The sequence below is a fragment of the Enterobacter cloacae complex sp. HYC080_NIDB genome, from assembly GCF_056673325.1.
The window spans coordinates 2,870,112-2,985,454 of the sequence record NZ_CP114212.1 but is presented as its reverse complement, the minus strand read 5'-3'; the positions used below and the strand labels follow the sequence as shown (position 1 = coordinate 2,985,454).

General features: G+C 54.6%; 94 protein-coding genes, 2 tRNA genes, 2 pseudogenes and 2 CRISPR repeat arrays (1 of these 100 only partly in view). Of the genes and pseudogenes, 58 read left to right on the top strand and 40 right to left on the bottom strand.

The window, feature by feature from the left end; translation table 11 throughout:
• The first annotated feature begins 137 nt into the window (after positions 1-137).
• The 8 genes and pseudogenes from clpS (at position 138) to cas6f (ending at position 8,858) form a co-directional block, all read left to right on the top strand.
• Entirely contained in the window at positions 138-458 is a 321-nt protein-coding gene (clpS, locus tag O1723_RS14200; protein WP_006174393.1) for an ATP-dependent Clp protease adapter ClpS, read from the top strand.
• 27 nt (positions 459-485) lie between these two features.
• Positions 486-2,765, top strand: coding sequence for an ATP-dependent Clp protease ATP-binding subunit ClpA (gene clpA / locus O1723_RS14195; RefSeq protein WP_014831269.1), 2,280 nt, complete (start codon positions 486-488; stop codon positions 2,763-2,765).
• Positions 2,766-3,195: 430 nt separating this feature from the next.
• Positions 3,196-3,639, top strand: coding sequence for a hypothetical protein (locus O1723_RS14190; protein ID WP_045307508.1), 444 nt, complete (start codon positions 3,196-3,198; stop codon positions 3,637-3,639).
• A 175-nt stretch (positions 3,640-3,814) separates the two neighbouring features.
• Positions 3,815-4,264: direct repeats of the CRISPR family, unit length 28 nt; unit sequence GTTCACTGCCGTACAGGCAGCTTAGAAA.
• Between the two features lie 334 nt (positions 4,265-4,598).
• Positions 4,599-5,582, top strand: coding sequence for a type I-F CRISPR-associated endonuclease Cas1f (gene cas1f / locus O1723_RS14185; protein ID WP_023337010.1), 984 nt, complete (start codon positions 4,599-4,601; stop codon positions 5,580-5,582).
• A pseudogene (locus tag O1723_RS14180) lies at positions 5,579-6,262 on the top strand (type I-F CRISPR-associated helicase Cas3f); the annotation flags it as partial. The gene cas1f and the pseudogene O1723_RS14180, both read left to right, overlap by 4 nt.
• A gap of 84 nt (positions 6,263-6,346) precedes the next feature.
• A complete protein-coding gene (csy2, locus tag O1723_RS14175) occupies positions 6,347-7,282 on the top strand; it encodes a type I-F CRISPR-associated protein Csy2 (protein WP_023337013.1) in 936 nt (311 codons plus the stop codon).
• Between the two features lie 13 nt (positions 7,283-7,295).
• Entirely contained in the window at positions 7,296-8,294 is a 999-nt protein-coding gene (gene csy3 / locus O1723_RS14170; protein ID WP_023337014.1) for a type I-F CRISPR-associated protein Csy3, read from the top strand.
• A gap of 9 nt (positions 8,295-8,303) precedes the next feature.
• Positions 8,304-8,858 carry a type I-F CRISPR-associated endoribonuclease Cas6/Csy4 gene (cas6f, locus tag O1723_RS14165; protein ID WP_023337015.1) on the top strand — a complete coding sequence of 185 codons (555 nt, stop codon included), beginning with the start codon at positions 8,304-8,306 and terminating at the stop codon, positions 8,856-8,858.
• 21 nt (positions 8,859-8,879) lie between these two features.
• Here the strand turns inward: cas6f and O1723_RS14160 are convergent, their stop codons facing one another.
• From O1723_RS14160 to trxB, 7 genes are all read right to left on the bottom strand, one after another.
• Entirely contained in the window at positions 8,880-9,353 is a 474-nt protein-coding gene (locus O1723_RS14160) for an RES family NAD+ phosphorylase (RefSeq protein WP_023337016.1), read from the bottom strand.
• Entirely contained in the window at positions 9,350-9,793 is a 444-nt protein-coding gene (gene parS, locus O1723_RS14155) for a type II RES/Xre toxin-antitoxin system antitoxin (protein WP_023337017.1), read from the bottom strand. Before parS ends, O1723_RS14160 begins: the two co-directional genes overlap by 4 nt.
• 236 nt (positions 9,794-10,029) lie before the next feature.
• Positions 10,030-11,017: a CRISPR direct-repeat array (repeat unit 28 nt; unit sequence GTGCACTGCCGTACAGGCAGCTTAGAAA).
• Between the two features lie 172 nt (positions 11,018-11,189).
• Positions 11,190-11,408, bottom strand: coding sequence for a translation initiation factor IF-1 (gene infA, locus O1723_RS14150; RefSeq protein WP_002211347.1), 219 nt, complete (start codon positions 11,406-11,408; stop codon positions 11,190-11,192).
• 284 nt (positions 11,409-11,692) lie between these two features.
• Complete coding sequence (aat, locus tag O1723_RS14145) at positions 11,693-12,397, bottom strand: leucyl/phenylalanyl-tRNA--protein transferase (RefSeq protein WP_023337019.1); 705 nt, start codon at positions 12,395-12,397, stop codon at positions 11,693-11,695.
• A 45-nt stretch (positions 12,398-12,442) separates the two neighbouring features.
• The gene (gene cydC, locus O1723_RS14140; protein WP_014883200.1) at positions 12,443-14,164 is read right to left on the bottom strand and encodes a heme ABC transporter ATP-binding protein/permease CydC; all 1,722 of its coding nucleotides are present in this window, start codon (positions 14,162-14,164) and stop codon (positions 12,443-12,445) included.
• The gene (cydD, locus tag O1723_RS14135) at positions 14,164-15,930 is read right to left on the bottom strand and encodes a heme ABC transporter permease/ATP-binding protein CydD (protein WP_014883201.1); all 1,767 of its coding nucleotides are present in this window, start codon (positions 15,928-15,930) and stop codon (positions 14,164-14,166) included. Before cydD ends, cydC begins: the two co-directional genes overlap by 1 nt.
• Positions 15,931-16,044: 114 nt before the next feature.
• Entirely contained in the window at positions 16,045-17,013 is a 969-nt protein-coding gene (gene trxB, locus O1723_RS14130; RefSeq protein WP_014883202.1) for a thioredoxin-disulfide reductase, read from the bottom strand.
• Positions 17,014-17,557: 544 nt separating this feature from the next.
• Between trxB and lrp the strand changes: the two genes are divergently transcribed.
• From lrp to O1723_RS14080, 10 genes are all read left to right on the top strand, one after another.
• Positions 17,558-18,052 (top strand): leucine-responsive transcriptional regulator Lrp, encoded by a 495-nt coding sequence (gene lrp / locus O1723_RS14125; protein WP_000228469.1) that lies wholly within the window; start codon positions 17,558-17,560, stop codon positions 18,050-18,052.
• A gap of 135 nt (positions 18,053-18,187) precedes the next feature.
• The gene (locus tag O1723_RS14120) at positions 18,188-21,877 is read left to right on the top strand and encodes a DNA translocase FtsK 4TM domain-containing protein (protein WP_014883203.1); all 3,690 of its coding nucleotides are present in this window, start codon (positions 18,188-18,190) and stop codon (positions 21,875-21,877) included.
• A gap of 128 nt (positions 21,878-22,005) precedes the next feature.
• Positions 22,006-22,620, top strand: coding sequence for an outer membrane lipoprotein periplasmic chaperone LolA (gene lolA / locus O1723_RS14115; protein ID WP_014883204.1), 615 nt, complete (start codon positions 22,006-22,008; stop codon positions 22,618-22,620).
• Positions 22,621-22,629: 9 nt separating this feature from the next.
• Positions 22,630-23,973 (top strand): replication-associated recombination protein RarA, encoded by a 1,344-nt coding sequence (gene rarA, locus O1723_RS14110; RefSeq protein ID WP_014883205.1) that lies wholly within the window; start codon positions 22,630-22,632, stop codon positions 23,971-23,973.
• A 92-nt stretch (positions 23,974-24,065) separates the two neighbouring features.
• Positions 24,066-25,358 carry a serine--tRNA ligase gene (serS, locus tag O1723_RS14105; protein ID WP_023332538.1) on the top strand — a complete coding sequence of 431 codons (1,293 nt, stop codon included), beginning with the start codon at positions 24,066-24,068 and terminating at the stop codon, positions 25,356-25,358.
• Between the two features lie 212 nt (positions 25,359-25,570).
• Positions 25,571-28,015, top strand: coding sequence for a dimethylsulfoxide reductase subunit A (gene dmsA / locus O1723_RS14100; RefSeq protein ID WP_014883207.1), 2,445 nt, complete (start codon positions 25,571-25,573; stop codon positions 28,013-28,015).
• 10 nt (positions 28,016-28,025) lie between these two features.
• Positions 28,026-28,643: a DMSO/selenate family reductase complex B subunit gene (locus tag O1723_RS14095; RefSeq protein WP_014883208.1), complete on the top strand. Its 618-nt coding sequence runs from the start codon at positions 28,026-28,028 to the stop codon at positions 28,641-28,643.
• A 1-nt stretch (position 28,644) separates the two neighbouring features.
• Positions 28,645-29,508: a dimethyl sulfoxide reductase anchor subunit family protein gene (locus O1723_RS14090; RefSeq protein ID WP_014883209.1), complete on the top strand. Its 864-nt coding sequence runs from the start codon at positions 28,645-28,647 to the stop codon at positions 29,506-29,508.
• A 274-nt stretch (positions 29,509-29,782) separates the two neighbouring features.
• Positions 29,783-30,931: an MFS transporter gene (locus tag O1723_RS14085; RefSeq protein WP_248190777.1), complete on the top strand. Its 1,149-nt coding sequence runs from the start codon at positions 29,783-29,785 to the stop codon at positions 30,929-30,931.
• Positions 30,932-31,054: 123 nt separating this feature from the next.
• Positions 31,055-31,576 carry an anti-virulence regulator CigR family protein gene (locus tag O1723_RS14080; RefSeq protein ID WP_014883211.1) on the top strand — a complete coding sequence of 174 codons (522 nt, stop codon included), beginning with the start codon at positions 31,055-31,057 and terminating at the stop codon, positions 31,574-31,576.
• A 36-nt stretch (positions 31,577-31,612) separates the two neighbouring features.
• Here O1723_RS14080 and pflA read toward each other — a convergent pair whose 3' ends face one another.
• The 4 genes from pflA to ycaO all read right to left on the bottom strand — a co-directional run bounded on the left by pflA (position 31,613) and on the right by ycaO (position 37,917).
• Positions 31,613-32,353 carry a pyruvate formate lyase 1-activating protein gene (gene pflA / locus O1723_RS14075; protein ID WP_014883212.1) on the bottom strand — a complete coding sequence of 247 codons (741 nt, stop codon included), beginning with the start codon at positions 32,351-32,353 and terminating at the stop codon, positions 31,613-31,615.
• A 205-nt stretch (positions 32,354-32,558) separates the two neighbouring features.
• Positions 32,559-34,841 (bottom strand): formate C-acetyltransferase, encoded by a 2,283-nt coding sequence (gene pflB, locus O1723_RS14070; protein ID WP_014883213.1) that lies wholly within the window; start codon positions 34,839-34,841, stop codon positions 32,559-32,561.
• 51 nt (positions 34,842-34,892) lie between these two features.
• Complete coding sequence (focA, locus tag O1723_RS14065) at positions 34,893-35,750, bottom strand: formate transporter FocA (protein WP_014883214.1); 858 nt, start codon at positions 35,748-35,750, stop codon at positions 34,893-34,895.
• A 406-nt stretch (positions 35,751-36,156) separates the two neighbouring features.
• On the bottom strand, positions 36,157-37,917 hold the full coding sequence (ycaO, locus tag O1723_RS14060) for a 30S ribosomal protein S12 methylthiotransferase accessory factor YcaO (protein WP_014883215.1): 1,761 nt from the start codon (positions 37,915-37,917) through the stop codon (positions 36,157-36,159).
• A gap of 127 nt (positions 37,918-38,044) precedes the next feature.
• Here ycaO and O1723_RS14055 point away from each other — a divergent pair, with 127 nt between their 5' ends.
• The 13 genes from O1723_RS14055 to O1723_RS13995 all read left to right on the top strand — a co-directional run bounded on the left by O1723_RS14055 (position 38,045) and on the right by O1723_RS13995 (position 52,971).
• Positions 38,045-38,737 (top strand): DUF421 domain-containing protein, encoded by a 693-nt coding sequence (locus O1723_RS14055; protein WP_014883216.1) that lies wholly within the window; start codon positions 38,045-38,047, stop codon positions 38,735-38,737.
• 162 nt (positions 38,738-38,899) lie between these two features.
• Entirely contained in the window at positions 38,900-39,988 is a 1,089-nt protein-coding gene (serC, locus tag O1723_RS14050; protein ID WP_014883217.1) for a 3-phosphoserine/phosphohydroxythreonine transaminase, read from the top strand.
• Positions 39,989-40,056: 68 nt separating this feature from the next.
• A complete protein-coding gene (gene aroA / locus O1723_RS14045) occupies positions 40,057-41,340 on the top strand; it encodes a 3-phosphoshikimate 1-carboxyvinyltransferase (RefSeq protein ID WP_014883218.1) in 1,284 nt (427 codons plus the stop codon).
• Positions 41,341-41,525: 185 nt separating this feature from the next.
• Positions 41,526-42,209: a (d)CMP kinase gene (cmk, locus tag O1723_RS14040; protein ID WP_013097305.1), complete on the top strand. Its 684-nt coding sequence runs from the start codon at positions 41,526-41,528 to the stop codon at positions 42,207-42,209.
• 111 nt (positions 42,210-42,320) lie between these two features.
• The gene (gene rpsA / locus O1723_RS14035) at positions 42,321-43,994 is read left to right on the top strand and encodes a 30S ribosomal protein S1 (RefSeq protein WP_008499966.1); all 1,674 of its coding nucleotides are present in this window, start codon (positions 42,321-42,323) and stop codon (positions 43,992-43,994) included.
• A gap of 170 nt (positions 43,995-44,164) precedes the next feature.
• A complete protein-coding gene (gene ihfB / locus O1723_RS14030; RefSeq protein ID WP_008499965.1) occupies positions 44,165-44,452 on the top strand; it encodes an integration host factor subunit beta in 288 nt (95 codons plus the stop codon).
• Between the two features lie 214 nt (positions 44,453-44,666).
• On the top strand, positions 44,667-46,931 hold the full coding sequence (locus O1723_RS14025; RefSeq protein ID WP_248190779.1) for a ComEC family protein: 2,265 nt from the start codon (positions 44,667-44,669) through the stop codon (positions 46,929-46,931).
• 36 nt (positions 46,932-46,967) lie between these two features.
• Complete coding sequence (gene msbA, locus O1723_RS14020) at positions 46,968-48,716, top strand: lipid A ABC transporter ATP-binding protein/permease MsbA (protein WP_014883220.1); 1,749 nt, start codon at positions 46,968-46,970, stop codon at positions 48,714-48,716.
• The gene (gene lpxK, locus O1723_RS14015) at positions 48,713-49,690 is read left to right on the top strand and encodes a tetraacyldisaccharide 4'-kinase (RefSeq protein ID WP_014883221.1); all 978 of its coding nucleotides are present in this window, start codon (positions 48,713-48,715) and stop codon (positions 49,688-49,690) included. Before msbA ends, lpxK begins: the two co-directional genes overlap by 4 nt.
• Before the next feature lie 44 nt (positions 49,691-49,734).
• On the top strand, positions 49,735-50,964 hold the full coding sequence (locus tag O1723_RS14010) for a winged helix-turn-helix domain-containing protein (RefSeq protein WP_023337022.1): 1,230 nt from the start codon (positions 49,735-49,737) through the stop codon (positions 50,962-50,964).
• A gap of 45 nt (positions 50,965-51,009) precedes the next feature.
• A complete protein-coding gene (gene ycaR, locus O1723_RS14005) occupies positions 51,010-51,192 on the top strand; it encodes a protein YcaR (RefSeq protein ID WP_006174474.1) in 183 nt (60 codons plus the stop codon).
• A complete protein-coding gene (gene kdsB / locus O1723_RS14000; RefSeq protein ID WP_014883223.1) occupies positions 51,189-51,935 on the top strand; it encodes a 3-deoxy-manno-octulosonate cytidylyltransferase in 747 nt (248 codons plus the stop codon). The genes ycaR and kdsB overlap by 4 nt, the downstream gene beginning before the upstream one ends.
• A 142-nt stretch (positions 51,936-52,077) precedes the next feature.
• Positions 52,078-52,971 carry a YcbJ family phosphotransferase gene (locus O1723_RS13995; protein ID WP_014883224.1) on the top strand — a complete coding sequence of 298 codons (894 nt, stop codon included), beginning with the start codon at positions 52,078-52,080 and terminating at the stop codon, positions 52,969-52,971.
• Here the strand turns inward: O1723_RS13995 and elyC are convergent.
• The gene (elyC, locus tag O1723_RS13990) at positions 52,948-53,727 is read right to left on the bottom strand and encodes an envelope biogenesis factor ElyC (protein ID WP_014883225.1); all 780 of its coding nucleotides are present in this window, start codon (positions 53,725-53,727) and stop codon (positions 52,948-52,950) included. The genes O1723_RS13995 and elyC overlap by 24 nt on opposite strands.
• Before the next feature lie 124 nt (positions 53,728-53,851).
• Between elyC and cmoM the strand changes: the two genes are divergently transcribed.
• The 7 genes from cmoM (at position 53,852) to O1723_RS13955 (ending at position 64,489) form a co-directional block, all read left to right on the top strand.
• Positions 53,852-54,631 (top strand): tRNA uridine 5-oxyacetic acid(34) methyltransferase CmoM, encoded by a 780-nt coding sequence (cmoM, locus tag O1723_RS13985; protein WP_014883226.1) that lies wholly within the window; start codon positions 53,852-53,854, stop codon positions 54,629-54,631.
• 3 nt (positions 54,632-54,634) lie between these two features.
• Complete coding sequence (gene mukF / locus O1723_RS13980; RefSeq protein ID WP_014883227.1) at positions 54,635-55,957, top strand: chromosome partition protein MukF; 1,323 nt, start codon at positions 54,635-54,637, stop codon at positions 55,955-55,957.
• Positions 55,938-56,642 (top strand): chromosome partition protein MukE, encoded by a 705-nt coding sequence (mukE, locus tag O1723_RS13975; RefSeq protein ID WP_008499954.1) that lies wholly within the window; start codon positions 55,938-55,940, stop codon positions 56,640-56,642. The genes mukF and mukE overlap by 20 nt, the downstream gene beginning before the upstream one ends.
• The gene (gene mukB / locus O1723_RS13970) at positions 56,642-61,093 is read left to right on the top strand and encodes a chromosome partition protein MukB (RefSeq protein WP_014883228.1); all 4,452 of its coding nucleotides are present in this window, start codon (positions 56,642-56,644) and stop codon (positions 61,091-61,093) included. Before mukE ends, mukB begins: the two co-directional genes overlap by 1 nt.
• A 177-nt stretch (positions 61,094-61,270) precedes the next feature.
• Complete coding sequence (ldtD, locus tag O1723_RS13965) at positions 61,271-63,094, top strand: L,D-transpeptidase (RefSeq protein ID WP_014883229.1); 1,824 nt, start codon at positions 61,271-61,273, stop codon at positions 63,092-63,094.
• 175 nt (positions 63,095-63,269) lie between these two features.
• Entirely contained in the window at positions 63,270-63,821 is a 552-nt protein-coding gene (mepK, locus tag O1723_RS13960; RefSeq protein WP_014883230.1) for a peptidoglycan L,D-endopeptidase MepK, read from the top strand.
• Positions 63,822-63,841: 20 nt separating this feature from the next.
• Positions 63,842-64,489 (top strand): MBL fold metallo-hydrolase, encoded by a 648-nt coding sequence (locus O1723_RS13955; RefSeq protein ID WP_014883231.1) that lies wholly within the window; start codon positions 63,842-63,844, stop codon positions 64,487-64,489.
• Positions 64,490-64,541: 52 nt separating this feature from the next.
• On the opposite strand, the gene aspC is transcribed toward O1723_RS13955, so the two are convergent.
• From aspC to pncB, 4 genes are all read right to left on the bottom strand, one after another.
• A complete protein-coding gene (gene aspC / locus O1723_RS13950; RefSeq protein ID WP_014883232.1) occupies positions 64,542-65,732 on the bottom strand; it encodes an aspartate transaminase in 1,191 nt (396 codons plus the stop codon).
• 184 nt (positions 65,733-65,916) lie between these two features.
• The gene (locus O1723_RS13945; RefSeq protein WP_014883233.1) at positions 65,917-67,023 is read right to left on the bottom strand and encodes a porin; all 1,107 of its coding nucleotides are present in this window, start codon (positions 67,021-67,023) and stop codon (positions 65,917-65,919) included.
• 607 nt (positions 67,024-67,630) lie between these two features.
• Positions 67,631-69,031: an asparagine--tRNA ligase gene (gene asnS, locus O1723_RS13940; protein ID WP_014883234.1), complete on the bottom strand. Its 1,401-nt coding sequence runs from the start codon at positions 69,029-69,031 to the stop codon at positions 67,631-67,633.
• Between the two features lie 165 nt (positions 69,032-69,196).
• The gene (gene pncB, locus O1723_RS13935) at positions 69,197-70,399 is read right to left on the bottom strand and encodes a nicotinate phosphoribosyltransferase (protein WP_014883235.1); all 1,203 of its coding nucleotides are present in this window, start codon (positions 70,397-70,399) and stop codon (positions 69,197-69,199) included.
• A 254-nt stretch (positions 70,400-70,653) separates the two neighbouring features.
• On the opposite strand from pncB, the gene pepN reads away from it, so the two are divergent.
• Positions 70,654-73,266: an aminopeptidase N gene (gene pepN, locus O1723_RS13930; RefSeq protein ID WP_014883236.1), complete on the top strand. Its 2,613-nt coding sequence runs from the start codon at positions 70,654-70,656 to the stop codon at positions 73,264-73,266.
• 102 nt (positions 73,267-73,368) lie between these two features.
• On the opposite strand, the gene ssuB is transcribed toward pepN, so the two are convergent.
• Genes ssuB through ssuE form a run of 5 tightly spaced genes read right to left on the bottom strand, consistent with a single transcriptional unit; the run spans position 73,369 to position 77,609 of the window.
• The gene (gene ssuB, locus O1723_RS13925) at positions 73,369-74,139 is read right to left on the bottom strand and encodes an aliphatic sulfonates ABC transporter ATP-binding protein (protein ID WP_014883237.1); all 771 of its coding nucleotides are present in this window, start codon (positions 74,137-74,139) and stop codon (positions 73,369-73,371) included.
• A complete protein-coding gene (gene ssuC, locus O1723_RS13920; protein ID WP_014883238.1) occupies positions 74,136-74,927 on the bottom strand; it encodes an aliphatic sulfonate ABC transporter permease SsuC in 792 nt (263 codons plus the stop codon). The genes ssuB and ssuC overlap by 4 nt, the downstream gene beginning before the upstream one ends.
• Before the next feature lie 9 nt (positions 74,928-74,936).
• Positions 74,937-76,082, bottom strand: coding sequence for an FMNH2-dependent alkanesulfonate monooxygenase (gene ssuD, locus O1723_RS13915; protein WP_014883239.1), 1,146 nt, complete (start codon positions 76,080-76,082; stop codon positions 74,937-74,939).
• On the bottom strand, positions 76,079-77,041 hold the full coding sequence (locus O1723_RS13910) for a sulfonate ABC transporter substrate-binding protein (RefSeq protein ID WP_014883240.1): 963 nt from the start codon (positions 77,039-77,041) through the stop codon (positions 76,079-76,081). Before O1723_RS13910 ends, ssuD begins: the two co-directional genes overlap by 4 nt.
• Complete coding sequence (gene ssuE / locus O1723_RS13905; protein ID WP_014883241.1) at positions 77,034-77,609, bottom strand: NADPH-dependent FMN reductase; 576 nt, start codon at positions 77,607-77,609, stop codon at positions 77,034-77,036. The genes O1723_RS13910 and ssuE overlap by 8 nt, the downstream gene beginning before the upstream one ends.
• 249 nt (positions 77,610-77,858) lie before the next feature.
• On the opposite strand from ssuE, the gene pyrD reads away from it, so the two are divergent.
• Positions 77,859-78,869: a quinone-dependent dihydroorotate dehydrogenase gene (pyrD, locus tag O1723_RS13900; RefSeq protein ID WP_014883242.1), complete on the top strand. Its 1,011-nt coding sequence runs from the start codon at positions 77,859-77,861 to the stop codon at positions 78,867-78,869.
• Between the two features lie 165 nt (positions 78,870-79,034).
• Positions 79,035-79,577 (top strand): cell division protein ZapC, encoded by a 543-nt coding sequence (gene zapC / locus O1723_RS13895; protein ID WP_014883243.1) that lies wholly within the window; start codon positions 79,035-79,037, stop codon positions 79,575-79,577.
• On the opposite strand, the gene O1723_RS13890 is transcribed toward zapC, so the two are convergent.
• The gene (locus O1723_RS13890; RefSeq protein WP_248190784.1) at positions 79,574-80,683 is read right to left on the bottom strand and encodes a YcbX family protein; all 1,110 of its coding nucleotides are present in this window, start codon (positions 80,681-80,683) and stop codon (positions 79,574-79,576) included. The two genes, zapC and O1723_RS13890, sit on opposite strands and share 4 nt — an antisense overlap.
• Before the next feature lie 98 nt (positions 80,684-80,781).
• Between O1723_RS13890 and rlmKL the strand changes: the two genes are divergently transcribed.
• The 6 genes from rlmKL to rmf all read left to right on the top strand — a co-directional run bounded on the left by rlmKL (position 80,782) and on the right by rmf (position 88,709).
• Positions 80,782-82,890, top strand: coding sequence for a bifunctional 23S rRNA (guanine(2069)-N(7))-methyltransferase RlmK/23S rRNA (guanine(2445)-N(2))-methyltransferase RlmL (rlmKL, locus tag O1723_RS13885; protein WP_023332608.1), 2,109 nt, complete (start codon positions 80,782-80,784; stop codon positions 82,888-82,890).
• Positions 82,891-82,902: 12 nt separating this feature from the next.
• A complete protein-coding gene (locus O1723_RS13880; protein ID WP_014883246.1) occupies positions 82,903-84,810 on the top strand; it encodes an ABC transporter ATP-binding protein in 1,908 nt (635 codons plus the stop codon).
• Between the two features lie 13 nt (positions 84,811-84,823).
• Positions 84,824-86,077, top strand: coding sequence for a membrane integrity-associated transporter subunit PqiA (gene pqiA, locus O1723_RS13875; protein ID WP_014883247.1), 1,254 nt, complete (start codon positions 84,824-84,826; stop codon positions 86,075-86,077).
• Between the two features lie 4 nt (positions 86,078-86,081).
• A complete protein-coding gene (gene pqiB / locus O1723_RS13870; protein WP_014883248.1) occupies positions 86,082-87,722 on the top strand; it encodes an intermembrane transport protein PqiB in 1,641 nt (546 codons plus the stop codon).
• Positions 87,719-88,285 carry a membrane integrity-associated transporter subunit PqiC gene (gene pqiC / locus O1723_RS13865; RefSeq protein WP_014883249.1) on the top strand — a complete coding sequence of 189 codons (567 nt, stop codon included), beginning with the start codon at positions 87,719-87,721 and terminating at the stop codon, positions 88,283-88,285. The genes pqiB and pqiC overlap by 4 nt, the downstream gene beginning before the upstream one ends.
• Before the next feature lie 256 nt (positions 88,286-88,541).
• Entirely contained in the window at positions 88,542-88,709 is a 168-nt protein-coding gene (gene rmf / locus O1723_RS13860; RefSeq protein ID WP_013097261.1) for a ribosome modulation factor, read from the top strand.
• A gap of 71 nt (positions 88,710-88,780) precedes the next feature.
• On the opposite strand, the gene fabA is transcribed toward rmf, so the two are convergent.
• On the bottom strand, positions 88,781-89,299 hold the full coding sequence (gene fabA / locus O1723_RS13855; protein WP_000227926.1) for a bifunctional 3-hydroxydecanoyl-ACP dehydratase/trans-2-decenoyl-ACP isomerase: 519 nt from the start codon (positions 89,297-89,299) through the stop codon (positions 88,781-88,783).
• Between the two features lie 68 nt (positions 89,300-89,367).
• Positions 89,368-91,128 carry an AAA family ATPase gene (locus tag O1723_RS13850; RefSeq protein ID WP_014883250.1) on the bottom strand — a complete coding sequence of 587 codons (1,761 nt, stop codon included), beginning with the start codon at positions 91,126-91,128 and terminating at the stop codon, positions 89,368-89,370.
• A 186-nt stretch (positions 91,129-91,314) separates the two neighbouring features.
• On the opposite strand from O1723_RS13850, the gene matP reads away from it, so the two are divergent.
• Positions 91,315-91,767 carry a macrodomain Ter protein MatP gene (gene matP, locus O1723_RS13845; RefSeq protein WP_023332611.1) on the top strand — a complete coding sequence of 151 codons (453 nt, stop codon included), beginning with the start codon at positions 91,315-91,317 and terminating at the stop codon, positions 91,765-91,767.
• Positions 91,768-91,831: 64 nt separating this feature from the next.
• Here the strand turns inward: matP and ompA are convergent, their stop codons facing one another.
• Together ompA and sulA are read right to left on the bottom strand one after the other, a co-directional pair.
• Positions 91,832-92,887 (bottom strand): porin OmpA, encoded by a 1,056-nt coding sequence (gene ompA / locus O1723_RS13840; RefSeq protein WP_014883252.1) that lies wholly within the window; start codon positions 92,885-92,887, stop codon positions 91,832-91,834.
• Positions 92,888-93,242: 355 nt separating this feature from the next.
• A complete protein-coding gene (sulA, locus tag O1723_RS13835) occupies positions 93,243-93,752 on the bottom strand; it encodes an SOS-induced cell division inhibitor SulA (protein WP_014883253.1) in 510 nt (169 codons plus the stop codon).
• 217 nt (positions 93,753-93,969) lie between these two features.
• On the opposite strand from sulA, the pseudogene O1723_RS13830 reads away from it, so the two are divergent.
• Positions 93,970-94,595: pseudogene (locus O1723_RS13830) on the top strand (TfoX/Sxy family DNA transformation protein).
• Here O1723_RS13830 and yccS read toward each other — a convergent pair.
• Entirely contained in the window at positions 94,552-96,714 is a 2,163-nt protein-coding gene (gene yccS / locus O1723_RS13825) for a YccS family putative transporter (protein WP_014883255.1), read from the bottom strand. The pseudogene O1723_RS13830 and the gene yccS sit on opposite strands and share 44 nt — an antisense overlap.
• Positions 96,715-96,733: 19 nt before the next feature.
• A complete protein-coding gene (locus O1723_RS13820) occupies positions 96,734-97,180 on the bottom strand; it encodes a YccF domain-containing protein (RefSeq protein WP_014883256.1) in 447 nt (148 codons plus the stop codon).
• A gap of 123 nt (positions 97,181-97,303) precedes the next feature.
• On the opposite strand from O1723_RS13820, the gene helD reads away from it, so the two are divergent.
• Positions 97,304-99,358: a DNA helicase IV gene (gene helD, locus O1723_RS13815; RefSeq protein WP_248190787.1), complete on the top strand. Its 2,055-nt coding sequence runs from the start codon at positions 97,304-97,306 to the stop codon at positions 99,356-99,358.
• Positions 99,359-99,416: 58 nt separating this feature from the next.
• On the opposite strand, the gene mgsA is transcribed toward helD, so the two are convergent.
• Positions 99,417-99,875, bottom strand: coding sequence for a methylglyoxal synthase (gene mgsA, locus O1723_RS13810; RefSeq protein WP_008499922.1), 459 nt, complete (start codon positions 99,873-99,875; stop codon positions 99,417-99,419).
• A gap of 80 nt (positions 99,876-99,955) precedes the next feature.
• Positions 99,956-100,618 carry a curli synthesis inhibitor gene (gene csgI, locus O1723_RS13805; RefSeq protein WP_014883258.1) on the bottom strand — a complete coding sequence of 221 codons (663 nt, stop codon included), beginning with the start codon at positions 100,616-100,618 and terminating at the stop codon, positions 99,956-99,958.
• A gap of 173 nt (positions 100,619-100,791) precedes the next feature.
• Here csgI and O1723_RS13800 point away from each other — a divergent pair, with 173 nt between their 5' ends.
• On the top strand, positions 100,792-101,205 hold the full coding sequence (locus O1723_RS13800) for a CoA-binding protein (protein WP_014883259.1): 414 nt from the start codon (positions 100,792-100,794) through the stop codon (positions 101,203-101,205).
• A 36-nt stretch (positions 101,206-101,241) separates the two neighbouring features.
• Here O1723_RS13800 and hspQ read toward each other — a convergent pair whose 3' ends face one another.
• Positions 101,242-101,559, bottom strand: a complete 318-nt coding sequence (hspQ, locus tag O1723_RS13795) for a heat shock protein HspQ (RefSeq protein ID WP_008499919.1) — start codon at positions 101,557-101,559, stop codon at positions 101,242-101,244.
• A 60-nt stretch (positions 101,560-101,619) separates the two neighbouring features.
• Positions 101,620-102,810 (bottom strand): 23S rRNA (cytosine(1962)-C(5))-methyltransferase RlmI, encoded by a 1,191-nt coding sequence (gene rlmI / locus O1723_RS13790; protein ID WP_014883260.1) that lies wholly within the window; start codon positions 102,808-102,810, stop codon positions 101,620-101,622.
• A 174-nt stretch (positions 102,811-102,984) separates the two neighbouring features.
• Between rlmI and O1723_RS13785 the strand changes: the two genes are divergently transcribed.
• The 3 genes from O1723_RS13785 to yccX all read left to right on the top strand — a co-directional run bounded on the left by O1723_RS13785 (position 102,985) and on the right by yccX (position 104,634).
• Positions 102,985-103,542 carry a kinase inhibitor gene (locus O1723_RS13785; RefSeq protein ID WP_248190789.1) on the top strand — a complete coding sequence of 186 codons (558 nt, stop codon included), beginning with the start codon at positions 102,985-102,987 and terminating at the stop codon, positions 103,540-103,542.
• 70 nt (positions 103,543-103,612) lie between these two features.
• The gene (locus O1723_RS13780) at positions 103,613-104,341 is read left to right on the top strand and encodes an AraC family transcriptional regulator (RefSeq protein ID WP_176602108.1); all 729 of its coding nucleotides are present in this window, start codon (positions 103,613-103,615) and stop codon (positions 104,339-104,341) included.
• A gap of 11 nt (positions 104,342-104,352) precedes the next feature.
• On the top strand, positions 104,353-104,634 hold the full coding sequence (yccX, locus tag O1723_RS13775) for an acylphosphatase (RefSeq protein ID WP_014883263.1): 282 nt from the start codon (positions 104,353-104,355) through the stop codon (positions 104,632-104,634).
• On the opposite strand, the gene tusE is transcribed toward yccX, so the two are convergent.
• Together tusE and yccA are read right to left on the bottom strand one after the other, a co-directional pair.
• Entirely contained in the window at positions 104,631-104,960 is a 330-nt protein-coding gene (tusE, locus tag O1723_RS13770) for a sulfurtransferase TusE (RefSeq protein WP_014883264.1), read from the bottom strand. The two genes, yccX and tusE, sit on opposite strands and share 4 nt — an antisense overlap.
• An 87-nt stretch (positions 104,961-105,047) precedes the next feature.
• A complete protein-coding gene (gene yccA, locus O1723_RS13765; RefSeq protein ID WP_014883265.1) occupies positions 105,048-105,707 on the bottom strand; it encodes an FtsH protease modulator YccA in 660 nt (219 codons plus the stop codon).
• A gap of 269 nt (positions 105,708-105,976) precedes the next feature.
• On the opposite strand from yccA, the gene O1723_RS13760 reads away from it, so the two are divergent.
• Together O1723_RS13760 and O1723_RS13755 are read left to right on the top strand one after the other, a co-directional pair.
• Positions 105,977-107,605 carry an ABC transporter substrate-binding protein gene (locus O1723_RS13760; protein WP_014883267.1) on the top strand — a complete coding sequence of 543 codons (1,629 nt, stop codon included), beginning with the start codon at positions 105,977-105,979 and terminating at the stop codon, positions 107,603-107,605.
• Between the two features lie 144 nt (positions 107,606-107,749).
• A tRNA-Ser gene (locus O1723_RS13755) sits at positions 107,750-107,837 on the top strand.
• Between the two features lie 66 nt (positions 107,838-107,903).
• Here O1723_RS13755 and O1723_RS13750 read toward each other — a convergent pair.
• The 5 genes from O1723_RS13750 to O1723_RS13730 form a co-directional block, all read right to left on the bottom strand.
• Positions 107,904-108,740 carry an alpha/beta fold hydrolase gene (locus tag O1723_RS13750; RefSeq protein WP_248190790.1) on the bottom strand — a complete coding sequence of 279 codons (837 nt, stop codon included), beginning with the start codon at positions 108,738-108,740 and terminating at the stop codon, positions 107,904-107,906.
• A 154-nt stretch (positions 108,741-108,894) separates the two neighbouring features.
• Entirely contained in the window at positions 108,895-109,113 is a 219-nt protein-coding gene (locus O1723_RS13745; RefSeq protein WP_014883269.1) for an acyl carrier protein, read from the bottom strand.
• Positions 109,114-109,129: 16 nt separating this feature from the next.
• Entirely contained in the window at positions 109,130-110,563 is a 1,434-nt protein-coding gene (locus O1723_RS13740; RefSeq protein WP_248190792.1) for an AMP-binding protein, read from the bottom strand.
• Complete coding sequence (locus O1723_RS13735) at positions 110,560-111,678, bottom strand: MBOAT family O-acyltransferase (RefSeq protein ID WP_014883271.1); 1,119 nt, start codon at positions 111,676-111,678, stop codon at positions 110,560-110,562. The genes O1723_RS13740 and O1723_RS13735 overlap by 4 nt, the downstream gene beginning before the upstream one ends.
• Positions 111,679-111,806: 128 nt before the next feature.
• Complete coding sequence (locus tag O1723_RS13730; RefSeq protein WP_032645231.1) at positions 111,807-112,943, bottom strand: D-alanyl-lipoteichoic acid biosynthesis protein DltD; 1,137 nt, start codon at positions 112,941-112,943, stop codon at positions 111,807-111,809.
• Positions 112,944-113,221: 278 nt separating this feature from the next.
• Between O1723_RS13730 and O1723_RS13725 the strand changes: the two genes are divergently transcribed.
• A tRNA-Ser gene (locus O1723_RS13725) sits at positions 113,222-113,309 on the top strand.
• 54 nt (positions 113,310-113,363) lie between these two features.
• On the opposite strand, the gene O1723_RS13720 is transcribed toward O1723_RS13725, so the two are convergent.
• Positions 113,364-114,221 (bottom strand): AraC family transcriptional regulator, encoded by an 858-nt coding sequence (locus O1723_RS13720; protein ID WP_014883274.1) that lies wholly within the window; start codon positions 114,219-114,221, stop codon positions 113,364-113,366.
• A 228-nt stretch (positions 114,222-114,449) separates the two neighbouring features.
• On the opposite strand from O1723_RS13720, the gene O1723_RS13715 reads away from it, so the two are divergent.
• On the top strand, positions 114,450-115,343 hold the start of the coding sequence (locus O1723_RS13715; RefSeq protein ID WP_248190793.1) for a DUF2264 domain-containing protein. The gene runs 945 nt beyond the window's last position; only the first 894 of its 1,839 coding nucleotides appear in the window; it begins with the start codon at positions 114,450-114,452; the stop codon falls past the right edge of the window.

Below are 115,343 nucleotides of genomic sequence, written 5' to 3'. Positions count from 1 at the left end.
CGCTGGAGATGGGACAATAATCAACCAAAGTTTGAAGCAGTTAACGCTATTGCAACGGTTTGTGACAGACATCGCGGATGACAGTAATAGATGATTGTTATCTAACATCTGAGGTAGATTCAAAGTGGTTATGCAAAATGGGTAAGACCAACGACTGGCTGGATTTTGACCAGCTGGCGGAAGATAAAGTGCGTGACGCGCTAAAACCGCCATCTATGTATAAAGTTATGTTAATGAACGATGATTACACGCCGATGGAATTTGTTATTGACGTGCTACAAAAGTTCTTTTCTTATGATGTAGAACGTGCAACGCAACTGATGCTTACCGTTCATTATCGAGGCAAAGCCATCTGCGGCATCTTTACGGCAGAAGTGGCGGAAACCAAAGTTGCGATGGTGAACGACTATGCGAGGGAGAACGAGCATCCGTTGCTGTGTACGCTGGAAAAGGCCTGATAAGGCATAAAATTGGGGGAGGTGCCTATGCTCAATCAAGAACTGGAACTCAGTTTAAACATGGCTTTCGCCAGAGCGCGTGAGCACCGACATGAGTTTATGACTGTCGAGCATTTACTGCTCGCACTGCTTAGCAACCCATCTGCCCGCGAAGCGCTGGAAGCCTGCTCCGTGGATCTGGTGGCGCTACGTCAGGAACTCGAAGCCTTCATCGAACAAACCACACCGGTGCTGCCAGCCAGTGAAGAGGAGCGCGACACGCAGCCGACGCTCAGCTTCCAGCGCGTGCTGCAGCGCGCGGTATTCCACGTCCAGTCTTCCGGACGTAGCGAAGTGACTGGCGCAAACGTCCTGGTCGCCATCTTCAGCGAGCAGGAGTCACAGGCGGCCTACCTGCTGCGCAAACACGAAGTCAGCCGACTCGACGTGGTGAACTTTATTTCTCACGGAACGCGTAAAGACGAGCCTAACCAGGCTTCGGATTCCAGCAATCAGGTCAATAACAATGAAGAGCAAGCAGGCGGGGAGGATCGTATGGAAAACTTCACCACCAATCTTAACCAGCTTGCTCGCGTTGGCGGTATCGACCCGCTGATTGGTCGCGATAAAGAGCTGGAGCGCGCGATCCAGGTGCTGTGCCGTCGCCGCAAAAACAACCCGCTGCTGGTGGGTGAGTCAGGCGTGGGGAAAACCGCGATTGCCGAAGGTCTGGCCTGGCGCATTGTGCAGGGCGATGTGCCGGAAGTGATTGCCGATTGCACCATCTACTCGCTGGATATTGGCTCGTTGCTGGCGGGCACCAAATACCGCGGCGATTTTGAAAAACGCTTCAAGGCGCTGTTAAAACAGCTGGAGCAGGACACCAACAGCATTCTGTTTATCGATGAGATCCACACCATCATCGGCGCAGGTGCGGCGTCCGGTGGCCAGGTGGATGCCGCTAACCTGATCAAACCGCTGCTCTCCAGCGGCAAGATCCGCGTGATTGGCTCCACGACCTACCAGGAGTTCAGCAACATCTTCGAAAAAGACCGTGCGCTGGCGCGCCGCTTCCAGAAAATTGACGTGACTGAACCGTCCGTTGAGGAAACGGTGCAGATCATCAACGGTCTGAAGCCGAAGTATGAAGCGCACCACGACGTGCGTTACACCGCGAAAGCGGTACGTGCAGCGGTGGAGCTGGCGGTGAAATACATCAACGATCGTCATCTGCCGGATAAGGCGATTGACGTGATTGATGAGGCAGGGGCGCGAGCGCGCCTGATGCCGGCCAGCAAGCGTAAGAAAACGGTTAACGTGGCGGACATTGAGTCCGTGGTGGCCCGTATCGCACGTATTCCTGAGAAGAGCGTCTCTCAGAGTGACCGCGACACGCTGCGCACCCTCGGCAATCGCCTGAAAATGCTGGTCTTTGGTCAGGATAAAGCCATTGAGGCCTTAACCGAAGCGATCAAGATGGCCCGCGCCGGGCTGGGGCATGAGCACAAGCCTGTCGGGTCCTTCCTGTTCGCTGGCCCAACCGGCGTCGGGAAAACCGAGGTGACGGTTCAGCTCTCCAAAGCGCTGGGCATTGAGCTGCTGCGCTTTGATATGTCCGAGTACATGGAGCGCCACACCGTCAGCCGCCTGATTGGTGCGCCTCCGGGCTACGTGGGCTTCGACCAGGGCGGCCTGCTCACCGACGCGGTGATCAAGCATCCGCACGCGGTACTGCTGCTCGATGAAATCGAGAAAGCGCACCCGGATGTGTTCAACATCCTGCTGCAGGTGATGGACAACGGGACGCTGACCGACAACAACGGGCGCAAGGCGGACTTCCGCAACGTGGTGCTGGTGATGACCACCAACGCCGGGGTGCGTGAAACCGAGCGTAAATCCATCGGCCTGATCCATCAGGACAACAGCACCGATGCGATGGAAGAGATCAAGAAGATCTTTACGCCGGAGTTCCGTAACCGTCTGGACAACATTATCTGGTTCGATCACCTGTCTACCGAGGTGATCCATCAGGTGGTGGACAAGTTCATCGTCGAGTTGCAGGTACAGCTGGACCAGAAAGGCGTATCGCTTGAAGTGAGTCAGGAGGCCCGCAACTGGCTGGCTGAGAAAGGCTACGACCGTGCGATGGGTGCCCGTCCGATGGCGCGCGTGATTCAGGACAACCTGAAGAAACCGCTGGCGAACGAGCTGCTGTTTGGCTCGCTGGTGGACGGCGGTCAGGTGACCGTGGCGCTGGATCAGGCGAAGAACGAGCTGACGTACGACTTCCAGAGTGCTGCGAAGCACAAGCCGGAAGCGGCTCACTGAGTATTAAGGTAAAAGCAAAACGGCAACTTCGGTTGCCGTTTTTTATTGTTTGCTCCCTCTCCCTGTGGGAGAGGGCCGGGGTGAGGGCATCAGGCCGCAGAGGAATTTTGCGAGGCGCTTTCCAGTTTCTTTCGATGTCTGTTGCTGGATGAATCCACAGTAATAAAATGGCGGCGCACCTGCAAAATCAGGTGTCGGGATTGGCGTCCTGATTACACACATATGGAAAGATGTTGTTCACAACAACGTCACTGGTTTCGTTCACTCTAATTTTAGCTGCGGTATAATCCGTGTCTTCAAATATGGTGGGCTGAACCGGGGCTTCTTTTGAAGCGCCGATTTTCCATATGGTCGGTACGCCAAACCGGTTCAGTCTACCACCCGAAGTTGGCGTTTCTGGTGGTAGTTTTCAGTTTTTAATATGGAAATTATGAATATGGAAAACCAGTCTTACTCTCCATTTTACAGCGAACTCTCCCTCAATCCCGATCTCCCAACCCTTGCTGAGCGCTGCAAGCTGCTCTCCGAAATCCTCCTTGACTGCAAATCACTCCCGCAGACGCAGCCCGTATGCCGTTGCCTTGGTGCATACCTGGAAGAAATGAAAACCGGCCTCACAGAATCAATGCGTGACTTTCAGGTGGTGGAATTTGAGAACGAAGCGGAAGAACCGCGACAAAAAGAGTGGCTGCTCGAAGATACAGAAACGAAATGCGACTACTGCCGGGCATTAAACCATGTACTGCTGGTATCGCATTTTGACCGCGATATGTTGCCGCACCTGACGGGATTACTGCATGACTTCACGCATTCAATGGCGGCAGATGTGGTATCTCCTCATGATGCCGGAACGGGAAATTCTGTTATTTCTTGAGTGGAGTGCGCACCGCCAGGGGCTGTCCCTTGGCGACAACGGAGAAACCCTTTTTTTGAGATTCTTTATAACTCGTTGATTTATAATGTTTTTTTTGCGTTGCAGAAAAAAGGGTTTTGCCTGTTAACGTTGCTTAGTTGCCTTAATAACAATAAGATAGCGCTGTTTTCTTCCTGTTCACTGCCGTACAGGCAGCTTAGAAACTATATGCTGCGCCGCCTCCGCTACGCTCAAAGTTCACTGCCGTACAGGCAGCTTAGAAACGCCACGGTAACGGGAAGTTGCGCGCAGCGGCGTTCACTGCCGTACAGGCAGCTTAGAAAGAACTGGCGGGCGTGCCGCCGTCGTCTCTGAAAGTTCACTGCCGTACAGGCAGCTTAGAAAGCGAAGTACCGTGCTCTGGTGCGTGCTGATTGTGTTCACTGCCGTACAGGCAGCTTAGAAATCAGTCCATTCTCCGCTACGGATTGCGTCACGGTTCACTGCCGTACAGGCAGCTTAGAAAAGAACTCGTCCCAGATGTACTGGCAGAGCTGGGTTCACTGCCGTACAGGCAGCTTAGAAAATAACGATGGTTGTACGGGATACCATCGATGGGTTCACTGCCGTACAGGCAGCTTAGAAAATCGAAAGGAAACATCGACAACTGAGCGAAGTGTTCACTGCCGTACAGGCAACACCTCTCAAACCAACCCACTGTAATATTCACCAAACCTATTTAAAACCTTATACCATCCAATCTGCACTCTCTATTTTCACAATAGATAAAAAACCTATTCACGCATAAATTATATTCCAGCAAATATATTATTCGTAAAAATAATATATTGTCATGAAAACATGATTTCCCACTTTATTACCACGATGATTATTATTCATTTGATGTCCGTCACATTTGTTTTCATTCGTTCTTCGCTAACATACTGTGCATTCAACACCTTGAAATAAAAGCCCTTGCCATGTCCGTAAAAAGCATCACCCCTACAGACTTAAAAACCATTCTGCATTCAAAGCGTGCCAATATTTATTACCTGGAAAAATGTCGCATTCAGGTGAATGGTGGCCGTGTTGAATATGTTACCCAGGAAGGAAAAGAGTCGTTTTACTGGAATATTCCTATCGCTAATACTACGGCGGTAATGCTGGGAATGGGAACCTCCGTTACACAAATGGCAATGCGGGAATTTGCGCGGGCAGGGGTGATGGTCGGTTTTTGTGGAACCGATGGCACGCCACTTTATTCTGCGAACGAGGTGGATATTGACGTCTCCTGGCTCAGCCCGCAAAGCGAATATCGTCCGACGGCATATTTACAAAACTGGGTCTCATTCTGGTTTGATGAAGAAAAACGCCTACAGGCGGCAAAGCAGTTTCAGTTTATTCGCTTACAGCAAATCGAAACGCAGTGGGCGGGAGCGCGGATGCAGCGAGAAACTGCTTTTCAGCCTGATAAGGGCACGCTGGAAGCTATTCTGGAACGTGCCAGACAGGGCATGGAAAACGCGCAGGATCATACCTCGCTGATGCTCAAGGAAGCGCAGCTCACAAAATCACTCTATAAACTGGCCAGCCAGACCGTGGGCTACGGCTGCTTTACTCGCGCCAAACGGGGTGGCGGGGCGGATATGGCGAACCGTTTTCTCGATCAGGGCAACTACCTGACCTACGGGCTGGCGGCTGTCGCGGCCTGGGTGACGGGAATTCCGCATGGTCTGGCCGTTATGCACGGTAAAACCCGGCGCGGAGGACTGGTCTTTGATATTGCTGATTTAATCAAAGACGCTTTGATTATGCCGCAGGCATTTATCGCCGCAATGCAGGGGGAGGATAATCAGCAGTTTCGCCAGCGCTGCATCAACGCGTTTCAACAGGCTGATGCGCTGGATTTGATGATCGCCACCTTGCAGGAAACCTCGCACTTGCTGGCGGGCGTCGAAAAATGAATGTGCTGATTATCTCTCGATGTACCAAACGTGCGCGCGAGCAAAGCTGTCAGATTATCGATCAGTTTGCTGAGCGCACCGGAGACGCGGCGTGGCAGACGACGATAACCATGGAAGGCGTCACCACCCTGCGCAAGCTGCTGCGTAAAACGGCACGCCGCAACACCGCCGTAGCCTGCCACTGGTTGAAAAAAAACGGACAAACCGAGCTATTGTGGATTGTCGGGAATTTGCGACGTTTTAACGCGCAAGGGCGCGTGCCAACCAATCGCACGACCCTGCAAATTATCCGCAATGACAGCGAACATCGTTGGCAGAGTGCGGAAAGCATCGCCCTGCTGGCGGCGATCGCCGGGCTGTTTCATGATTTTGGTAAAGCGGGGATGTGCTTCCAGCAGACGCTTAAAGGAGAAAGCAAGCACATTTGCCAGCCCTATCGCCACGAGTGGATCTCGGTTCGTCTGTTTGAGGCCTTTGTGGGGGTGCAAACCGATGAGCAGTGGCTGGCATCGTTGACGCAGCTTAAAGCCGCTGACGAAAAGGCCATGCTCAACGCGCTGAAGATGGATACAGACAAGAACTGCAGCCTTTTGGGGAACCTCCCGCCTCTGGCGAAAGTGGTGGTATGGCTGATATTGTCGCATCACCGTTTACCGCAGTCGCACTCGACACGTCCGCAACTGATCTATTGCGAAGTGGGAAACGCGCGAACGTTTACGTAGCAACCTCCGCGAAATGGAAAAAATTATCCAGGAGGCGCTGAAATGAGCTCACTTATCCTGCTTCGCCGTGTCCGAGTCGAAAACGCCAACGCGATTGCCGGTCTGACCTGGGGGTTTCCTGCAATCACCCATTTTCTGGGATTTGCCCATGCGCTGTCGCGCAGGCTGACGGAAACGCACGGGCTGCGCATAGATGGCTGTGCCGTCGTGAGCCACGAACATCAGGTCCACGCACACACGTCCGGCCGTGATTATCAGTTTGCGCTGACCCGCAATCCCCTTACCCGAGAAGCGAATACGGCCTCCTTTAATGAAGAGGGGCGCATGCATATGACGGTTTCTCTCCTGCTGGAGTGTCAAGGGGAAATCCCTAACGGGGAATACGGGCAGCGTGACCTGGCCGAGTACCTTTCGCAGGTGTGCCCGACGCTCCGACTGGCGGGCGGCATAGTCGTTGATGTTGAGGCGTTTACCGTCATGGCGATGCCGTCCACCGATCGCGAAATGCGTCGGTTGCAGTGGCTGCTTATGCCCGGTTTTGCCTTACGCGATCGGAGCAGCTGGCTGGTTCAACATCATCAAACGCTGCTTGAAAACCATCCTGATGCAACATTGCTTGATGCCTGGCTTGATTTCGCCGCACTGAAAATCCAGGCGGAAATGCCGGAGGACGGCAACCTGCGCGAAGGCGAGCCGGCTGACTGGCACGTTGTTCCCAAACCCAATCCCGGTTATCTGGTGCCGTTAATGACGGGCTACCAGCGTATCTCTGAACTCTACGCCCCCGGCGTCGTGGAAAACGCGCGCGATGCAGAAACGCCCTTCGCGTTTACCGAAGCGGTGTATGGCGTGGGTGAGTGGTGCGGTCTGCATCGGATCCGGTCGCTTGACGAGATTTTCTGGCGCTATCGCACGACAGAAACAGGCTACTACTGTCAGGGCGCGGGCGCGCCGGTGACTTCTGAACCTCTTAATTAAAAAGGATTTATCTATGGCAAAGGCTCCAACTGCTGTTAAAACGGCATCCGTACTGGCATTTGAACGTAAACTGGCGACCTCGGATGCGGTGATGTATTCCGGAAGCTGGGAGGGAAAGGCCTGGCAACCGATTCGGATTCAGGAAAAAGCGGTGCGTGGCACTATCTCTAACCGTCTAAAAAACGCACTCACTAACGATCCGGCAAAACTGGATGCTGAGATCCAGAAAGCGAACCTGCAGCGTGTGGACGTGGCAGCGTTGCCTGCCGATGCAGACACCCTGAAAGTGAAATTTACCCTGCGCGTGCTGGGCAACTTGTCCATGCCTTCTGTGTGTAATGATCGCGCGTATCAGGATGAACTTCAGCAGGGTATCGACGGCTATATCAGTGAACACGGTTTTGCCGAACTGGCGCGCCGCTACGCAACCAACCTGGCAAACGGCCGTTTTTTATGGCGTAACCGCGTCGGTGCAGAGAAAATTAGCGTGAACGTGACGGGCAGTAACGCGTGGACGTTTGATGCATACAATTACGCGCTGCGAGATTTTTCTGCCAGTGACGAGAACCTGAACGCACTGGCACAGGAAATCGAAAAAGGGCTTAGCGGTGAAGGTTTTGTGCTGTTGAACGTCGAAGCGCAAGTGCTGCTCGGTGCCGGGCAGGAGATCTTCCCGTCGCAGGAACTGGTCCTGGACAGCAACAGTAGCAAGAGCCGCCTGTTGTATCAGGTTGACAGTGTTGCAGGCATGCACTCGCAAAAAATCGGTAATGCGATTCGGACTATCGATACCTGGCATCCAAAAGTGGATGAACTCGGTGCTATCGCCGTTGAACCGTATGGCTCTGTCACCAGCCGTGGTGTGGCCTGCCGCCAGCCGAAAGAGAAAATGGACTTCTACACCTTGCTGGATAACTGGGTGACGAAAGGCCAAAAGCCTGACGTTGAACAGCAGCATTACGTGATGGCCGTCCTGATCCGCGGCGGTGTCTTCGGTGAGAAGGGCGAGTAAGGAGGGGTTATGGATCACTATCTTGAGATCCGCGTCCTGCCCGACCCGGAGTTCAACGAGGAAATGCTGATGGCGGCGCTGATGGCTAAACTGCATCGTGCGTTGGGCCTGCGGGGGCAGGGGGATATTGGTATCAGCTTCCCTGCGCACGGTATCAAGCCCGGCCCGGTGTTACGCCTGCACGGTACTCACCCGGCGTTAAGCGAACTCGAATCACTGGTGTGGCGAAAAGGATTGAGCGACTACTGCATGTCTTCGGACATCCAGCCCGTGCCTGTCGTCAAGCAGTGGCGCTGCGTGAGCCGCGTCCAGGTGAAAAGCAGTGCGCAGCGTCTGATGCGACGCTCGGTAAAAAAAGGATGGCTAACGGAGGAGGAGGCGCTACAGCGTCTTCAGACGATGCAGGAGGCGAGGACGGGTTTACCCTGGCTTAACTTGCGCAGTCTCTCTACAGGCCAGTCTTTTAAGCTCTTTATTCGCCATGGTGATGTGCTCTCTGTGCCTGTCTCCGGAATATTTACGACCTACGGACTCAGCGCGACGGCAACGGTTCCCTGGTTCTGAGAAGCTTAACCGCATCCGCGCTCAGGGTGCGGTTTTTTCAGCCAGGCGGGTATCAAAATTAAAGGGCAGTTGCTGAACTGAATTGAGCGCCGTGTGGAAGGACGGATGTAAGGGGTTAAGGATGGCATTGTTTTCATAAGGAATGATGCAGGAGGGTAAGATGAGTGCGAGGGCGCTGTTAGCCTGCAACCAACCGGTTCCCAGATCCATCGTTGATACGGGGGCCGGATTTTCCTGCCAGTCCTCGGGGAGCCACGCTTTATCCAGGTAATCAATCTGGTCATCCGGGATATCAATGCTGAAAAGCTGGTACTGATTCAGTACAGTATCTTTTCGAACGTGCACCAAAATCTCCAGTGAGGCCAGTGAAATGGAGGTGGACACATACACAGCTGGATGGCCTTTATGATTCCACCGCCCGCCATACTGGTTTGCACCACTTCCGCTCCACGCTTCGCTGGCATAGCGCCCTGTCACCAGACGATAAAAAATCATGCGAACACACCATGTTCGAGTCGACCAATCAAGTCGGTGACTTCCAGTGCACCGGTTTCGGTCGCGATCAGGTCGACAGGGGCAACATTCCCTAGCCCGCGCACCGGTGCCTGCAGCCAGTTCCATGCCTCTTCTTTACTGCCAAAATAGTCGACAGCAGCATCCAGCACCCGAACGAAACGGGCCACGCGTTCGCTTTCATCCGGCGTCAGCGTCCGTCCCGCGCTTTTGCGCCGGGCCACGTTACGTTCATTAATTCCGGTGACGCGCAAAATGTCCGCTTTCGACATCGCCGTCCACTCATGGATATTGTCGAGGACGCTGACGGGTAATCCCTGATTGAGAAATTCAATCAGCCGCATACCTCTGTTTGCAGGTAAACCGGCGTACCGCCAAAGCGCGTTATCAGCAGGTTTCTGCGCGGGGATCCATGTTCTCATGTTGCCTCCTAGGTGATGTCATTTGTCATGGTTAAGTATAGTCATTTGTCATAATGAATGGAATGGGTGTTTTTTATGCAGGGGGTATAAGAAGAAGGGTGTTCGACCCTAATTTTTAGTGCGTTTGTAAGGCATTGATATTAAATGGGTATTTTGAGGGGGTAAAAAAGAGGGTAAACGAAGGGTTTTTAGCTTTTTTTGTATGAAAATCATAATGGTGGGGGGATATTATTTGAGTTCACTGCCGTACAGGCAGCTTAGAAAAACGCAGCTCTGCGCGCTCAAGTCCATCGCGGGTTCACTGCCGTACAGGCAGCTTAGAAAACGAACTGCGCCCGGATCTGCACCCGACACCAGTTCACTGCCGTACAGGCAGCTTAGAAAGCTGCTCTCCATGTCTTTTGCGCGCCGCATGAGTTCACTGCCGTACAGGCAGCTTAGAAAATTATGGCGAGAAAATCTCTGAATATTCGGTAGTTCACTGCCGTACAGGCAGCTTAGAAAGTTATTTGTGACGCCATTTTACTGGCCGCCGGGTGCACTGCCGTACAGGCAGCTTAGAAAAGTCTGCGATTTGTTTGAGTAACGCCACGTCAGTGCACTGCCGTACAGGCAGCTTAGAAATGAATTAGCTGTTCTTTACTGAACCCCTGCTTGTGCACTGCCGTACAGGCAGCTTAGAAAATTAGGTACTGCCAGTGCTCAGTCTGCTATGGGTGCACTGCCGTACAGGCAGCTTAGAAAAGCGACCGTAGAGATTGAGGGAAACCCTCCCGGTGCACTGCCGTACAGGCAGCTTAGAAACTGGCGATTAGCTGATATAGATAAATTCAACTGTGCACTGCCGTACAGGCAGCTTAGAAAATAATTATGCAGTAACCCCCTTAGTGCGCATAGTGCACTGCCGTACAGGCAGCTTAGAAACGCTGAACTTCGCGTTCTGTTTTCACCAGTCCGTGCACTGCCGTACAGGCAGCTTAGAAAAAGCGGATTTTGAGGCTACCGGAAAAATCTATGTGCACTGCCGTACAGGCAGCTTAGAAAGCCGCCGCACCGATATTACGAACAGCATGGAAGTGCACTGCCGTACAGGCAGCTTAGAAAATCATCCCGGGTCAGCTCGTCACCAGCCGGTAGTGCACTGCCGTACAGGCAGCTTAGAAATTAAATGCGCAGAAGTCACCGAAGTTGTTCAGCTCCACTGCCGTACACGCAGCTTAGCAAAATAGAAAATAAGGTCTCCCCCTCCTTACTTTCTACACTGTCGAGCAGACAGCCCCGCAGCTGAAACGAACCGCCAAATAATTGTTCAAATAATCGACTGCGCCACAAAAAAATAAGGCCGGGAAAATCCCGGCCTTATTTAATATTCATCTGCCATTACAGGCGAAAACAATTAGCGACTACGGAAGACAATGCGGCCTTTGCTCAGGTCGTACGGGGTCAGTTCAACAGTCACTTTGTCGCCCGTTAAAATGCGGATATAGTTTTTGCGCATTTTACCGGAGATGTGCGCAGTTACCACGTGACCGTTTTCCAGCTCTACGCGAAACATGGTGTTAGGCAACGTATCAAGTACGGTACCCTGCATTTCAATATTGTCTTCTTTGGCCATCTAATCCTCTGGGGTATCACTACCAAGTTTTGAACCGGCAAGATAATGCCGAAATTCATCAATTAAGTAAAGAATTGCGCGTTTAAAACGCAGCAAAACAGTTTCGGCGCATTGCCCAAGCGTCACGGTATAACCGAACGGAAAGCGCATTCGTAAAGGGGATACAACAGGATAAACGTCAGGACGTTATCTGAAGCGAAGGTCCCAAACGGCGGCGGGGCAACAGGCAGAAGCTACTCTGCGGCATAATTATAACACCCTCACAAAAAATATGCGGAAAACATTTAGGCATTGGGCATAAAGAGCGTTCTCGGTATCCAGAAGTCGCGCGGGAGCTTCTGCTGGCGGCTGGCATCCAGATGTTCGATGTACTGGCGTCGCGGGATCTCAACGGCGCCGAGGGAGGCCGTATGCTCATTGAGGACCTGACAATCGATCAGGTTTCCGCCGCGTTGCGCGAATTCCTGGCAGAAAATGAGCAGCGCGGTTTTCGAGGCGTTCACCGCGCGAGAGAACATCGACTCGCCGCAAAACAGCGTCCCTTGCGCCACGCCGTACATGCCGCCGACGAGTATGCCGTCTTCCCATACTTCGATGGAGTGAGCGTAGCCAAGCTCATGAAGCTGGTGGTAGGCGGTAATAATATCGCGGGTTATCCACGTCCCTTCATGGCGGTCTTGCGCACAGCCTTCAATGACCTGACCAAACGCGTGATTGAGGGTGACGCGATACGGGGATTTGACATGGAAACGCTTCATGCTGCGGCTGAGGTGAAACTGCGCTGGCCACAGCACGGCGCGCGGATCGGGCGACCACCATAAAATCGGGTCGCCGGGAGAAAACCACGGGAAGATGCCGCGCTGGTAAGCCATCAAGAGCCGTGCAGGGCTGAGGTCCCCACCCAGGGCCAGCAGCCCATTGGGCTCACGTAGCGCTCCCTCCGGCGACGGGAACGCAATGTTATGACGAGAAAGCTGGACCAGGCGCATGACAGCAAAACTCCAGTACGCGAGTGAGGACGCTACAAATATAGTCTACAGACGCTGTTTAAACTGGTAGTAGCGACCCTGTTTCGTCAACAGCTCTGCGTGACTACCTTGCTCAATAATGTGTCCGTTGTCCATCACAATTATCCGATCAAAACTTGCCAGTCCACGCAGGCGGTGTGTGACCATCAGAACGGTTTTCCCTGCCATCACATTCGCCAGTAAATCAAGGATTTGACTCTCAGTCGTCGCATCCAGTCCTTCAGTCGGTTCGTCGAGCAGCATCAGCGGTGCATCATGCAGCAGCGCACGCGCAATCGCCAGACGGCGCAGTTCTCCACCGGAGAGCTGACGACCACCTTCACCGAGCCAGCTGTTCAGCCCGTCGTCCTCAAGCAGTTTTTGCAGCCCAACCTGTTCCAGCGTGGCGCGAAGCGCGTCGTCCGAAGCCTCCGGCGCGGCCAGTAACAGGTTATCGCGCAGGGTGGCGCTAAACAGATGCACACGCTGTGGAACGACGCTGACGGTCTTACGTAGCGCCTGCTCGCTGAAATCTGTCAGCAACGTATTATTGAAGCGAATCTGGCCGCGCTGCGGATCCCAGGCGCGGGTCAACAACTGTAGCAGCGTCGATTTACCGCAGCCGGTGCGGCCAAGGATCGCAATCCGCTGCCCCGCATCAACTGACAGAGTGATACCTTCCAGCGCATTCTGCGCCTGTTTGTCATAGGCGAAGGTCACGTCATCAAGCGTCAGCGTCACCTGCTCAGGCACCGCGGTCTGCGCTGCGCTGAACGTTACCTCAGGCTCCTGCTCGGCAATCTGGGTGATGCGCAGGGCAGAGGCGATCACATGACCAAGATGCTGGAAAGCGCCCGTTACCGGTGCCAGCGCTTCAAAAGCGGCCAGTGCGCAGAAAACGAAGAGGGCAATAAGCGGACCTGGCTGAGGATTACCGCCAACTCCGCCGGAAGCCAGCCACAGCATGGCAATCACCGCCACGCCGCCGATCAACATCATCAGCGCCTGAGAGAAGGCCGTCAGTTCCGACTGACGGCGCTGGGCTTCGTGCCAGTTCAGCTCCGTACTTTCCATCCGGGCGCGATAGCGCTTGCTGGCGCCAAAAATGGTCAGCTCTGCCTGCCCCTGAAGCCAGGAGGTCAGCTGCTGGCGGTAATCGCCGCGCAGACGCGTCAGGTTTTCCCCCGTGGATTTTCCGGCGCGGTAAAACAGCGGCGGCAGAATAATGAGCGTTAACAGCATGATCCCGCCGAGCGTTAGCGCAACGGGAACATCCAGAACAGCCAGCCCCAGCGTGACCACCACAATCACCACAAACGCGCCCACGATCGGGGAGATCACGCGCAGGTAAAGGTGGTCCAGCGTATCGACATCCGCAACGACACGGTTCAGTAATTCACCCTGACGAAAACGCGCCAGCCCGGCAGGGGAGAGGGGCAGCAGTTTGCTGAAGGTGTAGATACGCAGATGCTGCAGGACGCGGAACGTGGCGTCGTGGCTGACTAAACGCTCGAAATAGCGTCCGGCCGTGCGGGTAATGGCTGTACCGCGAACACCTGCCGCCGGAAGCATATAGTTGAAGCTGTATAATCCGGCAAACCCCGCCACGGCCGAGGCCGACAGGAACCAGCCGGAAAGCGTGAGCAGGCCGATACTGGCGAGCAGCGTCACAATGGCCAGCACAATCCCCAGCGTCAGCATCCATTTATGGCGTTTATAGAGCGCAAGATAAGGCAGCAGAGCACGCATTAGATGTCCTCCTGACGGTTTGCCAGCAGGGCGGCAAACGGCCCCTGCGCGGCAATGAGTGAGGCGTAATCGCCTTGTTCAACAATACGTCCGTTTTCCATCACCCAGATCTCGTCCCAGTCAGCAATTCCTTCCAGCTGATGGGTAACCATCAGCGTGGTTTGTTGCAAGGAGGCGGCGTTCAGCGCCGCCATGACGCGCTGCTCACTGTGTGCGTCCAGACTGGCTGCGGGTTCATCCAGCAGCATCAGCTGGCACGGGTTAAGCAGTGCGCGGGCGACGGCCACGCGCTGCGCCTGTCCAACCGACAGCCCGGCAGACTGGTCGCCAACCACGGTATCTATACCTTGCGGGAGCATCGGCAGAAACTCGCTGACCCAGGCGCGGTCGAGTACCGATTGCAGTTCATCTTCACGCGCATCCGGGCGCGCCAGCAGAACGTTTTCACGCAGCGTAGAGGCAGGCAGTTGCGGGTTTTGCCCCACCCAACTGAGCTGTTGACGCCAGGCGTCAGGATCGAGATGACGCAGTTCGGTTTTGTTGATCCGCAGTGAACCGGTGTAGGCCATAAAACCGGATAACGCATTCAGCAGAGAACTTTTCCCGGAACCGCTGGTGCCAACCAGCACCACGCGCTTTCCGGCCGGCAGGGTGAAGTTCAGCGGGCCTGCCAGCACTTTCCCTTCCGGCGAGAGGATGCAGAAATCGCTCGCGTCGAGGGTTACCGGCTCTTTGCTGTTCAGCGTCACGTCACCCCGATCTGGATGCGCCAGCGGCGTCTCCAGGAATGTTTTCAGGCTATCGGCTGCGCCAACTGCCTGCGCTTTGGCGTGATAGAACGTCCCCAGGTCGCGAAGCGGCTGGAAAAATTCCGGGGCCAGGATCAGCGCCAGGAAACCGGCGGAAAGGGTCACTGCCGTGCCGTAATGACCGAAATCCAGCGCGCCCAGATAGGAGAAGCCAAAGTAGACCGCCACGAGGGCAATAGACAGCGAGGTAAAGAACTCCAGTACGCCGGACGACAGGAATGCCAGGCGTAACACCTCCATGGTGCGCTGACGGAAGTCCTGCGATGCCCGACGAATGTTTTCGGTTTCCGCTTCACCACGACCAAAAATGCGCAATGTTTCCATGCCGCGAAGACGGTCCAGGAAATGGCCGCTTAAGCGCCCCAATGCCAGGAAGTTACGGCGGTTGGCATCCGCAGCACCCATTCCGACCAGCGCCATAAAGAGGGGAATCAGCGGCGCGGTGCCCATCAGGATCAGCGCAGCCATCCAGTTCACCGGGAAGATGGCGATCACAATCAGCAGCGGAACGAAGACGGCGAGCGCCATTTGTGGCAGATAGCGTGCGTAGTAGTCGTGCATATCGTCAATCTGTTCAAGGATCAACGTCGCCCAGCTTCCGGCCGGTTTACCCTGGATCCACGCGGGTCCGGCTTCCTGCAGACGATCGAGCACCTGACGGCGGATCTCGTAGCGGATATGCTGTCCGGCATGGAAACCGACGCGCTCGCGCAGCCACACCACCCATGCGCGCAGGATAAAAATCAGGACCAGGACGATAAAAGGCATCAGGAGCGCTTCGCGCGGAATGTTCTCCATGATCATGTGGTTAAGAATGCGGGCCAGCAGCCATGCCTGGGCAACAATCAACAGACCACTGACAAACCCCAGAACACGGGAGATCGTAAGCCAGCGGCGGGAAATAACGCTTTGCTGTTTCAGCCAGCGTGTTAACTCTTGTTGACGGGTTTTTTCCATTGCGTATTTTGCAGGTGACGTTATAAGAAATTAGACATCTGCATGTTACACGCGAGCAAAAATAAAGGCGACCTGTGGCCGCCTTTATTTACGTTTGTTACTGACTTGTAAAGATTATTTACCTTGTTCAGCCAGTCCATCAAGATAGCGTTCTGCGTCCAGCGCGGCCATACAGCCGGTGCCCGCAGAGGTGATCGCCTGACGGTAAATATGGTCCATCACGTCACCAGCAGCGAACACGCCAGGGACGCTGGTTTGAGTTGCATTACCGTGAATACCAGACTGCACCTTGATGTAGCCGTTTTCCAGTTCCAGCTGACCTTCGAAGATGGCGGTATTCGGGCTGTGACCGATTGCCACAAACAGGCCAGCCACGTCCAGCGTTTCGACGTTATCGGTGTTCTGGGTGTCACGAATGCGCAGTCCGCCAACGCCCATCTGATCGCCCGTTACTTCTTCCAGGGTGCGATTGGTGTGCAGCACGATGTTGCCGCTCGCCACTTTATCCATCAGACGTTTGATCAGGATCTTCTCGGCGCGGAAAGTGTCACGACGGTGGATCAGGTGCACTTCAGAGGCGATGTTTGCCAGGTAGAGCGCTTCTTCCACGGCGGTGTTGCCGCCGCCGATAACCGCGACTTTCTGATTGCGATAGAAGAAACCGTCGCAGGTTGCGCAGGCAGAGACGCCGCGGCCTTTAAACGCTTCTTCAGACGGCAGGCCGAGGTAGCGGGCAGAGGCGCCGGTGGCAATAATCAGCGCGTCACAGGTGTACTCGCCGCTGTCACCCGTCAGGCGGAACGGACGGTTCTGAAGATCGACCTTGTTGATATGGTCGAACAGGATTTCAGTTTCGAATTTCGCGGCATGCTCGTGCATGCGCTCCATCAGCAGCGGCCCGGTCAGGTCGTTCGGGTCGCCTGGCCAGTTTTCCACTTCTGTGGTGGTGGTCAGCTGACCGCCTTTTTCCATACCGGTGATCAGTACCGGTTGCAGGTTAGCGCGTGCAGCATAGACCGCCGCGGTATATCCCGCAGGTCCGGAACCAAGGATTAGCAACTTACTGTGTTTGGTCGTGCCCATGAGATCCCCATTGTTGTTGGCAGGCAATGGGCTGGATTGTAGGGAATTTGTTGCCGTAAAAAAAGAGCACTGGAGTTTTGCTTTCGATATATGCAATAGCCACGCCCGATGGATCTGGCGCAGTGTTATCACGTCTGCTGCTGAAAATCGCGCGTTTATAAGGCAGTAAAATGAGGATTAATACCCCTCCGTAATGAATATCCGGCATCTTGTACTAAAAATCGATGTTTTGCTTTGACAATCCCCTGCGCTTTTGCGAAAACATTCAAGGAAGAAAAAAAACCGCGTTAACCGTATGCCGCATAGGCATGCACGTAAATGCCATTTTTACCGTGTCAGTGAAATCTACGCATGGCGTGGACAGACGCCATACGTGATGTCGGTGACGGCCTTCGGGCAACGGTCTTCTTACCAATAGAACCCGAATCCGCATCGCGTCAAATACATAACCAGGCGATGTGATGACTAACGGGTACAGGCTCTGAACAGTGATGTGCACAGGGTCCAGGCAGGAGTAGGGAAGGAATACAGAGAGACAATAATAATGGTAGATAGCAAGAAGCGCCCTGGCAAAGATCTCGACCGTATCGATCGTAACATTCTTAATGAATTGCAAAAGGATGGGCGTATTTCCAACGTCGAGCTTTCAAAACGTGTGGGTCTTTCCCCGACGCCGTGCCTTGAGCGTGTGCGCCGACTGGAAAGACAGGGTTTTATTCAGGGCTATACGGCTCTGCTGAACCCGCATTATCTGGATGCCTCACTTCTGGTATTTGTTGAGATTACTCTGAATCGTGGTGCACCGGATGTGTTTGAGCAATTTAACGCCGCTGTACAAAAACTTGAAGAAATTCAAGAGTGTCACCTGGTGTCCGGTGATTTCGACTACCTGTTGAAAACCCGTGTGCCTGATATGTCCGCCTACCGTAAGCTGCTGGGGGAAACCCTGCTGCGTCTGCCAGGCGTGAACGACACCCGTACTTATGTGGTGATGGAAGAGGTCAAACAGAGCAATCGTCTGGTTATTAAGACGCGCTAACACGGAACAGGTGCAAAATCAGCGTAGTTTGATTACACTCCTGTTAATCCATACAGCAACAGTGCCGGGGAGTCCCGGCGCTGTTGTCCGTTTTAGCAAACAGGCAGGATATGCCTGATACCTGGAGAGCCTTTCTTGAGCCAGGAATACACTGAAGACAAAGAAGTCACACTATCGAAGCTAAGCAGCGGACGTCGTCTCCTCGAGGCTTTGCTGATTGTTATTGCCCTTTTTGCCGTCTGGCTGATGGCAGCCTTACTCAGTTTCAACCCTTCCGATCCCAGCTGGTCACAAACCGCATGGCATGAACCTATCCATAATTTAGGTGGTGTACCCGGTGCCTGGCTTGCGGACACGCTCTTTTTCATATTCGGTGTGATGGCCTACACCATTCCCGTCATTATCATCGGCGGATGCTGGTTTGCATGGCGTCATCGTCAGAACGATGATTACATCGACTATTTTGCGGTTTCCCTGCGCCTGATTGGCGCGCTGGCACTGATCCTCACCTCCTGCGGGCTGGCGGCGATTAACGCCGATGACATCTGGTACTTTGCCTCCGGCGGGGTCATTGGTAGCCTGCTCAGTTCTGCGTTACAGCCCATGCTGCACAGCAGCGGTGGCACGCTGGCGCTGCTGTGCATCTGGGCGGCAGGATTGACGCTGTTTACCGGCTGGTCATGGGTGAGCATTGCCGAAAAAATCGGCAGCTTTATTCTCACGCTCCTGACGTTCGCCAGCAACCGGACCCGCCGCGACGATACGTGGGTCGATGATGACGACTATGAAGAAGAGTACGAAGAGGAAGACGAGGCCCCGGTACAGCGTCGTGAATCTCGTCGTGCCCGTATTCTGCGCGGTGCCCTGGCGCGTCGCCAGCGCGTCGCGGAAAAATTTGCCAACCCGCTTGGACGCAAAACGGATGCCGCGCTCTTCTCCGGTAAACGTATGGATGAAGACGAGCAGGTTGAGTACCGTGCCGCGGGTGCCGCTGTCGATCCTGATGATGTGCTGTTCTCCGGCAGCCGTGCTACCCCGGGTGAATTTGACGAATACGATCCGCTGCTGAACGGCCATACGGTCACCGCACCGGTTGCGGCAGCCGCAGCCGCCACGACGGCCGCGCAGGCGTATGCCGCGCCTGTCGAAGCCGTGATGCCATCCGCGCCGGTTCCACCACCAGAATCCGTTATTCAGCAGCCACACGTTGCGTGGCAGACCGCGCCCGGTGTCCATACGCCGGAGCCCGTCATCGCGCCTGAACCTGAAAGCTATATTCCTGTGCAGCAGGAGCCGTGGCAGCAGCCTTACCAGCCGCCGCAACCTGAGTATGAACCGCAGCACTATGAGCAGCCTGTGGCCCAGCCGTATCAGGAATATGTGCCTGAACCGGTTGAACTTGCGGAGCCATATGCAGAGCCTCAGCCTGAACCTGAGGTGATGGAAGAGGTGAAACCGTCTCGTCCGCCAATGTACTATTTTGAAGAAGTTGAAGAACGCCGCGCCCGTGAACGCGAGCAGCTGGCGGCCTGGTATCAGCCTGTGCCTGAACCCGCGCAGGAGCCCGTTACGAAGGCACCTTCAGTTTCGGTTCCGCCGGTCGACGCGACGCCTGCGGTTGTACCTGTCGCCGAAAGCGTGAAGCAGGCCACCGTGGCCGCTGCTGCTGCCGCACCTGTCTTCAGCCTGGCTACGGGTGGCGCACCGCGTCCTCAGGTGAAAGAGGGGATTGGTCCACAGTTGCCACGCCCTAACCGCGTTCGCGTTCCTACCCGTCGTGAACTTGCCTCTTACGGCATCAAGCTGCCATCCCAGCGTATGGCCGAAGAAAAAGCACGTGAGTCGGACTACGAAGATGACGCAGATGACATGCAGCAGGACGAACTGGCTCGCCAGTTCGCGGCACAGCAGAATCAACGCTACGGTGAAGAATACCAGCACGATGAGCCCGCTCTGGACGATGAAGATGAAGCTGCAGAGGCAGAGTTAGCGCGTCAGTTCGCGGCAACGCAACAGCAGCGCTACTCCGGGGAACAGCCAACGGGTGCCAACCCGTTCTCATTGTCTGATTTCGAGTTCTCACCAATGAAAGACCTGGTGGATGATGGTCCGAGTGAGCCTTTATTTACCCCGAGCGTGATGCCTGAAGCTGAACCTGTGCGTCAGCAGCCTGCCCCGCAGGCCTATGCGCAGCCGCAACAACCGGTTCAGCAGCCGTATGCTCAACCGCAGCAGCCACAACACCAGCCGCCGCAGTTCCAGCAGCCAGCGCCACAGCCGCAGGAGAGCCTGATTCACCCGCTGCTGATGCGCAACGGTGACAGCCGTCCGCTGCAGCGTCCAAGCACGCCGCTGCCTTCACTGGATCTGCTGACGCCACCCCCTGCTGAAGTCGAGCCGGTTGATACTTTTGCTCTGGAGCAGATGGCCCGTCTGGTGGAAGCCCGTCTGGCTGACTTCCGAATTAAGGCGGATGTGGTGAACTACTCCCCGGGTCCGGTCATCACCCGTTTCGAACTGAACCTGGCGCCGGGCGTAAAAGCCGCGCGTATTTCTAACCTGTCTCGTGACCTGGCGCGTTCTCTGTCGACCGTGGCTGTGCGTGTGGTGGAAGTGATTCCGGGTAAACCGTACGTGGGTCTTGAACTGCCGAACAAAAAACGTCAGACCGTCTACCTGCGTGAAGTGCTGGACAACACCAAGTTCCGTGATAACCCATCCCCACTGACCGTCGTGCTGGGTAAAGATATCGCCGGCGATCCGGTGGTGGCAGACCTCGCGAAAATGCCTCACCTGCTGGTGGCCGGTACGACAGGTTCCGGTAAGTCCGTCGGGGTGAACGCCATGATCCTCAGCATGCTCTACAAAGCGCAGCCGGAAGATGTGCGTTTCATCATGATCGACCCGAAAATGCTCGAACTGTCCGTCTACGAAGGTATCCCGCATCTGCTGACGGAAGTGGTCACCGACATGAAAGACGCTGCCAACGCCCTGCGCTGGAGCGTCAACGAGATGGAACGCCGCTACAAGTTGATGTCTGCATTGGGCGTGCGTAACCTGGCCGGTTATAACGAGAAAATCGCTCAGGCGATGCGCATGGGACGTCCGATTCCGGATCCTTACTGGAAGCCGGGCGATAGCATGGATGCCCAGCATCCGGTGCTGGAAAAACTGCCTTACATCGTTGTGCTGGTGGATGAGTTCGCTGACCTGATGATGACCGTCGGTAAGAAGGTGGAAGAGTTGATTGCTCGTCTAGCGCAGAAAGCGCGTGCGGCCGGTATTCACCTTGTGCTGGCCACCCAGCGTCCTTCGGTGGACGTTATTACGGGTCTTATCAAAGCGAACATTCCGACGCGTATCGCCTTTACCGTATCAAGTAAAATTGACTCCCGTACCATTCTTGACCAGGGCGGCGCAGAGTCGCTGCTGGGTATGGGGGACATGCTCTATTCCGGCCCGAACTCCACCTCTCCGGTGCGTGTCCACGGTGCGTTCGTCCGCGATGAAGAAGTTCACGCCGTCGTGCAGGACTGGAAAGCACGCGGTCGCCCACAATATGTGGACGGTATTACCAGCGATACGGAAAGCGAAGGCGGCGGCGGTGGCTTTGACGGCGGCGAAGAGCTGGATCCGTTATTCGATCAGGCGGTTAATTTCGTCACCGAAAAACGTAAAGCCTCGATCTCTGGCGTCCAGCGTCAGTTCCGCATTGGCTATAACCGCGCGGCGCGTATCATCGAACAGATGGAAGCCCAGGGCATCGTGAGCGAGCAGGGGCATAACGGTAACCGCGAGGTGCTGGCGCCGCCGCCGTTTGATTAACCTTCAGCGATTGCAAAGAAGGGTAAATCAGCCAAAATTAAGCATTTTCTTCTGTCGCCTGCCTTCGGGCAGGTCCAGAATAGATGACGGAAACCCCATTTCGGGAAGACGTATTTTAAGGAATAACAATGAAAAAAATCGCCATCGCCTGTGCATTACTCACCAGTTTTGTTGCCAGCAGCGTCTGGGCTGATGCGGCCAGCGACCTTAAAAGCCGACTGGATAAAGTGAGCAGCTTCCACGCCAGCTTCACGCAGAAAGTGACTGACGGCAGCGGCAACGCGGTGCAGGAAGGTCAGGGAGATTTGTGGGTAAAACGCCCGAATCTGTTTAACTGGCACATGACTCAGCCGGATGAGAGCATCCTGGTCTCTGACGGTAAAACACTGTGGTTCTTCAACCCGTTCGTTGAGCAGGCCACGGCAACCTGGTTGAAAGATGCCACCAGCAATACGCCCTTTATGCTGATTGCCCGCAACCAGGCCAGCGACTGGCAGCAGTACAATATTAAGCAGAACGGTGATGAGTTTGTCCTGACGCCGAAAGGCAGCAACGGCAACCTGAAGCAGTTCACCATCAACGTCAGCACCAACGGGACCATCAATCAGTTCGGCGCGGTTGAGCAGGACGATCAGCGCAGCAGCTACCAGCTCAAGTCTCAGCAGAACGGCGCCGTGGATGCATCGAAATTCACCTTTACCCCGCCGCAGGGCGTAACGGTGGACGACCAACGCAATAAGTAAGAGGCATGAGTGAGCAATCTGTCGCTCGATTTTTCAGATAATGCGTTTCAACCTCTGGCCGCTCGTATGCGGCCAGAAAATTTAGCGCAGTACATCGGCCAGCAGCACCTGCTGGCTGCGGGGAAACCCTTGCCGCGGGCCATTGAGGCCGGGCATTTGCACTCCATGATCCTCTGGGGACCACCCGGGACCGGCAAAACGACCCTCGCTGAAGTGATTGCCCGCTATGCCAACGCTGACGTCGAACGTATCTCGGCGGTCACGTCCGGCGTAAAGGAGATCCGTGAGGCAATCGAGCGCGCGCGCCAGAACCGTAATGCCGGGCGCCGCACCATCCTCTTTGTCGACGAAGTTCACCGCTTCAACAAGAGCCAGCAGGATGCTTTTCTGCCGCATATCGAAGACGGCACAATTTTCTTCATCGGCGCGACCACCGAAAACCCCTCGTTTGAACTGAATTCGGCGCTGCTCTCTCGCGCCCGCGTTTACCTGCTCAAATCCCTGACCGCCGAGGATATCGAAAAGGTTCTGACCCAGGCGATGGACGATAAAGCACGCGGCTACGGCGGGCAGGATATCGTTCTGCCTGACGAAACGCGCAGGGCGATTGCGGAGCTGGTTAATGGCGATGCGCGCCGCGCGCTGAACACCCTGGAAATGATGGCCGATATGGCCGAAGTGGATGATGCCGGAAAGCGGGTGCTGAAGCCGGAACTCCTGACCGAAATTGCCGGTGAGCGCAGCGCGCGTTTTGATAATAAAGGCGATCGTTTCTACGACCTGATCTCGGCGTTGCATAAGTCCGTCCGCGGCAGCGCCCCGGATGCGGCGCTTTACTGGTACGCGCGCATAATCACCGCGGGTGGCGATCCGCTGTACGTGGCGCGCCGCTGTCTGGCGATTGCCTCAGAAGATGTCGGCAATGCTGACCCGCGCGCCATGCAGGTTGCCCTTTCTGCCTGGGACTGCTTTACCCGCGTGGGCCCGGCAGAAGGCGAGCGTGCGATTGCGCAGGCGATTGTCTATCTGGCCTGCGCGCCGAAAAGCAATGCTGTATATACCGCGTTTAAGGCCGCGATGTCGGACGCACGTGAACGCCCGGATTACGATGTGCCGGTTCATCTGCGCAACGCGCCAACCAAACTGATGAAGGAGATGGGCTACGGGCAGGAGTATCGCTATGCGCATGACGAGCCCAACGCCTATGCCGCCGGGGAGGAGTATTTCCCGCAGGAAATGGCACAAACCCGCTATTACCACCCTACAAACAGAGGTCTTGAGGGCAAGATTGGTGAAAAGCTCACCTGGCTCGCCGGGCAGGATCAAAATAGCCCTATAAAACGCTACCGTTAGTTCGATCGTTGCGGTAATGTTGGCATAGTATCCTTGTGACCGCAGGCTGTGGTCACATTTTCCTATTTTAATTCGATAAGCACAGGATAAGCATGCTCGATCCCAATCTGCTGCGTAATGAGCCAGACGCAGTCGCTGAAAAACTGGCACGCCGGGGCTTTAAGCTGGATGTAGATAAGCTGCGCGCTCTTGAAGAGCGTCGTAAAGTTCTGCAGGTACAAACTGAAAATCTGCAGGCAGAGCGTAATTCTCGATCGAAATCCATTGGCCAGGCGAAAGCGCGCGGGGAAGATATTGAGCCATTACGCCTAGAAGTGAACAAACTGGGTGAAGAGCTGGATCAGGCGAAAGCCGAGCTGGACGTTCTTCAGGCCGAAATTCGCGATATTGCGCTGGCGATCCCGAACATTCCTGACGACAGCGTGCCTGTCGGCAAAGACGAGAACGACAACGTTGAAGTGAAACGCTGGGGTACGCCTCGCGAGTTCGACTTCGAGGTGCGCGATCACGTCACGCTGGGCGAAATGCACGCGGGTCTGGACTTTGCGGCCGCGGTTAAGCTGACCGGTTCTCGCTTCGTGGTGATGAAAGGCCAGATTGCCCATCTGCACCGTGCGCTGGCCCAGTTCATGTTGGATCTGCACACCGAGCAGCACGGTTACAGCGAAACCTACGTCCCGTATCTGGTCAACCACGATACGCTGTACGGTACGGGTCAGCTGCCGAAATTTGCCGGCGACCTGTTCCATACCCGTCCGCTGGATGAAGAAGCAGACAGCAGCAACTATGCGCTGATCCCTACCGCAGAAGTGCCGCTGACTAACCTCGTGCGTGATGAGATCATCGACGAAGACGAACTGCCGATCAAACTGACCGCACACTCTCCGTGCTTCCGTTCTGAAGCGGGATCTTATGGCCGCGACACGCGTGGTCTGATCCGTATGCACCAGTTCGATAAAGTCGAGATGGTGCAGATTGTTCGTCCGGAAGACTCCATGGACGCGCTGGAAGAGATGACGGGTCACGCCGAGAAAGTCCTCGAGCTGCTGGGCCTGCCGTATCGTCGTATGGCGCTGTGCACCGGTGATATGGGCTTTGGTGCCTGCAAAACCTTCGACCTGGAAGTGTGGGTACCTGCGCAGAACACCTACCGTGAAATCTCCTCCTGCTCTAACGTCTGGGATTTCCAGGCGCGCCGCATGCAGGCACGCTGCCGCAGTAAATCTGACAAGAAAACCCGTCTGGTGCATACCCTGAACGGTTCTGGTCTGGCTGTGGGTCGTACGCTGGTTGCCGTGCTGGAAAACTATCAGCAGGCAGATGGCCGTATTGAGATCCCTGAAGTGCTGCGCCCATACATGAAAGGTCAGCAGTACATCGGCTAAATATGTGCCTCAAAACAAAAAAAGCGCCTTCGGGCGCTTTTTTTATGCCTGTGAATTGATACGACGCAATACCCCCTGCCTCTAAAGTAGTAATACTCCTCCGAATGAAAGTCAGCAGAAAAAGCTGATAACGAATAATTTCGTTATATATAAAACTACATAGCGGTTTGTGCCGCCTCTCTTTTCTTTGTGAGCAACCAAAGTGAGTCTCTATGAAAATCAACGCGCCTGAAGAATTGCTGGCTGCCGAGGTCACTCGCCGTGGTTTGATGAAAACCACGGCAATAGGCGGCCTGGCTGTAGCCAGCAGCGCTTTCACGCTCCCTTTTACCCGACTGGCGTCAGCGGCGGATGCACTATCCCCGGCCTCAGTCCCGGAAAAAGTGGTGTGGAGTGCCTGTACGGTAAACTGCGGTAGCCGTTGCCCGCTGCGTATGCACGTAGTGGATGGCGAAATAAAATATGTCGAAACCGACAATACCGGGGACGATAACTACGAAGGGTTACACCAGGTTCGCGCCTGTCTGCGTGGCCGCTCCATGCGTCGTCGCGTCTATAATCCGGATCGTCTTAAGTACCCAATGAAGCGCGTGGGTAAACGTGGGGAAGGGAAGTTCGAGCGCATTAGCTGGGATGAAGCCTACGATATTATCGCCACCAATATGCAGCGGCTGATCAAAGAGTATGGCAACGAATCCATCTACCTGAACTACGGTACCGGAACGCTGGGCGGCACGCTAACCCGCTCCTGGCCACCGGGAAAAACGCTGGTGGCGCGTCTGATGAACTGCTGCGGCGGTTATCTTAACCACTATGGTGACTACTCCTCTGCACAAATCGCCGCAGGACTGAATTACACCTACGGTGGCTGGGCAGACGGCAACAGCCCGTCTGATATCGAAAACAGCAAGCTGGTCGTTCTGTTCGGGAACAATCCGGGTGAAACGCGTATGAGCGGCGGCGGGGTGACCTACTACCTCGAACAGGCGCGTGCTAAATCCAATGCCCGCATGATCATTATCGATCCACGCTATACCGACACCGGTGCAGGGCGCGAAGATGAGTGGATCCCAATCCGCCCAGGTACCGATGCCGCGCTGGTCTCCGCGCTGGCGTGGGTGATGATCACTGAAAATCTCGTCGATCAGCCGTTCCTGGATAAATACTGCGTCGGTTATGACGAGAAAACCCTGCCAGCCAGTGCCCCAGCCAATGGCCACTACAAGGCGTATATTCTCGGTCAGGGCAGCGACGGCGTGGCGAAAACGCCGGAGTGGGCGTCTACCATCACCGGTATTCCGGTCGAGCGTATTGTTCAACTGGCGCGTGAGATTGGCTCAGCCAAACCGGCCTATATCAGCCAGGGGTGGGGACCGCAGCGTCATGCAAACGGTGAAATTGCCACCCGCGCAATCTCCATGCTCTCCATTCTGACCGGCAACGTGGGGATTCATGGCGGTAACACTGGTGCGCGTGAAGGCTCATATGAAGTCCCGTTTGAACGTATGCCAACGCTGGACAACCCGGTGCAAACCAGCATTTCCATGTTTATGTGGACCGATGCGATTGAACGTGGCCCGGAAATGACCGCCTTGCGCGACGGCGTGCGCGGTAAGGACAAGCTGGACGTGCCGATCAAGATGATCTGGAACTACGCCGGTAACTGTCTTATCAACCAGCATTCGGAAATCAACCGCACTCATGAAATCCTGCAGGACGACAAGAAGTGCGAGATGATTGTGGTGATCGACTGCCACATGACCTCCTCGGCAAAATACGCCGACATTCTGCTGCCGGACTGCACAGCGTCTGAGCAGATGGACTTCGCGCTGGATGCCTCCTGCGGCAACATGTCTTACGTGATCTTCACCGATCAGGCGATCAAACCGCGCTTCGAGTGCAAAACCATCTATGAGATGACCTCCGAGCTGGCGAAGCGTCTGGGCGTTGAGCAGCAGTTTACCGAGGGACGTACTCAGGAAGGCTGGATGCGCCATCTGCATGAACTCTCCCGCAAAGCCATCCCAGACCTGCCGGATTTCGATACCTTCCGCAAGCAGGGCATGTACAAACAGCGCGATCCTGAAGGGCATCACGTTGCCTACAAAGCGTTCCGCGAAGATCCGCAGGCGAACCCGCTGACTACGCCGTCGGGCAAAATTGAAATCTACTCCGAAGAACTGGCAAAAATTGCGTCTACCTGGGAGCTGCCGGAGGGGGACGTTATCGATCCGCTGCCGATCTATACGCCAGGATTCGAAAACTATAACGATCCGCTCACGGTGAAATTCCCGCTGCAGTTGACCGGTTTCCACTATAAAGCGCGCGTTCACTCCACCTACGGTAACGTCGACGTACTGAAAGCCGCCTGCCGCCAGGAGATGTGGATCAACCCGATGGATGCGAAAGCGCGTGGCATTAACAATGGCGATCGCGTGCGCATCTTCAACGGCCGCGGTGAGGTACACATTGAAGCCAAAGTCACGCCACGCATGATGCCAGGCGTCGTGGCGCTGGGAGAAGGGGCATGGTACAGCCCTGATGCCAACCGCATCGATCAGGCAGGCAGCATTAACGTACTGACCACGCAGCGTCCGTCGCCGCTGGCGAAAGGCAACCCGTCTCACACAAACCTTGTTCAGGTTGAAAAGGTTTAAGGAGTAACCGATGACAACCCAGTATGGATTTTTCATTGATTCCAGCCGTTGCACCGGGTGCAAAACCTGCGAGCTGGCCTGTAAAGATTACAAAGATCTCACCCCAGACGTGAGTTTCCGTCGCATCTACGAATACGCCGGAGGCGACTGGCAGGAAGATAACGGTGTCTGGCATCAGAACGTGTTTGCCTATTACCTGTCGATTGCCTGTAACCACTGCGAAGACCCTGCCTGCACGAAGGTCTGTCCGAGCGGGGCGATGCACAAGCGTGAAGACGGTTTCGTGGTCGTGGATGAAGATGTTTGTATCGGCTGCCGCTACTGCCATATGGCCTGCCCGTACGGCGCACCTCAGTACAATGCCGCCAAAGGGCATATGACCAAGTGCGACGGCTGCCACTCTCGCGTCGCGGATGGCAAAAAACCGATCTGCGTCGAGTCCTGTCCGCTGCGCGCGCTGGACTTTGGCCCTATTGAAGAACTGCGTCAAAAACATGGTCAGCTTGCTGCGGTAGCACCGCTGCCGTCCGCGCACTTCACGAAGCCGAGTATTGTGATTAAACCTAACGCCAACAGCCGTCCTACAGGTGATACCACCGGCTACCTGGCAAACCCGAAGGAGGTGTGAGATGGGAAGTGGATGGCATGAATGGCCGCTGATGATCTTCACGGTCTTTGGTCAGTGCGTGGCGGGTGGCTTCATCGTGCTCGCGCTGGCACTGCTGAAAGGTCAACTCACTGCTGAACAGCAGCAGCGTTTAGTGTTGAGCATGTTTGGCCTGTGGGTGCTGATGGGGATTGGTTTTATCGCCTCTACGCTGCACCTGGGCTCACCGATGCGCGCGTTTAACTCGCTTAACCGCGTGGGGGCATCGTCCCTCAGTAACGAGATTGCCAGCGGGGCGATTTTCTTCGCCATCGGCGGGCTGGGCTGGTTGCTGGCAGCGCTTAAAAAATTGCCTGCAGGTCTGCGTAGCCTCTGGCTGATCGTGACCATGGTGCTGGGCGTGGTGTTTGTATGGATGATGGTGCGTGTCTATAACACCATTGATACCGTCCCTACCTGGTACAGCGTCTGGACGCCAATGAGCTTTTTCCTGACGATGTTTATCGGCGGCCCGCTGCTCGGTTATTTGCTGTTGCGCGTGGCGGGGGTAGACGGCTGGGCCATGCGTTTGCTGCCAGCCGTATCGCTGCTGGCGCTGGTAGTGAGTGCAATCGTTGCTCTGATGCAGGGTGCTGAGCTGGCCACCATTCATAGCTCCATTCAGCAGGCCTCTGCGCTGGTGCCGGATTACGGTTCTCTGATGGCCTGGCGTATCGTGCTGCTGGTAGCGGCGTTGGTATTCTGGATCGCGCCTCAGCTAAAAGGCTACCAGCCTGCTCTGCCGTTGTTATCACTGGCCTTTGTGCTGGTGCTGGCAGGGGAGTTGATTGGTCGTGGCGTCTTTTATGGTCTGCATATGACGGTCGGTATGGCCATCGCCAGCTAATCTTATTTTTTGTTATAAAAAGCCGGGACATAGCGCCCGGCTTTTCTTTTTTCATTCATGAAATTTTTCGACTGACGTTTTGTTTTAATTTCTATCATTAATAAATAAAAACAGAGACATAATTAATATCTATAGCAGGCACTGCATTAGCAGGATAAGTTTTTTAAATCGACAGGGAACATATCGTGCGAGCCGGCTAAATCAGTGGATTGACTTTGTTTTTGCCAGTGGCATGATGCGCACGAAATCTGAACTTCCTCACGGTTTTTAATCCATGACCACCTATACCCGGCCAGTGCTACTGTTGCTCTGTGGCCTGCTTCTGCTGACCCTGGCGATCGCAGTGTTGAATACGCTCGTCCCGCTGTGGCTCGCCCATGAAAACTTACCGACCTGGCAGGTGGGTATGGTTAGCTCGTCCTTTTTCACCGGGAACCTGCTGGGCACATTATTAACCGGTAGCCTGATTAAACGCTTTGGCTTTAATCGCAGCTATTATCTGGCTTCGCTGATTTTCGCCGCCGGGTGTGCCGGGTTGGGCCTGATGGTCGGCTTCTGGAGCTGGATGGCATGGCGCTTTATCGCCGGTGTCGGTTGCGCGATGATTTGGGTGGTTGTTGAAAGTGCGCTGATGTGCAGCGGCACGTCACGTAACCGCGGGCGCCTGCTGGCAGCCTATATGATGGTTTACTATGTGGGCACCGTGCTGGGACAACTGATGGTCAGCAAACTGCCAACGGACCTGATGAGCGTGCTGCCATGGGTAACCGGTATGGTGCTGGCGGCGATCCTGCCGCTGCTCTTTACGCGTATCGTTAACCAGAAAAGTGAGCATCAGGAAGCGACCCACATCTGGCCGATGCTGGGGCTGCGCCAGGCGCGTCTGGGAGTGAATGGCTGCATTATCTCGGGGATTGTTCTGGGCTCGCTCTATGGTCTTATGCCGCTCTACCTGAACCATCAGGGTGTCAGCGATGCCGGGATTGGTTTCTGGATGGCGGTCATGGTGAGCGCGGGGATTGTCGGCCAGTGGCCGATTGGCCGCCTGGCCGATCGCTTCGGTCGCCTGCTGGTGCTGCGCGTTCAGGTCTTTGTGGTGATCATGGGCTGTCTTGCTATGCTCAGCAACGCCGCGATGGCCCCAGCGCTGTTTATCCTTGGGGCAGCGGGGTTCACGCTTTATCCGGTCGCGATGGCGTGGGCCTGTGAGAAAGTTGAACATCACCAGCTGGTGGCGATGAACCAGGCGCTGTTATTAAGCTATACCATCGGCAGCCTGCTGGGACCAACATTTACCGCGATGCTGATGCAGAGTTATTCTGACAATTTGCTGTTTATCATGATCGCCAGCGTGTCGTTTATTTATCTCTTAATGCTGCTGCGCAAAGCAGGCGAGCATCCAACGCCTGTGGCGCACGCCTGATTAAATAAAAGCCTGTCAATGACAGGCTTTTTTGTCCCTGTCATATATAAGACTTTTACGTATTGTTTGTTTTCCCCGCCCGGCGATAATTCAAATGAGTTCTACCACTAAAAGGCAACAATCATGTCTAAACGTCGTTTTTCCACTACCGCACTTGCCGTAGTGTTGTCTTTAACGTTTGCAGCGGCTCCGGTCATGGCTAATCCAGGAAACGGGAATGGCGGTGGTCACGGCAACGGTGGCGGACAAGGTAATGGCGGCAATCATGGTAACGGGAACTCTGGTAACCATGGTAATAAGCAAAATAGCGGTCAGGATAACCCAGGGAAATCTGATAAGAGCTTTAAAAGCAGCAAAGATGTCGGCAATGATGTTGACGCTCGCGTGAGCTTCGATCATGCCCGTCACCTGGCACTGAATTACGGCTTAACGGGCTATGAGTCTCTGCCTCCGGGTATTGCGAAAAACCTGGCCCGCGGTAAACAACTTCCTCCGGGTATTGCGAAGAAAACCGTGCCAGCCTCTATGCTTGGCCAGCTTCCATCCTACCCAGGTTATGAATGGCGCGTGGTGGGTGACGATCTGGTCTTAATTGCGCTGAGTACGGCGATTGTGACTTCCGTTATTAACGGCGTCTTTAAATAGAATTTAAAAAGGCCCGGTTCTCACCGGGCCTTTTCTTTAATACATGACCTTGTGGCCATACTGCTCAAGAATACCTTTCACGCGCTCCATCGTCTCTTTTTTCGGTGGCTTCACGCCATCAAGTTTGTACTCTTCACCCATCGCCACCCATTTATGTTTGCCGAGTTCGTGATAGGGCAGAAGCTCAATTTTCTCGACGTTGCCCATGTCGCGGGTAAATTCCCCCAGGCGGTGCGCAGAGTCGTCGTCATCTGACCAGCCGGGAACAACAACATAGCGGATCCAGGTTTTGATGCCTTTGTCGGCAATATACTTCGCAAATTCCAGCGTACGGTGGTTGGAAACGCCAACCAGATTCTGGTGGATCTCATCATTCATCTGTTTGAGATCGAGCATCACCAGATCGGTCACTTCGAGCAGTTCATCAATAACCGGATCGTAGCGGCGCACGAAGCCGTTGGTATCGAGACAGGTGTGAATGCCTTCCTTGCGGCAGGCGCGGAACCAGTCGCGGACAAATTCAGCCTGAAGAATGGCTTCGCCGCCGGATGCGGTCACGCCGCCGCCGGACGCGTTCATAAAGTGGCGATAGGTCACCACCTCTTTCATCAGATCTTCCACGGTGACTTCTTTCCCACCATGAGTGTCCCACGTGTCGCGGTTGTGGCAGTACAGGCAGCGCATCAGGCAGCCCTGGAAGAAGGTAATAAAGCGGATACCCGGGCCATCGACGGTGCCACAGGATTCAAAGGAGTGAATGCGACCAATAGTTGACATTGCGGTGAGATCTCCGAATTTGGCCCATCCGGGGGCCTATGTAGTTGCACAGCTCAAAGGCCATGTCGAGTCTGTTTTGGCTGTTATCCATTAAGTATATAGATAGCGGACAAAAGAGACTGATGAAGCGAGGGTGTTAAAAAGGCCCCACTTGCGTGGAGCCTTTATTGTACGCCTTTTAACGCGTGATTTCAGTCAATTCCACTTACATGGACTGAGTGAAAGTACGGGTGATAACGTCCTGCTGCTGTTCTTTAGTCAGGGAGTTAAAACGTACTGCGTAGCCAGATACACGGATGGTCAGCTGAGGATATTTCTCAGGGTGTTCCATCGCATCGAGCAGCATTTCACGGTTCATTACGTTCACGTTCAGGTGCTGACCACCTTCGATGGACGCTTCGTGGTGGAAGTAACCATCCATCAGACCCGCGAGGTTAGTTTTACGCACTTCGTCGTCTTTACCCAGCGCGTTTGGCACGATGGAGAAGGTATAAGAGATACCATCTTTCGCGTAGGCAAACGGCAGTTTAGCAACGGAGGTCAGAGAGGCTACCGCACCTTTCTGGTCACGACCATGCATTGGGTTAGCACCTGGTCCGAATGGCGCGCCAGCACGACGACCGTCTGGGGTGTTACCGGTTTTCTTACCATACACAACGTTAGAGGTGATGGTCAGAACAGACTGAGTCGGGATAGCGTTACGGTAAGTAGTCAGTTTCTGAATTTTCTTCATGAAACGTTCTACCAGGTCAACCGCCATGTCATCAACGCGAGAGTCGTTGTTACCAAACTGCGGATATTCGCCTTCGATTTCGAAGTCTACAGCCAGGCCGTCTTCGTCACGAATTGGTTTAACTTTCGCGTATTTGATTGCAGACAGGGAGTCAGCAGCAACGGACAGACCTGCGATACCACACGCCATGGTGCGGATAACGTCACGGTCGTGCAGCGCCATCAGAGAGGCTTCGTAGCTGTACTTGTCGTGCATGTAGTGGATAACGTTCAGCGCAGTGACGTACTGTTTAGCCAGCCAGTCCATGAAGTGATCCATACGTTCCATCACTTCATCGAAGTTCAGCACGTCGCCTTTGATCGGCTCAGACTTAGGACCAACCTGCATTTTCAGTTTTTCATCAACGCCGCCGTTGATTGCGTACAGCATGGTTTTCGCCAGGTTTGCACGCGCACCGAAGAACTGCATTTGTTTACCAACAACCATTGGGCTTACGCAGCAAGCGATAGCGTAATCGTCGTTGTTGAAGTCCGGACGCATCAGGTCATCGTTCTCGTACTGCAGAGAAGAGGTGTCGATGGACACTTTAGCGGCGAATTTCTTGAAGTTCAGAGGCAGTTTTTCAGACCACAGAACGGTGATGTTCGGCTCCGGAGAAGGACCCATGGTGTACAGGGTGTTCAGGAAGCGGAAGCTGTTTTTGGTGACCAGTGTACGGCCGTCAACGCCCATACCACCGATAGATTCGGTTGCCCAGATTGGGTCACCAGAGAACAGTTCATCGTATTCTGGGGTACGCAGGAAGCGAACCATACGCAGTTTCATGACCAGGTGGTCAATCATTTCCTGAGCGTCTTGCTCGGTGATTTTACCTGCTTTCAGGTCACGTTCGATGTACGCATCCAGGAAGGTGGATACGCGGCCGAAGGACATTGCTGCACCATTCTGAGACTTAACAGCGGCCAGGTAGCCGAAGTAGGTCCACTGGATAGCTTCCTGGGCGTTGGTTGCAGGACCAGAGATATCGCAGCCATATTTCGCTGCCATCTCTTTGATCTGACCCAGCGCACGGTGCTGTTCAGCAATTTCTTCACGCAGACGGATAGTCGCTTCCAGGTTTACGCCGTTTTCCAGGTCAGACTGCAGGGAAACAAACTGCGCGTATTTGTCTTTCATCAGGAAGTCGATACCGTACAGCGCAACGCGACGGTAGTCACCAATGATACGGCCACGGCCATACGCATCTGGCAGACCAGTCAGAACGCCAGATTTACGGCAGTTCAGAATGTCTTTGGTGTAAACATCGAATACACCCTGGTTGTGGGTTTTACGGTATTCGGTGAAGATTTTTTTCAGCATTGGGTCCAGCTCGCGGTTATACGCTTTGCAGGAACCTTCAACCATTTTGATACCACCGAACGGGATGATTGCGCGTTTCAGTGGTGCTTCAGTCTGCAGACCAACGATTTTCTCAAGGGCTTTGTTGATATAGCCAGCATCGTGAGAAGTGATGGTGGAAGCAACGGAGGTGTCAAAATCAACTGGCGCGTGAGTGCGGTTTTCCAGTTTAACGCCTTCCATTACGCTGTCCCACAGCTTGGTGGTCGCGTCAGTTGCGCCAGCCAGGAAGGATTCGTCACCTTCATACGGGGTATAGTTTTTCTGAATGAAGTCACGGACGTTGACTTCATTCTGCCAGTCACCTTTCGCAAAACCTTCCCAGGCTGTGGCTAACTTTTCATTAAGCTCGGACATGTAACACCTACCTTCTTAAGTGGATTTTTTATTTACTGCCTGAGATAACCATCAATGATGGTCGTCGCCACGCAGGTAAATGACCCAGTATGTCAACCCAACTAACAGACCCCCACCGATAATGTTCCCGATAGTGACGGGGATCAGGTTATCAGTAATGAAATTCATAATAGTCAGGTGAGAGAAACTTTCCGGGGATGAACCAATTGCGGTCCAGAACTCCGGGCTTGCAAAGTTGCGGATAACAATCCCCATCGGGATCATGAACATATTCGCAATACTGTGCTCAAAGCCGCTGGCAACAAACATCGCAACCGGCAGAACCATAATCATGGCTTTATCCATCAGGCTACGACCAGAATAGCTCATCCAGACCGCCAGGCAGACCATCAGGTTTGCAAGGATGCCGAGAGCAACGGCTTCGATAAATGTGTGGTGCATTTTGTGGTCGGCGGTTTGCAGGACGTTAAGCCCCCAGCCGCCGTTGGCGGTCATGTACTCGCCAGAAAGCCACATCAACAGAACAAAGAGCAGACAGCCAATCAGGTTGCCAACGTAGACGTTAAGCCAGTTGCGCGCCAGTTGACCCCAGGTAATTCTTCCGCTGGCTTTTGCCACGACAATCAGCACCGTTGAGGTGAAGAGGTCGGCACCGCAGATGACGCAAAGAATCAGACCCAGTGAGAAGCAAATGCCGCCAATCAGTTTGGCTATGCCGAAAGGCATGGCAGCAGTACCGGTAGTGGCAGTGATGTAGAAGACGAAAGCGATTGAGATGAACACACCAGCAGTAATCGCCAGATAGAACGTCTTCATCGGGTGTTTCGTTGCTTTATAGACACCCGCTTCTTCGGCAACTTTTGCCATCGCGGCGGGGAGTAAAAGATCAAAAGGGTTGTCAGCTTTCACACTAACTCTCTCTTTATTAAGTCGGCGACGAGATACTAACAAAGCATTATAGAAGAGAAATTGATATAGATCATATCTCGCCTGGCTTATAGGCCCGCAGTGTGTATGGTTTTACAGCAAATGCGGAGTAAGTAATTGATTATCCGTATAAAAATAAATTTTAAAAGTTATGAAAAGAGTTGAATTATTTCGTTCGGCCCCCTCCGAAACAGTTAATTAATATGGAGTATTTACCATAAAAAGTAACAATAAAGCCCGGGTAAAGATTATTATATTTACCCATGTTTAACTTTATTATTACAATCAGCAATCATTACCGAAAAAAATAAAAAACGGGGCAATGAAATTGCCCCGTAATATAGCCCAGACGATTGAATACGCCTACTGCTGCTAATGTTATATGCGCTTATTTTGACCAGTAAGCGGCTTTTGCTTTCTGCAGCTTTTCATAGGCCTTGAGCAGCGACTGGTGCGCCGGGAAGGCTTTCAGATCGCTGTCCACGGCCTGCAGACCGTAGAATGGCTCTTCACCGCTGAGCGCCGCGCTGGCGGCTTCAACCGCTTCAGCACCGTACATACGCACGAAAGCGTTCAGGTATTGCAGTGGCTCACGATCCTCTTCCTGCGAAAGCAGCAGCAGGGTTTGCAGGCAACGGTAATAGTTGGTGCGCTCGGCAGAGAAGACCGACTGGTTGAATTCCATCGTCCATTCCGTCCAGGCCAGGGCCTGATCCAGATCGCCGCCAGCCAGCGCCAGCATCGCTTTCAGCTCCCCGATACGCAGGGTATACCAGCCGTTGTCTTTACCCGTCGCCAGGCCCAGCAGTTCACGCACGCGAGTGAAATCATCGTGACCTTCTTCGTCCAGTTGGGCGATCAGGTTCAGATAATCCTCTTTTTCCCACTCGCTGCCTGGCAGAGCAAGCAGGGTTTCGCGCAGGTGCGCGCCCATGCTGTTGTTCGCCAGCCACAGATCTTCAGCAGGGTAGATGTCGGACATGCCCGGCACAATGATGCGGCATGCGTAAACGCCCAGGTGTTCGTAGTCGGCAATGTAGACTTCCTGATCTTCGGCGTTAAAGATGGCCATCAGCGTGGCGAACTCTTCTTCCGTGGTGCCGGCAAAGCTCCAGTCTACGAACGGATAGTCTGCGTCCTGCTTAAACATATCCCAGGAGATCAGGCCGCTGGAATCGATGAAGTGGGTTTCGAGGTTGGTATGCTCCGCCACTTCTTCATCGTCAAAGGTTGGCGGTGTGAAGACGTCGAGATCTTTCAGGCTACGGCCCTGCAGCAGTTCGGTGACGGTACGCTCCAGCGCCACGCCGAAGTCAGGGTGCGCGCCGAAGGAGGCGAAGCAGGTGCCGTTTTCTGGGTTAAACAGCACCACGCAGATCACCGGATATTTTCCGCCCAGTGAGCCATCGTAGGCGAAGATTGGGAAACCTTCCGCTTCGAGTTTGGCGATGGACTCCACCACGCCTGGGTAGCGCGCCAGCACGTCGGCCGGAATTTCAGGCAGGCTGATAGATTCGGCAATAATGCGGTTTTTAATGTGACGCTCGAACACTTCTGACAAGCCCTGAACGCGCGCTTCGTTGCGGGTGTTACCGGCGGACATGCCGTTAGACACATACAGGTTGCCGACGATGTTCATCGGAATATACACGGTCTGCTCGTCAGACTGGCGGGTGAACGGCAGGGCGCAGATACCACGATCTTCGTTACCAGACTGCAGATCGATCAGCATGCTGGCGGTCAGTTCGTTTTCTGGATCGTAGAACGCACGCAGGCGGGCGTCGAGAATACCTTCCGGCAGTTCATCGTCTTCGGTCAGCGGGAACCATTTTTCGTTCGGATAGTGAACGAATGGGCCGTTAGCGATGGTTTCGCCCAACCAGAAGTCAGCGAAGAAATAGTTGGTGGACAGACGCTCAAAATACTCACCCAGCGCGGAGGCCAGTGCCGCTTTTTTAGTCGCGCCTTTCCCGTTGGTAAAGCACAGGGCACACTCTTTGTCGCGAATATGGACGGACCAGACATGGGGCACCGGATTGAGCCAGGAGGCTTCTTCGATGTTAAAACCCAGGTCGGTCAGTTTCTGCTGGAAGCGAGCGATGGAATCTTCCAGAGCGGCGTCTTTGCCGGGGATAAACGTTTGAGTCATGGCGTTCACTTTTATCGTACGTAAAGCGCGCAATGATACGGGTTTTGCGTGACGGGTGCTATCTTCGGCGAAAATAAAAGGCTGGGCTATGCTTAGTGGCAGTAACTGACTGTTAAGGCATAGAAAAATGAAAGCATTTGATCTCCAGCGGATGGCGTTTGATAAAGTTCCCCCCGAGTTTTTAGGCGAAGTGGCTTTGCGGAGCCTGTATACCTTCGTTCTTGTCTTTCTGTTTCTCAAGATTACGGGCCGTCGCGGTGTGCGGCAGATGTCGCTTTTTGAAGTGTTAATCATCCTCACGCTGGGGTCAGCGGCGGGGGATGTCGCCTTTTATGACGATGTGCCGATGGTGCCGGTCTTTATCGTCTTTGTCTCGCTGGCGCTGCTGTACCGCCTTGTGATGTGGCTGATGTCGAAGAGCGAAAAGCTGGAAGATCTGCTGGAAGGGAAGCCTGTGGTGATTGTCGAAGACGGACAGTTGGCCTGGGAAAATGTGCAAAGTGCCAATATGACCGAGTTCGAATTTTTTATGGAATTGCGTCTGAACAGCGTCGAACAACTCGGACAGGTGCGTCTGGCCATTATGGAAACGAACGGTCAAATCAGCGTGTATTACTATCATGATGACGAGGTGAAGCCGGGGTTATGCATCCTGCCGGATATGCTCATTGAGCGATACAAAACCGTCCCCGATGCGGGCGAATATGCCTGTATAAAATGTAGTCATGTGGTGGTGATGAAGGCAGGCGATCATCAATTATGCCCTCGCTGTACGAATCCAGAATGGACGAAGGTTAGCCGGGCTAAACGGATCACCTGACAGCCATTTTGTCGGTTTTGTCCTGGCGAGGCGGCAGATTGTTTTGTGTGATGTGAGCCACATTTCACGGGTCATAAGTTTTAGACATTGCGGCGCGTGTCACTGAATGATAAAACCGATATCCACAGTTATAACTTATGGCTTTTAGCGTGGTGAGGGGAAATGGCTCAAGTCTTTAATTTCAGTTCAGGTCCGGCGATGTTACCGGCAGACGTGCTTAAACAGGCTCAACAGGAACTTTGTGACTGGAACGGTCTCGGTACGTCGGTGATGGAAATCAGCCACCGTGGTAAAGAGTTTATTCAGGTGGCGGAAGAGGCAGAAAAGGATTTTCGCGATCTGCTGAATATTCCCTCGAACTACAAAGTATTGTTCTGTCACGGCGGCGGACGCGGCCAGTTTGCTGGCGTACCGCTGAATATCCTTGGCGATAAAACGACGGCTGACTACGTTGATGCGGGCTACTGGGCGGCAAGCGCCGTTAAAGAAGCGCACAAATACTGCACGCCGAACGTTATCGACGCCAAAGTGACCGTTGACGGTCTGCGCGCCGTGAAGCCCATGAGCGAATGGCAGCTTTCTGATAACGCAGCCTATCTCCACTACTGCCCGAACGAAACTATCGACGGGATTGCCATCGACGAGACGCCAAACTTCGCCAGCGATGTTGTGGTTGCCGCCGACTTCTCCTCCACCATTCTTTCTGCCCCGATTGATGTCAGCCGCTACGGCGTTATCTATGCAGGCGCACAGAAAAATATCGGTCCTGCAGGCCTGACAATCGTCATTGTACGTGAAGATCTCCTGGGGAAAGCCCATACGTCTTGCCCGTCAATTCTCGACTACACCGTGCTGAACGATAACGACTCCATGTTCAACACGCCACCGACGTTTGCCTGGTACCTTTCGGGCCTGGTCTTCAAATGGCTGAAGCAAAACGGCGGTGTGGCGCAGATGGACAAGGTCAATCAGCAGAAAGCTGAACTGCTGTACGGCGTGATCGACAAAAGCGATTTCTACCGTAACGATGTGGCGAAAGCTAACCGCTCCCGCATGAACGTGCCGTTCCAGCTGGCAGACAGCAACCTGGACAACGTGTTCCTGAAAGAGTCCTTCGCGGCAGGTCTGCACGCGCTGAAAGGTCATCGTGTGGTGGGGGGGATGCGTGCCTCTATTTATAACGCGATGCCGCTGGAAGGCGTTAAAGCCCTGACTGATTTCATGATCGATTTCGAACGTCGTCACGGTTAATTTGCTGTTTTTCACCCCCGCAGCGTCCCTGCGGGGTTTTTATTATGTTGAGTTGAGAGTTAAGTTTCATGGAATCCCTGACGTTACAACCTATCGCGCGGGTAGATGGCACCATCAATCTGCCTGGTTCAAAAAGTGTCTCGAACCGCGCTCTGCTGCTGGCAGCTCTGGCAAACGGCACCACCGTCCTTACAAACCTGCTGGACAGCGATGACGTACGCCACATGCTCAATGCGCTGAAAGCGTTGGGTGTTCATTACACTCTCTCTGACGATCGTACCCGCTGTGAAGTGACCGGCAACGGCGGCGCGCTGCGTTCGGGTGAAGAGCTCGAGCTGTTTCTGGGCAACGCGGGTACCGCGATGCGTCCATTGGCGGCGGCGCTGTGTCTGGGCACCAATAACATCGTGCTGACCGGCGAGCCGCGCATGAAAGAGCGTCCGATCGGCCATCTGGTCGATGCCCTGCGTCAGGGTGGCGCGCAGATTGAGTATCTTGAGCAGGAAAATTATCCGCCACTGCGTCTGCGCGGGGGCTTTAGCGGCGGTGACGTCGAGGTGGACGGTAGCGTTTCCAGCCAGTTCCTGACGGCCCTGCTGATGACCGCGCCGCTGGCACCGCAGGATACGGTTATCTCGATTAAAGGTGAGCTGGTCTCCAGACCGTACATTGATATCACGCTGCACCTGATGAAAACCTTCGGCGTCGAGGTGGAAAACCAGTCTTATCAGCGTTTTGTGGTGCGTGGGGCGCAGCAGTATCAGTCTCCGGGCAATTACCTGGTTGAAGGCGATGCATCATCGGCCTCTTACTTCCTGGCTGCGGGCGCGATCAAAGGCGGCACCGTGAAGGTGACCGGGATTGGCCGCAACAGCGTGCAGGGCGACATCCGTTTTGCCGACGTGCTGGAGAAAATGGGCGCCACTGTCACCTGGGGCGATGATTTCATCTCCTGTACCCGCGGCGAGCTGAATGCCATTGATATGGACATGAACCACATTCCGGATGCGGCGATGACCATCGCCACGGCTGCGCTGTTTGCCAAAGGCACCACCACGCTGCGCAACATCTACAACTGGCGCGTGAAAGAGACTGACCGTCTGTACGCGATGGCGACCGAGCTGCGTAAAGTGGGGGCTGAGGTGGAAGAGGGCGAAGACTACATTCGCGTCACCCCTCCGGCAAAACTGCAGTTCGCAGAAATTGGCACCTACAACGATCACCGTATGGCGATGTGCTTCTCGCTGGTGGCGCTGTCCGACACGCCTGTGACCATTCTTGACCCGAAATGTACGGCGAAAACCTTCCCGGACTACTTCGAGCAGCTGGCGCGCATCAGTACGCTGGCCTGATAGCGTTATGCCGCATCCTTCGATGCGGCATTTCCTTACGCTTCCTGACGAACACTTCCGCTCATTTCTTCTACACTCTGCTTCAATCATTCCGTAATTTGCACGCAAAGGTAACAGTTGCGCACGTTGGCGCGTATAATGCGCGGCGTTCATGTTAACGGTATGCCTTATTTAAGGAGAAAAAGATGACGGCAGTTGCCCCGGTAATCACCATTGATGGGCCGAGTGGCGCAGGGAAAGGTACCCTGTGCAAAGCGATGGCGGAAGCATTGCAATGGCATCTTTTAGATTCGGGCGCAATCTATCGCGTGCTGGCGCTGGCTGCGCTGCATCATCATGTCGATGTCGCCTCTGAAGAAGCGCTGGTACCGCTGGCTGCGCACCTGGATGTCCGTTTTGTGTCTACCGATGGCAACCTGGAAGTGATCCTTGAAGGGGAAGACGTGAGCGGTGAAATCCGTACGCAGGAAGTGGCGAATGCGGCCTCTCAGGTTGCGGCCTTCCCGCGTGTGCGCGAGGCGCTGTTACGTCGCCAGCGTGCGTTCCGCGAAGCCCCGGGGTTGATCGCCGACGGACGCGATATGGGCACCGTGGTATTCCCTGATGCGCCTGTAAAAATTTTCCTTGACGCCTCTTCAGAAGAACGTGCTCAACGCCGCATGCTTCAGTTGCAGGAGAAGGGGTTTAGTGTTAACTTTGATCGCCTTTTATCCGAGATAAAAGAGCGCGATGATCGCGATCGTAACCGCGCTGTCGCGCCACTTGTTCCTGCAGAAGATGCATTAGTTCTGGATTCAACCAGTTTAACTATTGAGCAAGTGATTGAAAAAGCGCTACAATATGCGCGCCAAAAACTGGCACTCGCGTAAACGCGACCGATTTAGCAGTACCCCCGCTGCAATGGATTGACGGCGGGTATGTGAAACAACCCCATCCGGCACGGAGCCAGGTGGACGTTAATATTAACCTGAAGATTAAACATGACTGAATCTTTTGCTCAACTGTTTGAAGAATCCTTAAAAGAAATCGAAACCCGTCCGGGTTCCATCGTTCGTGGTGTTGTTGTTGCTATCGACAAAGACGTAGTACTGGTTGACGCCGGTCTGAAATCTGAGTCCGCCATCCCGGCAGAGCAGTTCAAAAACGCCCAGGGCGAGCTGGAAATCCAGGTTGGTGACGAAGTTGACGTTGCGCTGGACGCAGTAGAAGACGGCTTCGGTGAAACCCTGCTTTCTCGTGAGAAAGCTAAACGTCACGAAGCATGGATCACCCTGGAAAAAGCTTACGAAGAAGCTGAAACTGTGGTCGGTGTTATCAACGGCAAAGTTAAAGGTGGCTTCACTGTTGAGCTGAATGGTATTCGTGCGTTCCTGCCAGGTTCTCTGGTAGACGTTCGTCCAGTCCGTGACACCCTGCACCTGGAAGGCAAAGAGCTTGAGTTCAAAGTCATCAAGCTGGACCAGAAGCGTAACAACGTTGTTGTATCCCGTCGTGCCGTTATCGAATCCGAAAACAGCGCAGAACGCGATCAGCTGCTGGAAAACCTGCAGGAAGGCATGGAAGTCAAAGGTATCGTTAAGAACCTCACTGACTACGGCGCATTCGTTGACCTGGGCGGCGTTGATGGCCTGCTGCACATCACCGACATGGCGTGGAAACGCGTTAAGCACCCAAGCGAAATCGTGAACGTGGGCGACGAAATCACTGTTAAAGTGCTGAAGTTCGACCGCGAGCGTACTCGTGTATCCCTCGGCCTGAAACAGCTGGGCGAAGATCCATGGGTAGCTATCGCTAAGCGTTACCCAGAAGGTACTAAACTGACTGGTCGCGTAACCAACCTGACCGACTACGGCTGCTTCGTTGAAATCGAAGAAGGCGTTGAAGGCTTGGTGCACGTTTCCGAAATGGACTGGACCAACAAAAACATCCACCCATCCAAAGTTGTTAACGTTGGTGATGTAGTGGAAGTGATGGTTCTGGATATCGACGAAGAACGTCGTCGTATCTCCCTGGGCCTGAAACAGTGCAAAAACAACCCATGGCAGCAGTTCGCGGAAACCCACAACAAGGGCGACCGTGTTGAAGGTAAAATCAAGTCTATCACTGACTTCGGTATCTTCATCGGCCTGGACGGCGGCATCGATGGCCTGGTTCACCTGTCTGACATCTCCTGGAACGTTGCAGGCGAAGAAGCAGTTCGTGAATACAAAAAAGGCGACGAAATCGCTGCAGTTGTTCTGCAGGTTGACGCAGAGCGTGAGCGTATCTCTCTGGGCGTTAAACAGCTCGCAGAAGATCCGTTCAACAACTGGGTTGCACTGAACAAGAAAGGCGCAATCGTAAACGGTAAAGTAACTGCAGTTGACGCTAAAGGCGCAACCGTAGAGCTGGCTGACGGCGTTGAAGGTTACCTGCGCGCTTCTGAAGCTTCCCGTGACCGCGTTGAAGATGCCACTCTGGTTCTGAACGTAGGCGACGACGTTGAAGCTAAGTTCACCGGTGTTGACCGTAAGAACCGTGCAATCAGCCTGTCTGTTCGTGCTAAAGACGAAGCTGATGAGAAAGATGCAATCGCAACTGTTAACAAACAGGAAGATGCAAACTTCTCTAACAACGCAATGGCTGAAGCTTTCAAAGCAGCTAAAGGCGAGTAATATCAAGTTCTCAGCATCATTTGAGCTGTAACGCATTTACAGCGCGAAGGATGAAGAGCAAACTTGACAGATTACAGGATCCGTCCTGTAATCAATAACAAAGGGCGGCTACGGCCGCCCTTGTTTAATGAGCTGTTCAGCTAATTGGTTTGAAAGGAACCGGAGGAATCATGACCAAGTCAGAATTGATTGAAAGACTTGCCAGTCAGCAACCGCATATCCCTGCCAAGGCAGTGGAAGATGCCGTAAAAGAGATGCTGGAGCATATGGCCTCCACTCTTGCCCAGGGCGAGCGCATTGAAATCCGCGGTTTCGGTAGTTTTTCTCTGCACTATCGTGCTCCACGCACCGGGCGTAACCCGAAAACGGGTGATAAAGTCGAGCTGGAAGGTAAGTACGTTCCACACTTTAAACCGGGTAAAGAACTGCGCGATCGCGCCAATATTTACGGCAACTGAGTTTAGCCAGCCGGTTAAACTGGGTTCGAAAGAAAGCACCTGCGGGTGCTTTTTTTGTTCCTGTCGTTTTCTTCTGGGAGGCATCCCGCATTTCCCGCTGCGTTTTCTGCAACCTGTTAAAAACCTTGCTGCGCTTGCTGTAAATCCTTTTCTTCACAACTGACGAGCCGCATCACCCACGAGCATACTGCCCCCCTGAAACAGGGAGGTAGCAATGGGAATTCCCGCTTTATGTATCTGCGCCATTCTGGCGATAGCCGCGTTACTCTGGTTACCTGAACTGCCATCACGCTATACCGTCTGGATAATGCTGGCGGGCGGGGTGGTGCTGGGCACATGCCAAAACGTGCGCCTGAAGTATGTGGGGACCGCGCTGTTATTTTGCGCGTGGGGCCTTCTGGCCGCGCAGGAGAGCGTCTGGCCGATGCAGCATTTAACCACGAGAGCCGTGCAGGCCGAGGTAGAGATCACCGCCACTGATGGTGCAACTCAGCATCAGGGAAAGATTCGTACCGTAAACGGCCGGCGTTGGTGGGCGTCCACTGGCGTAACGCTGTATGGCAATTATTTGCCACAGAGAGCATGTGCTGGCCAGCGTTGGGCGATGATGCTCAGGCTAAGACCTGCACACGGCGAGCTGAACGACGGAGGCTATGATCCCCAACGCAGCGCCATTGCCCGACACCAAACGCTGAGCGGGCGCTTCACCCATGCGGAACTTGTTGATGGACACTGCAGCCTGCGATCGCAATACCTGATGTCGCTGCAAAACCGACTTTCTGATTATCGCTGGGGAGCGGTTATCCTCGGGCTGGGGATGGGAGAGCGTCTGGATGTCCCCCGAGAAATAAAAGACCTGATGCGTGAAACCGGCACACTGCATCTGATGGCGATTTCGGGCCTGCATATCACGCTGGCGGCATCCCTCGTCTGGTTACTCGCGCGTGCGATCCAGTTTATATTCCCCAGCCACCGGGTCCACTGGCAAATGCCACTCCTGGCCGGGTTGTTCTTCGCCGCTTTCTACGCCTGGCTTACCGGTCTGCAACCTCCTGCACTACGAACGGTCATCGCACTTGCCGTGCTGGCGGCGCTGCGAATCGGTTCCCGCCAATGGTCGCCGTGGCAGGTATGGTGTTGCTGTGTCGCGGCGATCCTGATAAGCGATCCCTTAGCCATACTTTCTGAGAGTCTGCTCCTGTCCGCATTTGCCGTCGCGGCGCTGATTTTCTGGTTTCAGTGGCTGCCTCTTCCTCGCTGGCAGTGGGCCCGACGCATACGGCCACTACTTAATCTGATCTATCTGCAGGTCGGCATGCTGGTGTTGCTCATGCCGTTACAGGTGCTGATTTTCCACGGCTTCAGTATCTCCTCTCTGGTCGCCAATCTCTTTGCCGTGCCGATAGTGACGTTTGTCAGCGTACCGCTGATTTTACTCGGTATGTTGCTCCATCTGTTACCGCTGGGGGGAATGGAAAGTGCCATCTGGTTTGCAGCCGATAAGTCCCTTGCCGGGCTGTTCTGGCTACTGATGCGCTTGCCAGACGGCTGGCAGAGTGTGGATCAGCGCTGGCAGTACATGACGCTACTGCCCTGGCTTATCATCATCGGCTGGCGTTTGCGAGCCTGGAAAACCGTTCCCGCCGTGTGTCTGGCTGGGAGCCTGTTGCTGGCATTTCCCCTCTGGCGAACGGCTAAAAGTGATGCCTGGACGCTACATATGCTGGATGTGGGGCAGGGGCTGGCCATGGTCATCGAACGGCAGGGAAAAGCGATTCTCTATGATACCGGGCTCGCCTGGCCAGGGGGAGATAGCGCACAGCGGTTAATTATCCCCTGGCTGCGCTGGCACCATTTGCGGCCAGATGGCGTGATTCTCAGCCATGAACATCTTGACCATGCAGGAGGTCTCGCATCGCTGCAAAAAGCATGGCCGGAGATGTGGGTAAGAAGTCCATTACGTCTGGCGGGGCATCGGCCCTGCTTTCGTGGGCAGAGCTGGAGATGGCAGGGATTAACCTTCACTGTCCACTGGCCCCTGGAAAATGACCCGGCTCGGGGAAACAACCGCTCCTGCGTGGTGAAAGTGGACGATGGTGAGCAGAGTATTCTGCTGACGGGAGACATTGAAGCGCCAGCAGAACAGGCTATGCTTAGCCATTACTGGCAACATCTGACGTCGACGTTAATCCAGGTTCCCCATCATGGCAGCAATACCTCATCGTCATTGGCGCTGGTACAACGGGTGGAGGGAAACATTGCGCTGGATTCAGCAGCCCGCTATAACGCCTGGCGGTTTCCGTCGGCGAATGTGGTCCGACGTTATCGAAAAGAGGGGTATATCTGGCAAGATACCCCCCATTCCGGGCAAATATCGGTGGCATTCTCGCAACATCGCTGGCAAATCCGGCGCTTGCGGGATCAATTTTTACCACGTTGGTATCATCAGTGGTTTGGCGCGCCCGTAGATAACGGGTAGAATATGCGGCTATTTCAACAAATGCTGGTTTTTTGAATGCATAACGACAAAGATCTCTCCACGTGGCAAACCTTCCGCCGACTCTGGCCGATGATTGCACCTTTTAAAGCAGGCTTGATCGTGGCGGGTGTAGCGTTAATCCTCAACGCAGCCAGCGATACTTTTATGTTATCGCTCCTTAAACCGTTACTGGACGACGGTTTTGGTAAAACGGATCGCTCAGTGTTGCTATGGATGCCGCTGGTGGTTATCGGGCTGATGATCTTACGTGGTATCACCAGCTATATCTCCAGCTACTGCATCTCCTGGGTATCCGGGAAAGTGGTTATGACCATGCGCCGTCGTCTGTTCAGCCACATGATGGGCATGCCGGTCTCATTCTTTGACAAGCAGTCTACGGGGACACTGCTGTCCCGTATTACCTACGATTCAGAGCAGGTTGCGTCCTCCTCCTCAAGCGCGTTGATTACCGTCGTGCGTGAAGGGGCGTCGATCATCGGCCTGTTTATCATGATGTTCTATTACAGCTGGCAGCTGTCGCTCATCCTGATCGTTCTGGCTCCGGTTGTCTCCATTGCCATCCGCGTTGTGTCCAAGCGTTTCCGCAATATCAGTAAAAATATGCAGAATACGATGGGGCAGGTAACAACCAGCGCCGAACAGATGCTGAAAGGACACAAAGAGGTGTTAATTTTCGGTGGCCAGGACGTCGAAACCAAACGCTTTGACAAAGTCAGCAACAAAATGCGTCTGCAGGGGATGAAAATGGTCTCGGCCTCTTCCATCTCTGACCCGATCATTCAGCTGATTGCCTCGCTGGCGCTGGCGTTTGTCCTTTATGCGGCAAGCTTCCCAAGCGTGATGGAGACGCTGACGGCGGGTACCATCACCGTGGTCTTCTCCTCGATGATCGCCCTGATGCGTCCCCTGAAATCTCTGACTAACGTGAATGCCCAGTTCCAGCGCGGGATGGCGGCTTGTCAGACATTGTTCAGCATTCTGGATTCCGAGCAGGAAAAAGACGAAGGTACACGCGAGATTGAGCGCGCCCGTGGCGATGTTGAATTCCACAACGTGACCTTCACCTATCCGGGCCGCGATACGCCCGCTCTGCGCAATATCAACCTGACGATTCCGGCGGGTAAAACGGTGGCGCTGGTAGGCCGTTCTGGCTCAGGTAAATCCACCATTGCCAGCCTCATCACCCGTTTCTACGACATCAACGAAGGTGAAATTCTCCTGGACGGTCACGACCTGCGGGAGTACACCCTGCAGTCGCTGCGTAACCAGGTTGCGCTGGTTTCTCAGAACGTGCATCTGTTTAACGATACGGTCGCCAACAACATCGCTTATGCGCGCACTGACGAGTACAGCCGCGAGCAGATCGAGAATGCCGCACGCATGGCCTATGCGATGGACTTTATCAACAAGATGGATAACGGTCTGGATACCATCATTGGTGAAAATGGCGTGCTCCTGTCCGGTGGTCAGCGTCAGCGTATTGCGATTGCGCGCGCGCTGCTGCGTGACAGCCCAATCCTGATTCTGGATGAAGCGACGTCCGCACTGGATACCGAATCTGAACGCGCTATTCAGTCGGCGCTGGACGAACTGCAAAAGAACCGTACCTCACTGGTGATTGCACACCGTCTGTCGACTATCGAGCAGGCGGATGAGATCGTGGTGGTTGAGGATGGCGTCATTGTTGAACGCGGAAGCCACGCAGCTTTGCTGGAACACCGCGGCGTATACGCCCAGCTTCATAAGATGCAGTTCGGCGAATGATTGCACGCATCTGGTCCGGTGAATCCCCGCTGTGGCTGCTGCTTTTGCCGCTCTCCTGGCTTTACGGCCTGGTGAGCGGCATCATTCGTCTGCTTTACCGTCTGGGGATCAAGCGGGCCTGGCGTGCGCCAGTGCCGGTTGTGGTTGTGGGCAATCTTACGGCGGGCGGCAACGGTAAAACGCCGGTGGTGATCTGGCTCGTGGAACAGCTGCAAAAACGCGGTATCCGCCCGGGTGTGGTCTCGCGTGGGTATGGCGGTAAAGCGGCGCAGTACCCCCTGCTGCTGGCAGAGAAAACCACCACTGCCGAAGCGGGTGATGAACCGGTATTGATTTTCCAGCGTACTGGCGCGCCGGTGGCAGTCTCCCCGGTTCGCAGCGACGCCGTGCAGGCGCTGCTTGCCGAACACGCGGTACAAATTATCATCACTGACGATGGTCTGCAGCATTACGCGCTGGCGCGTGATAAAGAGATTGTGGTCATCGACGGGGTTCGCCGTTTCGGTAACGGATGGTGGCTGCCAGCCGGCCCTATGCGTGAACGCGCTTCACGTCTGAAGTCCGTTGATGCGGTGATTGTAAACGGTGGTGAGGCAAAAGCGGGTGAAATCCCTATGCACCTGTTGCCGGGACTGGCGGTAAACCTGGTGACGGGTGAACGCCGGGCGGTTGCTGAGCTGCCTTCGCTGGTGGCAATGGCAGGGATTGGTCATCCTCCGCGCTTCTTCGCAACGCTTGAGCAGTGTGGTGCCAGGCTTGAAAAACGCATTCCACTGGCTGACCATCAGGCGCTGGTGGCAGAGCAGGTTGATGCGCTCACGGCGTTGGGACAAACGCTCATTATGACCGAAAAAGATGCGGTGAAATGCCGTGCCTTTGCGAAAGAAAACTGGTGGTATCTGCCGGTTGACGCTGTACTCAGCGGCGAGCAGCCGGAACACTTGCTCAAGGAACTGATTGCGTTAGTGCAGTGAGGGCTTACGCGGTTCTGGTAGCGCTTTGACTGACAGGAAAACGCATGTCTCTACCGCAACTCTCGCTTACAGCTGCACGTCATTTACACCTCGCCGCGCAGGGGCTGCTCAAAAAGCCCCGTCGCCGCGCACAGCCTGCCGATATCCTCTCTGCCATCCAGCGCATGTCGCTGCTGCAAATCGACACCATTAATATTGTTGCCCGTAGCCCTTACCTGGTGCTGTTCAGCCGCCTGGGCCACTATCCCTCTCACTGGCTTGATGAGGCGCTCAGCAAAGGGGAGCTCATGGAGTACTGGGCGCACGAAGCCTGTTTCCTGCCCCGCAGCGATTTTGCCCTGGTGCGTCACCGCATGCTTGCCCCAGAAAAGATGGGCTGGAAATACCGACAGGCGTGGATGCAGGAGCACGCGGCCGAAATAGAGCAACTGATCAGCCATATTCAGGAAAAGGGACCAGTGCGTTCCGCTGATTTTGAACATCCGCGAAAAGGCTCAAGCGGCTGGTGGGAGTGGAAACCGCACAAACGTCATCTTGAAGGGTTATTCACCTCCGGCCAGGTCATGGTGATTGAACGGCGTAATTTTCAGCGCGTCTATGACCTGACCCAGCGCGTGATGCCACACTGGGACGACGAACGTGACCTGCTTACCCAGGAGGCTGCCGAGGCCATCATGCTGGAAAACAGCGCCCGCAGTCTGGGCATTTTCCGGCCGCAATGGCTGGCAGATTATTACCGCCTGCGCCAGCCCGCGCTGAAGCCGCTGCTGGAGATGTGGCAACGCGAACAGCGCGTTATTCCCGTCACGGTAGAAACGCTGGGAGAGATGTGGCTGCATGCGGATCTCCTTCCTTTGCTGCCCAAGGCGCTGGATGGAAATCTCCAGGCAACCCACAGCGCAGTGTTGTCGCCTTTCGACCCGGTGGTCTGGGACCGAAAACGCGCCGAACAGTTGTTCGATTTCAGCTACCGGCTGGAGTGTTATACCCCGGCACCAAAGCGTCAGTACGGCTATTTTGTTTTACCCCTGCTGCATAAGGGGCGGCTGGTCGGGCGCATGGATGCCAAAATGCACCGCAAAACCGGCACGCTTGAAGTCATTGCGCTCTATCTGGAAGAGGGGGTCAGGGTGACGGCGAGTCTGGAGAAGGGCTTAACGTCCGCCATTAGCGAGTTCGCCCTCTGGCAGGGGGCTCGCGACGTCACGCTGGGACGCGTTCCCGAAGGGTTATTTATATCCTGTCGAAGTGGCTGGGAAACAGACACGCCCTGAAAAAGGAATGTGTTAAGCTTTAGCGATTACCCATACGGAGGAACTATGGATCACCGTTTACTTGAAATTATTGCCTGCCCGGTGTGCAACGGCAAACTCTACTACAGCCAGGACAAACAGGAGCTGATTTGCAAGCTGGACAGTCTGGCTTTCCCGCTGCGTGACGGCATTCCGGTGTTGCTGGAAAACGAAGCCCGTTCCCTGGTGGCAGAAGAGAGCAAACCATGAGTTTTGTTGTCATTATTCCTGCTCGTTATGCCTCAACGCGTCTGCCGGGTAAACCGCTGGTGGATATCAACGGCAAGCCAATGATTGTGCACGTCCTTGAACGCGCCCGTGAATCCGGAGCCGATCGCGTGATTGTTGCCACCGATCATCCGGACGTCGCCCGTGCGGTTGAAGCCGCAGGCGGTGAAGTGTGCATGACCCGCGTCGATCACCAGTCCGGCACCGAGCGTCTCGCCGAAGTCGTTGAGAAATGTGGTTTCAGCGATGATACCGTCATTGTGAACGTGCAGGGCGACGAGCCGATGATCCCGGCCGTTATTATCCGTCAGGTGGCAGAAAACCTGGCGCAGCGTCAGGTGGGTATGGCGACGCTAGCGGTGCCTGTTCACCACGCTGAAGAGGCATTTAACCCGAATGCGGTGAAAGTGGTGATGGATGCCGAAGGCTATGCGCTCTATTTCTCCCGCGCCACCATTCCATGGGATCGCGACCGCTTTGCGCTCTCGAAAGAGACCATCGGGGATTCCTTCCTGCGCCATCTGGGGATTTACGGCTATCGCGCCGGTTTCATTCGCCGCTATGTCACCTGGGCACCCAGCCCGCTGGAGCATATCGAAATGCTGGAGCAGCTTCGTGTGCTCTGGTATGGCGAGAAAATTCACGTTGCTGTTGCCAAAGAAGTACCAGGAACGGGCGTTGATACGCCGGAAGATCTTGAGCGCGTTCGCGCCGAATTACGTTAATACCGTCTGCATCCCTCCTTTCGGAGGGATGTCCTCTCGCCACAATTTTCGCTTTTCTTTTCCCTGATTGATCTCTACCGGGTGACATCTTCATTCTGCGCGCTCATTATAAAAGCAGTAGCATTAATGGGGGTAATCTCATATGGAACAGCTGCGTGCCGAACTTAGCCATCTGCTGGGTGAGAAATTAAGCCGGGTCGAGTGTGTGAGTGAAAAGGCCGATACCGCGCTCTGGTCGTTGTATGACAGTCAGGGAAACCCAATGCCGCTGATGGCGCGAAGTTTCACGTCGCCGGGTGTTGCCAGGCAGCTCGCCTGGAAAATGTCGATGCTGGCGCGGGAGGGTACCGTCCGAATGCCGACCGTGTACGGCGTCATGACGCACGATGAACACCCCGGCCCCGATGTCCTGTTGATAGAGCGTTTACGCGGCGTGCCTGTTGAAGCACCCGCGCGCACGCCGGAACGCTGGGAGCAGCTGAAAGACCAGATTGTCGAGGCGCTGCTGGCCTGGCATCGCCAGGATAGCCGTGGGCTCGTGGGGCCGGTCGACAGCACCCAGGAGAACCTGTGGCCGCTGTGGTATCGCCAGCGGGTGGAAGTGCTGTGGGGAACGCTCAACCAGTTCAATAACACCGGTTTGACCATGCAGGACAAACGTATTCTTTTTCGCACTCGTGAATGCTTGCCAGCGCTGTTCGACGGTTTTAATGATAACTGCGTGCTGATCCACGGCAATTTTACCCTGCGGAGTATGCTGAAAGACTCCCGCAGCGATCAGCTGCTGGCGATGTTGGGGCCTGGAATAATGCTGTGGGCCCCACGTGAATATGAGTTGTTCAGGCTCAGCGACAGCGGGGCGGCAGAAGGGTTACTGTGGCACTACCTTCAGCGTGCGCCCGTTGCCGAAGCGTTTCTCTGGCGGCGCTGGTTGTACCTGCTCTGGGATGAAGTCGCGCAACTGGTCAATACCGGGCGTTTCAATCGCGCAAACTTCGATCTCGCGGCTAAGTCACTCTTGCCCTGGCTCGTCTGAGGAACCTTTCAGCCACTGCCAGAGACGGCCGAGCGTCTCGTAGCCGACGCGATCGCTATGCATCAGCCACATCGGGGAGGGGATCACGCGTTCCCATGGGTTAAGTGGCGCATTGATGGCCATCTGGTTTGCCGGTGCGGGAAGCGGGTGCAGGCCCTGCTTTTCAAAGAAAATCATCGCCCGTGGCAGGTGTGAGGCGGAGGTGACCAGCAAGAATGGAACATCGCCAATCGCCTGCTTCACCGCAGCGGCTTCTTCTTCGGTATCTTTTGGACTGTCCAGGGTGATGATAGCGGAACGCGGTACGCCGAGGGATTCCGCAACTCTGGCACCCGCTTCAGCCGTACTCACCGGGTTCGTTTTTGCTGCGGCGCCGGTGAAGATCATTTTTGATCCCGGATTCGCCAGCCACAGGCGAATCCCTTCGTTTAGCCGTGGCAGGCTGTTGTTGATCAGATTCGAGCTGGGGGCCCAGTCAGGATCCCAGGTATATCCACCGCCCAGCACCACGATGTATTCCACTTTCTGATTTCCCTGCCATGTCGGGTACTTATCTTCAATGGGGCGTAACAGGCCATCCGCGACCGGCTGCAGGCTCAGCAGCAGTAAGACAAGCCAGCCGAACGTGATGAGCGTTTTGCCACTTTTCTGAAAGCGGCTGAACCACACCAGCGCCAGCCCCAGCGCGATGATGATGAGCAGCAGCGGAAGGGGAAGCATCATCCCTCCAATGTATTTCTTAAGGGTAAAAAGCATCCTTTTTGGTTCCTTTTTTGACCATATAGCAGGTGATTACCGGTGATATTACACCAGAGAGGTTCATTCTCCGCGCGGGTGTGACAAAATAGCGGTTTTGCAGTTAGCGAGTGGAACTCTCCCAATGCGGGATCGCAATTTTGATGACATCGCGGAAAAGTTTTCGCGCAACATTTATGGCACCACAAAGGGGCAGCTCCGTCAGACGATCCTCTGGCAGGATCTGGACACCATTCTGGCCACTTTTGGCGACCAGACGTTGCGCGTGCTGGACGCCGGTGGCGGCGAAGGACAAACGGCGATAAAAATGGCCGAGCGCGGTCATCACGTCACGCTTTGCGATCTTTCGGCTGAAATGGTCGCCCGCGCGACGCGTGCTGCAGATGAGAAAGGTGTGAGCGACAACATGCATTTTATACAATGCGCCGCTCAGGACATCGCACAGCATTTGGAAACCCAGGTTGATCTGATATTGTTTCATGCGGTGCTGGAGTGGGTGGCCGATCCGCAAAGCGTGTTACAAACCCTGTGGTCGATGTTGCGCCCGGGCGGCACGCTGTCGCTGATGTTCTACAATGCTAACGGCTTCCTGATGCACAACATGGTTGCAGGTAACTTTGACTATGTGCAGGTCGGGATGCCTAAAAAGAAAAAGCGCACGCTTTCCCCGGACTATCCGCGCGATCCGCAGCAGGTTTACGGCTGGCTGGAAGAGATTGGCTGGCAGATTGTCGGGAAAACGGGCGTCAGGGTGTTTCATGATTATCTGCGTGAAAAACACAAACAGCGTGACTGTTTTGACACCTTAACAGAATTAGAAACGCGGTATTGCCGTCAGGAGCCATTTGTCAGCCTTGGCCGCTATATTCACGTCACCGCGCACAAGCCGCAGATGCAAGGATAACCTATGAGTGAATTTTCCCAGACAGTCCCCGAACTGGTTGCCTGGGCCAGGAAAAACGATTTCTCCATCTCGCTGCCGGTAGACAGACTCTCTTTCCTGCTGGCGGTTGCCACGCTGAACGGCGAACGGCTGGATGGCGAAATGAGCGAGGGTGAACTGGTGGATGCGTTCCGCCATGTCAGTGATGCGTTTGAGCAAACCAGCGAAACCATTAGCGTGCGTGCCAACAACGCAATCAACGATATGGTGCGTCAACGTCTGCTGAACCGCTTTACCAGCGAGCAGGCGGAAGGAAACGCCATCTATCGCCTGACGCCGTTGGGTATCGGCATCACCGATTACTACATTCGCCAGCGCGAATTTTCCACGCTGCGTCTTTCCATGCAGCTCTCGATCGTGGCGGGTGAGCTTAAGCGTGCCGCCGATGCTGCAGATGAAAACGGTGATGAATTCCACTGGCACCGCAACGTTTACGCGCCGCTGAAATATTCGGTGGCCGAGATTTTCGACAGCATCGATCTTACCCAGCGTTTGATGGACGAACAGCAGCAGCAGGTCAAAGACGACATCGCGCAGCTGCTGAATAAAGACTGGCGTGCGGCCATCTCCAGCTGCGAACTTTTACTGTCAGAAACCTCCGGTACGCTGCGTGAACTGCAGGATACGCTGGAGGCGGCAGGGGATAAGCTGCAGGCTAACCTGCTGCGCATCCAGGACGCGACGCTGGCGCATGACGATCTGCATTTTATCGACCGTCTGGTGTTCGATCTGCAGAGCAAGCTAGACCGCATCATTAGCTGGGGACAGCAGTCGATCGACCTGTGGATCGGCTACGACCGACACGTGCATAAGTTTATCCGCACCGCGATTGATATGGATAAAAACCGCGTCTTTGCTCAGCGTCTGCGCCAGTCGGTTCAGACCTACTTCGATGCGCCATGGGCGCTGACTTACGCCAATGCCGATCGTCTGCTGGATATGCGCGACGAAGAGATGGCCCTGCGCGATGAAGAGGTGACCGGTGAACTGCCGCCGGATCTGGAGTTCGAAGAATTCAACGAAATTCGTGAGCAACTTGCGGCGATGATCGAAGAACAGCTCGCTGTCTACAAAACCAGACAAGCTCCGCTGGATCTTGGACTCGTGGTGCGCGACTATCTGGCGCAATATCCGCGCGCGCGCCACTTCGACGTTGCCCGCATTGTGGTAGACCAGGCGGTGCGCCTGGGTATCGCGCAAGCAGATTTCACCGGACTGCCGCCGAAGTGGCAGCCAATTAACGATTACGGAGCCAAGGTACAGGCGCATGTCATTGACAAATATTGAACAAGTGATGCCGGTTAAGCTGGCACAGGCGCTGGCGAATCCGTTATTTCCGGCGCTGGACAGCCAGCTGCGTGCCGGTCGTCACATTGGCTTGGACGAGCTGGATAATCACGCCTTTTTGATGGACTTCCAGGAGTACCTGGAAGAGTTTTACGCCCGCTACAACGTGGAGCTGATTCGCGCGCCGGAAGGTTTTTTCTACCTGCGCCCGCGCTCCACGACGCTGATCCCGCGCTCCGTGCTCTCCGAGCTGGATATGATGGTCGGCAAAATTCTTTGCTATCTCTATCTCAGCCCGGAACGTCTGGCGAATGAAGGCATCTTCACCCAGCAGGAACTCTACGATGAGCTACTGACGCTGGCGGATGAGAGCAAGCTGCTCAAGCTGGTGAACAACCGTTCGACCGGATCGGATCTTGACCGTCAGAAATTACAGGAAAAGGTGCGCTCTTCCCTGAACCGTCTGCGTCGTCTGGGGATGGTCTGGTTTATGGGCCACGACAGCAGCAAATTCCGCATTACGGAATCAGTCTTCCGCTTCGGCGCCGATGTGCGTGCGGGGGATGACGCGCGTGAAGCTCAGCTTCGCATGATCCGTGACGGTGAAGCGATGCCGGTGGAAAACCATTTGCAGCTCAATGACGAGCATGAAGAGAATCTGCCGGATAGCGGGGAGGAAGAGTAATGATTGAACGCGGTAAATTTCGCTCACTAACGCTGATTAACTGGAACGGCTTCTTTGCCCGAACCTTCGATCTGGACGAGCTGGTCACGACGCTCTCCGGCGGTAACGGGGCGGGGAAATCCACCACCATGGCGGCGTTTGTGACGGCGCTGATCCCCGACCTGACGTTGCTTCACTTCCGTAACACCACTGAAGCAGGCGCGACAAGCGGCTCCCGCGATAAAGGTCTGCACGGTAAGCTGAAAGCGGGCGTCTGTTATTCCGTTCTGGACGTTATCAACTCTCGTCACCAGCGCGTGGTGGTGGGGGTTCGTTTGCAGCAGGTTGCCGGTCGCGACCGTAAAGTGGATATCAAACCGTTTGCGATCCAAGGGCTGCCAACCTCCGTGCAGCCGACCGCGCTGCTGACGGAAACCCTGAATGAACGCCAGGCGCGCGTGCTGACGTTACAGGAACTGAAAGACAAGCTCGAAGCCATTGAGGGCGTGCAGTTCAAGCAGTTCAACTCCATCACCGACTACCACTCCCTGATGTTCGATCTGGGCGTAGTGGCGCGTCGTCTGCGTACCGCTTCAGACCGTAGCAAATACTACCGTCTGATCGAAGCGTCCCTGTATGGCGGTATCTCCAGCGCCATTACCCGCTCCCTGCGCGACTACCTGTTGCCGGAAAACAGCGGCGTGCGTAAGGCGTTCCAGGATATGGAAGCGGCGCTGCGTGAAAACCGCATGACGCTGGAAGCGATTCGCGTGACCCAGTCAGACCGTGACCTGTTTAAACACCTGATCAGCGAAGCCACCAACTACGTGGCGGCGGACTACATGCGTCACGCCAATGAGCGCCGCGTCCATCTCGATCAGGCATTAGAATACCGCCGCGAACTGTTTACCTCCCGTAAACAGCTGGTGGCAGAGCAGTATAAGCACATCGAAATGGCGCGCGAGCTGGGCGAGCACAACGGTGCTGAAGGCGATCTGGAAGCCGACTACCAGGCCGCCAGCGATCACCTGAACCTGGTGCAGACCGCGCTGCGCCAGCAGGAGAAAATCGAGCGCTACGAAGCGGATCTCGATGAGCTGCAAATTCGTCTCGAAGAGCAAAATGAAGTGGTGGCCGAAGCCGCCGAGATGCAGGAAGAGAACGAAGCCCGCGCCGAAGCCGCCGAGCTGGAAGTGGATGAGCTGAAAAGCCAGCTTGCTGATTACCAGCAGGCATTGGACGTGCAGCAGACGCGTGCGATTCAGTACACCCAGGCACTGCAGGCGTTACAGCGCGCGAAAGAGCTGTGCCATCTGCCTGACCTGACGCCGGAAAGCGCCGACGAGTGGCTGGATACCTTCCAGGCCAAAGAGCAGGAAGCCACCGAGAAACTGCTCTCTCTTGAACAGAAAATGAGCGTCGCGCAAACGGCGCACAGCCAGTTTGAACAAGCGTATCAGCTGGTGGTCGCCATTAATGGCCCGCTGGCGCGTAACGAAGCCTGGAACGTTGCCCGTGAACTGCTGCGCGACGGCGTCAACCAGCGCCATCTGGCCGAGCAGGTGCAGCCGCTGCGTATGCGCCTGAACGAACTGGAACAGCGCCTGCGTGAGCAGCAGGAAGCCGAGCGTTTGCTGGCTGAGTTCTGTAAGCGTCAGGGTAAACATTACGATTTCGACGAGCTTGAGGCGCTGCATCAGGAGCTGGAAGCGCGTATCGCTGCGCTTTCCGATACGGTCTCCAGCGCCAGTGAGCAGCGCATGACCCTGCGCCAGGAGCTGGAACAGCTTCAGTCTCGTTCTAAAAGGCTCCTGGAGCGCGCGCCGGTCTGGCTGGCGGCGCAAAGCAGCCTTAACCAGCTCAGCGAACAGTGCGGCGAACAGTTCGAATCCAGCCAGCAGGTGACCGAATACCTGCAACAGCTGCTGGAGCGTGAGCGCGAAGCCATTGTTGAGCGTGATGAAGTCGGCGCACGTAAGCGTGACGTCGATGAAGAAATTGAGCGCTTAAGCCAGCCGGGCGGGTCAGAAGATCCGCGGCTCAATGCCTTAGCCGAGCGTTTTGGTGGCGTACTGCTGTCTGAGATTTACGACGATGTCGGCCTGGACGATGCGCCATACTTCTCCGCATTGTACGGTCCATCCCGTAACGCGATTGTGGTGCCGGATCTGTCGCTGATTTCTGACCAACTCGCCGGGCTGGAAGATTGCCCGGAAGATCTCTATCTGATCGAAGGGGATCCGCAGTCGTTCGATGACAGCGTGTTTAGCGTTGACGAGCTGGAAAAAGCGGTGGTGGTGAAAATCGCTGACCGCCAGTGGCGTTACTCCCGCTTCCCGGAACTGCCGCTGTTTGGCCGTGCCGCGCGTGAAAGCCGTATTGAGAGCCTCCATGCCGAGCGTGAAACGCTGTCGGAACGTTTTGCGACCCTGTCGTTTGATGTACAGAAAACCCAGCGCCTGCATCAGGCATTCAGCCGCTTTATCGGTAGCCATCTGGGCGTGGCGTTTGAAGCCGACCCGGAAGCGGAAATCCGCAAACTCAATACCCGCCGCGGCGAGCTGGAACGCGCCATTGCCAGTCATGAAAGTGACAACCAGCAGAGTCGTGTCCAGTTTGAACAGGCGAAAGAGGGCGTCGCGGCCCTTAACCGCATCCTGCCGCGCCTCAACCTGCTGGCAGATGACACGCTGGCCGATCGCGTGGATGAGATCCAGGAACGTCTGGATGAAGCCCAGGAAGCCGCGCGTTTCGTGCAGCAGCACGGCAATCAGCTGGCGAAGCTGGAGCCCGTGGTGTCTGTCCTGCAGAGCGACCCGGAACAGTTCGAGCAGTTAAAAGAAGATTATGCCTGGTCGCAGCAGGTGCAGCGCGAAGCGCGTCAGCAGGCGTTTGCCCTGACGGAAGTCGTGCAGCGTCGCGCGCACTTCGGCTATTCCGATTCGGCTGAAATGCTGAGCGGTAACAGCGACCTGAATGAAAAGCTGCGTCAACGTCTTGAGCAGGCAGAAGCGGAACGTACCCGAGCACGCGAAGCGATGCGCAGCCACTCCGCTCAGCTTAATCAGTACAACCAGGTGCTGGCCTCGCTGAAAAGCTCCTTCGACACCAAGAAAGAGCTGTTAAACGACCTGCAGAAAGAGTTGCAGGACATTGGCGTGCGTGCCGACAGCGGGGCGGAAGAGCGCGCCCGTCTTCGTCGTGATGAACTGCATAGCCAGCTCAGCAACAACCGTGCGCGTCGTAATCAGCTGGAAAAAGCGCTGACCTTCTGCGAAGCCGAAATGGATAACCTGACCCGTCGCCTGCGCAAGCTGGAACGCGACTATCACGAGATGCGCGAGCAGGTGGTGACGGCGAAAGCGGGCTGGTGTGCGGTCATGCGGATGGTGAAAGACAACAACGTGGAACGTCGCCTGCACCGTCGCGAACTGGCGTACCTCTCAGCCGATGAGCTGCGTTCAATGTCGGATAAGGCGTTGGGTGCGCTGCGCCTGGCGGTGGCGGATAATGAGCACCTGCGCGATGTGCTGCGCATGTCAGAAGATCCGAAACGTCCGGAGCGTAAAATTCAGTTCTTCGTGGCGGTTTATCAGCATCTGCGCGAGCGTATTCGTCAGGATATTATCCGTACCGACGATCCGGTCGAAGCCATCGAACAGATGGAAATTGAACTGGGGCGCCTGACGGAAGAGCTGACTTCCCGCGAGCAGAAGCTGGCTATCAGCTCCCGCAGCGTGGCGAATATTATTCGCAAGACCATTCAGCGTGAGCAGAACCGTATCCGCCAGCTGAACCAGGGTCTGCAGAGCGTGTCGTTTGGTCAGGTGAACAGCGTGCGTCTCAACGTCAACGTGCGTGAAGCCCACGCGACGCTGCTGGACGTGCTCTCTGAGCAGCACGAGCAGCACCAGGATCTGTTCAACAGCAACCGTCTGACCTTCTCTGAAGCGCTGGCGAAGCTGTACCAGCGTCTGAACCCGCAGATTGATATGGGTCAGCGCACGCCGCAAACCATCGGTGAAGAACTGCTGGATTACCGTAACTACCTGGAAATGGAAGTTGAGGTTAACCGTGGTTCAGACGGCTGGCTGCGTGCGGAATCCGGGGCGCTCTCTACCGGTGAAGCGATCGGTACCGGGATGTCCATTCTGGTGATGGTTGTACAGAGCTGGGAAGATGAAGCGCGCCGTCTGCGCGGTAAAGACATCTCTCCATGCCGCCTGCTGTTCCTGGATGAAGCGGCGCGTCTTGATGCCCGCTCTATTGCCACGCTGTTTGAGCTTTGCGAGCGTCTTGATATGCAGCTCATCATTGCGGCACCGGAAAACATCAGCCCTGAAAAAGGGACCACCTATAAACTGGTGCGTAAAGTGTTCCAGAACAGCGAACACGTTCATGTTGTCGGGTTGCGTGGTTTTGCGCCGCAGCCTCCGGAGTCATTGCCGGAAACCACGGCAGACGCTTCCTGAGGCGTTTTGTTACAAAGAGCGGCGCAAAAGCGCCGCTTTTTTTATTCACTTAACTTGTGCTTAGGGCTGCGTTATCTTTAAACTTCTTTACATAAGGTAAGGCAACAGGTTTGCCGTCTACCTATAATAAAAGAAAGCCCACCGTGATGGGCATGTCGTGAAAACAGGGGGCAAGGGATGTTGCTAAAGAAAGAATGTGGTCGTCAGCTGTCTGCGCTGAGTTTATGCCTGGCAGTGATGTTTGCTCCACTGTTAACCGCCCAGGCCGACGAGCCTGAAATTGTGCCGACGGACAGCTCCGCAGCGACAGGCGCGCAGCCGACGTCATTGTCTCAGCCGCTGGAACAGTCTCCGGCGACCGCCGTCATGGCCGGCATTAAGCCGTTGCCGGAAGGCATCGATATCGAATCGCTTAGCCAGCAGCTCCTCTCAGGGTTGCCGTCAGGCTACACGCCCGCCTATATCAATCAGCTCACGCTGCTTTATGCTGCCCGGGACATGAAACCCATGTGGGAAGACCGTGATGCCGTGCGCGCGTTCCAGCAGCAGCTGGCAGAAGTGGCGATTGCGGGTTTTCAGCCGCAGTTTACGAAGTGGGTTGAGCTGTTAACCGATCCAGCCGTCACTGGCCAGGCGCGGGACGTGGTGCTTTCCGATGCCATGATGGGCTATCTGCAGTTTGTGGCGGGTATTCCGGTCAACGGCAACCGCTGGTTATATAGCGATAAGCCCTACAAGCTGGCGACGCCAGCGCTGTCGGTGATCAACCAGTGGCAGCTGGCGCTGGATAATGGCGATCTGCCGCGCTTTATTGCCAGTCTCGCCCCGGCGCACCCGCAGTATGCCACCCTGCATGAGTCGCTCCTCGCGCTGGTGGGCGACTCGCGTCCCTGGCCGCAAATGCGGGGTACCGCGACGCTGCGTCCAGGCCAGTGGAGCAGCGATGTTCCTGCTCTGCGCGAAATCCTGAAACGCTCCGGTATTCTTGAGGGCGGGCCGAAGATTGCCCTGCCGGGCGACGATCCGCAAAGCGCGGTTGTGAGCCCGTCAGCGCCGGTGAAAGAGAAGAAGGCCGCTCTCCTGAGCGATAAACCTGCGGCATACGATCGCGAACTGGTTGCTGCGGTTAAGCAATTCCAGGCTGCGCAGGGGCTGGGTGCCGACGGGGTAATAGGTCCGTCAACGCGCGACTGGCTTAACGTCTCTCCTGCGCAGCGGGCAGGGGTGCTGGCACTGAATATTCAGCGTTTGCGCCTGCTGCCGGGCACCTTGTCCACAGGCATTATGGTGAATATTCCGGCCTATTCCTTGGTCTATTATCAGGATGGCAGCGAAAAACTGGCCTCGCGCGTCATTGTCGGGCGTCCGGATCGTAAAACACCGATGATGAGCAGCGCGTTAAATAACGTGGTGGTTAACCCACCGTGGAACGTGCCGCCGACGCTGGCACGTAAAGACATTCTGCCAAAGGTCTGGAACGATCCGGGTTATCTGGAACGTCATGGCTATACGGTGATGCGCGGCTGGAACAGTAAAGAGGCGATTGATCCTTACATGGTCGACTGGTCGACGATTACGGCTTCCAACCTGCCGTTCCGCTTCCAGCAGGCTCCCGGGGCGCATAACTCCCTGGGGCGTTACAAATTCAATATGCCGAGTTCAGATGCTATCTATCTGCACGATACGCCGAACCACAACTTGTTCCAGAAAGATACCCGGGCCCTCAGTTCAGGCTGCGTGCGCGTAAACAAAGCCTCGGAGCTGGCCAATATGCTGTTGCAGGATGCGGGCTGGAACGATACGCGTATTTCTGACGCCCTGAAACAGGGGGATACGCGCTACGTGAATATTCGACACAACATTCCGGTCAATCTTTACTATCTGACGGCGTTTGTGGGTGAAGACGGGCGCACTCAGTATCGTACAGATATTTACAATTATGATCTCACTGCGCGATCCGGCGCACAAATTTTGCCAAAAGCGGAACAATTAATCAGGTAAATGAAGTAGTTCGGGAAAAATGATTGTCGTAAGTTATGGTGAATAGGGGGCGATATCGCTGTAAGCCGCGTATTCACTGGGGTTGGGCGCCTTGACGTACCCCGTTTTGCCAGTTAAGGTGCCCTTCGTGCGCTAAGCATACTTACGATTTCATTGACCTGTAGACCTGATTATCATGGACAAATTTGACGCTAATCGCCGCAAACTGCTGGCGTTAGGTGGTGTTGCGCTTGGCGCAGCGGCCATCTTGCCGACGCCAGCATTTGCCACCCTCTCGACACCTCGTCCGCGAGTTTTAACGCTCAACAATCTTCATACCGGTGAGTCGCTAAAAGCGGAGTTTTTCGATGGCAGAGGCTATATTCAGGATGAATTAGCAAGACTCAACCATTTTTTCCGTGATTTCCGCGCGAATAAAGTAAAAGCCATCGACCCAGGATTGTTTGATCAGTTGTTCCGCCTTCAGGGCCTGCTGGGCACCAGGAAGCCCGTGCAGCTCATTTCTGGTTATCGCTCACTGGATACCAATAATGAACTACGCGCCCATAGCCGTGGGGTAGCGAAAAAAAGCTATCACACGAAGGGACAGGCAATGGATTTCCATATTGAAGGCGTTTCGTTAGCCAATATTCGCAAAGCTGCGTTATCTATGCGCGCAGGTGGTGTAGGATATTACCCCAGCAGCAACTTTGTGCATATTGATACCGGTCCGGTCCGGCACTGGTAATAACGAAACACAGGAGCAGTATGAACTATCGTATTATTCCGGTTACCGCGTTCTCCCAGAACTGTTCATTGATCTGGTGCGAGCAAACCAAACTGGCCGCGCTTGTTGATCCCGGCGGCGACGCCGAGAAAATCAAGCAGGAAGTCGCCGACAGCGGTGTGACGCTGATGCAGATTTTACTGACGCATGGTCATCTCGATCATGTTGGCGCAGCGGCAGAGCTGGCACAGCATTTTGGTGTGCCGATCATCGGTCCGGAAAAAGAAGATGAGTTCTGGCTGCAGGGGTTACCTGCCCAAAGCCGCATGTTTGGCCTTGATGAGTGTCAGCCTCTGACGCCCGATCGCTGGCTGAACGAAGGAGAGCGCGTTAACGTAGGGAATGTGACTTTACAGGTGTTGCATTGTCCTGGGCATACGCCAGGCCATATCGTCTTCTTTGATGACCAGTCTCGTCTGCTGATTTCGGGCGACGTGATTTTCAAAGGCGGCGTAGGACGCAGCGATTTTCCGCGCGGCGATCACGGGCAGCTGATTCAGTCGATCAAACAGAAGTTATTGCCGCTGGGCGATGACGTGACGTTTATCCCTGGACACGGTCCGATGTCGACGCTGGGCTATGAACGGCTCCATAATCCGTTCCTTCAGGATGAGATGCCTGTCTGGTAAACCTGGATAAATAAAAAAGCCTGCTGAACGCAGGCTTTTTTGTGGGCGTAAATTACAGTACGGCGACAATCGCTTCGCACAGAGGCGCCATGTTGTCAGGCGTCATCCCTGCCACGTTCACGCGACCGGAAGCCACGGCGTATACGCCAAACTCTTCACGCAGACGCAGAACCTGCTCTTTGGTCAGGCCGCTGAAAGAGAACATGCCGTTCTGTTTGATGATGAAGCTGAAGTCACGGTCTGCGCCTTTCTCGGCCAGAGTATTAACAAACAGCAGACGCATACGCTGGATACGCTGGCGCATATCGTTCAGCTCTTGTTCCCAGATCGCGCGCAGCGCATCGTTGCTGAGAATGGTCGCAACAACGGACGCGCCGTGTGCCGGTGGGTTAGAGTAGTTCGCGCGGATAACCGATTTCATCTGGCTGAAGGCACGATCGACGGTTTCGTCGTTAGCCGCAACCAGCGTACAGGCACCTACGCGCTCATTGTACAGACCGAAGTTCTTGGAGTAGGAGCTGGCAACGATCAATTCCTGGTGCACGGCTGCAAAAGCGCGCAGGCCTTCTGCATCTTCTTCCAGTCCACGGGCGAAGCCCTGATAGGCGAAGTCAAACAGCGGCAGCCAGCCTTTCTCTACGGAGAGTTTAGCCAGCTGTTCCCACTGCTCAAGCGTCGGGTCGATACCGGTTGGGTTATGGCAGCAGCCGTGGAACAGCACCACATCACCCGCCTGCGCTTCGTTCAGGCTTGCCAGCAGGCCATCAAAGTCGAGAGCATGGTTTGCCGCGTCGTAGTAAGCGTATTCGCGCACTTCCAGACCTGCAGAGTTAAAGACGCTCTTGTGGTTCGGCCAGCTTGGGTTGCTCACCCAGACACGCTTAACAGAGGTGTTTTTCGCAAGGAAATCCGCTGCCACACGCAGTGCGCCGGTACCGCCTGGTGTCTGTGCTGTACGCGCACGTTTGTCACTCACAATTGCGCTACCTTTACCGAACAGCAGCTCCTGCGTGCAGCGACCAAATTCAGGAATACCATCAATACCGAGGTAGTTTTTGGTGGTTTCATTTTCCAGCAGATACTGCTCAGCTTTCTTAACGCTGGTCAGTACCGGAGTTTTGCCGGTTTCATCTTTATATACACCAATACCCAGGTTGATTTTGCCAGGGCGGTCGTCGGCACGAAACAGATCGGCCAGGCCCAGAATTGGGTCGGCAGGAGCGGCGGTAATGTTCTCAAACATGACGAAGTTCCATTGTGATTACAGAAGTGAAATCCGCTATCAGGTTAACGGTAGATTTACAAAATGCCAACCGTTTGCGACGAAAAGCGTGCGGCTTTTCAAAAGTCGCCATTATTTTCTGTCAGGCATAAAAAAACAGGGCCGAAGCCCTGTTCATTAAGCATATAACAAAGTGGTGTTCTGATTAGAACTGGTAGGTTACACCCACAGCAGCCATATCGTCGTTGCCATTCAGACCGCCAACCGCTTTCGCGTAGTCGGTGTCTTTGTCCAGCAGGTTGATGTAGTAGTCAGCCCACACGTTGAAGTTTTTGTTGAAGTAGTAAGTGGTACCCACCTGGATGAATTTAGCCAGGTCTGCATCGCCACCGCTGAAGCCGCCGACGGCAGCCAGGTCTTTACCTTTGGTCTGCACGTAGGAGATGGCTGGACGCAGGCCGAAGTCGAACTGGTACTGAGCAACCACTTCGAAGTTCTGCGTTTTGTTAGCAAAACCAGCATCACCGCTAGAACCGGTACGGGTGGTGTTACGGGTTTCTGCATAGGTGGTTGCCAGGTACAGGTTGTTAGCGTCATATTTCAGACCAACACCCCATGCTTCAGCTTTGTCACCCTGACCATCAGCTTTCTGGTTCAGAGTACGGTTAGCGTTGCTGTAAGATGCGATTGCACCGAAGCCTTCGCCGAAGTCGTAACCCAGGGAGTAACCTACGCCGTCACCGTTAGAGGTTTTAACGTCAGCACGGTCGTTTTTACCCTGGTACTGTACGCCCAGGCTCAGACCGTCAACCAGACCGAAGAAATCGCTGTTACGGTAGGTCAGCAGGCCGGTGCTACGGCTGGTCATAAAGTTATCAACGTAGTTACCGCCCCAGGTCATACCTGAGAAGGACGGTGCCATATCGGTGTATGACTCAACGTCGTAAACGATACCGTAGTTACGACCGTAGTCGATGCTGCCAGCGTCACCCGCTTTCAGACCGGCAAAGGCCAGACGGTTTTTGTTTTTCTGTGCAGTGTTTTCCGCATCATTGGCCATGAAGCGGTATTCCCACTGGCCGTAACCGGTCAGCTGGTCGTTGATCTGAGTTTCGCCTTTGAAACCGATCTGCGCGTAAGTTGCGTCGTTGTTGTTAGTGTTATCACCAGAGGTCACGAAATCGTGCTCGGCGTTAACTTTCCCGTAGAAGTCCAGTTTGTTGCCGTTCTTGTTATAGATTTCTGCAGCGTTAGCTGCACCGGCTACCAGCAGGGCAGGGATTACCACTGCCAGAATATTGCGCTTCATCATTATTTATTACCCTCATTGGTTTTTTTATGACACTCGCCACTGCCGTCAATAAATTCTGTCAATAAATATTTCCGGAACTATTGATGAGAGTTAGGTGTCTTTATGTATCTGACAGGCATCTTTCCATTCACCGAAGCGTTTCGCTAGCCTGAAAGTGCTACAATTCTCAAGATTGAGTTACAAAAAGAAAATATATGTAACTAAATGTGTATTTTTCGGAACTTTGTGAACCATCTCATATTTCAGAACGCCCTGGCGAATTAAACAGCAGATTGTTTCCTATATATATGAATTCCTTATGATTAATTTTGATAAAGGCAATTCCTATAAACAGATGTTAAACGATTCGTTTTTTCTTATGACCGAAAAAAGACTTCTGGATGGCTGAAAAAGTGGTTGAAAATTGTGCTAATGCTTGAGGGTGTAATAATCGCAATAAGAATAGGGTTTATTTTTTGTGGCTAGATGTTTCTCGGAAACAAAACGTAACAGGTAGTGGTTGTGACGGGGTGGTGCTTTAAAAACACTGACTTTGCGCTGACGAAAACTGACAGTGCAGAATAAAATAATGGCCAGCAAATGCTGGCCATGGTCTGTTTTTTTGCTCTTAGAAGCTCGCGTTACGTGGCGTACGCGGGAACGGAATCACATCACGCACGTTCTGAACACCGGTAACGTAGGCGATCAGACGCTCGAAGCCCAGGCCGAAACCTGAATGCGGAACGGTGCCGTAACGACGAAGATCGCGATACCAGCTGTAGTCCGCAGGATTGAGACCCATCTCTTCCATGCGCGCGTCCAGCACATCCAGACGTTCTTCACGCTGAGAACCACCGATGATTTCACCGATGCCAGGCGCCAGGACGTCCATCGCTGCGACGGTTTTACCGTCTTCGTTAAGGCGCATATAGAAGGCCTTGATGTCTTTCGGGTAGTTTTTAACGACAACCGGCGCTTTGAAATGTTTCTCGGCCAGATAGCGTTCGTGCTCAGACGCCAGGTCAACGCCCCAGTAAACCGGGTTCTCGAACTTCTCACCGCATTTCTCGAGGATCGCAACCGCGTCGGTATAGTCCACCTGCGCAAAGTCGGCAGAGACAAAACGTTCCAGACGGGCGACCGCATCGCTGTCTACGCGCTCAGCGAAGAACTTCATATCGTCCGGACGCTCTTCCAGCACCGCTTTGAAGACGTACTTCAGCATCGCTTCTGCCAGACCGGCGACATCGTCGAGGTTAGCAAACGCCACTTCCGGCTCCAGCATCCAGAATTCCGCCAGGTGGCGGCTGGTGTTGGAGTTTTCAGCACGGAAGGTTGGGCCGAAGGTATAAATCTTAGACAGTGCACAGGCGTAGGTTTCGCCGTTGAGCTGACCGGATACCGTCAGGAAGGCCTCTTTACCAAAGAAGTCTTTGTCATAGTCCACTTTACCTTCTGGGGTGCGCGGCAGGTTTTCCATGTCCAGCGTCGAGACGCGGAACATTTCACCCGCACCTTCCGTATCGGAAGCGGTGATCAGTGGGGTAGACACCCAGAAGTAACCCTGCTCATCGAAGAAGCGATGCAGCGCCTGAGCCAGCGTATGGCGCACGCGTGCCACCGCGCCGATCAGGTTGGTACGTGGACGCAGGTGCGCCACTTCACGCAGGTACTCGATGCTGTGACGTTTTGCCGCCATCGGGTAGGTGTCCGGATCTTCAACCCAGCCGGTCACTTCAATCGCAGAGGCCTGAATTTCGAAACTCTGGCCCTGACCCGGAGACGCCACAACCACGCCGGTCACAATGACGGAACAGCCGGTTGTCAGGTGCAGAACGTCATCATTGTAATTGGGCAGAGAATTATTAATGACGGCCTGTACAGGATCAAAGCAGGAACCGTCATAGACGGCGAGGAAGGAGATGCCAGCTTTAGAATCTCGGCGGGTACGCACCCATCCGCGCACGGTGACTTCCTGGTCAACGGCGACACGGCCCTGGAGTACGTCGGCTACAGGCACAACGCTCATAATATTCTCTCTGTTAATAGTCGGAAAAAATAAACACTTGTCCACCCTTATGGGGGGATATCTATGTTACCTGCCATCCGCTATCAGACAAGTAAATTTCGCAGTCAAAAGAGAAGAATTGAGAAATAAATAAGGGAAGGGAGCCCTTCAGGCTCCCGTAAGCGCTTAACTGGCTTTTTTGATCTGCGGGAGATCGAAGGCTTTGCGCAATGCGCGGACAAACGCTTTGTCATGGCAGATGGTTTTACCCGGGCTGTCGGAGAGTTTCGCCACCGGCTTGCCGTTACATTCCACCAGCTTTATCACAATATTCAGAGGTTTTACCTGAGGAATGTCGCAGGTCAAACGGGTACCAATCCCGAAGCTCAGGTTCACTCGGGTGTTGAAATGGCGATAAAGTTCAACCGCTTTCGCCAGGTCAAGATTATCGGAGAAAACCAGCACCTTGCTCATCGGGTCAATGCCGAGTTTTTGGTAATGGGCTATCGCCTTCTCGCCCCATTCAACCGGGTCCCCGGAATCGTGGCGTAACCCCTGATAACGCTCAGCAAACTCAGGTCCGAAGTCACGCAGGAAGGCATCCATCGTAATGCAGTCGGTGAGGGCGATCCCGAGTTGATTCGGGTACTCCTCAAGCCATGCGGCGAGAGCCGCGCGCTGGCTGTTAGCCAGATCCGGGCTGATTTGCTGATGCGCCTGGAACCACTCGTGCGCCTGGGTGCCCATCGGCGTCAGGTTGAGGCGACGCGCCAGGTCGTAGTTACTGGTGCCCACGAACCACGACTCCTGCTGCAGACGTTTAACGATGGCCTGCTGAACCTCGCGAGAGAAACGGCGACGGGTGCCGAAATCCATCAGGCGGAAGCGGGACATATCCAGCCCTTCGGTCAGCGTGGTGAAGGCTGCAAGTTTATTTTCCAGCGAGGCGACCGCCTGGGCGACGCCCATTTCCGGCGAACGGTAGCGGTGAGCCAACTCGCTGATCACTGCCAGCAGCGGCACTTCCCACATGATCACTTCCCGCCACGGACCTTCAAGGCGAATATCCAGCTTGCCGTTCTCGTTGGTCACGGTGACCTGCTCCGGCTTATAGCGGAAATCACGCAGCCAGTTCAGGTAATCGGTTTTAAAGAAAGGCAGGCCAGAAAGCCACTGGTATTCATCGTCCTGCAGCGTCAGATGCTGCATCGCATCGACCTGTTCACGAATGGAGTCTGCGTAGATACCGAGCAAATCGTCACCACGGCAGCGGAATTCCGCCGCGACGTGAACGTCATAGTAATGGTGGAAAACGGCTTGCTGCATATGCAGTTTATACGCGTCGGTATCCAGCAACGTATGCAGAACCGGAGAAGCGAATTGAGTCATAGGTGCGCTGTAGCATCCTCTCACGGGAGCGTTTAGTACAATAAACAACTCCGGAGTATACCTTGTTTAGTGATTTATTGAACCCCGATCACAACATAAGCACACTTTATGGTCGAGGGCATTTTGTGCCCCGTGTTATACAAATGTAGCGAAAAAGGTGTTTCTGCCTGAAAAGATGAACATTCTGCATAGCGCGTTTTGCGCAACAGGAATATATTGAAACGTTACTCGACAAACGATGCATAAGGTTTTCTATGACACAACAGCCACAAGCCAAATACCGCCACGACTACCGTGCGCCGGAATACCTGATTAGCGATATCGACCTGACGTTTGACCTGGATGCCACAAAAACCGTCGTGACGGCGGTGAGTCAGGTGACGCGCCACAGTGCGACTGCCGTGCCGCTGCGTCTCGATGGCGAAGACCTGACGCTGGTCTCCCTGCATATTAATGATGAACCCTGGTCAGACTATAAAGAAGAAGGCAACCAGCTGGTCATCGACAACCTGCCGGAACGCTTTACGCTGCGCATCGTGAATGAAATCAGCCCTTCAGCCAACACGGCGCTGGAAGGGCTTTACCAGTCAGGCGTGGCTCTGTGTACCCAGTGTGAAGCCGAAGGTTTCCGCCATATCACCTGGTACCTGGACCGCCCGGACGTCCTGGCGCGCTTCACGACAAAAATCATCGCCGATAAAACGCTTTATCCGTTCCTGCTCTCCAACGGTAACCGCGTCGGTGAGGGCGAACTGGAAAATGGTCGTCACTGGGTGCAGTGGCAGGATCCGTTCCCGAAACCGTGCTACCTCTTTGCGCTGGTGGCGGGTGATTTTGATGTGCTGCGCGATACGTTCAAAACTCGCTCCGGGCGTGAAGTGGCGCTGGAGCTGTTTGTTGACCGTGGCAACCTTGACCGCGCACCGTGGGCGATGACCTCGCTCATCAACTCCATGAAGTGGGACGAAGAACGTTTCGGCCTCGAATACGACCTCGACATCTATATGATCGTCGCCGTCGATTTCTTCAACATGGGCGCGATGGAGAATAAAGGTCTCAACATCTTTAACTCCAAATACGTACTGGCACGTACCGACACCGCTACCGATAAAGACTACCTTGATATCGAACGCGTCATCGGCCACGAGTATTTCCATAACTGGACCGGTAACCGCGTCACCTGCCGTGACTGGTTCCAGCTGAGCCTGAAAGAGGGACTGACCGTCTTCCGCGATCAGGAGTTCAGCTCCGATCTGGGCTCTCGTGCGGTAAACCGTATCAACAACGTCCGCACTATGCGCGGCCTGCAGTTTGCGGAAGATGCCAGCCCAATGGCGCACCCTATCCGTCCGGATAAAGTCATTGAGATGAACAACTTCTACACCCTGACGGTGTATGAGAAGGGCGCTGAAATTATCCGTATGATCCACACCCTGCTGGGCGAAGAGAACTTCCAGAAAGGGATGCAACTCTATTTTGAGCGTCATGACGGCAGCGCGGCGACCTGTGACGATTTTGTGCAGGCGATGGAAGATGCCTCTAACGTGGATCTCTCGCACTTCCGCCGCTGGTACAGCCAGGCCGGGACGCCGATTGTCACCGTTAAAGACGACTACAACCCGGAAACCGAGCAATACACCCTGACCATCAGCCAGCGCACGCCGCCAACCGCCGAGCAGGAAGAAAAACATCCGCTGCACATTCCGTTCAGCATTGAGCTGTATGACAACGAAGGCAAAGTGATCCCGCTGCAGAAGGGCGGTCATCCGGTACACCACGTACTGAACGTAACCCAGGCAGAGCAGACCTTTATCTTCGATAACGTCTATTTCCAGCCGGTGCCTGCGCTGCTGTGCGAATTCTCCGCCCCGGTGAAGCTGGAGTACAAGTGGAGCGATCAGCAGCTGACGTTCCTGATGCGTCACGCCCGCAACGATTTCTCCCGCTGGGATGCCGCGCAGAGTCTGCTGGCGACCTACATCAAGCTGAACGTGAACCGTTATCAGCAGGGCCAGCCGCTGACGCTACCGGTGCATGTAGCAGACGCATTCCGTGCGATCCTGCTGGATGAATCTATTGATCCGGCGCTGGCGGCTGAAATTCTGACCCTGCCGTCGGCAACTGAAATTGCCGAGCTGTTTGACATCATTGACCCGATTGCCATCGTGGCCGTGCGTGAAGCGCTGACCCGCACGCTGGCTGCTGAACTGGCGGACGAATTCCTCGCCATCTATAACGCCAATAAGCTTGATGCTTATCGCGTTGAGCACGCGGACATTGGTAAACGTTCTCTGCGTAACACCTGCCTGCGTTATCTGGCGTTTGGTGAAACCGAGCTGGCGAACACGCTGGTGAGCACGCAGTATCATAAAGCGGACAATATGACCGACGCGCTGGCCGCGCTGGCGGCGAGCGTTGCCGCTGAACTGCCGTGCCGCGATGCGCTGATGCAGGAGTACGACGACAAGTGGCACCAGGATGGTCTGGTGATGGACAAATGGTTCATTCTGCAGGCGACCAGCCCGGCGGCCGATGCGCTCAGCAAAGTCCGCAGCCTGCTGAAGCACCGTTCGTTCACCATGAGTAACCCGAACCGCGTACGTTCCCTGATTGGTGCGTTTGCCAGCAGCAACCCGGCCGCGTTCCACGCGGAGGACGGTAGCGGTTATCAGTTCATGGTAGAAATGCTGACCGAACTGAACAGCCGTAACCCGCAGGTGGCGTCGCGTCTGATTGAGCCGCTGATCCGTCTGAAACGCTACGATGCGAAGCGTCAGGCGAAAATGCGCGCCGCGCTTGAACAGCTGAAAGGGCTGGAAAACCTGTCCGGCGATTTGTACGAGAAGATCGCGAAAGCCTTAGCGTGATGTAAAAAAGCCCGGTGGGCAGGTAAAAGCAAAACGGCAACCCAGGTTGCCGTTTTTTGTGTTTTCTCCCTCTCCCTGTGGGAGAGGGCCGGGGTGAGGGCATCAGGCATTAGCCTTAACTCGCTGTAACTCCGTTCCCCCGCGCTTCATCACCCGATCCAACACCTCAGCTTCCAGTTCGGCCAGCCGCGCAGAACCCACGCGACGAGGCCGTGGAAGATCCACCGTCAGATCCAGACCAATTTTTCCGTCTTCTATTAACAGCACCCGGTCGGCCATCGCCACGGCTTCGCTGACGTCATGCGTGACCAGCAGAACCGTGAATCCATGCGTCTGCCACAGGGATTCAATCAGATCCTGCATTTCGATCCGCGTTAAGGCGTCGAGCGCGCCGAGCGGCTCATCAAGCAACAGCAGGCCCGGACGATGAATCAACGCCCGTGCCAGCGCCACGCGCTGCTTCTGCCCACCCGACAGCGCAGCAGGCCATTCACCGGCGCGGTTTTCCAGTCCGACGGCGGCCAGCGCCTGACGGGCTTCATCCCGCCAGTGTCCTTTGAGCCCCAGCCCGACGTTATCAATCACCGTCTTCCAGGGCAGCAGTCGCGCATCCTGAAACATCATGCGGGTATCGTCCTGAATAGTGGCCAGCGGCGTTGTCCCTGCCAGAATGTCGCCGCCGTTAGGGGATTCCAGTCCGGCCAGAAGGCGCAGCAGCGTACTCTTGCCGCCGCCGCTGCGCCCGACAATGGCCACAAACTGCCCGGCGGGAATATGCAGATCCAGCGCGTTAAGAATGGTGTTTTCGCCGTAGCGTTTGGTCACGCCGTTTAGCAGTAACGGTGTCCCCTGATTCAGTCGTGCCGTATTCATGCTTTCGCCTCCTGAAGGGTATACGCCGGGTTCCAGCGTAGCCAGCTGCGTTCCAGCCACTGGGCGCTGACGTCGGCCAGTTTGCCGAGCAGGGCATAAAGGATAATGGCAACCACCACGACGTCCGTTTGCAGGAACTCGCGGGCGTTCATCGCCAGGTAGCCGATGCCAGAGTTAGCCGAAATGGTTTCCGCGACAATCAGCGTCAGCCACATCAGGCCGAGGGCAAAACGCACCCCGACCATGATGGAGGGCAGGGCGCCCGGCAGGATCACGTGTAGAAAGAGCGAAAAACCCGACAAGCCATAGCTTCGCGCCATCTCCACCAGGCCGCGATCGATATTGCGGATGCCGTGCCAGGTATTAATGTAAATCGGGAACAGCGTGCCCAGCGCCACGAGGAAGATCTTCGCGCTCTCATCAATCCCAAACCACAGAATGACCAGCGGGATCAGCGCCAGATGCGGCACGTTACGCAACATCTGAATGGAGGTATCCAGCAGCCGCTCACCCCAGCGGGAAAGACCGCTGATCAACCCCAGCACCAGGCCGATGCTGCCGCCAATAGAGAACCCAATCACCGCGCGCCAGGAACTGATCGCCAGATGCTGCCACAGCTCACCGCTGACGCTCAGCGACCAGAACGCTTCTACAACGCCCTCAGGAGAGGGCAGAATACGGCTCGACAGCCAGCCGGTGGATGATGCGAGCTGCCAGAGAGCCACAATGCCGACGGGTAAAAACCACGGCGCGGCGCGCAGCAGCCATTTTTGTGAGGTGGCAGACATGGTCACTCCTTAGCTTTGCGCGGCTTTTCGAGGGATAAATTCGTTTGCCACCGCTTCTCCCTGCAGCTGAAGCTGCTGTGGCTGCGGTATTTCCGGGATGGCCACATCCAGATGCGGGAATAACAGCTCGCCCACTTTGTAGGCCTCCTCCAGGTGCGGATAACCGGAGAGAATAAAGCTGTCGATACCGAGGTCCGCGTATTCATTAATCCGCGCTGCCACGGTCGGGCCGTCCCCGACCAGCGCCGTGCCCGCACCGCCGCGCACCAGGCCAACGCCTGCCCACAGGTTCGGGCTGATCTCCAGCTTCTCGCGCTTGCCGTTGTGCAGGGATGCCATTCGGTGCTGTCCGACGGAGTCGGTTTTGGCAAACGCGGCCTGCGCCTTTGCGATGGTCTCATCGTCCAGATGGGATATCAGACGGTCTGCCGCCCGCCAGGCCTCTTCAGTGGTTTCGCGAACAATCACGTGCAGACGAATACCGAAGCGCACCTTGCGGCCATGGGCGTCCGCTTTTGCGCGCACCTGGGCAATTTTCTCTTTTACCAGCTCAGGCGGTTCGCCCCAGGTCAGATACAGATCGACCTGCTCGGCGGCCAGATCCTGGGCTACATCTGACGACCCGCCGAAATAGAGCGGTGGGCGCGGCTGCTGCACTGGCGGGAAGTAGAGTTTGGCGTCACGAACGTGAATATGCTTGCCTTCGAAGGTGACGGTTTCACCTTCAAGCAGGCGCCGCCAGACGCGGGTGAACTCGGCAGAAGCCTCATAGCGCTCGGTGTGGTCGAGGAACACGCCATCGCCTGCCAGTTCCTGAGGATCGCTGCCCGTCACCAGGTTAAACAGGGCGCGACCGTTGGAGAGTCTGTCCAGCGTTGCCGCCTGACGCGCCGCCACGGTGGGGGAGACCACGCCTGGACGTAACGCAACCAGGAACTTCAGACGCTGGGTGACCGGGATCATCGACGCGGCGACCAGCCAGGCATCTTCACATGAACGCCCGGTTGGGATCAGCACGCCGGTGAAACCGATGCGGTCCGCCGCCTGTGCAATCTGCTGCAGGTAGCCATGGTCAACCGGGCGGGAACCCTCTTCAGTGCCAAGATAGTGGCCATCTCCGTGGGTGGGTAAAAACCAGAAAAGATTCAGACTCATGATTTAGCTCCTTCTTTGCCTGCGGGTTGCCAGATGCGTTCGCGAATATCGACCTGTTTTGGCACCAGGCGGTTTTGATAGAAGAGGTCAGCGGTTTGTTGCTGTAGCGCGGCGACGTGCGCATCCACGGGTGAAATGGTGGTCGGCGGACGGTGGCTGAGGTAGCTCGCAATCACCGGTTCAGGTAAGCCCATGGTTTTCGCCAGCAGCGCAATACTTTCCTGACGCTGGCTTTGGGTCAGCGTGTCGGCCTGCGTAAAGGTATCCAGTACGCTCTGAATAAATGCGCCATTCTTTTCCGCGTAAGGACGCGCGGCGAGGTAGAACGAGCCGGTCTGCTTCAGCGTCGTGCCATCCTTCAGCACACGCACGCCTCCTTGCAGTAATGCTGCGGAGTAGTACGGATCCCAGATAGCCCAGGCATCAACATTCTTCTGCTGGAACGCGGCACGTGCATCGGCTGGGGTCAGGTAAACGGGCTGAATGTCCGTGAATTTCAGCCCGGCCTCCTGTAAAGCGCGCAGCAGCAGGTTGTGTGAACTGGAGCCTTTCTGAAAAGCGACCTTATGACCTTTTAAGTCGGCAACGCTTTTAATCTCGCTATTTTCAGGCACCAGAATGACTTCGGCCTTCGGTTTAGGCGGTTCAACGCCGACATAAACGAGGTCCGCCCCCGCAGCCTGGGCGAATATCGGCGGAATATCGCCTGTGCTGCCAAGATCGATACTGCCTACGTTTAAGGCTTCCAGCATTTGAGGGCCGGCAGGAAACTCGATCCAGGCAAATTTGGTGTCCGGGAAGCGTTTTTCCAGAAGCTGGTGACTTTTTGCCAGCACCATACTGACGCTGCCTTTCTGATAGCCAATGCGTAAACTGTCCGGCGCTGTTTCTGCGGCCTGAGCCAGCCCGGTCAAGGCCATCAGGCCAGCCAGCCCGAGGCGGGTTAAGGTTTTAAACATGTGCGACTCCTTGAGGCTGGCCAAACGCAGGTGCCTGGATATCCCGGCGATGCAGCGCGTGCCAGAAGGTTTCCAGCGCAGCATCGAGGCGCGTTTGCAGATTCGGCGTAAAGTGCGGCTTGTGTTGATAATCAATGACCTGCGAATCGTCCGCGAAAACCCCATGGAGAATCTCTTGTGCTTTCAGGGCATTCAGGACCGGTTTCAGGGCATAATCCACCGCCAGTAAATGGGCAACCGTTCCGCCCGTTGCCAGCGGCAGCACCACTTTGCCGTCCAACGCGCGCTCCGGCAGTAGATCGAGCAGGGTTTTCAGTGCGCCAGAAAAAGAGGCTTTATAGATCGGTGTCGCCACGATTAAACCGTCTGCCTCTTTCAGTTGCTCTGTGAGGGTTTTCAGCGCAGGGCTGTCGAAACGGGCGTACAGCAAATCTTCGGGTTCGAAGTTATGCAGATTCCAGTGGCACACTTCCACATCCAGCGCATTGAGCTTTTCACGGGCATATTCCAGCAGGGCGCTGGAACGCGAAGGGAATCGTGGACTTCCGGCCAGGGTAATGACGCGCATACTTCCTCCTTATAACCAATTGTTTGCTTTTATCTAACATTCATAACAATTTTCAGGAGTGTGACACCGCGCGGTTATTCCACTAAATGATTTATCTGCAATTAAAATGCGAAAAAGTGCATAAGAAAGAGATCGGGAGGTAAACGTTTGCGTTTTACGCTGATTTTTTTGCCGCAGGTCAATTCCTTTTCGCAGCGGGATCGCCCATAATCCCCTCCCGGTTTGCACACCGGGAATCCAGGAGAGTTCATGTACTACCCCTTCGTTCGTAAAGCCCTTTTCCAGCTCGACCCTGAGCGCGCTCATGAATTGACATTCCAGCAATTACGTCGCATTACCGGAACGCCTCTGGCGGCTCTGGTGCGCCAGAATGTGCCGGAAAAACCTGTGCAGTGCATGGGTCTGACCTTTAAAAACCCGCTAGGTCTGGCGGCCGGTCTGGACAAAAACGGCGAGTGCATTGATGCCCTGGGCGCAATGGGCTTTGGCTCCATTGAAATCGGTACCGTTACCCCGCGTCCACAGCCGGGAAATGATAAGCCGCGTTTGTTCCGCCTGGTGGAAGCCGAAGGGCTGATCAACCGCATGGGCTTTAATAATCTCGGCGTTGATCACCTGGTCGAGAACGTGAAAAAAGCCCATTTCGATGGGGTGCTGGGCATTAATATCGGTAAAAATAAAGACACGCCGGTTGAGCAAGGTAAAGATGACTATCTGATTTGTATGGAAAAAGTCTACGCCTATGCCGGTTACATCGCGGTGAATATTTCATCGCCGAATACCCCGGGCCTGCGTTCTTTACAATATGGCGAAGCGCTGGACGATCTTCTCAGCGCCATTAAAAATAAACAAAATGAACTGCAGGCGATCCACCATAAATATGTTCCGGTCGCGGTGAAGATCGCACCGGATCTTTCGCCTGAAGAATTGATCCAGGTTGCCGACAGTTTAGTTCGCCATAATATTGATGGTGTTATTGCGACCAATACGACGCTCGATCGCTCCCTCGTTCAGGGAATGAAAAACTGTGACGAAGCGGGTGGGTTAAGTGGCCGTCCGGTACAATTAAAAAGCACCGAAATTATTCGTGCTCTGTCTGCAGAATTAAAAGGGCGTTTGCCGATTATTGGTGTCGGCGGTATCGATTCGGTCATTGCTGCGCGCGAGAAGATGGCGGCAGGGGCATCGCTGGTGCAAATCTATTCCGGCTTTATTTTTAAAGGACCGCCGCTGATTAAAGAAATCGTTACGCATATCTAATCTTTTCTCTTAATCAGACAACCAGGGCTTTATTTCCAGCCCTGGTTGTTTTATATTCCGTCACTGTTGCTTATTTAGACATTCTGGTCTTTTATTAATGATGTTATAAACGAAGCGACAATCAGGACATTTTTAGTACAGGACGTTTGGGGACGGGAGAGAAACATGCGAATTAAACCTGACGATAACTGGCGCTGGTATTTTTGCGACGAGCACGATCGTATGATGCTCGATTTAGCCAATGGCATGTTGTTTCGTTCTCGTTTTGCCCGCCGAATGTTAACCCCGGACGCGTTTTCACCCTCGGGCTTTTGCGTTGACGATGCTGCACTTTATTTCTCCTTTGAAGAAAAATGTCGCGATCTGGTGCTCTCTAAAGAGCAGCGTGCCGAGCTGGTATTAAATGCGCTGGTGGCGATTCGTTTCCTGAAACCGCAAATGCCGAAAAGCTGGCATTTCCTGCCGCACGACATGAACTGGACGCCAGCAACGGGTGATGCGGCCAGCGTCAATCTGAGCGATACCGCCGAAGAGGTGAGTTTGTTAGTGGTGGAGCCGGGCGAAAATGCTGCGCTTTGTCTGCTGGCACAACCCGGCGTGACGATTGCCGGGCGTGTAATGCAGTTAGGGGATGCGATCAAAGTCATGAATGACAGGCTGAAGCCACAGGTGCGTGTCGATTCCTTCAGCCTCGAACAGGCGGTTTAAGCTTCCAGCTGTACGGATGTTTTCGGTACGCAGCTACAGCACAGAATTGTGCCGTCGTTTCCCACTGCCGATTTCTTCAGCGCTGTCACTTCTCCCTCTACCAGCTTGATGCGACAGCATCCGCAGATTCCCGCACGACAAGAATACGGTACGCGAATACCGGCCTGTTCCAGTTGCTCCAGCAGCACCTGCTGATTGTTGCCACGAATAATTTTGCCCTGCCAGTGAATATCCACGGCAGAGGCGACGTTCGTCTCAACTTCAACGCTTTCTTCTTCCTGACCGGCGCCGTACACTTTCGCAGGTCCGCGGGCGAGGATTTCGACCTCATCGCCCACGCGGATCACACCGCTGGAGCGGGGGATCAGGTTCTGGCCGAAATCGACATCGCCGTTATCCTGGGCGGTGCGGAACGATTGCAGCGTTTTCAGCGGTTCGCCAGAGGGGTGCTTTTGCCCTTTTTCCGGACTCACGGTGGTAAAGATACAGCGGCTGCACGGCTTGACGACATCAAAGATGACGCTACCAATGCGGATCGTTTTCCAGGTGTCTTCTTCCCACGCATCGGCACCGGTTACCACCAGGTTCGGACGGAACTGCTCCATCTGCACGCTGGCTTTACAGCGGTTTTGTAAATCACGCAGCGATGCCTCGTTGGTCAGCAGGAACGGGAAGCCGTCGGCGAAGGAAAGCGGAACGGCATCGTGGCGCTTCACGCGGCGCGTCAGTTCAGGCCCCACCCAGCGCAGCTGCACGTCGCGGGAAAAGAAGCCGCTTAGCCAGCGGTTAATCTCTTCCGGGGCGATGCGCGCGGTAAAATGGTTACCCCAGACTTCCGTTGGCGCGTCGACGGGCGCAAAATCAGCAAAGCGAATCACCGTGCTGGAACCGTCCGGCGCGGTCAAATGCAATCCGTCATGAAGCGGGGAAGGGGTAAAGCGAACCATCTGCGGGAACTGGCGCGCGGTGATGAACGTACCGTCAGGCTCGGTGATCATAAAAATACGATCGAAGGCAAATCCGCTCATGTCTGCCAGTGCGTGAGAAACGCCAATGCCGCGCATGGATTTCACCGGATGAATAAAAAGCCTGGATAACGTCGCCACTGCATACTCCCGCAAATGAAAATAAGCCTTCAACTTTATGACATACACGCCATATTAGCTATAATGCGCGACAATTTTCTAAGAGTAAAAGTGACGATATGAATTCTCTGTTTGCCAGTACGGCCCGTGGGCTGGAAGAGCTGTTAAAAACTGAACTGGAAGCCCTGGGTGCGCAAGAGTGCCAGGTAGTTCAGGGTGGTGTCCATTTTGAGGGCGACACGCGGCTTATTTACCAGAGCCTGATGTGGAGCCGTCTGGCGTCGCGCATCATGCTGCCGATGAAGGAGTGCAAGGTCTATAGCGACCTTGACCTCTATACCGGCGTACAGATGATCGACTGGACAGAGATCTTCACCCCAAATGCCACCTTTGCGGTGCATTTCAACGGCGTGAACGATGAGATCCGCAACAGTCAGTACGGTGCGCTGCGCGTGAAAGACGCCATTGTGGACTGCTTCACCCGCAAGAATAAGGAACGCCCTAATGTCGATCGCGAAAATCCGGACCTGCGTATCAACGTCTGGCTGAACGGCGACACGGCGAGCATTTCTCTCGATCTGAGCGGCGCGGGTCTGCATTTACGTGGCTATCGCGATCGCACCGGGATGGCGCCGATCAAAGAAACCCTTGCCGCAGCCATTGTGATGCGCTCCGGCTGGCAGCCGGGCACACCGCTGCTCGATCCGATGTGTGGTTCCGGTACGCTGCTGATTGAAGCCGCAATGCTGGCTACCGACCGTGCGCCAGGGCTGCACCGCGGTCACTGGGGCTTTAAAGGCTGGGCGCAGCATGATGAAGCCCTCTGGAAAGAGGTCAAAGATGACGCGCAGAGCCGTGCGCGTAAAGGCCTGGCAGAGTACACCTCGCATTTCTATGGTTCGGACAGCGACCCGCGCGTGATTGAACGTGCGCGAAGCAACGCCCGTCGAGCGGGTATCGGTGAGCTGGTCACCTTCGACGTGAAAGATGTCGCGAACCTGACCAACCCGCTGCCGAAAGGCCCGTACGGTACCGTCATCAGTAACCCGCCATACGGTGAGCGTCTGGACAGCGAACCGGCGCTGATCGCCCTGCACAGCCTGCTGGGCCGCAATATGAAAGACTATTTTGGCGGCTGGAATCTGTCTCTGTTCAGCGCGTCGCCGGAGCTGTTGAGCTGTCTGCAACTGCGCGCCGATCGTCAGTTTAAAGCAAAAAACGGTCCGCTGGACTGTGTGCAGAAAAACTACCATCTGGCAGAAAAAGCGGCGGACAGTAAGCCAACCGGCGTGGCGGAAGATTACGCCAACCGTCTGCGCAAGAACCTGAAGAAATTCGAGAAGTGGGCGAAACAGGAAGGGATTGAATGTTACCGCCTGTACGATGCCGACCTGCCGGAGTACAACGTGGCGGTTGATCGCTACGCCGACTGGGTTGTCATTCAGGAATATGCTCCGCCAAAAACCATTGATGCACAAAAAGCGCGCCAGCGTATGCTGGACGTGATTGCGGCCACCATCGCCGTGCTGGGCATTGCGCCGAACAAGCTGGTGCTGAAAACCCGCGAGCGTCAGAAGGGCAAAAACCAGTACCAGAAGATGGGCGAGAAGGGTGACTACATTGAAGTGGGCGAATATAACGCCCGCCTGTGGGTTAACCTGACCGACTATCTCGATACCGGTCTGTTCCTTGACCACCGTATCGCCCGCCGTATGCTCGGCCAGATGAGCAAGGGGAAAGATTTCCTCAACCTGTTCTCCTATACCGGCAGCGCGAGTGTGCATGCCGGCCTCGGCGGCGCGCGCAGCACCACTACCGTGGATATGTCGCGTACCTACCTGGAGTGGGCCGAGCGTAACCTGCGTCTGAACGGTTTAACCGGGCGCCAGCATCGCCTGATGCAGGCCGACGTGCTGGGCTGGCTGCGTGATACCGATGAACAGTTCGACCTGATCTTTATCGATCCGCCGACCTTCTCCAACTCTAAGCGCATGGAGGATAGCTTTGACGTTCAACGCGACCACCTGCGCCTGATGACCGACCTGAAGCGCCTGTTGCGTAAAGGCGGCACCATTATGTTCTCGAACAACAAACGCGGCTTCCGTATGGATCACGACGGTTTAGCAGCCCTGGGACTGAAAGCACAAGAAATTAGCCAAAAAACGCTGTCTCAGGACTTCGCCCGTAACCGTCAAATCCATAACTGCTGGTTGATTACCGCGGTCTGAAAGGAAAAGTAAATGTCTTTAATTAGTATGCACGGCGCGTGGCTCTCTTTCAGTGACTCACCGCTTCTCGATAATGCAGAGCTGCATATCGAAGATAACGAACGCGTCTGTCTGGTGGGCCGTAACGGCGCGGGTAAATCCACGCTGATGAAAATCCTCAACCGCGAGCAGGGGCTGGATGACGGCCGCATCGTGTACGAGCAGGATCTGATTGTCTCCCGCCTCCAGCAGGACCCGCCGCGCCATGTCACCGGCAGCGTGTACGACTTCGTGGCGGAGGGGATCTCTGAGCAGGCGGAATACCTGAAGCGCTATCACGAGATTTCGCATCTGGTCATGACCGACCCGAGCGACAAGAATCTCAATGAGCTCGCAAAAGTGCAGGAGATGCTCGATCACCACGGCCTGTGGCAGCTTGAAAACCGCATTAATGAAGTGCTGGCACAGCTTGGTCTGGAAGCGGATATGGAGCTGTCTGCGCTCTCCGGCGGCTGGCTGCGTAAAGCGGCCCTGGGCCGCGCGCTGGTCAGCGGGCCGAAAGTGCTGCTGCTGGACGAACCGACGAACCACCTGGATATCGAAGCCATTGACTGGCTGGAAGGGTTCCTGAAAACCTTCAGCGGCACCATCATCTTTATCTCGCACGACCGTTCGTTTATTCGCAATATGGCGACCCGTATTGTCGATCTCGACCGCGGTAAGCTGGTCACCTATCCTGGCGATTACGATACCTATCTGCTGGAGAAAGAAGAAAACCTGCGCGTGGAAGAGCTGCAGAATGCTGAGTTTGACCGCAAACTGGCGCAGGAAGAGGTCTGGATCCGCCAGGGCATCAAAGCCCGCCGTACCCGTAACGAAGGCCGTGTGCGTGCCCTGAAAGCGATGCGCCGCGAGCGCAGCGAACGCCGCGAAGTGATGGGCAGCGCCAAAATGCAGGTTGAAGAGGCATCCCGCTCCGGCAAGATTGTCTTCGAAATGGAAAACGTTAACTATCAGGTTGACGGCAAAGTGCTGGTAAAAGATTTCTCTGCTCAGGTCCAGCGCGGCGACAAAATTGCGCTGATTGGCCCCAACGGCTGCGGCAAAACCACATTACTGAAGCTGATGCTGAGCCAGTTGCAGGCTGACAGCGGCCGTATTCACTGCGGCACCAAACTTGAAGTGGCCTACTTCGACCAGCACCGCGCGGAGCTGGATCCGGACCGCACGGTAATGGATAACCTCGCTGAAGGTAAGCAGGAGGTCATGGTAAACGGTAAGCCGCGCCATGTGCTGGGCTACTTGCAGGACTTCCTGTTCCATCCGAAACGTGCGATGACGCCGGTTCGCGCCCTGTCCGGCGGGGAACGTAACCGCCTGTTGCTGGCACGTCTGTTCCTGAAGCCAAGCAACCTGCTGATCCTCGATGAACCGACGAACGATCTGGATGTCGAAACGCTGGAATTGCTGGAGGAGCTGATCGACGGGTACCAGGGAACCGTGATGCTGGTCAGCCACGATCGTCAGTTCGTTGATAATACCGTGACCGAGTGCTGGATCTTCGAAGGGGAAGGGCGAATTGGACAGTATGTGGGCGGGTACCACGATGCAAAAGGGCAGCAGTCACAGTCTCTGGCGCAAAAGCAGTCAAAGTCCAAAACAAGTGCTGAACCTGCTGTAACAAAAGCAGAAACAGTCAAGAAAAGCTCGGCTAAACTAAGCTATAACCTGCAGCGCGAACTGGAGGGGCTTCCTCAGCGTCTGGAAGAGCTGGAGGCGGCGCTTGAAGATCTTCAGGCACAGGTTGCTGATGCCTCATTCTTTACCCAGTCGCATGACTATACTCAGAAAGTATTGGCTGAACTGTCCGCGGCTGAAAAAGCCCTGGAAGAAGCATTTGAGCGCTGGGAGTACCTTGAGTCTCTGAAGAACGGCGCATAAACAGGGATAACATATGTGTGACCAGCACCATGCCGACAGGCATATATTATGCTCGCAATGCGATATGCTCGTGGCGTTGCCAGAGCTGGGTCACGGACATAAAGCCCTGTGTCCACGTTGCGGCGCAACGCTGACGACCGAGTGGGACGCGCCAAGGCAGCGTCCCACTGCTTACGCACTGGCGGCATTATTTATGCTGCTGCTCTCCAATCTCTTCCCCTTCATCTATATGAAGGTGGGGGGGATGACAAGCCAGGTGGATCTGCTTGAAATCCCGGGCGTGATGTTCTCGGAAGATTACGCCAGCCTCGGCACCTTTTTTCTGCTGTTTGTCCAGATAGTCCCGGCGTTTTGCCTGGTGGTCATTCTTCTGCTGGTCAACCGCGTCAGGATGCCGACATCACTGAAAATCCGGCTCGCGCGTGTCCTTTTCCAGCTCAAAAGCTGGGGGATGGCTGAGATCTTTCTGGCCGGGATACTGGTCAGTTTCGTGAAGCTGATGGCGTATGGCGATGTCGGGATTGGCAGTAGCTTTGTGCCCTGGTGCCTGTATTGCGTCCTGCAGCTGCGCGCCTTCCAGTGCGTGGACAGGCGCTGGGCGTGGGACGATATCGCTCCTGCACCGACGCTTGCACAGACGGTGAAGGTCGGTGTGCCGGGTATCCGCCAGGGGCTGCGTTCCTGCCCGTGCTGTACCGCCGTGCTGCCCGCCGATCTCGACGTGTGTCCGCGCTGCGAAACGAAAGGCCACGTCCGTCGCAAGAACAGCCTGCAGTGGACAATGGCGCTGCTGGTGACATCCGTCATGCTGTATCTGCCCGCCAATATTCTGCCGATTATGATCACCGACCTGCTCGGTGACAAAATGCCCTCGACGATCCTCGCGGGGGTGATCCTGCTCTGGGGCGAAGGATCCTACCCGGTCGCCGGCGTGATTTTCATCGCCAGTATTATGGTACCCACCTTAAAAATGATCGCCATTGCCTGGCTCTGTTGGGATGCAAAAGGTCACGGAAAGCGCGACAGCGAACGCATGCATCTGATTTATGAGGTGGTCGAGTTTGTTGGTCGCTGGTCAATGATCGACGTGTTTGTGATTGCCGTTCTCTCTGCGCTGGTGCGGATGGGCGGTTTGATGAGTATTTATCCCGCGATGGGGGCTTTAATGTTTGCGCTGGTCGTGATTATGACCATGTTTGCGGCCATGACCTTCGACCCTCGTTTATCGTGGGATCGTGAGCCTGAATCAAGCCATGAGGAAGAGTAAGAGCATGGAAAATAAGAGTGGAGAGGCGAAAGTGCAGAAGGTCAAAAACTGGTCACCGGTGTGGATTTTCCCCATCGTGACGGCGCTGATCGGTGCCTGGATCCTGTTTTATCATTACAGCCATCAGGGACCGGAAGTGACGCTGATTACCACCAATGCCGAGGGGATTGAGGGCGGTAAAACAACCATCAAAAGCCGCAGCGTGGATGTGGGCGTGGTGGAAAGCGCAACCCTGACCGACGATTTAACCCATGTGGAGATCAAGGCGCGCCTGAATGCCGGCATGGAAAAACTACTGCATGGCGATTCTGTTTTCTGGGTGGTTAAACCGCAGGTGGGGCGTGAAGGGATCAGCGGCTTAGGAACGCTGCTTTCAGGTGCCTATATTGAACTCCAGCCGGGAACAAAAGGTAACCAGCCGGGGCAATATCAGCTTCTGGATTCACCGCCGCTAGCTCCGCCGGATGCAAAAGGTATCCGCGTGATTTTAGACAGTAAAAAAGCGGGTCAGCTCACGGCGGGCGATCCGGTGCTGTTCCGCGGTTATCGTGTGGGTTCGGTTGAGAAAAGCACGTTTGACCCACAGAAAAGGTCCATCAGCTATCAGCTGTTCATCAATGCACCTAACGATCGTCTGGTCACCAGCAATGTCCGTTTCTGGAAAGACAGCGGCATCGCGGTCGATCTGACCTCGGCAGGCATGCGTGTTGAAATGGGCTCCCTGACAACGCTGTTTGGCGGTGGCGTAAGTTTTGACGTGCCGGAAGGTCTGGATCTGGGGCAGCCGGTTGCGGAGAACACTGCTTTCCGCCTGTTTGACGATCAAAAAAGCATTCAGGATGCGCTCTACACCGATCACGTTGACTTCCTGATGTTCTTTAAAGACTCCGTTCGTGGCCTGCAGCCGGGGGCGCCGGTTGAGTTCCGCGGCATTCGTCTCGGTACGGTTGGGCAAGTACCGTTCTTTGTGCCTGGTCTGCAGCAGGTCCTGGATGATGATTACCGCATTCCGGTGCTGATTCGTATCGAACCAGAACGTCTGATCAACCAGATTGGCGAGAACCAGGATATTGCCACGCATATCTCTCAACTGATGGAACGTGGTCTGCGCGGGTCGTTGAAGACCGGCAACCTGGTGACCGGCGCGCTGTATGTGGATATGGATTTCTATCAGAAAGCACCGCCGATTACCGGCATTCGTGAATTCGGTGGTTATAAAATCATCCCAACCGTGAGCAGCGGACTGGCTCAGATCCAGCAGCGTCTGATGGAAACGCTGGATAAGATTAACAATCTGCCGCTGAACCCAATGATTGAAGCCGCGACAGGTTCGTTACATCAGAGCCAGGCGACGATGCAACGCCTGCAAACCACGCTGGATAACATCAATAAGCTCACTGCAAGCCAGAGCATGCAGCAGTTGCCGCAGGATATGCAGAAAACGCTGCGCGAGCTGAACCGCAGTATGCAGGGCTTCCAGCCAGGCTCGGCGGCGTACAACAAGATGGTGGCAGATATGCAGCGTCTTGATCAGGTCTTGCGCGAACTGCAGCCGGTTCTGAAAACGCTCAACGAGAAGAGCAACGCGCTGGTGTTTGAAGCGAAAGATAAAAAGGATCCTGAGCCGAAGAGGGCGAAACAATGAAAAAATGGCTAGCGATTGTAGGAGCGATGGTACTCACGGCCTGTAGCTCAGGCAGTGAAACGAAAAGCTACTATCAGCTACCGCTGATGGCGCAGGCAGGTACCCAGAGTACCGCTTCGCAAGGCAACCGTCTGCTGTGGGTTGAGCAAGTTGCCGTGCCGGACTACCTGGCCGGCAACGGGGTGGTCTACCAGACCAGCGATGTACAGTACACCATCGCCAACAATAACCTGTGGGCCAGCCCGCTGGATCAGCAATTGCGCAATACGCTGGTGGCAAATCTGAGCAGCCAGCTTCCGGGCTGGGTTGTCGCTTCCCAGCCACTGGGTAGCGATCAGGATACGCTGAACGTCACGGTAACGGGCTTCCATGGTCGGTATGACGGTGCCGTTATCATCAGCGGAGAGTGGCTGCTGAATCATCAGGGACAGCTGATTAAACGTCCTTTCCATCTGGAACTGAAGCAGCAGAAAGATGGCTATGATGAAATGGTGAAAGTCCTTGCTCAGGGTTGGGCGCAGGAGTCAGCCAGTATCGCCAGGGAGATTTCCCGGCTGCCATAAGTAAAATTCATCATCAAAAACCGCAGTTAGCCTGTCGCTGATTGCGGTTTTTTTTTCGTTTTGGCTTCAGGTTGTTACTTGTGCCGGGTCACACTTTTTGTACAAATGATCTTCTGGCTAGCTCACAAATATGACACCCGTATGAATTTTGAACATTGACGCTGCAATGAATTCGGGGTATTCGTTATCTGTGCCTGTACATTTAGTGCAGACACTGTTTTCTTTCCACCAGACAAAAAAATGAGGGAAACGAGGCATGAAGAGACAGAAACGAGATCGCCTGGAACGGGCTCATCAACGTGGTTATCAGGCCGGCATCGCTGGACGTTCTAAAGAAATGTGTCCTTATCAGACGATAAATCAAAGGTCACAATGGCTTGGAGGCTGGCGAGAAGCCATCGGCGACAGGGCACTCATTGCCTGATAACGTCTCTTTAAAGAAAGAAACCTCCGCACTGCGGAGGTTTCGCCTTTCAGGGAGGGCTTAACGCAAAATCAGAATGCGGAAGTGTCCTGGAACAGGCCAACTTTCAGGTCGTTCGCGGTATAGATCAGACGACCATCTACCAGCACTTCGCCATCCGCCAGGCCCATAATCAGGCGACGGTTAACAATGCGCTTGAAGTGAATACGATAGGTCACTTTCTTCGCTGTAGGCAGAACCTGGCCGGTGAATTTCACTTCGCCCACGCCCAGTGCGCGGCCTTTGCCTTCACCACCCAGCCAGCCCAGATAGAAGCCAACCAGCTGCCACATGGCATCCAGGCCCAGGCAGCCAGGCATTACCGGATCGCCAATGAAGTGGCAACCGAAGAACCACAGGTCCGGGTTGATATCGAGTTCTGCTTCTACGTAACCCTTATCGAAGTTGCCGCCGGTTTCGGTCATTTTCACGACACGGTCCATCATCAGCATGTTCGGGGCCGGTAACTGTGGGCCTTTCGCGCCAAACAGTTCACCGCGACCAGAGGCAAGAAGATCTTCTTTTGTATAGGATTCGCGTTTATCTACCATGTTCTCAGTAAGCCTTATTTTAGTGAAGGACGCAGGATAGCTAACACGTGTACGCTGAACAAGTCCGATCAGTTTGAATTAAACCAGCCCAGCCAGCGTAACGGCCATGGATAACGGTGGCGAGCATCTTGCTGTGTCGCCTGAGCAATTCGCTCCTGGATGGTCTGCATCAGGGTCGTCTGCCCCTCGCCATCCCATACCAGGTTTGTCAGTAAGGGTAGTGCATCCTCAATCCCTTCGATGGCCCAGATGGCGAATTGTTCCTGCTCAACCGCGTCCAGAATAGCCTGGCTAAGGCTTAAATGGCGTACATTGGGTGCTGGAATAATCACACCCTGTTTGCCGTTTAAACCACGCTGCTGACAGATAGAGAAGAAGCCTTCAATTTTTTCGTTCAGACCGCCAACAGGCTGAGCACGACCGAACTGATCGACCGAACCGGTGATCGCGAGGTTCTGGTTGATCGGCACGTCTGCCAGGGCGCTGATCAAGGCGCAGAGCTCCGCCATAGAGGCGCTATCGCCATCCACTTCGCTATAGGATTGTTCAAACGTCAGCGAGGCGGAGAAGGGGATTTGCTGCTCAAGCTGCAGCTCAGACATCAAAAACGCCTGCATGATCATCATGCCTTTGGCGTGAATGTTGCCACCCAGCTCGGCTTTGCGTTCAATATCGGTGAACTCGCCATCGCCAACATGCACAACACAACTGATGCGTGAGGGTTCCCCGAACGCGCGCGGGTGGCCAGGGAATTCAATCACGGACAGGGCGTTAATCTGGCCGACGCGTTCACCTTCGGTCTCGACCAGAATTTGTTCCAGCAGAATTTCATCCTGCATACGGTCAGCAAGATAGCCTTCGCGCCACTCACGCTGCGCCAGCATCTGCGTGAGCTGTTCGCCAGTAAACGCACCTTTACCGCTGATCACACCCACTTCACGCAGCTGCTTTCCTATCCAGAGTGGACTGAGCGGCAGGGTTTCCTGGTCACCGGTATAACGAACCGCTTCGCGGATCAAACCCGGCCACGCGTCAGCGGCAGGCATTGGCAATGCAAAGCGTTCCGCAACGGCCAGCACCCACTGACACCACTGCGCCATGTCATCAGCATCGGCTACCTGGATGTTGTCTTCGTATTCGCTGTAAACCGCCAGCTCAGCCAGTTCCGGCTCCATTTCCTGGAAGTCAGCCAGCGATTCACGATCGCCCGTCAGCACGACGGTCAGCGACAGCGGCATTGAAGGCACGGAGACCGGCAGAGGACGAGACTCATCGTAACCGACCCAGTCAAAGCGTTGCTGGGTCACAATCGTTTTCAGGCGCATCCACAGCAGCGGCTGCGAGAGCAGGGTGCGCAGAGAGATGATCAGCACGCCGCCGTTTGCGCGATGTACCAGACCCGGTTGCAGTGAAAGCTCACCATTGAACTGACGCAGACAGCCAAAGAGTTGTTCAGCCTCGACCCAGTTAGCGGTAATGACTTCACCTGTCGCTGCAAAACGGTCATCGGCCTGGTCCGCCGGTTCGAAGGCGATCTTATCTCCCGCGATACGATACTGGCCGCCAAAGACCGCGTTCGCTTCCGGGCGCAACTGGCGCATAGCGTCCCCGAGAAGCGTCAGATATTCCGCCTCTTCGGGGGCTTTCAGCAGCATGAAGGGCGATGTCGCCCATGGGCTTAACGCCTGCTCCAGCGCATAATGCAAACGGGGTTGCGTATCGCTAAGGATGAATGGATGTTCTGTTGCGAGTTCGGGCTGTGAAAACAGGTCCTGATAGCTCTCGGTATCCGGAACAAGGTCACGCCATGCAAGTTTCGTAATCGTCAAAGTTGATGTTTTTTAGTCAGATGTAAAAGCGTGGAGTATACCGTAAGCGGGGGGATCTACCCAAGCAGGATTGGGTATTTCGACAGCGGGAATGGCTGCATTGACTCACAGGATATGATTTCTTTTCAGCAGATTGCCAAAAAACTGATATTCTGAACAGAGTTACGTGGTAACACTGAGATCGCAATGAAATATCAACAACTGGAAAATCTCGAAAGCGGCTGGAAATGGAAGTACCTGGTCAAAAAGCACCGTGAAGGGGAGCTGATCACCTGCTACATCGAAGCCAGCGCTGCACAAGAAGCCGTGGATATTTTGCTGACCCTCGAGAATGAACCGGTACAGGTTAACGGCTGGATTGAGAAACACATCAATCCCGCGTTGTTAAACCGGATGAAGCAAACGATCCGCGCGCGACGCAAACGGCATTTTAATGCTGAGCATCAGCACACGCGTAAAAAATCAATCGATCTGGAGTTCGTGGTCTGGCAGCGTCTGGCTGGGCTGGCGCAACGGCGTGGTAAAACGCTGTCGGAAACCATCGTGCAGTTGATTGAGGATGCCGAACATAAAGAGAAGTATGCTAACCAAATGTCGTCGCTAAAAAACGACCTTCAGGCGTTGCTGGGCAAAAAGTAGATTTGTGTTTTTCTTCAGACAATAAAAAACCCCGCATTGCGGGGTTTTTTTATAAGACGATAACTTATGCCGCTGGCTGAGTTACAACGTCTTTAACGCCTTTAACTTCGATCTCTACGCGACGATCTGGAGCCAGGCAGTCGATCAGTGCAGCGCGAGCTTTCACGTTGTCACAGGTGTTGCCAGTAACTGGGTTAGATTCGCCCATACCACGTGGGGAGATCTTGTTAGCTGGGATACCTTTAGAGATCAGGTAATCAACAACAGACTGAGCACGTTTCTCAGACAGTTTCTGGTTGTAAGCGTCAGAACCGATACGGTCGGTGAAGCCCAGAACCACTACGGAACCGTCTTTAGGATCCAGGTTGCTCAGCTGGGTGTACAGCTGATCCAGTGCCTGCTGGCCTTCTGGTTTCAGAGTTGCTTTGTTGAAGTTGAACAGAACGTCAGACTTCAGAGTGAAGTGCTTGGTCTGTACTTCTGGAGCTGGAGCCGGCGCTGGAGCAACAACTGGTGCTGCATCTTCCTGCTGGCCGAAACGGTAGGAAACACCTACGCTCAGCATGCCGTTGTCTGGACGAACGCCAACGGTAGCACCGTCGCCGATGTTGTTAACCCACTGGTATTCCAGACGGGTAGCGATGTCACGGGTCATAGCCCACTCAACGCCACCAGCGAATACTGGGGAAACACCGGTGTCATGGTCGTCGCCAGCGATGCTGTTGCTGGAGTCAGCGCGCCATACCATACCACCCAGACGGGTGTACACGTCCAGATCGTCAGTTACTGGGTAACCCAGTTTAGCGGTCAGCTGTACGCCTTGAGCTTTAAAAGCGCCATTAACGTTGTCGCCTTTGTATGGCATACGACCTAACCAGTCGTAACCCATTTCAAAACCAACATACGGGTTAACCTGATAGCCACCGAACGCACCTGCACCAAGCTGGCTCTCGTGAGTAGGGCCATCATTGTTCAGGCTGCTGTTGTACCAGCCGGTGTCGTGGAACTGAGACCAGCCCAGTTTACCACCTGCATACCAGGTATTATCTTTCGGAGCGGCCTGCGCTACGGTAGCGAAGCCAGCCAGTGCCACTGCAATCGCGATAGCTGTCTTTTTCATTTTTTGCGCCTCGTTATCATCCAAAATTCGCCATGAATGTCTCAAGTAGAGAATCACGGTTAAATCCTTCACCGGGGGGCGTGGTCAAATATAAATCTACCGATATCTTCGGCTTAGGCCGAGCACCCCTGGCGATGTAAAGTCTACAACGTAGCTGAAAACTTACAAGTGTGAAGTCTGTCAGGCATATGAAAAAAAAAGTTCCGTATACCTATTATTTAACATTTTTAGAACGAATTTTGTGCAGTAAAATTAAGGAGAACCGCTCCAGACGCGCCTTGCCGCAATTTTGACGCCGGGAACTAAATCCGTATCTTGCGGTCAAAAAAAATTCCAGGAAAAATCTTAATTTCGCTCAATGATACAAATTTGAGTGAATTTTTAGCCCAGAAAGTTGTCCTCTGCGATAAGAATCTGGACGAACCGGGCGCATGATGAACCCGATCGCATTCCCTTCTTCAGCCGCTTCAGTCAGACGAAAATGTTCCTCTTCCGTCAGTTCTTCGGGTAACCAGCCGATCACCACGCTGTAATTTCCAGTGCGCAACGCGCGAACCATAGACTCAACGGTATCGCAGGGAGAGAGTTGGTTAATCTGCATCACCTTAGCCAGCGGCAGGCCTGCGGACTGAACCCATTCACGGCTCAATTTTTGCTGTGGCGTCAGCCAGAGCTGCCAGCGCGATTGCTGACCAAGCTGCTGTAATAAAGGCAGTAGCAGGAGTTGGGTCAACAGAGGCTGGTCTTCACGATAAACCACTTCACTAATAAGCCCCGTCGAAACACCCCCAACGGTGTTGTGCGCGACAGTGCCCGCGGTAGAGGAGAGAGAAGTTGAGCGATTTGCATAGCCTGAAGTGTACATATTCATTCCAGCCCTGTAGTTACTGTATGGATATACAGTAACCCCTGTATGCATAAAGATCAACCTCATTTTCGGAAAGCGACTCGCAAAATTCGTTCAATGTTGATGCCCCTCGAAAAATCATCTTGCTCAACGGCGCTAAGTTGCCTATTTTCCTGCTAACGGATCCGCTAGTAAGAAATTTCGCTGTTACCTTATGATTTAGAAGGGAAATATCATGAAAAAGATATCTTATGAACGGATTTATCAATCCAGGAATACCTCTCACCGCTAGGAGAAATTCATCATCGCGCCCTGTTCGGTGGCTATACCCTGGCGGTAGATGACGCGGTTTTTGCCATGGTGTCAGATGGCGAGCTGTACCTTCGCGCGTGTGAAGAAAGCGCAAAATACTGTGTAAAAAATGCCGCCTCTTTTTTGACGTTGATGAAACGAGGCCGCCCGGTACTTCTCAACTATTACCGTGTCGATGATGGACTGTGGCAAGACAGGGAACGGCTGCTTCAGCTCTCCTCTTTCGCGCTCAATGCGGCGAGGAAAGAGCGCTGTCAGCGCCATCAACGAAACCGGCTTAAAGATCTGCCAAACCTGACTTTTCAGCTTGAGGTATTACTTTTCGAAGCGGGCATTACTAACGAAGAGACGCTGCGGGCGCTGGGTGCCAGGGAGTGCTGGTTGAAAATGCGGGCTAAAAATAGGGCACTCGGTATTAAAGTGCTCTTTGCCCTTGAGGGGGCTATTGAGGGTTTGCATGAGGCGGCACTCCCGGCAGGCATTCGCCGGGAGTTGACGGAGTGGTTTAATGCGCTGCCTGAGCCACAGAAGAATCACTCCTCCAGGTAGCGATTTGCTGTTGTAACCGGCAAATTTCTGGCAGCAGAGCGATAAGCAGGCCAATCTGCTGTAGCACCAGCGGCGCTTTGCTGTCGTTTCCAGGCTCAAGACGCGCGATACGTTGAGTCAGTTCATCCAGCGACTGTCTCACTTTCGGTTCATCGGCTGGCCGGTGATGCAGTGCATCATCGACGTAGCAGACCGCGTCATCCAACAGGTTGAGTATGCCCGGGTTGACCAGTTTCTCGCGGTGGGCACCCAGCGTGGAAATATAGCTGGTGAAGGTATGGTTGAGGCAGAGCAACCGGAAAGCCGTCTCACGCATCTCGGCCGTGGCACGAGGCTCCGTTGACATGTTAGAGACAACCGAGGCCAGCTCAGCATCACTGTTGTGCGCATCGCGGCGGGCTATCCGATAAGCCAGACGGTTATCGCGGCCCTGGTGGTACTGCTCAAGGATGGCATCCAGGTATCGGCAGTTGGCGTTCAATGCCCTGTCTAACACCCGCGGTAAATTACGGAAACGCCAGTCCGGCCAGATAAAGCTCACCGCTGCCCAGGCAATCGCACAGCCGATCAGGGTATCGAGCACGCGAGGCAGGGCGACCTCGAACCCTTCACCCAGCAGGTTAAAGCAGAGCAGCACCAGCAGCGTGATGAACATGGTGGCATGAGCGTACTGCACGTTGCGAAACGCGAAAAACAACACGCCGGTAATCACAATCAGCACCAGTTGCCCTTCAACAGAAGGCACGAAGTACAGCACGGGAAGTCCAATCGCGACACCGACCAGCGTACCGATAATACGCAGCGCAAGGCGGTGTCGGGTGGCGTTATAGTTTGGCTGGCAGACAAACAGACTGGTCAGCAGGATCCAGTAGCCATGCTGCAAACCGGTTATCTGGATAAAGGCATAACCGACGCATAGCACCAGAGACATTCTCACCGCGTGGCGAAAGAGCGCCGACTCCGGCGTAAAGTTGCGGCTCAGCCGAAGCCACATATCGCTAAAGCTATGTACGCTGTCATCAGCTAGCTGATTTTCCACATCATTACCCGGTTGCGCCATCGCCTGTTCGGATTCGATGGTCGCCAGCTGAGCATCTATAGCCCGCAGGTTGTTGAGCAGAAAACCCAGCGCTTTGATATGTTCCGGTGAAGTTCCGCTGGCCTGAACGCGATCGAGCGCCGCATCAAGATGGCTAAACACCCGTTCGAAACGGGGGTCATGCTGATAGGGCGTGCGCAGCAGAATGGATCGCGAGAGCTGCTGGCAGGCCAGGGACTGCATGGACAGCAGGCGCTGGAAGCGGAACATCACGTCGCTGTAGCGAAACTTTTCACGCAGGGCGGCATACTGAACATGCGAGGAACTGGCGCGTTCATGAATGTCCTGGGCGGCAAAATAGTAGTGTAAGGTTCTTCGCGTTCCACGCTGACCGCGATCGCCGCGCAGACGGGTGAGCAGAGAGGCTTTCGTCTGGTTAAGGGTGGTGACCAGCTGACCGTTTGCCAGCGCCAGATCGTAAAGCGGCGCCTGGCTTTCTTCTTCGATATCCGGGTCAAACAGCCGGGATTTCAGTTCCAGATAATGGGCTAGCTGCTCAAAGCTACGGGCAAGGTTATCCTGCAGCGGGCGAACCGGGAAGATAAGATGACCGGTTAACGTCAGCAGGTTATACCAGATGGCGCCCAGCAACAGCAGCAAAGGTTGCTGGTACCACTGGTCGTAAAGTGACACGCCCAGCATGGTATAGATGGCGATCAGCAAAGCGCCGAAGGCGATAGTGGCGTAGCGCTGCCCCAGTCCGCCCAGCAAAATAAACCCGCTGGTCGAAATCGTCAGGCCCAGCGCAAACAGCCACGGCCAGGGGAAGAGCAACTCAACGGACGCTGACGCGATAAAAAAGCAGACGAGCGTAATCACCAGGTTACGCAAACGACCGGCCAGGCGATCGTCCAGGTCCGCAAGCGCCCCGGCCACCACTCCCAGCGTGAGCGGGATGGTGAGTTTGACGTCATTCAACCACCACGGCAGGGCTACCGTGCCGCAAAGCGCGATAAAAATCCTGACGTTGTAAAGCCAGGAACTGTTCCAGGTATAACGGCGAAGCAGTGGGCTTAGCATAAACGCGGCCAGTCCTTATTTACTGAAAACGACGACGTGCGTTCGCTTCACGCGCCGCCTGGGCCACTTCAACCGGAACAACTCTGCGCCCGACGGGCCAAAGGGCGATGGCGGCGATCTTAAAGTTCGCGAGCCCTACCGGAATCCCAATAATTGAGATGCACTGAGCAATACCGGCAAAAATATGCATGATGCACAGCCACCAGCCAAAGAAAATCAGCCACAGAATGTTCAGCAGGGTTCCCCCCGTGTTCATCAGGGCGTTCTTACTTTCCGGGTTCAGTTCGTCAACGTGGATGGCTTCGTTACCGTAGGGGATCAACGAGAGTTTGGTGATTTCCCAGCAGGAGCGGGTCAGGGGGAGTGTGAAAATCAGGACGATGCTCACCAGTGTGGCAAAAAGCCAGGAAAGGGTGGTGGCAAAACCGCCCAGCACAAAATTCAACACATTCAGAACGGTACGCATAAACCCTCACTTCCTTTCGATAAAATTAACGCCCAATGATTGTAACGTTTTTTTAGGCTGGAGCACCTTAAAACTGGCAGTTAAACTGTCAGGTAAATTATCTCTTCGTGGATTTGGCGGGACATGGAACTGAAAGCAACTTCATTAGGCAAACGCCTGGCGCAACACCCTTATGACAGCGTTGTTTTGCTCAACGCCGGGGTGAAAGTCTCCGGAGAACGCCACGAATACCTTATTCCGTTTAATCAGCTTCTGGCCATCCACTGTAAGCGTGGGCTGGTATGGGGTGAGCTGGAGTTTGTTCTGCCAGACGATAAAGTCGTGCGTCTTCACGGCACCGAGTGGGCGGAAACCCAGCGTTTTCATCACCACCTGAACGCCCGCTGGCAGCAGTGGAGTCACGACATGAGCGTGATTGCCGCCCAGGTTCTGCACCAGGTGCTGGACGAGATCGCCCAGAGCAACGCGCAACAAACGTGGTTGACCCGCCAGCAGACTGCCGGGCTGCAGCAAAAGATTCGCCAGGCTCTCTCGGCCCTGCCGATTGCCGTAACGCGTCTTGATGAGTTCGACAACTGTCGCGACGCCTGGCGTCAGTGTCAGGCCTGGCTGAACGATAAGGATAAGAGTCGGCTGGCGCATAACCAGGCCTGGACAGATGCCATGCTGGCCCAGTACGCCGACTTTTTCAGTACGGTGGAATCTTCGCCGCTCAACCCTGCGCAGGCTCGCGCGGTGGTCAATGGCGAGCAGTCGCTGCTGGTGCTCGCGGGGGCAGGAAGCGGCAAAACGTCGGTACTGGTGGCGCGTGCAGGCTGGCTTCTGACGACCGGCGAAGCGGTTGCCGATCAGATTCTGCTGCTGGCTTTTGGCCGTAAGGCTGCCGAGGAGATGGACGAACGCATTCAGCAACGTCTGCATACCCGGGATATTACTGCCAGAACCTTCCATGCCCTTGCGCTGCATATCATTCAGCAGGGCAGTAAAAAAGTGCCTTCCGTCAGTAAACTGGAAAACGACACGCAGGCGCGCCAGGCGCTGTTTATCAAAACGTGGCGTCAGCAGTGCAGTGAGAAAAAAGCGCAGGCGAAAGGGTGGCGTCAGTGGCTGGAAGAGGAGCTCAACTGGGCAGTGCCGGAAGGCAGTTTCTGGCAGGATGATAAACTGGCGCGTCGGCTGGGATCGCGTCTTGACCGTTGGGTCAGCCTGATGCGGATGCACGGTGGCTCACAGGCTGAAATGATTGAAGGTGCGCCAGAGGGGATCCGCGATCTATTTTCGAAGCGGGTCAAACTGATGGCACCGCTCTTAAAAGCCTGGAAAGCCGCGTTGAAGGCGGAAAATGCCGTCGATTTTTCCGGTTTGATCCATCAGGCGATCGTCATTCTTGAGAAAGGACGTTTTGTCAGTCCGTGGAAACATATTCTGGTGGATGAGTTTCAGGATATCTCACCCCAGCGCGCAGCACTGCTCTGTGCGCTACGGGCGCAAAATAAACATACCTCGCTGTTTGCGGTGGGGGATGACTGGCAGGCCATCTATCGCTTCAGCGGCGCACAGCTTTCACTCACGACCGCGTTCCACCACTATTTTGGTGAAGGTGATCGCAGCGATCTGGACACCACGTATCGCTTCAACTCCCGGATTGGTGAAGTCGCCAACCGTTTTATCCAGCAAAACCCGCATCAGCTGACCAAGCCGCTTAACAGCCTGCGGCCTGGGGATAAAAAAGCCGTCACCCTGCTGGCGGATGACCAGCTGGAACCGCTGCTGGACAAGCTCAGCGGCTATGCGAAGCCCGATGAGCGTATCCTGGTGCTGGCGCGTTATCATCACCTTAAACCTGCAGCGCTGGAAAAAGCAGCTACCCGCTGGCCGAAACTGCAGCTTGAATTTATGACTATTCACGCCAGCAAAGGGCAGCAGGCCGATTATGTGATTGTGATGGGGCTGAAAGAGGGCAGCGACGGTTTCCCGGCTCCGACCCGTGAATCGGTGATGGAACAGGCCCTACTGCCGGTGCCGGAAGATTTCCCGGATGCCGAAGAGCGACGTTTGCTTTATGTGGCAATGACGCGCGCACGTCACCGCGTCTGGCTGCTGTTCAATAAAGCGGAGCCATCCGTGTTTGTCGATGTTCTGAAGAGTATTGATGTGCCGGTAGCGAGAAAGCCGTAGCGACGACGGGCAAGGATGGGTAGGCCGGGTAAGGCGAAGCCGCCACCCGGCAAAAAAGCTACTTCAGTCTCTCAGAAAGATAACGCTGATAGTCCGGAATCAGGATATCAACCGGCGAATTGAACTGCGGTGATTCGATGATGAAATCCGCCGTCGAGAGGTTTGTCGCCACCGGAATATTCCACACCGTCGCCAGACGCAGCAGGGCTTTAACATCGGGATCGTGCGGAACCGCGTTCAGCGGATCCCAGAAGAAGATCAGCACGTCAATCTTCCCTTCGGAAATCTGCGCGCCGACCTGCTGATCGCCGCCCATCGGGCCGCTCAGCATCGCATTGACCTCCAGACCCGTTTCGCGCTGGATCAGGTTTCCGGTGGTGCCGGTCGCTGAAAGGGCATGCTTTTCCAGCAAAGACTGATGGCGGCGCACCCAGTTAAGCAGCATTTGTTTACAGTGATCGTGCGCCACCAGTGCAATGTGTTTGCGTTCAGGCAGCGTGCGTGTTGTCAGTTCCATAATCATATCCATCAGGTTAACTGACTACACGATGACGGGAAGCGCCTGACGCTGCAAGCGTCAGGCGAAAAAAATGTGGCTTAGGATGAAGGTTGTTGCTTTGCCCACTGTAAAAATCGGGCCCGCGTGTCGGGATCGGCCTGCTGGAACCAGAATTTCAGGCGCTGTTCCGTCAGCGTCTGGGACTGAGGCGGGATAACATCCAGTTCCGATACGCCGGAAAGCAGCGTACTGTCGTCGGCCATCAGGGTGGCAAACTGCGGAAGGGAGGCGCGTTTACCGGCTTTGTTATAAACCTGCGTAGCCGCCTCGTAATCCGGGCCTTTCGGGGACGTGGTTAATGCCAGAATATCCAGCTTCACCGGGATCGGCATTGCATCGCCGTCCAGCAGTTCAATGCGCGGCGAGGCGTCAAAGGCCGCCGATTCCTTTTCTGTTTCAAGGCGAGGCAGAGTAATGTTCACCTGACTGATTTGCCGGGTATTAAAGCTGATAATCAGCGGTGGCGAGATGTACAGTCGTTGCTCATGGTTAGCCAGGCCGATCGATTTTTCTACCCGAAAGACCAGTTGATGGGGGCCGTTATCTAATTCGATGCTGTCAGCACCGCGTAATAATGAGCTGGACACTTTTTTTCCGTCCAGTACCAGAAGATCAATGTCGCCAGAGAGCCGAAGCGTGGTAGCAAATACGCAAACCGGCATCACTAACGCAATCAGAGCCGTGGCAATACCGGTTCTCATAGGAGGCTCCCGTCAGACATACTGTCGCCGCATTAATGTATCTAAATTTTTCGATAATCACGTTTACTAACATATAGACATATTTTGCCGTTTTGCCCTCATGCATCTGTATGGGATGGATGGTTGAGATGTGCGCTTTGGCGTACACTTTTAAAAAAGCCAGGAGAAAAACCATGAAAGAGAATGATGTTGCTGAGATTTTGACATCCACGCGGACCATTGCGCTGGTGGGCGCGAGCGATAAACCCGATCGTCCCAGCTATCGGGTGATGAAATACCTTCTCGATCAGGGTTATCACGTCATCCCGGTCTCGCCAAAAGTGGCGGGGAAAACGTTGCTGGGCCAGCAAGGGTATGCGACGCTCGCTGACGTACCCGAAAAAATTGATATGGTCGATGTCTTCCGTAATTCCGAGGCCGCATGGGGCGTAGCGCAGGATGCTATTGCCGTCGGGGCGAAAACCCTGTGGATGCAGTTGGGTGTGATTAACGAGCAGGCGGCCGTGCTGGCGCGTGAAGCGGGTCTGAAGGTGGTCATGGACCGATGTCCGGCGATTGAGATACCCCGTCTGGGGCTGGCGAAATAATAAAAAAAAGCCCGTTATCGGGCTTTTTTTACACGCTTAGTTCCGCAGGCGCGGAGCCTGTAGCTGTTTACGGATGGTCTGAGCAAGTTCATCCATCGTAGGTTGCTCCGGATGCTCTTCCTGCAACTCACTACTCAGCTGCGCTTCAGCAAGGTAGGTATGAACGGGTTGTCCGTCGTCACCTTCCATCACCACATGGTACCAGGGCGCAGCGCGAAGCTCGGCGTTAACCGCCAGCTCGTCTGCTGACGGTTCATCAAGGGAATACTCCGGGTCGATATCGACGACCACACCCAAATACCCTAGCAAAGTGTGGCGGACCTGCTGGCCGATACCGAATTTGCTGGCAATCATAGTCACCTCCCGGGAAATACGACTTACACGTTATGTGTGGTCAATATTTCTCTTTTCAAGTTACATGACGCGACAGGCAAACCCTTTCAGATACAGCCCTTCCGGGTAGGTAGCAATCACGGGATGATCGGCTGCCTGACGGAACTGCTCTATAAATTGTACATCACGACCAGCATCTATTGCGGCATCGGCGATGATTTTCTGAAATAAATCTGTGGTCATCAGACCGGAGCAGGAGAACGTCAGCAGAACGCCACCCGGGTTCAGCAGCTGGATGGCCAGCATGTTGATATCTTTGTACCCGCGGCAGGCGCCCATCAGCTGGCTTTTATTCTCCACAAACTTAGGGGGATCCATCACGATAACGTCGAACTTCTCGCCCTGATCGCGATATTTACGCAGCAGCTTGAAAACGTCGTCGCGTACAAACTCCGCTTTGCTCAAATCCAGCTTGTTTAGCTCGACGTTTTGTTTTGCCACGTCCAGCGCTTCCTGTGACGTATCCACGCTGACGACCTGAGCACAGCCACCCATCAGCGCCGAAACGGCAAAACCGCCGGTATAGGAGAAGCAGTTAAGTACGCGCTTGTCGGCGACGTACTGGCGGGTCGCCAGACGGCTGTCGCGCTGGTCAAGGTAATAGCCCGTTTTGTGACCGCCCTGAATATCCACCAGCAGCTTCATGCCATGTTCTTCAATGGGCAGCAGGGCTGGCGGCAGTTCGCCCGTTACTGGCCCCTGAGTCAGCTCCATGCCCTCTTTTTTGCGCACTGCCACATCGCTGCGGTCGTAAATGGCACACTGCGGGAACAGCGTTTGCAGCGCGCTAATCAGCGCGGCACGCTGGTATTCCGCTCCGGCGCTCAGGAGTTGCAGCACCAGGAAGTTGCCGAAGCGATCGATGGTCACACCCGGCAGGCCGTCGGACTCACCGGCGATCAGACGATAGCTGTCCAGACCGTCACGCTTTGCCAGCCATTCACGCCACTGCTGCGCCTGCTGCAGGCGGCGAACGAAGAAGTCGATATCAATGGTTTCATCTTTGTCGAAGGTCCAGACGCGAGCGCGGATCTGGGACGCAGGCGAGTATGCGCCTCGCGCTAACCATTTCCCCTGATGGTCAACGATATCAATGGTTTCACCGAGGCTGGCTTTGCCTTCCATGCGGGCAACTGCGCCAGAAAAAACCCAGGGATGACGGCGCAGTAAGGATTTCTCGCGCCCTTTGGCTAACACTAAACGTACACTCATAATTTGCTGTTCTGTCGATTTCAGGGAAATGGCGCGTAGATTATCACATTCAGCAAGTCGCAATCATCTGTGGATGCCTTTGAGCGTTTCGGCACAAAATCAAATCGCTTAAGCACATTACGGTATGGCCCCGTGCCTTACATTGGGGCTTCCCGTTCAGCAAAGGACCCCCCTATGAAAAAGCGCAGTGTAATAGTAACAACCGCTCTGGCGGCGATAAGTTTTCAGGTTTTAGCGGCAACGCCTTTCAGTATCACCAGTCAGGATATCTCCGGGGAGCACCGTTTAGCGCAACAGCAGGTGTTCAACGGTTTTGGCTGCCACGGTGATAATCAGTCTCCGCAGCTTGCATGGAAACATCCGCCAGCCGGTACGAAAAGTTTTGCCATCACGGTATATGACCCCGATGCCCCCACCGGCAGTGGCTGGTGGCACTGGACAGTCGCCAATATTCCTGCGAAAACAATGGCACTGCCTGCGGGCGCGGGTAACCCAAAGAGTGAGAAATTACCCGCTGGCGCGGTGCAGGGGCGTAATGACTTCGGTTATTCTGGATTTGGCGGCGCATGTCCACCTGAGGGAGACAAACCGCACCGTTACCAGATTACCGTCTGGGCGCTGAACGTGGACACACTGCCCCTTGATAACAATGCCAGCGGCGCGCTGGTCGGTTATATGATAAACAGTCACGTTCTGGGAAAAACGCAGTTAACCGCAACGTACAGCAGATAAGGATGACCCGGTGCAGGAGTTTTACCTTCAACATAAACAGCTGACGGCGGGCGAAGTCAGTGCCAGCAAAATGCATCGCCTGCACCAGGTTAAACTTTTTTTTCCGGCCATTTGTCACATTACTCACGGCAGTAAGGTCATTGTTCAGGATGACAATCGCCTGGTGGCAACGAGGGATGCGCTGATTATTATCCCGGCCAACACGTCAATGGAGATTATTAATCAGCCTGCGAACGGCATGTTTCGATCGGACTTGCTGATGTTGTCGCCAGAGATCCTGGCCGAGTTTAAAGCGCATTACCTGAAATCCTGGCCGGGCACGACGTTACATTCCCTTTGTGTCCCGTTGAGCGAAGGGCTGGCGTTTATGTGGGATAACCTGCTGCACGCCGTGCGTCAGGATTTACCGGAGGCGTTACAAAAACATCAGGCCTTCGGTCTTTTGCTGGCATTGCTGCATGAAGGCGTGGCAGGTCCGCTGCTTATTGAGCGAAGCAGTAACCTGACTGAGCAGGTGCGACAGTTCATCATGCTATCGCCGGCCAGATCCTGGACTGCGCATGATATCGCAAGCCGTCTGGCCTTAAGCGTACCGACGCTGCGCAGAAAGTTGCGTGAAGAGTCGCAGAGTTTTCGCCAGATCGTCGAGGAGGTGAGAATGGCCGTTGCGCTGTCACAGCTGCAATCGACCCGATTACCCATTGGCGAAATCGCATTACAATGTGGGTATCTTTCCAGTTCTCGTTTCACCGCCCGTTTTCGGCAGCACTACGGCTGTTTGCCGAAAACGCTACGTTAAGGAGAAGAAAAATGTCAAAAATTTGCACTATTGCCTGGGTTCACGGCATCGTTCAGGGCGTCGGGTTCCGCTACAGCACCCAGCGTGAGGCTCTTCAGCTCGGGATCACGGGCTATGCGCGAAACATGGATGACGGCAGCGTTGAGGTGGTCGCCTGTGGCGACGCGAAGCAGGTAGAAAAACTGATGGTGTGGCTGAAAGCGGGTGGCCCGCGCAGCGCGCGGGTTGACAGGGTGCTAACAGAACCTCATCAACCCGGCCGGGAATACGAGAACTTCAGTATTCGTTATTAAATGCACTTCACCGGCTTTGGCAGGCCAGCAATTTTGGTGGCCTGTTTAGCCGGGCCTTTCGGAAACAGACGATACAGATAGCGGCTGTTGCCTTTCTCTTCGCCAAACTTATTGGCCATCGCTTTCACCAGCATGCGGATCGCCGGAGAGGTATTAAATTCGAGATAAAATTCGCGCACAAAACGCACGACTTCCCAGTGTTCGGGGGAGAGGGTGATACCCTCTTTCTCAGCAATCACTTCTGCCAGCGCTTCACTCCACTGGCCACTCTCTTTGAGATAACCGTCGTTATCGGTCTCGATCTCTTTGCCTTCAAAACTCAACATAGTCATTCACGCGTCAGTCAAAAACCGCAGCAGTGTAGCAAAAAACAAAGCCCCGCATAAGCGGGGCTCGGTTCACAGCGCTATGGATTAATCCCGGCTGGCGAAGCCCAGAATGCTCAGCAGGCTGACGAAGATGTTGTACAGCGATACATACAGGCTCACGGTGGCGCGAATGTAGTTCGTCTCACCGCCGTGAATGATGTTGCTGGTTTCATACAGGATCGCGCCAGATGACAGCAGGATAAACACCGCGCTAATCGCCAGATGCAGGGCAGGCAGCTGCAGGAAGATGTTAGCCACCATACCAATCAGCACCACCACGATACCCGCCATCAGCATACCGCCGAGGAAGGACATGTCCTTACGGGTGGTCAGCACGTAGGCCGAGCAGCAGAAGAACACCAGCGCGGTACCGGCCAGCGCCATGCCAATCACGTCGCCCATACCGGCAGACAGATACGCGTTCAGAATCGGCCCCAGGATATAGCCCAGGAAGCCGGTGAAGGCGAACGCGGACAGAATACCGACTGGTTTATCCGCGGTTTTGTAGGTCAGGAACATCAGCCCATACATCCCCACCAGCGTCAGGATCAGCCCCGGAGACGGCAGCATCAGCACGGTGCTGGCGGTGGCAGTGATCGCCGAAAACGCCAGCGTCAGGCTGAGCATGAAATAGGTATTGCGCAGCACCTTGTGGGTACTGAGTAGCGATGTGCGGTCGCGTGAAGAAGTAATAATACGATCCATGAGTCACTCTCTTATGACAGATGTAATTAGCGGAAAGAATAGGAAACGGCGAGCCAGTCTCAAAGTGGTTTTACCCATCTTTACTCAGCACGTTAGCGAAGGAGATGGTTATTTCTTCTGCAGAAATGCATTTCACCAGAATGAACAGCGGTTTGAGAAAATTTACCAGATCAACCTCTTATAGGTTACTGAAAAATATTGCGTTATTACCCTTAGGGCGCTAAGAGTTATCTCCGGATCGTCATAAAACAGACAATAAGGCGAAGAACATGAAACCACAAACACGCACGCGCTTTACACTCTCTTTACTTACCGCCGGGATTCTGTGCGCCAGTACGGCATCCTGGGCGGCCAACGTCCCGGCAGGAACCGCGCTGGCAGAGAAACAGGAACTGGTCAGAAATAATGGCAGTGAACCGGCTTCGCTCGATCCGCATAAAGTCGAAAGCGATGTCGAATTCAATATTATCAGCGATTTATTCGAAGGTCTGGTGAGCGTCTCCCCGACGGGTGAAATTCAGCCCCGGCTGGCGGAAAAGTGGGAGAACAAAGACAATACCGTCTGGACGTTCCATTTGCGGCCGGGCATCACCTGGAGCGACGGGACAGCGATTACCGCAGAAGATGTGGTCTGGAGCTGGCAGCGCCTGATCGATCCTAAAACGGCGTCACCGTATGCCAGCTATCCGGGCAACATGCATATTGCCAACGCGGCCGATATCGCCCAGGGGAAAAAAGCCCCCGATACGCTGGGGGTAAAAGCGATTAACGACACCACCCTGGAAGTGACGCTCACGCAGCCAAACGCGGCTTTCCTTGCGATGCTTGCGCACCCGTCGCTGGTACCGGTGGACAAAGTGCTGATTGGGCGTTTTGGCGATAAGTGGACCAAGCCGGAGCATTTCGTCAGCAGCGGGGCGTATAAACTTTCTCAGTGGGTGGTCAACGAACGCATTGTGGCGGAGCGTAACGCGCGCTACTGGGATAATGCGCATACCGTTATCAACAAAGTGACGTATTTGCCCATCACCTCTGAAGCTTCAGATGTGAACCGCTATAAAGCGGGTGAAATTGATATTGTCTACACGGTCCCCATTAACCAGTTTGCCCAGCTGAAGAAAACCCTTGGCAGCGAGCTGGACGTTTCACCGCAGCTCGCGACCTATTACTACGAGTTCAACACCACGCGCCCGCCGTTCAACGACGCGCGCGTGCGTAAGGCGCTGAATATGGCGCTGGATAAAGACATCATTGCCGGGAAAGTGTTAGGGCAGGGGCAGCGTCCGGCGTGGCTGATTAGCCAGCCGGACATCGGTGGGGTCAAGCTGCAGAACCCGGATTACGCCAGCTGGCCGCTGGACAAGCGCATCACGGAGGCGAAAAAACTGCTCAGCGAAGCGGGGTATAACGAAAGCCATCCTCTGCGCTTCAACCTGCTTTATAACACCTCTGAATCGCACCAGCGTATCGCGATTGCCGCCAGCTCCATGTGGAAGAAAAACCTCGGCGTGGACGCGAAGCTGCAAAATCAGGAGTGGAAAACCATGCTGGATACCATGCACACCCACAACTTTGACGCGGTGCGTTACGCATGGATTGCGGACTACGACGATGCAGCAACCTTCCTGAACAACTTCCGTACCGGCGACAGCGAAAATACCAGCCAGTACAGCAATCCGGAGTACGACCAGGCCCTGATCAACGCCGCGAAAGCGAAAACAGCCGGGGAACGGGGTAAGTTCTACCAGCAGGCGGAGGATCTGCTTGGCCGTGATGTGCCAGCCATTCCGGTTTATCACTACGTTCGTACCCACCTGGTCAAACCGTGGGTAGGGGGATTCACACCGGATAAGCTCGGGTACTATTTCACAAAAGACATGTACATCAAAAAGCATTAAGAGGGCGGGCTGAATGTTATGCTGTTAAAATCGCCGATATGTCGTCAGTTCAACCGATTAAACGCGTTTTGGCTATTTTTACAGCGAACGATTGCAGCCACTCTTTACAGCACGCGGTGAGGTGTTTATAGTTCGCCTCACTTAGGAAGTGTGGCCGAGCGGTTGAAGGCACCGGTCTTGAAAACCGGCGACCCGAAAGGGTTCCAGAGTTCGAATCTCTGCGCTTCCGCCAGATATAAACCCCAGCTTACTCGTTAAGCTGGGGTTTTTCTTTTGGCGTGAATTTAAAACCTGACGTTTATGAACGGATAAACGCCAGAATGTCCGCGTTGATGGTCTCCGCATGCGTGGTGTGCATCCCGTGCGGGAAGCCTGGATAAATTTTCAGCACGCTGTTCGCCAGCAGCTTGTCCTGCAGAAGGGCGGCATTCTTATACGGTACGACCTGATCGTCATCGCCCTGCATTACCAGAACGGGAACCGTGATGGCTTTTAAGTCCTCCGTCTGGTCAGTCTCTGAAAACGCCTTAATCCCCTCATAGTGCGCTTTGGCACTGCCAATCATTCCCTGACGCCACCAGTTCTGAATCGTACCCTGTGAAACCTCCGCGCCATCCCGGTTAAAACCGTAAAAAGGGCCGCTGGCTACGTCGAGGTAAAACTGCGCGCGATTGGCTGCCAGCGCACTACGGAAGCCGTCAAACACCTCGATGGGTGTCCCGCCGGGGTTATTCTCTGTTTTGACCATCAGCGGGGGAACGGCGCTGACGAGCACCGCTTTGGCGACGCGCCCCTGCGGCTGGCCGTATTTCGCTACATAGCGGGCGACCTGGCCGCCGCCGGTAGAGTGACCGACATGCACGGCATTGTGCAGATCCAGGCTTTCAACCACGGCCGACGCGTCGGCCGCATAATGATCCATATCGTGACCTTCACTGACCTGATCCGAACGTCCATGACCACGACGATCGATAGCGATACTGCGATAGCCCTCTGCAAGGAAGAAGAGCATCTGGTTATCCCAGTCATCGGCACTCAATGGCCAGCCGTGATGGAAAACAATGGGTTGAGCTTCTTTCGGACCCCAGTCTTTGTAATAAATGTTGACGCCGTCTTTCGTTGTTACGAATGCCATACCGCAGACTCCTCTGTTAAAAACAACACGACCCCTAAAGTGTAGGAGAAATCATATCAGCGGTGGGTTTCATTCCCGTGAAAGGTATTCATTTTGCATTCAGGGCTCTGGTGCGGCGCGCCAGAGCCCCCAGGGCGGGGTCATACAGCGGGGCTTAGCGGTTCCCTTCAATATAGCGGGCGAGATCTGCCGGGGTCTTCAACACCGTCGCTACGTCAGTTGGCGGGATCATACAGCCGTAAACGTCCTGCACTTCCAGCACCATATCGACTGCCAGAATAGAGTCGAGAATATCAGATTCAATCAGTTCATCGTGAAAGCCCACTTTACGGGATAATACTTTTTCGAACAGGGCGAGAATTTCGTTTTCCATTATGTTTCCTGGATAATTAATGAGTGCGGGCGTAAGCGTCCAGCAATTTGCGGTCAATTTTGCCGTTAGGGTTCAGCGGCAACGCGTCTTTTACGATAATTTGTGAAGGCACCATATAGTGGGGAACCACTTTCGACAGCGAGGTTTTGATCGTATCCGGTGCCATTTCCGTCACGCAGAACGCGGCAATACGCAGCACGCTGCCGCAGGGTTTCATCAGCGGCATCACTACCGCTTCATTAATGCCGGACATGGCCAGCAGACGGTTTTCGATCTCGTTGATTTCAATACGGTAGCCATTCAGTTTGACCTGACTATCGTTGCGACCCTGGCAATAGACCATCCCCGCTGCATAACCCAGATCGCCGGTCCGGTAGCCGCGACACGCGTCATCTTCCCGATGCAGTAATTTTGCCGCGTTCTCCTGCGGCAGGCCGAGGTAGCCGCGCATGACGTTTTTACCCCAGATAATCAGCTCGCCCTCGGCGGAAATGTCCATTCTGCTCTCCGGCATCATGACCCCCACCGGCAGCACGGCGCTGTCCTGGTTAAGGATCTCATCCGTAATTTCAACCACCGTCGTCGCGATGGTCGCTTCCGTTGGGCCATAGGAGTTGATGATTTTGGCCTGCGGGAAACGGCGGCGCAGCTGTTTAACCAGCGCTTTATTGAGCACTTCACCAATGAAGATAAAGACGCCGAGTTCAGGCAAATACTCGCTGTTAAACTGCGGGGACAGCAGCTGCTGGTAGGCAAAAGAGGGCGTGGACACCCAGGCGGAGACCGCGTTGCTTTTGAGTCGCGCCAGCCAGTTCTCTTTCTGAATATCCTCTTTGGCGTTGAGCACGATGTGTCCGCCCATCGCCAGGTTCGCCAGCAAAGGGATCAGGGAGAGGTCAAAGCTGAACACCGCGTGGTTCATCAGCACCGGTTTTGCCGGTAGGGAAAAATCCTGGCTGACCCATTTCATGAAGTGCCAGACGCTCTCGCGTCCAATCTGCACGCCTTTCGGTTTGCCGGTGCTGCCTGAGGTAAACATGATATAGGCCAGATCCTGCTCTTCCAGGACCTTGCCCGCTTCACCGGTGGCAATAAACTGCCGGGTTGCCACGTCGTAATAGTAAGGGACACTGGCCAGGCTACAAATCTCCCGGAGCCGCTCCTGCGGGTAGATGCAATCCACCGGGATGTACGGAATGTTGTGCAACAGGCAGCTATAAATCGCCACGGCGAACTCGGCCTGCTGATGACCATATAATACGACCGGTGTGCCTTCGATGGGCTTGCAGCGTTGATAGCGTTCCGCCCAGTCCATCACGGCGGCGGAAAGCTGTAGCCAGCTGAGGGTTTCGTCGCTACCCGTGATGGCCAGCTGCTGCGGGGAGGCGGGATCGCGCAATGCCGCACGTAAGAAATCCTGCAGTTCCTGCAGATCGGTGTGATATTTCATAGAGGAGACATTCCACTAAAGATGTAAAGGGATCCTGCGGCGCTGCCCAGCGTCAGAATTCGCCCCAAAAACGCCACTGCCGGATACTGCAAACCGCGGTGTAATGCCGGGCTGCGTTTGGCTGACCACAGCAGCATGTTGTGTGCGACAGAAATGGCGCCAAACAGCGCGCCGCTGATGACATAATGGCGTTCCAGGCCATTCCATGCCCCCATGCAGAACAGGGTGCAAAAAATACCGATATTTTGCGCCAGCGTTTTGTTCTGACGGAAAAAGTTGAACTTCATCAGGTTCATATAGACGGGCATAAACACCACATCGCGCAGCCATTCAGACAGGCTGATGTGGAAGCGCCGCCAGAAGTCCTGAGGGTTCTTTGCAAGCAGCGGCATATTGAAGTTTGCCGGAATATTCAGCCCGAATAAGCGCCCGGCACCGATGGCCATATTGCTGTAACCCGCAAAATCAAAGTACAGATAGGCGCTGTAAGCAATCGACATCACCACGCCGACGGTCAGCGAAAACGGCTTATGGCTCCAGGGCTGCACCACAAGCGAATCGATCAGCATGGCAAACAGGAACTTCTGGATGATACCGGTGACGATCTGCTCTAACGCTGTTAAACATTGTTCACGGTTAAGGGTGAATGCGGGTTTATTCACATCGCTCATCCATGTCCGCCAGCGGTACATCGGCCCGGCCAGAATAATAAAGGGCATAAAGAGGTAGCAGAAATAGTGCAGAATATTCTGGCCCTCTTTTTTACTGCGATACAACAGCACATCCACCGCGCGAAAGGTCATAAAAGAGAGACCGATCATGCCGAGATGGTGATTAAAATGTAATTTCACCAAAAACAGGGGCAGCAGCGTTAACACGATCGCCTGCCAGGTTTTTAACCATCCTTTTTCTTTTAACGTGGCGAAAAGATAAAAACAGCCAAATACGATCGCCGGAATACGATAATCGCCCTGAAAAATATAGCCCCAGCCCAATGCTGTCAGGACGGCCAAGGACGATAACCAGGTCAGGCGATGGCGCAGCAGGCGATTAATCAGCGCAAATACCCCTGCCGATGAAAATAAACAGACAAAAAACAGTCCTGAGCTGTACATCATTCGGCCTCAGAATTTCTGATATTCAAAATGCAGTTGCATACTCATGCTGTCATCGACAGCGGTCCACGCGACGATGGTGATCCCAAGCAGGAGATAAAGGAAAAACAGACGGATCGCGATTTTCATTATTTAAAACTCTGTGCAATAAAGCGAAGCATAGGCACCCAAGCCAGTTCAGTCGGGTGCAGTCGGTCCCAGTTCCAGCCATTCTGATAAGGCATAGCGTACATATCTAAATAAGGGATCCGGTTCTCTTTCAGAATGGATTGAATTTGCTTATCGTACGGGCGGAAAGTATCGGTATGGTAAAGCGCCCACGGGTTAACCGGGTCGACGATAGCAATGACCTGCACGTGATGTGCCTTCAGCAGCTGGACGGTTTTCCTGAACGCAGCGAATTGGCCGGGCACCACCGGCGTGTCATCCCACTGCTGCGGCTTACCGTCCTCTTCGTAAATCGTTTTGTCCATCCACAAGGTCGCCGCGCTTTGCTGGCGAACTTTATTTAATTCACGGGCATTCGCCAGCTCTTTATTCCAGTCCGGAGTCATGTGGGTGGTTGGCTGTTGCGGCCAGGGTTGCGCCGTCTCAGGCCTGATATTGAGCAGCGACAGCCAGTCGTTTTTTATCAGGGTACAAAAATTAGCGAACTGGAAATCGATCTCATCCCAAATCAGATCGGGGTGCCAGCCGAAGACACGCATTTGCCCAAAGGTTAAATGGCTTATCTCTTTAGCATCAATATGTTTTAAATAATTCACGAGGATCGGACGTGCCTGCGGATCCTTCATCAGGGGATCAAAAACAGAGCCCGGAAAATTATCCGCATAGATAGCGGGTGGCAGACCTTTTGAGTAAAAGCTGTCAGGTGCCAACAATAAAACCACTTTACTGTTTGCGTTAAGGCTATTTTTAAAACGTGAAAACAGTAAAAATTGTGTTTCATCATCGACAAACGCATCGCCATACGCCACGACGGGTTGGTGTAATTGCTGATTAAAATAATGATAGACCGCGTAATGTTCATCTTCAGAGGTGGCAACTTCAGAGGCACCAATGAAGAAAATGGCATTCCCCTCCAGGGCATGGGAAATGGTGGTAATTTTTTCCGCTTGTTCTTTCGGTGTGCCCGTCATGGATTTGATCAGCGGCTGGAATTTAAGCGGCGGATCAAAGCTGGTCACCAGCGGGTGAATGCTGAGGAATAAAATGGCCAGGGCTGCCATCAGGATATGTAAGCAAAACGTATTTTTGATTTTCATCATTAACCAGTAAGACTACATGGCGGCAATTTTCTAAAATCCGTTGATAACCGGCTTTATAACAATTACACAACAAATGGCCGTCTATTTTGGGGCATTCTATACCAGAGCGATTTAGAAGGATGAGCGTTGCCGTGTAACGGTATGTACAAGTGGGAGAGAGCGACGCGGGGATCGGGGAATGAGCGATTTTTTGCGCAGTTAAACGCCAGGGCGTAGAAATAGAAAAATTCCTGCTTTACAAGGCGCTAATAGATGTTTATAGTGCGCCTCACTTTGGAAGCGTGGCCGAGCGGTTGAAGGCACCGGTCTTGAAAACCGGCGACCCGAAAGGGTTCTAGAGTTCGAATCTCTACGCTTCCGCCAAATTCGAAACCCAGGTCGTTATGCGACCTGGGTTTTTTGTTTGTTAAAACCGCCTTAACCGGGAATTCTGGTGCCGGAGTTACTCCGTCGATACTGCAGCGGCGTCTGACGCATCATCTTTTTAAAGCAGGTAATGAAATAGGTCACCTCGCTAAACCCCACTGCCAGTGCAATGGCGTCAACAGGCTCATCGCTGTACCGTAACAGATCGCAGCTGCTTTTAATCCGCCGGGTCAGCAAATATTCGTGGATGCTACCGCCGGTCTGCTGGCGGAAAATGCGTGAGGTATAGCTTCGCGAGAGCCCCAGGTCGTGCGCTAACCGATCGAGCGAAAACTTGCTGGCATAGTGGGCTTCGACCCAGCTCATTATCCGCGAGGCGACGGTCTGCTGGCGCGGCGGGTAGGGCTGCGGCTGCTCGGGCAGACATGTCATCAACTGCATCACCAGAAATGCCACCTCGCAGGCTTCGGTCTGCGCGTTGTCCTCCAGGCGCTGAAACTGTTCAAGTATTCTCTCAATAAACGCCGCGTGCGTGCTGAGATCGTAAATTTGTGCCGGGAGATTGCTGGCGGCCAGCGCGGCGAACCGGGCCTGATGGCGCGGAAAGGTGCTGAGCGCACTTTCGACGACCGATTGCGCAATGTGCATGGTGGTGCGGTGATAGGGGTTCTTATCGCTATGATCGACCTGCACTTTGTGCAAACGGAAGGGCGGGAAGACAAATAAACGCCCCGGACGGGCGGTGTAGTGCTGATTGTCCACCACCACGATGCCATAACCGCTGGAAATATAGAGCAATTCAACGCACTGATGCCAGTGGTAGTAAACCGCGCTGGTGGTGTACATGCGGTTAAATGAAATGGCCTGCCGATCGAGCGTAATGCGTTCCAGCAGTTGCGTCTCACCCATTTGACCTCCAGGACAACAGATTTAAATTTTTAGACCATCATTTGTAATTTATCCCTCTCTCGATCGACAAAATCCAGCAAAAATGAAATGCCGGTTTAATTTTGTGATTCTGCTCACTCAGCACCGGGAATAAAAGCGGTTACTCTTCATTCAGACGTCGCACTCGTGGCTTTAAAAAGCCAAATAACAATAACTTATCTCTACCCTCGTGTTATGCGGGAGGACCCTGTGCAACCTGAAAATATTCATGTGGATAACCCACTGACGAGCCGTGATGAGGTACTGCGGCTGGTTAACGATATGCTGAACGCGGTGACGCCTTATTTTAAAAAAGACGCCAGCCGCATTGATTTAGCGAACTTTACCGCTCACTACGGCCAGCAGGTCGCGAGCATGGAAACCTTTTCCCGTCTGCTGTGGGGCATCACGCCATTGTTGGCTGGCGGCAGCGAGCCGCAACACTTCTCTTTCTATTTACAGGCGATAAAAAACGGCACCAATCCGCAGCATGCTGATTACTGGGGCGATGTCGGTCCTTTCGATCAGCGAATCGTCGAAATGGCGGCTTACGGCTTACTGCTGGCGCTGGCGGGCGAAACCGTACTGGCACATTTCACTGAGACGGAGAAAGAGAATCTATGGCGCTGGCTAAAGCAGTGCGAGACCCAGGATATCCCCGATAACAACTGGCACTTCTTTCCGATTCTGGTGCAGGTTGGCTTCCATTATTGTGGCATGCCGACCCATCCGCAGGCGCTGGAAAATCATTTCGCTGCCATGGAGCACTACTATCTTGGCGATGGCTGGTACTCCGATGGACCGGGCCGGCCGCGCGACTATTACATCTCGATGGGCTTCCATTTCTATGGACTGATTTACGCGAAGCTAATGGCCGATGTCGATCCAACGCGGTGCGCAACCCTCCGCGATCGCGCCGCGCGTTTCTCCTCTGATTTCATTCATTTCTTTGCCGAAGACGGCGCGGCGATCCCGTTTGGCCGTAGCCTGACCTACCGCTTTGCCGAGGCGGCGTTCTGGAGTGCGGCGGCTTTCGCCGGGCTGGAGGTCTTTTCGCCGGGCATGATTAAGGGCATCGTGCTGCGCCATCTGCGCTGGTGGCTG

Coding starts and splice junctions, on each gene's coding strand:
- tusE (WP_014883264.1), bottom strand. CDS start 104,960: ATGTTGAGTTTTGAAGGCAAAGAGATCGAGACCGATAACGACGGTTAT.
- ihfB (WP_008499965.1), top strand. CDS start 44,165: ATGACCAAGTCAGAATTGATTGAAAGACTTGCCAGTCAGCAACCGCAT.
- O1723_RS14160 (WP_023337016.1), bottom strand. CDS start 9,353: ATGATTTTTTATCGTCTGGTGACAGGGCGCTATGCCAGCGAAGCGTGG.
- ycaR (WP_006174474.1), top strand. CDS start 51,010: ATGGATCACCGTTTACTTGAAATTATTGCCTGCCCGGTGTGCAACGGC.
- pqiC (WP_014883249.1), top strand. CDS start 87,719: ATGAAAAAATGGCTAGCGATTGTAGGAGCGATGGTACTCACGGCCTGT.
- mukF (WP_014883227.1), top strand. CDS start 54,635: ATGAGTGAATTTTCCCAGACAGTCCCCGAACTGGTTGCCTGGGCCAGG.
- O1723_RS14190 (WP_045307508.1), top strand. CDS start 3,196: ATGAATATGGAAAACCAGTCTTACTCTCCATTTTACAGCGAACTCTCC.
- hspQ (WP_008499919.1), bottom strand. CDS start 101,559: ATGATTGCCAGCAAATTCGGTATCGGCCAGCAGGTCCGCCACACTTTG.
- rlmKL (WP_023332608.1), top strand. CDS start 80,782: ATGAATTCTCTGTTTGCCAGTACGGCCCGTGGGCTGGAAGAGCTGTTA.
- cydD (WP_014883201.1), bottom strand. CDS start 15,930: ATGGAAAAAACCCGTCAACAAGAGTTAACACGCTGGCTGAAACAGCAA.
- csgI (WP_014883258.1), bottom strand. CDS start 100,618: ATGAGAACCGGTATTGCCACGGCTCTGATTGCGTTAGTGATGCCGGTT.
- O1723_RS13745 (WP_014883269.1), bottom strand. CDS start 109,113: ATGGAAAACGAAATTCTCGCCCTGTTCGAAAAAGTATTATCCCGTAAA.
- O1723_RS13720 (WP_014883274.1), bottom strand. CDS start 114,221: ATGGGTGAGACGCAACTGCTGGAACGCATTACGCTCGATCGGCAGGCC.
- O1723_RS14085 (WP_248190777.1), top strand. CDS start 29,783: ATGACCACCTATACCCGGCCAGTGCTACTGTTGCTCTGTGGCCTGCTT.
- cmk (WP_013097305.1), top strand. CDS start 41,526: ATGACGGCAGTTGCCCCGGTAATCACCATTGATGGGCCGAGTGGCGCA.
- O1723_RS13800 (WP_014883259.1), top strand. CDS start 100,792: ATGAAAGAGAATGATGTTGCTGAGATTTTGACATCCACGCGGACCATT.
- msbA (WP_014883220.1), top strand. CDS start 46,968: ATGCATAACGACAAAGATCTCTCCACGTGGCAAACCTTCCGCCGACTC.
- parS (WP_023337017.1), bottom strand. CDS start 9,793: ATGAGAACATGGATCCCCGCGCAGAAACCTGCTGATAACGCGCTTTGG.
- O1723_RS14095 (WP_014883208.1), top strand. CDS start 28,026: ATGACAACCCAGTATGGATTTTTCATTGATTCCAGCCGTTGCACCGGG.
- O1723_RS14055 (WP_014883216.1), top strand. CDS start 38,045: ATGAAAGCATTTGATCTCCAGCGGATGGCGTTTGATAAAGTTCCCCCC.
- O1723_RS14010 (WP_023337022.1), top strand. CDS start 49,735: ATGTCTCTACCGCAACTCTCGCTTACAGCTGCACGTCATTTACACCTC.
- ssuB (WP_014883237.1), bottom strand. CDS start 74,139: ATGAATACGGCACGACTGAATCAGGGGACACCGTTACTGCTAAACGGC.
- O1723_RS13780 (WP_176602108.1), top strand. CDS start 103,613: ATGCATCGCCTGCACCAGGTTAAACTTTTTTTTCCGGCCATTTGTCAC.
- dmsA (WP_014883207.1), top strand. CDS start 25,571: ATGAAAATCAACGCGCCTGAAGAATTGCTGGCTGCCGAGGTCACTCGC.
- aspC (WP_014883232.1), bottom strand. CDS start 65,732: ATGTTTGAGAACATTACCGCCGCTCCTGCCGACCCAATTCTGGGCCTG.
- cas1f (WP_023337010.1), top strand. CDS start 4,599: ATGTCCGTAAAAAGCATCACCCCTACAGACTTAAAAACCATTCTGCAT.
- O1723_RS13910 (WP_014883240.1), bottom strand. CDS start 77,041: ATGTTTAAAACCTTAACCCGCCTCGGGCTGGCTGGCCTGATGGCCTTG.
- pyrD (WP_014883242.1), top strand. CDS start 77,859: ATGTACTACCCCTTCGTTCGTAAAGCCCTTTTCCAGCTCGACCCTGAG.
- O1723_RS13820 (WP_014883256.1), bottom strand. CDS start 97,180: ATGCGTACCGTTCTGAATGTGTTGAATTTTGTGCTGGGCGGTTTTGCC.
- cydC (WP_014883200.1), bottom strand. CDS start 14,164: ATGCGTGCTCTGCTGCCTTATCTTGCGCTCTATAAACGCCATAAATGG.
- cmoM (WP_014883226.1), top strand. CDS start 53,852: ATGCGGGATCGCAATTTTGATGACATCGCGGAAAAGTTTTCGCGCAAC.
- rlmI (WP_014883260.1), bottom strand. CDS start 102,810: ATGAGTGTACGTTTAGTGTTAGCCAAAGGGCGCGAGAAATCCTTACTG.
- asnS (WP_014883234.1), bottom strand. CDS start 69,031: ATGAGCGTTGTGCCTGTAGCCGACGTACTCCAGGGCCGTGTCGCCGTT.
- ycaO (WP_014883215.1), bottom strand. CDS start 37,917: ATGACTCAAACGTTTATCCCCGGCAAAGACGCCGCTCTGGAAGATTCC.
- ldtD (WP_014883229.1), top strand. CDS start 61,271: ATGTTGCTAAAGAAAGAATGTGGTCGTCAGCTGTCTGCGCTGAGTTTA.
- ssuC (WP_014883238.1), bottom strand. CDS start 74,927: ATGTCTGCCACCTCACAAAAATGGCTGCTGCGCGCCGCGCCGTGGTTT.
- cas6f (WP_023337015.1), top strand. CDS start 8,304: ATGGATCACTATCTTGAGATCCGCGTCCTGCCCGACCCGGAGTTCAAC.
- mukE (WP_008499954.1), top strand. CDS start 55,938: ATGTCATTGACAAATATTGAACAAGTGATGCCGGTTAAGCTGGCACAG.
- trxB (WP_014883202.1), bottom strand. CDS start 17,013: ATGGGCACGACCAAACACAGTAAGTTGCTAATCCTTGGTTCCGGACCT.
- O1723_RS13760 (WP_014883267.1), top strand. CDS start 105,977: ATGAAACCACAAACACGCACGCGCTTTACACTCTCTTTACTTACCGCC.
- lrp (WP_000228469.1), top strand. CDS start 17,558: ATGGTAGATAGCAAGAAGCGCCCTGGCAAAGATCTCGACCGTATCGAT.
- pflA (WP_014883212.1), bottom strand. CDS start 32,353: ATGTCAACTATTGGTCGCATTCACTCCTTTGAATCCTGTGGCACCGTC.
- O1723_RS13735 (WP_014883271.1), bottom strand. CDS start 111,678: ATGTACAGCTCAGGACTGTTTTTTGTCTGTTTATTTTCATCGGCAGGG.
- ompA (WP_014883252.1), bottom strand. CDS start 92,887: ATGAAAAAGACAGCTATCGCGATTGCAGTGGCACTGGCTGGCTTCGCT.
- O1723_RS13740 (WP_248190792.1), bottom strand. CDS start 110,563: ATGAAATATCACACCGATCTGCAGGAACTGCAGGATTTCTTACGTGCG.
- O1723_RS13880 (WP_014883246.1), top strand. CDS start 82,903: ATGTCTTTAATTAGTATGCACGGCGCGTGGCTCTCTTTCAGTGACTCA.
- O1723_RS13955 (WP_014883231.1), top strand. CDS start 63,842: ATGAACTATCGTATTATTCCGGTTACCGCGTTCTCCCAGAACTGTTCA.
- serC (WP_014883217.1), top strand. CDS start 38,900: ATGGCTCAAGTCTTTAATTTCAGTTCAGGTCCGGCGATGTTACCGGCA.
- clpA (WP_014831269.1), top strand. CDS start 486: ATGCTCAATCAAGAACTGGAACTCAGTTTAAACATGGCTTTCGCCAGA.
- clpS (WP_006174393.1), top strand. CDS start 138: ATGGGTAAGACCAACGACTGGCTGGATTTTGACCAGCTGGCGGAAGAT.
- kdsB (WP_014883223.1), top strand. CDS start 51,189: ATGAGTTTTGTTGTCATTATTCCTGCTCGTTATGCCTCAACGCGTCTG.
- mgsA (WP_008499922.1), bottom strand. CDS start 99,875: ATGGAACTGACAACACGCACGCTGCCTGAACGCAAACACATTGCACTG.
- lpxK (WP_014883221.1), top strand. CDS start 48,713: ATGATTGCACGCATCTGGTCCGGTGAATCCCCGCTGTGGCTGCTGCTT.
- yccA (WP_014883265.1), bottom strand. CDS start 105,707: ATGGATCGTATTATTACTTCTTCACGCGACCGCACATCGCTACTCAGT.
- csy3 (WP_023337014.1), top strand. CDS start 7,296: ATGGCAAAGGCTCCAACTGCTGTTAAAACGGCATCCGTACTGGCATTT.
- lolA (WP_014883204.1), top strand. CDS start 22,006: ATGAAAAAAATCGCCATCGCCTGTGCATTACTCACCAGTTTTGTTGCC.
- yccX (WP_014883263.1), top strand. CDS start 104,353: ATGTCAAAAATTTGCACTATTGCCTGGGTTCACGGCATCGTTCAGGGC.
- pflB (WP_014883213.1), bottom strand. CDS start 34,841: ATGTCCGAGCTTAATGAAAAGTTAGCCACAGCCTGGGAAGGTTTTGCG.
- helD (WP_248190787.1), top strand. CDS start 97,304: ATGGAACTGAAAGCAACTTCATTAGGCAAACGCCTGGCGCAACACCCT.
- O1723_RS13995 (WP_014883224.1), top strand. CDS start 52,078: ATGGAACAGCTGCGTGCCGAACTTAGCCATCTGCTGGGTGAGAAATTA.
- pepN (WP_014883236.1), top strand. CDS start 70,654: ATGACACAACAGCCACAAGCCAAATACCGCCACGACTACCGTGCGCCG.
- O1723_RS13730 (WP_032645231.1), bottom strand. CDS start 112,943: ATGAAAATCAAAAATACGTTTTGCTTACATATCCTGATGGCAGCCCTG.
- ssuE (WP_014883241.1), bottom strand. CDS start 77,609: ATGCGCGTCATTACCCTGGCCGGAAGTCCACGATTCCCTTCGCGTTCC.
- pqiB (WP_014883248.1), top strand. CDS start 86,082: ATGGAAAATAAGAGTGGAGAGGCGAAAGTGCAGAAGGTCAAAAACTGG.
- O1723_RS13750 (WP_248190790.1), bottom strand. CDS start 108,740: ATGGCATTCGTAACAACGAAAGACGGCGTCAACATTTATTACAAAGAC.
- O1723_RS14090 (WP_014883209.1), top strand. CDS start 28,645: ATGGGAAGTGGATGGCATGAATGGCCGCTGATGATCTTCACGGTCTTT.
- yccS (WP_014883255.1), bottom strand. CDS start 96,714: ATGCTAAGCCCACTGCTTCGCCGTTATACCTGGAACAGTTCCTGGCTT.
- O1723_RS13945 (WP_014883233.1), bottom strand. CDS start 67,023: ATGATGAAGCGCAATATTCTGGCAGTGGTAATCCCTGCCCTGCTGGTA.
- aroA (WP_014883218.1), top strand. CDS start 40,057: ATGGAATCCCTGACGTTACAACCTATCGCGCGGGTAGATGGCACCATC.
- mukB (WP_014883228.1), top strand. CDS start 56,642: ATGATTGAACGCGGTAAATTTCGCTCACTAACGCTGATTAACTGGAAC.
- aat (WP_023337019.1), bottom strand. CDS start 12,397: ATGCGCCTGGTCCAGCTTTCTCGTCATAACATTGCGTTCCCGTCGCCG.
- elyC (WP_014883225.1), bottom strand. CDS start 53,727: ATGCTTTTTACCCTTAAGAAATACATTGGAGGGATGATGCTTCCCCTT.
- matP (WP_023332611.1), top strand. CDS start 91,315: ATGAAATATCAACAACTGGAAAATCTCGAAAGCGGCTGGAAATGGAAG.
- csy2 (WP_023337013.1), top strand. CDS start 6,347: ATGAGCTCACTTATCCTGCTTCGCCGTGTCCGAGTCGAAAACGCCAAC.
- serS (WP_023332538.1), top strand. CDS start 24,066: ATGCTCGATCCCAATCTGCTGCGTAATGAGCCAGACGCAGTCGCTGAA.
- O1723_RS14080 (WP_014883211.1), top strand. CDS start 31,055: ATGTCTAAACGTCGTTTTTCCACTACCGCACTTGCCGTAGTGTTGTCT.
- fabA (WP_000227926.1), bottom strand. CDS start 89,299: ATGGTAGATAAACGCGAATCCTATACAAAAGAAGATCTTCTTGCCTCT.
- O1723_RS13785 (WP_248190789.1), top strand. CDS start 102,985: ATGAAAAAGCGCAGTGTAATAGTAACAACCGCTCTGGCGGCGATAAGT.
- zapC (WP_014883243.1), top strand. CDS start 79,035: ATGCGAATTAAACCTGACGATAACTGGCGCTGGTATTTTTGCGACGAG.
- rpsA (WP_008499966.1), top strand. CDS start 42,321: ATGACTGAATCTTTTGCTCAACTGTTTGAAGAATCCTTAAAAGAAATC.
- infA (WP_002211347.1), bottom strand. CDS start 11,408: ATGGCCAAAGAAGACAATATTGAAATGCAGGGTACCGTACTTGATACG.
- pqiA (WP_014883247.1), top strand. CDS start 84,824: ATGTGTGACCAGCACCATGCCGACAGGCATATATTATGCTCGCAATGC.
- pncB (WP_014883235.1), bottom strand. CDS start 70,399: ATGACTCAATTCGCTTCTCCGGTTCTGCATACGTTGCTGGATACCGAC.
- sulA (WP_014883253.1), bottom strand. CDS start 93,752: ATGTACACTTCAGGCTATGCAAATCGCTCAACTTCTCTCTCCTCTACC.
- O1723_RS14025 (WP_248190779.1), top strand. CDS start 44,667: ATGGGAATTCCCGCTTTATGTATCTGCGCCATTCTGGCGATAGCCGCG.
- ssuD (WP_014883239.1), bottom strand. CDS start 76,082: ATGAGTCTGAATCTTTTCTGGTTTTTACCCACCCACGGAGATGGCCAC.
- mepK (WP_014883230.1), top strand. CDS start 63,270: ATGGACAAATTTGACGCTAATCGCCGCAAACTGCTGGCGTTAGGTGGT.
- rmf (WP_013097261.1), top strand. CDS start 88,542: ATGAAGAGACAGAAACGAGATCGCCTGGAACGGGCTCATCAACGTGGT.